At 65.2% G+C, this 115,343-nt stretch carries 93 protein-coding genes (1 of these 93 running past the window's edge); 53 read left to right on the forward strand and 40 right to left on the reverse strand.

The window, feature by feature from the left end:
* On the reverse strand, nt 1–171 hold a 171-nt coding region (locus LC060_RS19810), incomplete at its 3' end, for a hydantoinase/oxoprolinase N-terminal domain-containing protein (RefSeq protein WP_226636496.1).
* A 136-nt stretch (nt 172–307) separates the two neighbouring features.
* A complete protein-coding gene (locus LC060_RS19815) occupies nt 308–1,231 on the reverse strand; it encodes a hydroxymethylglutaryl-CoA lyase (RefSeq protein ID WP_226638434.1) in 924 nt (307 codons plus the stop codon).
* A gap of 365 nt (nt 1,232–1,596) precedes the next feature.
* Here LC060_RS19815 and LC060_RS19820 point away from each other — a divergent pair, with 365 nt between their 5' ends.
* Nucleotides 1,597–4,053, forward strand: coding sequence for a TonB-dependent receptor (locus LC060_RS19820; protein WP_226638435.1), 2,457 nt, complete (start codon nt 1,597–1,599; stop codon nt 4,051–4,053).
* Nucleotides 4,054–4,173: 120 nt separating this feature from the next.
* The gene (locus LC060_RS19825; RefSeq protein ID WP_226638436.1) at nt 4,174–4,851 is read left to right on the forward strand and encodes a GntR family transcriptional regulator; all 678 of its coding nucleotides are present in this window, start codon (nt 4,174–4,176) and stop codon (nt 4,849–4,851) included.
* Here LC060_RS19825 and LC060_RS19830 read toward each other — a convergent pair.
* Both LC060_RS19830 and LC060_RS19835 read right to left on the reverse strand, forming a co-directional pair.
* Nucleotides 4,848–6,401 carry an MFS transporter gene (locus LC060_RS19830; RefSeq protein ID WP_226638437.1) on the reverse strand — a complete coding sequence of 518 codons (1,554 nt, stop codon included), beginning with the start codon at nt 6,399–6,401 and terminating at the stop codon, nt 4,848–4,850. The two genes, LC060_RS19825 and LC060_RS19830, sit on opposite strands and share 4 nt — an antisense overlap.
* 133 nt (nt 6,402–6,534) lie before the next feature.
* Complete coding sequence (locus LC060_RS19835; protein WP_226638438.1) at nt 6,535–7,572, reverse strand: LacI family DNA-binding transcriptional regulator; 1,038 nt, start codon at nt 7,570–7,572, stop codon at nt 6,535–6,537.
* A gap of 356 nt (nt 7,573–7,928) precedes the next feature.
* Here LC060_RS19835 and LC060_RS19840 point away from each other — a divergent pair, with 356 nt between their 5' ends.
* From LC060_RS19840 to LC060_RS19860, 5 genes are all read left to right on the forward strand, one after another.
* Nucleotides 7,929–10,625, forward strand: coding sequence for a TonB-dependent receptor (locus LC060_RS19840; RefSeq protein WP_413465144.1), 2,697 nt, complete (start codon nt 7,929–7,931; stop codon nt 10,623–10,625).
* 146 nt (nt 10,626–10,771) lie between these two features.
* Nucleotides 10,772–12,613, forward strand: coding sequence for an alpha-amylase family glycosyl hydrolase (locus LC060_RS19845; protein WP_226638440.1), 1,842 nt, complete (start codon nt 10,772–10,774; stop codon nt 12,611–12,613).
* Nucleotides 12,614–12,665: 52 nt separating this feature from the next.
* Nucleotides 12,666–14,324 carry an alpha-amylase family glycosyl hydrolase gene (locus LC060_RS19850; protein ID WP_226638441.1) on the forward strand — a complete coding sequence of 553 codons (1,659 nt, stop codon included), beginning with the start codon at nt 12,666–12,668 and terminating at the stop codon, nt 14,322–14,324.
* Nucleotides 14,325–14,326: 2 nt separating this feature from the next.
* Nucleotides 14,327–16,396, forward strand: a complete 2,070-nt coding sequence (locus LC060_RS19855) for a glycoside hydrolase family 97 protein (protein ID WP_226638442.1) — start codon at nt 14,327–14,329, stop codon at nt 16,394–16,396.
* Between the two features lie 249 nt (nt 16,397–16,645).
* On the forward strand, nt 16,646–18,445 hold the full coding sequence (locus tag LC060_RS19860; protein ID WP_226638443.1) for a DEAD/DEAH box helicase: 1,800 nt from the start codon (nt 16,646–16,648) through the stop codon (nt 18,443–18,445).
* 375 nt (nt 18,446–18,820) lie between these two features.
* Here LC060_RS19860 and LC060_RS19865 read toward each other — a convergent pair whose 3' ends face one another.
* On the reverse strand, nt 18,821–20,701 hold the full coding sequence (locus tag LC060_RS19865; protein ID WP_226638444.1) for an ABC-F family ATP-binding cassette domain-containing protein: 1,881 nt from the start codon (nt 20,699–20,701) through the stop codon (nt 18,821–18,823).
* 199 nt (nt 20,702–20,900) lie between these two features.
* Here LC060_RS19865 and LC060_RS19870 point away from each other — a divergent pair, with 199 nt between their 5' ends.
* From LC060_RS19870 to LC060_RS19890, 5 genes are read left to right on the forward strand one after another with little or no spacing between them, the layout of a single operon-like run.
* Nucleotides 20,901–21,902: an HlyD family efflux transporter periplasmic adaptor subunit gene (locus LC060_RS19870; RefSeq protein ID WP_226638445.1), complete on the forward strand. Its 1,002-nt coding sequence runs from the start codon at nt 20,901–20,903 to the stop codon at nt 21,900–21,902.
* Nucleotides 21,903–21,910: 8 nt separating this feature from the next.
* Entirely contained in the window at nt 21,911–23,740 is a 1,830-nt protein-coding gene (locus tag LC060_RS19875; RefSeq protein ID WP_226638446.1) for an ATP-binding cassette domain-containing protein, read from the forward strand.
* Nucleotides 23,737–24,873: an ABC transporter permease gene (locus tag LC060_RS19880; protein WP_226638447.1), complete on the forward strand. Its 1,137-nt coding sequence runs from the start codon at nt 23,737–23,739 to the stop codon at nt 24,871–24,873. The genes LC060_RS19875 and LC060_RS19880 overlap by 4 nt, the downstream gene beginning before the upstream one ends.
* 10 nt (nt 24,874–24,883) lie before the next feature.
* Nucleotides 24,884–25,996 carry an ABC transporter permease gene (locus LC060_RS19885; RefSeq protein WP_226638448.1) on the forward strand — a complete coding sequence of 371 codons (1,113 nt, stop codon included), beginning with the start codon at nt 24,884–24,886 and terminating at the stop codon, nt 25,994–25,996.
* 23 nt (nt 25,997–26,019) lie between these two features.
* A complete protein-coding gene (locus LC060_RS19890) occupies nt 26,020–27,537 on the forward strand; it encodes an efflux transporter outer membrane subunit (RefSeq protein WP_226638449.1) in 1,518 nt (505 codons plus the stop codon).
* Here the strand turns inward: LC060_RS19890 and LC060_RS19895 are convergent.
* The 7 genes from LC060_RS19895 to exbB all read right to left on the reverse strand — a co-directional run bounded on the left by LC060_RS19895 (nt 27,534) and on the right by exbB (nt 33,554).
* A complete protein-coding gene (locus tag LC060_RS19895; RefSeq protein WP_226638450.1) occupies nt 27,534–27,854 on the reverse strand; it encodes a PepSY domain-containing protein in 321 nt (106 codons plus the stop codon). The genes LC060_RS19890 and LC060_RS19895 overlap by 4 nt on opposite strands.
* Nucleotides 27,851–28,435, reverse strand: a complete 585-nt coding sequence (locus LC060_RS19900) for a ferric reductase-like transmembrane domain-containing protein (protein ID WP_226638451.1) — start codon at nt 28,433–28,435, stop codon at nt 27,851–27,853. Before LC060_RS19900 ends, LC060_RS19895 begins: the two co-directional genes overlap by 4 nt.
* Nucleotides 28,436–28,440: 5 nt before the next feature.
* Complete coding sequence (locus LC060_RS19905; RefSeq protein WP_226638452.1) at nt 28,441–29,124, reverse strand: Fe2+-dependent dioxygenase; 684 nt, start codon at nt 29,122–29,124, stop codon at nt 28,441–28,443.
* A gap of 76 nt (nt 29,125–29,200) precedes the next feature.
* Nucleotides 29,201–31,552 (reverse strand): TonB-dependent receptor, encoded by a 2,352-nt coding sequence (locus tag LC060_RS19910; RefSeq protein WP_226638453.1) that lies wholly within the window; start codon nt 31,550–31,552, stop codon nt 29,201–29,203.
* Nucleotides 31,553–31,605: 53 nt separating this feature from the next.
* Entirely contained in the window at nt 31,606–32,385 is a 780-nt protein-coding gene (locus LC060_RS19915; protein WP_226638454.1) for an energy transducer TonB, read from the reverse strand.
* A gap of 2 nt (nt 32,386–32,387) precedes the next feature.
* Nucleotides 32,388–32,813, reverse strand: a complete 426-nt coding sequence (gene exbD, locus LC060_RS19920) for a TonB system transport protein ExbD (protein WP_226638455.1) — start codon at nt 32,811–32,813, stop codon at nt 32,388–32,390.
* Between the two features lie 6 nt (nt 32,814–32,819).
* Nucleotides 32,820–33,554, reverse strand: a complete 735-nt coding sequence (gene exbB / locus LC060_RS19925; protein ID WP_226638524.1) for a tonB-system energizer ExbB — start codon at nt 33,552–33,554, stop codon at nt 32,820–32,822.
* Between the two features lie 406 nt (nt 33,555–33,960).
* Between exbB and LC060_RS19930 the strand changes: the two genes are divergently transcribed.
* From LC060_RS19930 to LC060_RS19940, 3 genes are all read left to right on the forward strand, one after another.
* On the forward strand, nt 33,961–34,272 hold the full coding sequence (locus tag LC060_RS19930; RefSeq protein ID WP_226638456.1) for an FtsB family cell division protein: 312 nt from the start codon (nt 33,961–33,963) through the stop codon (nt 34,270–34,272).
* A gap of 182 nt (nt 34,273–34,454) precedes the next feature.
* A complete protein-coding gene (gene pdhA / locus LC060_RS19935; RefSeq protein WP_226638457.1) occupies nt 34,455–35,543 on the forward strand; it encodes a pyruvate dehydrogenase (acetyl-transferring) E1 component subunit alpha in 1,089 nt (362 codons plus the stop codon).
* A complete protein-coding gene (locus tag LC060_RS19940; RefSeq protein WP_039393437.1) occupies nt 35,543–36,928 on the forward strand; it encodes a pyruvate dehydrogenase complex E1 component subunit beta in 1,386 nt (461 codons plus the stop codon). Before pdhA ends, LC060_RS19940 begins: the two co-directional genes overlap by 1 nt.
* Nucleotides 36,929–37,012: 84 nt before the next feature.
* Here the strand turns inward: LC060_RS19940 and LC060_RS19945 are convergent, their stop codons facing one another.
* Genes LC060_RS19945 through LC060_RS19955 form a run of 3 tightly spaced genes read right to left on the reverse strand, consistent with a single transcriptional unit; the run spans nt 37,013 to nt 40,184 of the window.
* The gene (locus LC060_RS19945) at nt 37,013–37,702 is read right to left on the reverse strand and encodes a TadE/TadG family type IV pilus assembly protein (RefSeq protein WP_226638458.1); all 690 of its coding nucleotides are present in this window, start codon (nt 37,700–37,702) and stop codon (nt 37,013–37,015) included.
* A complete protein-coding gene (locus LC060_RS19950) occupies nt 37,699–38,295 on the reverse strand; it encodes a TadE/TadG family type IV pilus assembly protein (protein WP_226638459.1) in 597 nt (198 codons plus the stop codon). The genes LC060_RS19945 and LC060_RS19950 overlap by 4 nt, the downstream gene beginning before the upstream one ends.
* Nucleotides 38,292–40,184: a Tad domain-containing protein gene (locus tag LC060_RS19955; protein WP_226638460.1), complete on the reverse strand. Its 1,893-nt coding sequence runs from the start codon at nt 40,182–40,184 to the stop codon at nt 38,292–38,294. The genes LC060_RS19950 and LC060_RS19955 overlap by 4 nt, the downstream gene beginning before the upstream one ends.
* 276 nt (nt 40,185–40,460) lie before the next feature.
* On the opposite strand from LC060_RS19955, the gene LC060_RS19960 reads away from it, so the two are divergent.
* Together LC060_RS19960 and LC060_RS19965 are read left to right on the forward strand one after the other, a co-directional pair.
* Nucleotides 40,461–41,174, forward strand: coding sequence for a hypothetical protein (locus LC060_RS19960; RefSeq protein ID WP_226638461.1), 714 nt, complete (start codon nt 40,461–40,463; stop codon nt 41,172–41,174).
* 75 nt (nt 41,175–41,249) lie between these two features.
* Entirely contained in the window at nt 41,250–41,735 is a 486-nt protein-coding gene (locus tag LC060_RS19965) for a hypothetical protein (protein WP_226638462.1), read from the forward strand.
* Between the two features lie 63 nt (nt 41,736–41,798).
* Here the strand turns inward: LC060_RS19965 and trmFO are convergent, their stop codons facing one another.
* Complete coding sequence (gene trmFO / locus LC060_RS19970) at nt 41,799–43,163, reverse strand: methylenetetrahydrofolate--tRNA-(uracil(54)-C(5))-methyltransferase (FADH(2)-oxidizing) TrmFO (RefSeq protein WP_226638463.1); 1,365 nt, start codon at nt 43,161–43,163, stop codon at nt 41,799–41,801.
* Between the two features lie 172 nt (nt 43,164–43,335).
* Here trmFO and LC060_RS19975 point away from each other — a divergent pair, with 172 nt between their 5' ends.
* A complete protein-coding gene (locus LC060_RS19975; RefSeq protein WP_226638464.1) occupies nt 43,336–44,022 on the forward strand; it encodes a hypothetical protein in 687 nt (228 codons plus the stop codon).
* Nucleotides 44,023–44,121: 99 nt separating this feature from the next.
* On the opposite strand, the gene LC060_RS19980 is transcribed toward LC060_RS19975, so the two are convergent.
* Nucleotides 44,122–44,478, reverse strand: coding sequence for a DUF952 domain-containing protein (locus LC060_RS19980; RefSeq protein WP_226638465.1), 357 nt, complete (start codon nt 44,476–44,478; stop codon nt 44,122–44,124).
* Nucleotides 44,475–47,189: a DNA gyrase subunit A gene (gyrA, locus tag LC060_RS19985; RefSeq protein WP_413465145.1), complete on the reverse strand. Its 2,715-nt coding sequence runs from the start codon at nt 47,187–47,189 to the stop codon at nt 44,475–44,477. Before gyrA ends, LC060_RS19980 begins: the two co-directional genes overlap by 4 nt.
* A 424-nt stretch (nt 47,190–47,613) precedes the next feature.
* On the opposite strand from gyrA, the gene LC060_RS19990 reads away from it, so the two are divergent.
* Nucleotides 47,614–48,930 (forward strand): hypothetical protein, encoded by a 1,317-nt coding sequence (locus LC060_RS19990; RefSeq protein ID WP_226638467.1) that lies wholly within the window; start codon nt 47,614–47,616, stop codon nt 48,928–48,930.
* 181 nt (nt 48,931–49,111) lie between these two features.
* On the opposite strand, the gene LC060_RS19995 is transcribed toward LC060_RS19990, so the two are convergent.
* A complete protein-coding gene (locus LC060_RS19995) occupies nt 49,112–49,765 on the reverse strand; it encodes a carbonic anhydrase (RefSeq protein ID WP_226638468.1) in 654 nt (217 codons plus the stop codon).
* A 154-nt stretch (nt 49,766–49,919) separates the two neighbouring features.
* Here LC060_RS19995 and lipA point away from each other — a divergent pair, with 154 nt between their 5' ends.
* Together lipA and LC060_RS20005 are read left to right on the forward strand one after the other, a co-directional pair.
* On the forward strand, nt 49,920–50,855 hold the full coding sequence (gene lipA, locus LC060_RS20000) for a lipoyl synthase (RefSeq protein ID WP_226638469.1): 936 nt from the start codon (nt 49,920–49,922) through the stop codon (nt 50,853–50,855).
* 81 nt (nt 50,856–50,936) lie between these two features.
* Nucleotides 50,937–51,383: a type II toxin-antitoxin system RatA family toxin gene (locus LC060_RS20005; RefSeq protein ID WP_226638470.1), complete on the forward strand. Its 447-nt coding sequence runs from the start codon at nt 50,937–50,939 to the stop codon at nt 51,381–51,383.
* Between the two features lie 146 nt (nt 51,384–51,529).
* Here the strand turns inward: LC060_RS20005 and LC060_RS20010 are convergent, their stop codons facing one another.
* Genes LC060_RS20010 through LC060_RS20020 form a run of 3 tightly spaced genes read right to left on the reverse strand, consistent with a single transcriptional unit; the run spans nt 51,530 to nt 53,837 of the window.
* The gene (locus LC060_RS20010; protein WP_226638471.1) at nt 51,530–52,030 is read right to left on the reverse strand and encodes a CinA family protein; all 501 of its coding nucleotides are present in this window, start codon (nt 52,028–52,030) and stop codon (nt 51,530–51,532) included.
* A gap of 1 nt (nt 52,031) precedes the next feature.
* Complete coding sequence (locus LC060_RS20015) at nt 52,032–52,625, reverse strand: hypothetical protein (RefSeq protein WP_226638472.1); 594 nt, start codon at nt 52,623–52,625, stop codon at nt 52,032–52,034.
* Nucleotides 52,626–52,652: 27 nt separating this feature from the next.
* Complete coding sequence (locus LC060_RS20020) at nt 52,653–53,837, reverse strand: bifunctional 2-C-methyl-D-erythritol 4-phosphate cytidylyltransferase/2-C-methyl-D-erythritol 2,4-cyclodiphosphate synthase (protein ID WP_226638473.1); 1,185 nt, start codon at nt 53,835–53,837, stop codon at nt 52,653–52,655.
* Between the two features lie 81 nt (nt 53,838–53,918).
* Between LC060_RS20020 and dusB the strand changes: the two genes are divergently transcribed.
* The 7 genes from dusB to hflX all read left to right on the forward strand — a co-directional run bounded on the left by dusB (nt 53,919) and on the right by hflX (nt 63,374).
* A complete protein-coding gene (gene dusB / locus LC060_RS20025; RefSeq protein WP_226638474.1) occupies nt 53,919–54,947 on the forward strand; it encodes a tRNA dihydrouridine synthase DusB in 1,029 nt (342 codons plus the stop codon).
* Nucleotides 54,944–56,068, forward strand: a complete 1,125-nt coding sequence (locus LC060_RS20030; protein ID WP_226638475.1) for a two-component system sensor histidine kinase NtrB — start codon at nt 54,944–54,946, stop codon at nt 56,066–56,068. The genes dusB and LC060_RS20030 overlap by 4 nt, the downstream gene beginning before the upstream one ends.
* Entirely contained in the window at nt 56,068–57,489 is a 1,422-nt protein-coding gene (gene ntrC / locus LC060_RS20035; RefSeq protein WP_413465146.1) for a nitrogen regulation protein NR(I), read from the forward strand. Before LC060_RS20030 ends, ntrC begins: the two co-directional genes overlap by 1 nt.
* Before the next feature lie 124 nt (nt 57,490–57,613).
* Nucleotides 57,614–59,830 carry an ATP-binding protein gene (locus LC060_RS20040; RefSeq protein ID WP_226638476.1) on the forward strand — a complete coding sequence of 739 codons (2,217 nt, stop codon included), beginning with the start codon at nt 57,614–57,616 and terminating at the stop codon, nt 59,828–59,830.
* Between the two features lie 73 nt (nt 59,831–59,903).
* Nucleotides 59,904–61,301, forward strand: a complete 1,398-nt coding sequence (locus LC060_RS20045) for a sigma-54-dependent transcriptional regulator (protein WP_039393472.1) — start codon at nt 59,904–59,906, stop codon at nt 61,299–61,301.
* Nucleotides 61,302–61,444: 143 nt separating this feature from the next.
* The gene (hfq, locus tag LC060_RS20050; RefSeq protein ID WP_226638477.1) at nt 61,445–62,020 is read left to right on the forward strand and encodes an RNA chaperone Hfq; all 576 of its coding nucleotides are present in this window, start codon (nt 61,445–61,447) and stop codon (nt 62,018–62,020) included.
* A gap of 7 nt (nt 62,021–62,027) precedes the next feature.
* Nucleotides 62,028–63,374 (forward strand): GTPase HflX, encoded by a 1,347-nt coding sequence (gene hflX, locus LC060_RS20055; RefSeq protein ID WP_226638478.1) that lies wholly within the window; start codon nt 62,028–62,030, stop codon nt 63,372–63,374.
* On the opposite strand, the gene mazG is transcribed toward hflX, so the two are convergent.
* Together mazG and LC060_RS20065 are read right to left on the reverse strand one after the other, a co-directional pair.
* Nucleotides 63,351–64,142, reverse strand: a complete 792-nt coding sequence (mazG, locus tag LC060_RS20060; RefSeq protein ID WP_226638479.1) for a nucleoside triphosphate pyrophosphohydrolase — start codon at nt 64,140–64,142, stop codon at nt 63,351–63,353. The two genes, hflX and mazG, sit on opposite strands and share 24 nt — an antisense overlap.
* A 55-nt stretch (nt 64,143–64,197) precedes the next feature.
* Nucleotides 64,198–65,946, reverse strand: a complete 1,749-nt coding sequence (locus tag LC060_RS20065) for an acyl-CoA dehydrogenase family protein (protein ID WP_226638480.1) — start codon at nt 65,944–65,946, stop codon at nt 64,198–64,200.
* A gap of 219 nt (nt 65,947–66,165) precedes the next feature.
* On the opposite strand from LC060_RS20065, the gene LC060_RS20070 reads away from it, so the two are divergent.
* Nucleotides 66,166–67,032 carry a DUF1838 family protein gene (locus tag LC060_RS20070; protein ID WP_226638481.1) on the forward strand — a complete coding sequence of 289 codons (867 nt, stop codon included), beginning with the start codon at nt 66,166–66,168 and terminating at the stop codon, nt 67,030–67,032.
* 11 nt (nt 67,033–67,043) lie between these two features.
* Here LC060_RS20070 and LC060_RS20075 read toward each other — a convergent pair whose 3' ends face one another.
* Entirely contained in the window at nt 67,044–68,288 is a 1,245-nt protein-coding gene (locus LC060_RS20075; protein ID WP_226638482.1) for a serine hydrolase domain-containing protein, read from the reverse strand.
* A gap of 217 nt (nt 68,289–68,505) precedes the next feature.
* Here LC060_RS20075 and LC060_RS20080 point away from each other — a divergent pair, with 217 nt between their 5' ends.
* The 11 genes from LC060_RS20080 to LC060_RS20130 all read left to right on the forward strand — a co-directional run bounded on the left by LC060_RS20080 (nt 68,506) and on the right by LC060_RS20130 (nt 78,879).
* On the forward strand, nt 68,506–69,738 hold the full coding sequence (locus LC060_RS20080) for an alpha/beta hydrolase-fold protein (protein ID WP_226638483.1): 1,233 nt from the start codon (nt 68,506–68,508) through the stop codon (nt 69,736–69,738).
* A 14-nt stretch (nt 69,739–69,752) separates the two neighbouring features.
* Nucleotides 69,753–70,772, forward strand: coding sequence for an alpha/beta hydrolase (locus LC060_RS20085; RefSeq protein ID WP_226638484.1), 1,020 nt, complete (start codon nt 69,753–69,755; stop codon nt 70,770–70,772).
* Nucleotides 70,773–70,795: 23 nt separating this feature from the next.
* Nucleotides 70,796–71,512, forward strand: coding sequence for an SDR family oxidoreductase (locus LC060_RS20090; protein ID WP_226638485.1), 717 nt, complete (start codon nt 70,796–70,798; stop codon nt 71,510–71,512).
* A 148-nt stretch (nt 71,513–71,660) separates the two neighbouring features.
* Complete coding sequence (locus LC060_RS20095; protein WP_226638486.1) at nt 71,661–73,076, forward strand: MFS transporter; 1,416 nt, start codon at nt 71,661–71,663, stop codon at nt 73,074–73,076.
* Between the two features lie 8 nt (nt 73,077–73,084).
* Nucleotides 73,085–73,912, forward strand: coding sequence for an alpha/beta fold hydrolase (locus tag LC060_RS20100; protein WP_226638487.1), 828 nt, complete (start codon nt 73,085–73,087; stop codon nt 73,910–73,912).
* A gap of 17 nt (nt 73,913–73,929) precedes the next feature.
* Complete coding sequence (locus LC060_RS20105; protein ID WP_226638488.1) at nt 73,930–75,075, forward strand: DUF3089 domain-containing protein; 1,146 nt, start codon at nt 73,930–73,932, stop codon at nt 75,073–75,075.
* 181 nt (nt 75,076–75,256) lie between these two features.
* A complete protein-coding gene (locus LC060_RS20110) occupies nt 75,257–75,643 on the forward strand; it encodes a c-type cytochrome (RefSeq protein ID WP_226638489.1) in 387 nt (128 codons plus the stop codon).
* A 2-nt stretch (nt 75,644–75,645) separates the two neighbouring features.
* Nucleotides 75,646–76,557: an alpha/beta hydrolase family protein gene (locus tag LC060_RS20115; RefSeq protein WP_226638490.1), complete on the forward strand. Its 912-nt coding sequence runs from the start codon at nt 75,646–75,648 to the stop codon at nt 76,555–76,557.
* Between the two features lie 165 nt (nt 76,558–76,722).
* A complete protein-coding gene (locus LC060_RS20120; protein WP_226638491.1) occupies nt 76,723–77,289 on the forward strand; it encodes an ureidoglycolate lyase in 567 nt (188 codons plus the stop codon).
* Nucleotides 77,290–77,297: 8 nt separating this feature from the next.
* Nucleotides 77,298–77,654 (forward strand): hypothetical protein, encoded by a 357-nt coding sequence (locus LC060_RS20125; RefSeq protein WP_226638492.1) that lies wholly within the window; start codon nt 77,298–77,300, stop codon nt 77,652–77,654.
* A 40-nt stretch (nt 77,655–77,694) separates the two neighbouring features.
* On the forward strand, nt 77,695–78,879 hold the full coding sequence (locus tag LC060_RS20130) for a class I SAM-dependent methyltransferase (protein ID WP_226638493.1): 1,185 nt from the start codon (nt 77,695–77,697) through the stop codon (nt 78,877–78,879).
* A gap of 13 nt (nt 78,880–78,892) precedes the next feature.
* Here the strand turns inward: LC060_RS20130 and LC060_RS20135 are convergent, their stop codons facing one another.
* From LC060_RS20135 to LC060_RS20175, 9 genes are all read right to left on the reverse strand, one after another.
* A complete protein-coding gene (locus LC060_RS20135; RefSeq protein ID WP_226638494.1) occupies nt 78,893–79,945 on the reverse strand; it encodes an amidohydrolase family protein in 1,053 nt (350 codons plus the stop codon).
* Nucleotides 79,942–80,898: an alpha/beta fold hydrolase gene (locus LC060_RS20140; RefSeq protein ID WP_226638495.1), complete on the reverse strand. Its 957-nt coding sequence runs from the start codon at nt 80,896–80,898 to the stop codon at nt 79,942–79,944. Before LC060_RS20140 ends, LC060_RS20135 begins: the two co-directional genes overlap by 4 nt.
* A 5-nt stretch (nt 80,899–80,903) precedes the next feature.
* Complete coding sequence (locus tag LC060_RS20145) at nt 80,904–81,911, reverse strand: alpha/beta fold hydrolase (protein ID WP_226638496.1); 1,008 nt, start codon at nt 81,909–81,911, stop codon at nt 80,904–80,906.
* Between the two features lie 81 nt (nt 81,912–81,992).
* Nucleotides 81,993–83,396, reverse strand: coding sequence for an MFS transporter (locus tag LC060_RS20150; protein ID WP_226638497.1), 1,404 nt, complete (start codon nt 83,394–83,396; stop codon nt 81,993–81,995).
* A gap of 2 nt (nt 83,397–83,398) precedes the next feature.
* Nucleotides 83,399–84,415 (reverse strand): phosphotransferase enzyme family protein, encoded by a 1,017-nt coding sequence (locus tag LC060_RS20155; protein ID WP_039393525.1) that lies wholly within the window; start codon nt 84,413–84,415, stop codon nt 83,399–83,401.
* Nucleotides 84,369–85,217, reverse strand: coding sequence for an alpha/beta fold hydrolase (locus LC060_RS20160; RefSeq protein WP_226638498.1), 849 nt, complete (start codon nt 85,215–85,217; stop codon nt 84,369–84,371). The genes LC060_RS20155 and LC060_RS20160 overlap by 47 nt, the downstream gene beginning before the upstream one ends.
* Before the next feature lie 184 nt (nt 85,218–85,401).
* Nucleotides 85,402–87,954, reverse strand: coding sequence for a TonB-dependent receptor (locus LC060_RS20165; protein WP_226638499.1), 2,553 nt, complete (start codon nt 87,952–87,954; stop codon nt 85,402–85,404).
* 455 nt (nt 87,955–88,409) lie between these two features.
* Entirely contained in the window at nt 88,410–89,816 is a 1,407-nt protein-coding gene (locus LC060_RS20170; RefSeq protein ID WP_052322528.1) for an MFS transporter, read from the reverse strand.
* A complete protein-coding gene (locus LC060_RS20175) occupies nt 89,813–90,697 on the reverse strand; it encodes an alpha/beta fold hydrolase (protein WP_226638500.1) in 885 nt (294 codons plus the stop codon). Before LC060_RS20175 ends, LC060_RS20170 begins: the two co-directional genes overlap by 4 nt.
* 120 nt (nt 90,698–90,817) lie before the next feature.
* Here LC060_RS20175 and LC060_RS20180 point away from each other — a divergent pair, with 120 nt between their 5' ends.
* From LC060_RS20180 to LC060_RS20210, 7 genes are all read left to right on the forward strand, one after another.
* Nucleotides 90,818–92,116 carry a M24 family metallopeptidase gene (locus LC060_RS20180; RefSeq protein WP_226638501.1) on the forward strand — a complete coding sequence of 433 codons (1,299 nt, stop codon included), beginning with the start codon at nt 90,818–90,820 and terminating at the stop codon, nt 92,114–92,116.
* A complete protein-coding gene (locus LC060_RS20185) occupies nt 92,113–92,961 on the forward strand; it encodes an LLM class flavin-dependent oxidoreductase (RefSeq protein WP_226638502.1) in 849 nt (282 codons plus the stop codon). Before LC060_RS20180 ends, LC060_RS20185 begins: the two co-directional genes overlap by 4 nt.
* Nucleotides 92,958–94,187, forward strand: coding sequence for an LLM class flavin-dependent oxidoreductase (locus tag LC060_RS20190; RefSeq protein ID WP_226638503.1), 1,230 nt, complete (start codon nt 92,958–92,960; stop codon nt 94,185–94,187). Before LC060_RS20185 ends, LC060_RS20190 begins: the two co-directional genes overlap by 4 nt.
* Nucleotides 94,184–95,212: an alpha/beta fold hydrolase gene (locus LC060_RS20195; protein WP_226638504.1), complete on the forward strand. Its 1,029-nt coding sequence runs from the start codon at nt 94,184–94,186 to the stop codon at nt 95,210–95,212. Before LC060_RS20190 ends, LC060_RS20195 begins: the two co-directional genes overlap by 4 nt.
* A 111-nt stretch (nt 95,213–95,323) precedes the next feature.
* A complete protein-coding gene (locus LC060_RS20200) occupies nt 95,324–96,532 on the forward strand; it encodes an FAD-dependent oxidoreductase (RefSeq protein WP_226638505.1) in 1,209 nt (402 codons plus the stop codon).
* 215 nt (nt 96,533–96,747) lie between these two features.
* Nucleotides 96,748–98,202 carry an MFS transporter gene (locus LC060_RS20205; protein ID WP_226638506.1) on the forward strand — a complete coding sequence of 485 codons (1,455 nt, stop codon included), beginning with the start codon at nt 96,748–96,750 and terminating at the stop codon, nt 98,200–98,202.
* Nucleotides 98,203–98,205: 3 nt separating this feature from the next.
* Entirely contained in the window at nt 98,206–99,273 is a 1,068-nt protein-coding gene (locus LC060_RS20210) for an LLM class flavin-dependent oxidoreductase (protein ID WP_226638507.1), read from the forward strand.
* Nucleotides 99,274–99,373: 100 nt separating this feature from the next.
* On the opposite strand, the gene LC060_RS20215 is transcribed toward LC060_RS20210, so the two are convergent.
* Together LC060_RS20215 and LC060_RS20220 are read right to left on the reverse strand one after the other, a co-directional pair.
* Complete coding sequence (locus tag LC060_RS20215) at nt 99,374–99,739, reverse strand: hypothetical protein (RefSeq protein ID WP_226638508.1); 366 nt, start codon at nt 99,737–99,739, stop codon at nt 99,374–99,376.
* Between the two features lie 24 nt (nt 99,740–99,763).
* Nucleotides 99,764–100,993, reverse strand: coding sequence for a class I SAM-dependent methyltransferase (locus LC060_RS20220; RefSeq protein ID WP_226638509.1), 1,230 nt, complete (start codon nt 100,991–100,993; stop codon nt 99,764–99,766).
* 215 nt (nt 100,994–101,208) lie between these two features.
* On the opposite strand from LC060_RS20220, the gene LC060_RS20225 reads away from it, so the two are divergent.
* Complete coding sequence (locus tag LC060_RS20225; RefSeq protein WP_226638510.1) at nt 101,209–102,264, forward strand: DUF1838 family protein; 1,056 nt, start codon at nt 101,209–101,211, stop codon at nt 102,262–102,264.
* Between the two features lie 164 nt (nt 102,265–102,428).
* On the opposite strand, the gene LC060_RS20230 is transcribed toward LC060_RS20225, so the two are convergent.
* Nucleotides 102,429–103,988 (reverse strand): FAD-binding oxidoreductase, encoded by a 1,560-nt coding sequence (locus LC060_RS20230; RefSeq protein ID WP_226638511.1) that lies wholly within the window; start codon nt 103,986–103,988, stop codon nt 102,429–102,431.
* Nucleotides 103,989–104,191: 203 nt separating this feature from the next.
* Here LC060_RS20230 and LC060_RS20235 point away from each other — a divergent pair, with 203 nt between their 5' ends.
* From LC060_RS20235 to LC060_RS20245, 3 genes are all read left to right on the forward strand, one after another.
* Entirely contained in the window at nt 104,192–105,565 is a 1,374-nt protein-coding gene (locus tag LC060_RS20235; protein WP_226638512.1) for an MFS transporter, read from the forward strand.
* A complete protein-coding gene (locus LC060_RS20240; RefSeq protein ID WP_226638513.1) occupies nt 105,558–106,622 on the forward strand; it encodes a Gfo/Idh/MocA family protein in 1,065 nt (354 codons plus the stop codon). The genes LC060_RS20235 and LC060_RS20240 overlap by 8 nt, the downstream gene beginning before the upstream one ends.
* A gap of 80 nt (nt 106,623–106,702) precedes the next feature.
* The gene (locus tag LC060_RS20245; protein ID WP_226638514.1) at nt 106,703–107,500 is read left to right on the forward strand and encodes a formylglycine-generating enzyme family protein; all 798 of its coding nucleotides are present in this window, start codon (nt 106,703–106,705) and stop codon (nt 107,498–107,500) included.
* A 181-nt stretch (nt 107,501–107,681) separates the two neighbouring features.
* Here the strand turns inward: LC060_RS20245 and LC060_RS20250 are convergent, their stop codons facing one another.
* Entirely contained in the window at nt 107,682–110,108 is a 2,427-nt protein-coding gene (locus LC060_RS20250; RefSeq protein ID WP_226638515.1) for a TonB-dependent receptor, read from the reverse strand.
* Nucleotides 110,109–110,888: 780 nt separating this feature from the next.
* On the opposite strand from LC060_RS20250, the gene LC060_RS20255 reads away from it, so the two are divergent.
* Complete coding sequence (locus tag LC060_RS20255; protein ID WP_226638516.1) at nt 110,889–111,845, forward strand: hypothetical protein; 957 nt, start codon at nt 110,889–110,891, stop codon at nt 111,843–111,845.
* Nucleotides 111,846–111,878: 33 nt separating this feature from the next.
* Here the strand turns inward: LC060_RS20255 and LC060_RS20260 are convergent, their stop codons facing one another.
* Both LC060_RS20260 and LC060_RS20265 read right to left on the reverse strand, forming a co-directional pair.
* Complete coding sequence (locus LC060_RS20260) at nt 111,879–112,517, reverse strand: isochorismatase family protein (protein WP_226638517.1); 639 nt, start codon at nt 112,515–112,517, stop codon at nt 111,879–111,881.
* A 126-nt stretch (nt 112,518–112,643) separates the two neighbouring features.
* Nucleotides 112,644–113,690, reverse strand: a complete 1,047-nt coding sequence (locus LC060_RS20265; protein WP_226638518.1) for an alpha/beta fold hydrolase — start codon at nt 113,688–113,690, stop codon at nt 112,644–112,646.
* Between the two features lie 219 nt (nt 113,691–113,909).
* Here LC060_RS20265 and LC060_RS20270 point away from each other — a divergent pair, with 219 nt between their 5' ends.
* Nucleotides 113,910–115,343: the 5' portion of a flavin monoamine oxidase family protein gene (locus tag LC060_RS20270; RefSeq protein ID WP_226638519.1), read on the forward strand. 21 nt of this gene lie beyond the right edge of the window; only the first 1,434 of its 1,455 coding nucleotides appear in the window; the start codon lies at nt 113,910–113,912; its stop codon lies beyond the right edge, outside the window.

Genomic DNA, 115,343 nt, shown 5'->3' on the forward strand with positions numbered 1-115,343 from the left:
CGGCGTAATCCCCGCCTTCTCGCAGATCGCGCCAAGACCGTTCAGAATACCTTCCGAACTGTCATGCGGCGTCGACGGCGTCTTGTGACGGAAAAACGAGCCGTCTTCCTGGTTGAACAGCAAAAGGTCGGTGAAGGTGCCGCCAACGTCGACACCCAAACGATAGGTCATGTGTTTCACCTTGTTCGAAGACTATGCGCCAGCGAATAGGCCGCATGTCGGGGGAATATGAAAACGACTGGCGCACAAACATCCGCTAGGCGGAGGTTGGCCCCACCTATCGGATACGTTTGCGCGGCGATCATGCTCAGGCCTCAGCCGCTTCGACCGGCTTGGGAAAGGCGGGCGCGCGGGCGACCATGGAGGGCAGGGTGCGCTCCATGACGGTGGCAAGCCACTGGTTCGCCTCGACAAGCTTGCCAAGGTCCATGCCGGTGGCAACGCCCGCGCGGTGGAGCATGTAGACCACGTCCTCGCTGGCGACGTTGCCGGCCGCGCCGGGGGCGAAGGGGCATCCACCAAGGCCGCCCAGGGCGGCATCGACGACGCGTGCGCCTGCTTCCACCGCCGTCCAGGCATTGGCGATGCCGGTGCCGCGGGTGTTGTGGAAATGGACGCGCACAGGGATCGGGCCGATCGCTTCGCTGACGGCGCGTACGAGGCGGGAGACGTGGGCCGGATCGGCCACGCCGATGGTGTCGGCCAGTGCGATCTCGACCGGGTCGGCCTCGGCCAGTTTGCGGGCCATCTCGACAACGTGGTCCTCGGCGATCTCGCCTTCGAAGGGGCAGCCGAACGCGGCGCCGATGGTGGCCTGGCCGCGCAGGCCTGCATCCTGGGCCATGGCAATGAGGCCCTTGGCGGCGTCAACCGATTCGAGGCTGGTCTGGCCCTGGTTGGCGATGGCGAAGCGGTCGGAGGCGACGCAGACGGCACCCAGTTCGTGGATGCGCCCCGTGGCAATGGCGCGCTCGCCCCCCTTCGCGTTCATGACGAGGCCTGTGTAGAGAACGCCTTCGACCTCGGGCAGTCCGGCGCAGACCTCGGCCGCATCGGCCATCTGGGGCACGCGGCGCGGATTCACGAAGCTGGTGACCTCGATGCGACGGGCACCGGCGTCGATGGCGCGGCGCACCAGTTCGAGCTTGTCCTGGGTCGAGATCAGTGTCTTTTCGTTCTGCAGGCCGTCGCGCGGGCCTACTTCCATGAATTCAATCGACTTTGCCGTCACGCGGATCGGGCCTTTCCTTGGGACTTTCCTTGGCTCCGGGGCCTGGAGTGCATTGCGTTTGCGGACCGCTGGGATGGGCTGAGAGGTGGCCAGTAGAGCCTTTTCGCCTCTCCCCTTGAGGTCATTTCAAAACTGTACACGAAATGGAGCAGGCGGTCCATACGTGAGCGCCTGCCTGACCCGATATCAAGCTGTAATTTGGATTTTGGGCGCGATTCTGAGTTGGATCGAGAAGCGCTCGAACATTTTTGTGTACAAAGATGTAATTCGCAGTCACCTTGATGCCGCCAAGAGCCGAAACCGGCCGGGCGCTCGATGATATGTTTGCAAAGTAAGACAATTCGAGGTTCAGGGGAAATCATCAGATGCAGCACAAGAAGGTAATTCTTCTCGCAGGTGTCGCGCTTGGCGTTGTCGGCGCCAATCCGGTCGCGGCGCAGTCTACGTCTTCGGGCGCGGAACTGATCGGCAATCAGATTACCGTTACTGCGCGCCGCCAGAACGAGAGCCTGAGCGACGTGCCCGCCTCGGTCACGGTGCTGACCGGCGCGGATCTTGAGGCCAAGGGCATCGTCACGACCGAGCAGGCGATTGCGGCAACGCCGGGCGTTACGATCGTCTCCAACGCCGCGCAGGTCGGTGACGCGCAGATCAATATTCGCGGCGTCAACGGCGCGCGTGATGCGGAGAACAACGTCGCGCTGGTGGTTGACGGCATCCTCAAGACCAACACGGCTGCGGTCAACCAGTACCAAGGCGCGCTCCAGCAGTTCGAGATCCTCAAGGGCCCGCAAGGTGCCTACTACGGGCGCGGCGCGACGGCGGGCGTGATCGTGATGACGACGAAGGCGCCCTCGGACCGGCTTGAGGCCGAAGGGCGCGCCTACTGGGCGACGCAGGACAGCCAGCTTCTTGAGGGTTCGATCTCGGGTCCTTTGGGGGGCAGCACCGGCTTTGTTCTGTTCGGCCAGTACCGCGCGACTGACGGGTTTTACACCAACACCGGACCCGATCCGCGCACGCGCGGCAAGACGATCGACCAGTACGAAGGCTGGGGGCTGGGCGGACGCCTCTTGTCCGAGCCGACAGACCGGCTGAGCCTTGATGCGAAGTTTCGCTACAACAAGATCGAGGCCGCTGCGCTCAACTACAACGCGGCTTTCGAAATGCCTGACTTCGCAAGTGCGCTGGGCATCCCGGAATACTATCAGGACGTGAACACCGCGCGTTTCGAATGGCAGCGCAACGTCCCCTCGATCGACACCCTGCGCACGATCGAGGCCTCGCTCAAGGCGGACTACGCCTTCGACGGGGCGAAGCTGACGACTTGGGTGTCCTTCTCGGACATCGACGAGACGTTCTATGCCGACACGACCGCCGCCTCGTTCGGGCGCTTCAACGGCCAGGACGCGTGCATCGCCTCGACTGCGGCGCTCTACGATGCGGGCGTGGTGCTGGCGCCGCCGCTCTACCTTGCGCCGACGCCGGGCGGCTCGACGCTTGGTGCCTACAGCCCGACCGCCTGCGATGGTATTCAGGTGACCTTGCGCGACCAGCGCGATGTGAGCGCGGAGATCCGCCTCGCTTCGGACACAAGCGCGCCTCTGCAGTGGTCGGTCGGGGCCTATTACCTCCACATCAACCGCCACTATGCAACCGCGCTCAACGAGGATGACGGCGGGCCGGTCAATTCCAACCTCTACAACGCGCCGGGTACGCCCAACCAGACCTCGCAGCTCTTCAACGACCGCTTCAAGACCAATGTCTATGCTGGCTTCGGGTCGCTGGAATGGAGCCCGACGCAAGCCCTTACCCTGTCGGGTGCGCTGCGTTTCGACCGCGAAGAACGCACCGTCACCCCGCTCGTGCCCGATGTCACCGATCCCATCACCGGGGCCTCGATCAATCCGGGCTACGATGTGGGTACGCTGGAGTTCCAGAAGAGAGCCTACGAGCAGCTCCAGCCCAAGGTCACCTTGCGCTACGCGTTCACGCCCGACATCAACGTCTATCTGGACTATGGTGTGGGCTTCAAGGCGGGCGGCTTCAACAGCCAGGGCAGCGCCGCGCTGATCGACACCTATTACAACGACCTCCTGGGCTCGAACCTGGCCATCGACGACGATTACAAGAAGGAGGTCAGCCACGCGCTGGAGGCGGGCTTCAAGATTGGCCTGGCCAATGGTGATGTGCAGATCAACGGCGCGGTCTACCGCAACATTGTCGAGGACATGCAGTTCTTCGAGTTCTACACCGGCACCTTCGGCATCCTGCGCGTTGTTTCCAATATCGACAAGGTGCGCCTGATGGGGGCGGAACTGGGCGTGGTGTGGAAGGTCGCTCCGGGCTTCACGCTCGATGCAGGCGGCAACGTCCTCGACAGCAAGATCATCACCAACTCGGTGCGGCCCGATACCGAAGGCAACAAGTCGCCCTATTCGGCCGACTATACCCTGAACCTGGGCGCTTCGGTAATCCAGCCGGTCAGCGACAGCGTCGACTTCACCTTCCGCGCGGACTACCGCCTGACCGGGCCGACCTGGTTCCACGTCGTGCAGGACCAGCAGCGCCGGACAATCTTCGACGTGTTCTATCCGGGGCTTGGCACGGCAGACTATTCGCAGACCCGGCGCGATGCCTATGGCATCGTCAATCTGCGCGCCGGGCTGAAGGGCGAGGGTTGGCACCTCACCGGCTTCGTCAACAACTTCTTCAAGAAGCGCTACCTGGAGGAAGTGATCCCGGCGCCCGAGTTCGGCGGCGCGTTCCTGACGCCGGGCGCTTTGCGCCAGATCGGCGTGGAAGCGGGCTTCAGCTTCTGACAGGGCGCAGTTGGGCGGACGGCGCGCGCACTTTGCGCGTTGCGCTGCCCGCCCATCCGGCGCTAGGGAGCCTGCCTGTTTAGCAAGTGGAATGCCGGGCGCACGCACCGGGAGTTGAACATGGCCAAGACGTCAGAGCAGGTATATCGCCAGATCCGCGCAGGTATTCTGGCGGGCGATTTCGAACCGGGCATGTTCGTACCCGAGGATGAGTTCGCGAGCTACTGCGGCACCTCGCGCACGCCGGTGCGCGAGGCGATTGCCCGCCTTGTCTCGGAGACGCTGCTGCAGCGCTCGGGTACGCGGCGGGTGTTCGTACCGCTCTGGTCCGATGGCGAGGTGGAGGAGCTCTTCACCCTGCGTGCCAAGCTTGAGGCCCACTGCGCCGAGCGCGCGGCCGAACTGATCACGCCGGACGAGATCGCGGAGCTGCGCACCCACGCCGACTTCATCGATGCGGCACTGGGTGGGGAGGCCGATATCCCGGGCTTCGTGGAAGGCAACCGCCGTTTTCACGCGACCTTGCTGGCCGCCGCGCGCTCCGAGCCGCTTAACCAGATGATGCGGATCATCGTCAACCAGGTGATTATCCACCGCACGGCCGAGCGCTACAACGTCTCGGACCTCGAACAGAGCCAGCGCGACCACCGCGATCTCATCGCGGCCTTCACCGCGCACGATGTCGCCTGGGCGGGCGCCATCGCGCGCAACCACATCCGCCGCGCGGCCCATGCCTATCGCTTGCGCGCGAACGAGGCGGCGACAGGCGGCGCGCACTTCACCGAGGATATGGACTAGGAGGCCGCGCGGCCTCGGTCGGGATTGGCGCGAAGCGCAAGCAGCGCGGCCAGTGCCAGCGTTCCCGCAGCAAAGGCCATCGTCCAGATCGGGGCCTCAGGGAACAAGGTCTTCATCACTGTCCCCATGACCGTCGCGACGAGCAGTTGCGGCAGGACCACGAAGACGTTGAAAAGGCCCATGTAGACGCCCAGCTTGGCCTGCGGCAGGTGGCTGGCGAGGATGGCGTAAGGCATCGCCAGGATCGAGGCCCAGGCGATACCGATGCCGATCTCGCACGCGATCAGCCAGGTGGAATCACGCACCACGAGAAAACCTGCAAAGCCGAGTGCGCCTGTGAGCAGGCACAGCGCATGGGTGCGCACCTTGCCCAGCCGTGCGGACAGGAGCGGAAGCAGCAGCAGTGCGGCAAGGGCCGCGACGCTGTTGTAGACCGCGAAGAGCACGCCGACCCAGTTGCCCGCCTCCTGATAGGCCGGATCGAGCGGCGAGGCGGCGCCGAAATGGGTGTTCGCCACGACAGGTGTCGTGTGGATCCACATGATGAAGAGCGCCGACCAGCTGAAGAACTGGACGAGAGCCAGGCGCTTCATCAGCAGCGGCATTCCGGCAAAGTCGCCCACGATCCCTGTGAGCATCGAGCTCTCCTTGCCCTTCCGTGCGCGCCGGGCCGCGAGGTTTACCGCGAGGCCGTAGGCGGCAAGGAGCGCGGCGAGGAGGTAGACTTCCTTTTCGAGGCTCCAATGCCAGACGGCAAGGGCCAGCGCGGCGCCAAGGCTAACCCAGGCGAGCCCCGTCGTGGGCTTGCGCACAGCCAGTGCGCTCAGGGTTGCGGGTGTGGCGGAAACCTCCTCGCAACCGGCAAAGGCGCGCATATCCTCGGGCGTATATTCGCGGGTGGACAGGACGGTCCACAGTACGGCGACGACAAGCAGCGCCGCGCCGGCCTGGAAGCTGATCCGAACCGTCTCGGGGATCGTGCCGTCCGCGGCGACATTCGCAACGCCCAGGTGATCGAGCAGGTAGGGGAAGAGCGAGCCCACGACCGCGCCCGCGCCGATGAAGGCGGTCTGTACTCCGTAGCCCGCCGTGTGCTGGTCGCGGCGCAGCATGTCGCCGACGAAGGCCCGGAACGGCTCCATCGAGACGTTGAGACTGGCATCCAGCGTCCACAGCAGGAGCGCGGCCATCAGGAGGCTGGTGCTGCCGGGCATCGCCAGCAGCGAAGCTGCTGCCAGCAGTGCACCCGCCAGGAAATAGGGCCGCCGCCGCCCGATTCTGCCGAGCCAGGTGCGGTCTGAAAGGTGGCCGATAACGGGCTGGACGAGGAGGCCGGTCAGTGGCGCGGCTACCCAAAGCGCGGGCAGGTCATCGATGGAGGAGCCCAGCGACTGGAAGACCCGGCTCATGTTCGCGTTCTGGAGCGCAAAACCGACCTGAATGCCAAAAAAGCCGACGCTGATGTTGCACAGGCCCAGCCAGCCCTGTCGGGGCTTTTCCGAGAGTGCGGTGGCCTCTTCCCGCAATCCGGCCTCGCTGCCTGTAGCCATCCGGCCGTCCTTTCCCGTCTCACCTGCCGATGGTCTGCCACCGTGCGCTTCAGGCCCATGGCACTTGCACGGCCCGGGCCCGGCGGCAATCACGCATACGAATACGCGGCGCATTTCTGCGTCCGTTTCGAAGCTAACGGGGGGCCGTGCTCTCGCGCACGATCAGCCGTGTGCCGATCAGCGGGGAGGGCGGCGCGCGCTCCTCGATCCGGGCAAGCAGGGCATCGATCAGCCGCTCGCCTGCCGCGCGCATGTCCTGCGCGATGGTGGTGAGCGTGGGCGAGGCCATGGCCGCAGCGGGCAGGTCATCGAAGCCAATCACGGCCACGTCCTCGGGGATGCGCCTTCCTGCGGCGCGCAGGGCTGCCATGGCGCCTAGCGCAATGAGGTCGCTGGCCGCGAAGACCGCGTCGAACTCGGTCCCCGCATCGAGGATGTCCTGCATGGCCGCACGGCCAAGGTCCTCGTGGCTGATCGTGTCGCGCCGGAGGGCATCGTCGGGCGCGATCCCGGCCGCATCGAGCGCTTCGCACAGTCCGCCATAGCGGTCTGCGAACTCGGGGTAGTGCTCATCCGCCTGGCCGAGGAAGGCGATGCGGCGATGTCCCAGGTCCAGCAGGTGCTCGCCTGCCATCCGGCCCGCCTGCACGTTGTCCGAACCGATCGCGGCGCCAAAGGCCGGATCGTCGACCGCGCCCCAGCGCACGAAATGCGTGCCGTGCTCGACCAGATCGCGCAGGCGGCTGCGGTAGAGCGTGTAGTCACCGTAGCCGAGCAGGATCAGCCCGTCGGCGCGGTGGCTGTCGAGATAGCGCACGTGCCAGTCGTCCTCCATGCGCTGGAACGAGATGAGCAGGTCAAGCCCGCGCGTGGCGCTGTGCCGCGTGATCGCGCCAAGCATGGCGAGAAAGAAGGGATTGATCTTGGAATCGCCGGGGGTGTCTTCCTCGAAGAAGAGCAGCGCAATGGTGTTGGTCCGCTTGGAGCGCAGCGAGGAGGCGTTCTTGTCGACCGAGTAGTTCAGTTCGCGCGCAATGGCCTCGATGCGCTTTCGGGTCGCTTCGCTGATCGACGGGCTGCCGCGCAGCGCCCGGCTGACGGTCGGCTGCGAGACGCCCGCCCTATAGGCGATGTCGAAGCTCGTCGGCCGGTTCGAAGGCTTGCGCCCCATATAGTCCTCCCTCTCCCGTGGCGCGGTCATGCTGCGCACAATGGCGGCGTTCGGTCGGGCTTTGCGGCGCGGATTTCCGGGCGATCACGCAGTTTTGCGTATGTTGCCCGGGTGCCACGGCGCGAGGCCCCGTTCGCTCTACGTATACGTATGCCATATTATGCGTAACCAATCCCGCGTCTATGCCGAAGGCAGGAAATGAGTCGCGCCGTCTTTGAAGCGCACTCACCCTTGGGAGCGGACGCCGCAATCGGTCTTCAGAACCGTCACGCGGCAGTGGGAGGTAACAGGGAATGGATTTTCGTACGTATACTGCGAGCAAGGTCGTGATCTCGCGCGGCGCACTGATCGCCGCGATGCTGGCCACCATGCCCGGCATGGCGCTGGCGCAGGAGGCGGCCGAACCGCTCACCGAGGAAGGCGCGATCATCGTCACCGGCTACCGTGCCAGTCTGGCCAGCGCGGTGGGCGAAAAGCGCGAGGCCGAGCAGATCGTGGAATCGATCTCGGCCGAAGACATCGGCAAGCTGCCCGATGCTTCCATCGCGGAATCGATTGCGCGCCTGCCCGGCCTGACCTCGCAGCGTGTCAACGGGCGCTCGAACGCGATCTCTATTCGCGGCTTTGCGCCGGACTTCTCGACCACGCTCCTCAACGGGCGCGAACAGACTTCGACCGGCGACAACCGCGCGGTCGAGTATGACCAGTACCCCTCCGAGATCGTCAACGCGGTCAATGTCTACAAGACACCGATGGCCAGCCTCATCGGCCAGGGCCTCTCCGGCACGGTCGACATGCGCACGGTCCGCCCGCTCGATGGCACCAAGCGCATCGTCAGCGTCGGCGCGCGCGGGACCTACACCGATCAGGGCAAGCTTAACGCGGGGTCCTCGGACACCGGGTTTCGCATGAACGCGCTCTATGTCGACCAGTTCGCGAACGACACCCTGGGCATCGCCCTTGGCGCCAGTTACCTTGATGAGCCCTACCAGGTCGAGGAATTCAACGCCTGGGGCTACGCCGATGGGCCTGACGGCAACCGCGTGATCGGGGGCTCGAAGTCCTATGTGACCTCGACCAAGCTCAAGCGTCTCGGGCTTAACAGCACGCTGCAATGGCGCCCGTCTCCCAACTTCACCTCGACGCTCGATGCGTTCTATTCCGATTTCAAGGACGACCAGTTCAAGCGCGGGATCGAGCTGCCGCTGTTCTGGTCGGGCGCCTCGCTCCAGGACGACTACAGCGCCTCGGACGGCCTCATTACGCAAGGGGCTTTTGACGATGTGAAGGGCGTGCTGCGCAACGACGCGTTCCAGCGCCACGCCAAGCTCTATTCGTTCGGGTGGAACAACGCCTGGAAGGGCGACGATGGCTGGAACGCCGTTGCCGACGTCAGCTACTCGCGCACCGATCGCAACGAACTCGTGGTCGAGACGTACTCGGGCACGGGCCGTGCGGGTGACGGCGCGACCGACACCATCGGCTTTTCCAGTTCCTCGGGCGGGACGGTGTTCACCCACCAGCTCGACTATGCGGACTACGACCTGATCCAGCTGACCAGCCCGCAAGGCTGGGGCGGCACGCAGATCGGGCCGGATGGGACGACCATCACCGGCGGCCAGGACGGCTACTACAATGACCGCAAGATACGGGACGAGCTGTGGCAGCTACGCCTCGAAGTCGCCAAGGAGATTGATCGCGGGCCCCTGCGTTCCCTGCAGGCCGGGCTCAACTACACCACCCGCTCCAAGCGGCTGGTGCCCGAGGAGTACTTCCTCGGTCTTGCCGCCAACACCGATGGCACGATCTCGGTCCCGATCCCCGAGGACGCGCGCTTGGGCGCAACCAACCTCGACTATCTGGGGCTGGGCTCGATGGTCAGCTACGATCCGGTCGCACTGGTCGATGCCGGGCTCTACAACCTTGTCGCCAACCCCTACGGCGACGTCGTGGTCAAGGCCTACGCGATCCGCGAGAAGATCATGACCGCCTATACCCAGGCGAACATCGATGCCGAGATCGGCTCGGCGCATCTGACCGGCAACGTGGGTGTGCAGGCCAACTGGGTCGACCAGAACTCGAAGGGCGCGACGGCGGTGTACCTGGGAACCAACCCCAATGGTTCGCCCGACATCGGAGCTTCGGAGCGTAACGAGAGCACCGACTACCTTGATGTGCTGCCCAGCCTCAACCTCTCGCTGCGTTTCCCGAGCGACTTCGTGATCCGCTTTGCCGCCGCGCGCGAGATCATTCGTCCGCGCCTCGACGATATGCGGGCCTCGCTCAGTTGGGGCTATACCGTGACCGGCGATGTCGCGCAGGTGACCGGCTCATCGGGCAATCCCGATCTTCGCCCCTGGCGCGCCAACGCCATCGACCTCACCTTCGAGAAATACTTCGCGAGCAAGGGCTACATCGCCGCGCAGTTCTACTGGAAAGACCTGAAGAGCTACGTCTACAATCTGGACGTGACGGTGCCCACATCCGTGCTGGCGTTGCCGAGCCCGGGCGATGGTATCACGATTGCGCCTTATGCCCAGCTCAATGTCCCGGTGAACGGGGAGGGCGGCAAGCTCTACGGCGTGGAAGTCGCGACAACGCTTCCCTTCGAAACCTTCGTCGAGGCGCTGGAAGGCTTCGGTGTGACGGGCTCGGTTGCCTATACCAGGACGAAGATCTCGCCGGTGCCGGGCGGCGCTTCGGAGGACCTGCCGGGTTATTCCAAATGGGTTGCCAACGGCACGGCCTACTTCGAGAAGGCAGGCTTCAGCGCGCGCGGTTCGGTGCGCTATCGTTCGACCTTCGTGGGCGAGGTTTCCGGGTTCGGCGCGGCGCGCGTGCGGCGCCGGGCGGCCTCGGAGTTCATCGTCGATGGGCAGCTGGGCTATGAATTCCAGCCGGGCAGCGCGCTGGAGGGGCTTTCGCTCTACCTCCAGGGGCAGAACCTGACCGACGAGCCCTTCATCACGGCCAATCCCGGCGATGCGCGCCAGGTGATCGATTACCAGAGCTATGGACGCCGGTTCCTCGCAGGGTTCACCTACAAGTTCTGAGAGTTTCGGTAGCAAGGCCCGGGCTGGCTCCTCCTGGACCGGACCTTGCGGCCACACCTCGGGGGTGGGACCGTCCGATTGAACGTCCCGGTCGGTTCCACCCCTGATCCGCTTTCACCCCCGCGATCTCTTTCGAGGAGGCCATGATGATCCGAGCCACGACGCTGGCCCTTGCCGCTTCAAGCCTGGCGCTTCTGTCTAGCGCTGGGCATTCTCGGGAACCGGAGCCGGCTAACGCCCTGGCCGCCTTGCGCGCCCGCCCGCCTGAGCAGGACGTGATCTACTTTGTCCTTCCCGACCGCTTCGAGAACGGCGATCCGGCCAATGATCGGGGAGGGTATGAAGGGGACAGGCTCGCGACGGGCTTCGACCCGGCTGACAAGGGCTTCTATCATGGTGGCGACCTGGCGGGGCTGACTTCGCGGCTGGACTATATCCGGGGCCTGGGCGCCACTGCGATCTGGGTTGGCCCGGTCTTTCGCAACAAGCCGGTGCAAGGCGCGCCGGGCCAGGAGAGCGCGGGCTACCACGGTTACTGGATCACCGATTTCACCACGGTCGACCCGCACCTTGGCACCGAGGCCGAGTTCGCCGCCTTCGTGAAAGCGGCCCACGCGCGTGGCATGAAGGTCTATATGGACATCATCGTCAACCACACGGCCGATGTCATCACCTATGCCGATGGCGAAGAGAACGGCTATGCCTACCGCAGCAAGGCCGCGTATCCCTTCTCGACCCGAGGCGCGGTTCAGGGGGCGCCGATCAACCCGGGCTTTGCGGGCGACCACGATCGCGCGCCTGCCAACTGGGCGAAGCTGACCGATCCCGGTTTTGCCTATGCCCCGCGCGTGCCCGAGAGCGAACGGGAGGCTAAGACCCCGAACTGGCTCAACGATCCGATCTACTACCACAACCGGGGCGACACTGACTGGACCGGGGAGAGCGCGCAGTACGGCGATTTCATCGGCCTCGATGACCTGGCGACCGAACATCCGCGCGTTGTCGAGGGGATGATCGAGATCTACGGGGCCTGGATAGACCGCTATGGCATCGACGGCTTCCGGATCGATACCGCCCGGCACGTGAACCCTGAATTCTGGCAGGCTTTCGTGCCCGCCATGGAGGAGCGCGCACGAAAGGCGGGCATTCCCAACTTCCACATCTTCGGTGAAGTCGCGACCGAGCGCTACGATCCAGCTCTGCTTGCCTCCTGGACCCATGCGGCCGATTTTCCCTCCGTGCTCGATTTCGGCCTGATGTACGCGGTGATCCATGCTCTTTCGGCAGGAGGCAGCCAGGCGGACCTCGCCCGGATGCCGATGGACGATAGGCTCTATGCGGGCGGAGCCTTGGCGGCCAACCGCCTGCCCACGTTCCTGGGCAACCACGATGCGGGCCGGGTCGCCATGCTTCTGGAGAAGGCGAACCCCGGCATATCGCGTGATGAGCTTCTCGCGCGGGTCACGCTCGCCCACGCACTGCTGCTGAGCTTGCGCGGCGTCCCCACGATCTATGCAGGCGACGAGCAGGGCTTTGTCGGCACGGGCGGCGACAAGGAGGCGCGCCAGGACATGTTCGCCTCACAGGTCACGGCGTTCAACACGCAGGACTTGCTGGGCACCGACGCGACAAGCGCTGAGGCCAATTTCGATACCACCCATCCGCTCTATCGCTTCATATCGCAGATGGCGCAGCTGCGTGCGCGCACTCCAGCCCTGCAGAGCGGCACGACACGGCTGCGCGCTGCGTCCGAAACCGCGCCCGGCCTCTTCGCGCTCTCGCGCTTCGATCCGCGCGATAGCCATGAAATTGTTATGGTTTTCAACACCTCGGGACAAGCCTTAGAGGCTATGGTCGCAGTCGATCCAAACTCAGTGCAGTTCCGCGAGATCGCGGGCCACGGTTGCGGTACAAAATCGATTGCAGCGGGAAGTCTCGCCGTCACGCTGGCACCCTTCGGCTTCGCCCTGTGTGAGGCCCGGCGCTAGTTTCTGGCGGACTTCGACGCCTAGCGAGATGCGAAAAGGGATACTGCGCAGCATGACGACCCCTGTGGCAAAGCAAACCGACCGCGAAGCCGGTGCCTGGTGGCACGGTGCGACGATCTACCAGATCTATCCGCGCAGCTTCCTGGACAGCAACGGCGATGGCGTGGGGGACCTGGCGGGCATCACGCAGCGCCTCGACCACGTGGCGCGCCTGGGTGTCGAGGGGATCTGGATATCCCCGTTCTACACCTCGCCCATGGCGGACTTCGGCTATGACATCGCCGACTATTGCGATGTCGATCCGATCTTCGGGACGCTCGCGGATTTCGATGCCCTGGTCGCGCGCGCCACAGAACTGGGCCTCAAGGTCATCGTCGACCAGGTCTACGCGCATACCTCCGATGCACATCCCTGGTTTGTAGAGAGCCGGGTCTCGCGCCACAACTCGCATGCCGATTGGTACGTCTGGGCAGACCCCAAGCCCGACGGCTCCCCGCCCAACAACTGGCAGTCCGTGTTCGGCGGTCCGGCCTGGTGCTGGGACGCGCGGCGCGGGCAGTACTACCTGCACAATTTCCTGAAGGAGCAGCCCCAGCTCAACGTCCACAATCCCAAGGTGCAGGAAGCGCTGCTGGAGGTTGCGCGCTTCTGGCTGGAGCGGGGCGTCGCGGGCTTTCGCATCGACGCGCTCAACTTCACGATGCACGACCCGCTGCTGCGCGACAATCCGCCTGCGCCCGATACCGGCGAGGTGCGCACACGGCCCTTCGATTTCCAGCTTCAGGCCTACAACCAGTCACACCCCGATATCCCGCAGTTCATCGAGCGGTTGCAGGCGCTGATTGCCAGCTATCCGGGCACCTTCTCGCTCGCCGAAGTGGGCGGGCGCAACGCGCTGGCCGAGATGCACGAGTTCACGCGCGGACCCGACCGGCTCGACAGCGCCTACGGCTTCGACTTCCTCTACGCGCCGGCGCTCACCCCGGCGCTGGTTCAGCGGGCGCTCGAGGCCTGGGACGGGCCCGAGGTCGGCGGCTGGCCGAGCTGGGCCTTCGAGAACCATGATGCGCCGCGCGCCCTCTCGCGCTGGTGTGCCGATGAAGGCGCGCGCCCCGCCTTCGCTCGCCTGAAGGCGATGCTGTTCTTCGCGCTGCGCGGTAATCTCATCCTCTATCAGGGTGAGGAACTCGGACTCCTCCAGGATGAGGTCCCCTTTGACTTGCTGCAGGACCCGGAGGCCATTGCCAACTGGCCGCTGACCCTGTCACGCGACGGGGTGCGCACGCCCCTACCGTGGGTCGGGGGCGATGCGCAGGGGGGCTTTACGCAAGGCGGATACCCGTGGTTGCCCCTGAGTGGGCAGAACCTCGCGCGGGCAGTCGATGGGCAAGAGGCCGATCCGGCCTCGCAGCTCAACCTGACCGCGCACTTGCAGCAGATCCGCAAGGCCTCGCCCGCTTTGCGTGACGGGGCCTGCGCCGTGCTGCTTGCCGATGCCCACCGGCTGGTCCTTCGGCGCAGCCACAAGAGCCAGAGCGTGCTCGCGGTGTTCAACTTCAGCGAAGGCGCTCAGCCTTGGCCGGAGGATCTGACCGCCGCCGGCAATCTGCTCGCGCATACGAATTTCGACGCCGCCCAATGGTCGGGGGAGGGGCGCCTTGACGAGCTGCCCCCGCACGCGGCGATCTGGATCGAAGAGGGAGAGAGATAACGATGAAACCGCTGCGCCTTCTGGCCGCCGCCGCCGGACTGGTCCTTGCCAGCTGCCATGGGACAAGCGTGGGAGCGGCTGAGCCCAGGGAAGTTTCGGCCAACTCGCCTGATGGAAGCCTGGTCCTTCGCGTGACGACCGACAACGATGCCCGGCCGGAATGGTCGCTCTCACGGAAGGGCAAGCTTCTTGTCGCGCCCAGTCGGCTGGGCTTCATCCTGGCGGACGGTCTTCCCATGGTGCGCGGTTTCTCGATTACGGGCAGCGAGCGGGCAGAAGGCGAAGAAACCTGGGAGCAGCCCTGGGGCGAACGCCGCTTCGTGCACGACCGTCACAACGAGGTCCTGGTGCGCTTCGTGCAGTCCGAAGAGGACGGCGCGCGGCGGATGAATGTGCGCTTCCGCCTCTTCGATGACGGTATCGGTTTTCGCTATGAACTGCCCGTGCAGCCCGCGCTCAAGACCATGCGCATCGCCGAGGAAGCGACCGGCTTCACCATCGCTCCCAAGGGCGAGGCCTGGTGGATCGCGGGCGGGGAATGGAACCGCTACGAGCAGGTCTACCAGCACACCGCCATCGACGCGGTGTCCACGGCGCACACGCCGATCACGATGAAGCTGGAGGACGGCACGCACCTCTCGTTTCACGAGGCGGCCCTCGTCGATTACGCGGGCTATCGCCTACGCCGGGCCGATGGACAGACCTTCCGGACCGAACTTGCGCCGTCCGCCATTGGCCCCGCCGTCGTGCGCGATCTTCCCTTCGCGACGCCCTGGCGTACGATCCGCATTGCCGAGGATGCGGCGGGCCTTATCGAGAACGACCTGGAACTCAACCTCAATGAGCCCAACACGCTGGGCGATGTCAGCTGGTTCGAGCCGGGACGGTACATCGGCATCTGGTGGGGCATGATCCGGGGCGACTGGACCTGGGGGGAGGGCCCGCGCCACGGAGCCACCACCGCCCGCACGAAGGCCTATATCGATTTTGCCGCCGAGAATGGCTTTCGGGGCGTCCTTGTCGAGGGATGGGACAAGGGCTGGAACGGCAATTGGCTCGGCCACGGGCAGGACTTCAGCTTTACTAGGGCCGTGCCGGACTTCGATCTCGACGCGGTGACATCCTATGCCCGCAGCAAGGGGGTGCGCCTCATCGGGCACCACGAGACAGGCGGGAACATCGCCAACTACGAAGCCCAACTCGACGATGCGATGGCGCTCTATGAGCGGCTGGGCGTCGATGTCGTGAAGACCGGATACGTGACCGATGCGGGAGGGATCATCGCGGACACCGACCGGTATGGCGAAGCGTCCGGCGCGGTGCGTACCGCCTGGCACGACGGTCAGCGCATGGCGAACCACTACCTCGACGTGGTGAAAGTCGCGGCACAGCACCATGTGGCTGTCAACACGCACGAGCCGATCAAGGACACCGGCCTTCGCCGTACCTGGCCCAACTGGGTCTCGCGCGAGGGCGCACGCGGTATGGAGTACAATGCCTGGGGCGCCTATGCGAACGGGCCGGATCACGAGCCGACGCTGATCTACACCCGGATGCTGTCCGGGCCGATGGACTTCACGCCAGGTATCCTCAGCCTGACTGGAGCAGAGGGCGTGCCACTGGCCTCGACACTTGCCAAGCAACTGGGCCTTTACGTCACGCTCTACTCGCCCATTCAGATGGCGGCGGATTTCATTGAGGAGCTGGAAAAACACCCGCGCGAGATGGACTTCATCTCCAGCGTGCCGACCGACTGGGCGGAGAGCCATCTCCTCGCCGGCGAAGTGGGCGATTATGCAGTCTTTGCCCGCAAGGATCGCAAGAGCGCGCGCTGGTTCGTCGGCGGGGTTAACGATGCAACGCCGCGCAGGGTGCGCGTTGCTCTCGACTTTCTCGATCCGGGGCGGACGTATACGGCAACGATCTGGAAGGACGGCGAAGGCGCAACGTATCTGGACGAAACGCGCCATTCCATTGCCTACGATACGCAAACGGTGACCAGGGGCGATAGCCTCGACATGTGGATGGCGCCTGGTGGCGGTATGGCGGTGCGGCTGGAGCCAAGCTCCTGAAATCGCAAGGCGGGAAGGGGCAGGGGGGCTTCCTTCCCGCTTCGATAGAGAGGACTGTGCGGTTCATTTCCGGTACCCGGCCCGATGCGGAACGGGACAGCCCCGATAAAAAATCGCCCGAAAACGAAATTGGGGCGCGCATTGTGGCGCGCTTTCGTCTATGGGGGCGCCGACTGTTTGCCCGATGTGCGGGCCAGCTTCCCGAATCCCCCTGACCGAGAGGCCGCTTTTTGGCGGCATGAACCGTTGATGCCTTCCAATTTTGAACACCTCCCCGAACCTCTTGCAGCCGCGCTGACCGGCCAGGGCTATGAAAAGCTGACCGCCGTGCAGGAGGCTGTCTGCGAAGGGGAAGCGGAAGGCCGCGACCTTCTCGTCTCGGCGCAGACGGGCTCGGGCAAGACGGTGGCGTTCGGCCTCGCCATGGCCGAGCAGATGCTTTCGGTTGAGGACCTGCCCTATGCGCGCACGCCGCTTGCACTGGTCATCGCCCCGACCCGCGAACTGGCCCTGCAGGTCAGCCGCGAACTGAGCTGGCTCTACGCCCCCACCAACGCGCGTATCGTGACGTGCGTGGGCGGCATGGACCCGGTGGCTGAGCGCAAGAAGCTGGAGAAGGGCGCCGCGATCGTCGTGGGCACCCCCGGCCGTCTGCGCGACCACCTCGAACGCGGCAAGCTCGACCTCTCCGAGCTGCGCGTTGCCGTCCTCGACGAGGCCGACGAGATGCTCGACATGGGCTTTCGCGAAGACCTCGAGGAGCTCCTCGACGCGACCCCGGCCGAGCGCCGTACGCTGCTGTTCTCGGCGACCATGCCGCGCGGCATCGAGCAGCTGGCTCGCCAGTACCAGAACAACGCGCTGCGCATCTCGACTGTGGGGGAAAGCCGCGGCCACGGCGACATCGCCTACCAGGCGGTGACGGTGTCTCCTTCGGACGTCGAGAACGCGGCGATCAACATCCTGCGCTTCCACGAGGCCGAGACCGCGATCCTGTTCTGCGCCACGCGTGACAAGGTGAAGCATCTGCACGCGCAGCTGGTCGAGCGCGGCTTTTCCGCCGTGGCGCTCTCGGGCGAACACTCGCAGAACGAGCGTAACAACGCGCTTCAGGCGCTGCGCGACAAGCGTGCGCGCGTGTGCGTTGCGACCGACGTCGCCGCGCGCGGTATCGATCTTCCCACGCTGACGCTCGTCGTCCACGTCGAGATCCCGCGCGATGCCGAGACGCTCCAGCACCGCTCGGGCCGTACCGGCCGTGCGGGCAAGAAGGGCACCGCTGTCCTGCTCGTGCCGCATTCGCGTCGTCGCCGCGTCGAATACATGCTGCGTGACGCGAAGATCCCGGCCGAGTGGACCGAAGTTCCCGGCCCGGAGGTCATCCGCGCGAAGGACCGTGAGCGTATCATCGACGCGCTGACCGCGCCGCGCGAAATTACTGAGGATGACCGCGAGATCGCGCGTGCCCTCATGGAGAAGGTCCCGGCCGAAGACCTCGCCGCGGCTCTCGTCGCTGCGCAGCGCGAAACGATGCCCCAGCCCGAGGAACTCCTCGGCAAGGTCGAGAAGCCGGGCCGTGGCAAGCGCGGCGAAGGCTTCGAAGATGCCGTGTGGTTCCGCATGAACATCGGCCGCAAGGATCAGGCAGAGCCGCGCTGGGTGCTGCCTGTCGTATGCCGCCGTGGCCACGTGTCGAGCGATGTCATCGGCCAGATCCGCATTCTCGTGCACGAGACCTTCATCGAGATTCCGGCCGCGATGGCCGATCGCTTTGCCCAGACCGTCGAGAAGACCGCCGGTTCGGACGACGACGACTTCGAGAAGGCCATCCGCTTCGAGCGTTCGGCCGCGCCGCCGCCGGGACGCCCCGGTGGTTTCCGTGGTGGTCCGCGTGGCGGCAACGATGGTCCGCCGCGCAAGGCCCGTCCGTTCAACGGTGGCGGCAAGCCGCCGCGCCGTGATGGCCCGCGCCGCGAAGGCCCGCACCGCGGCGCCTCGAGCCACGGTGGCCACGGTGGTGGCCCGAAGGGCAAGAGCCGTCGGGGCTGATCGCCGCCGCGCGCATTTGAGGAAGAGAAGAGGGCTGGACCGTGTGTCCGGCCCTTTTTCGTTGGCCAGCGTCGGACAGAACTATGTCCAGCGCTGGTAAACGTGCGTTCTCAGCGCCTTGATGCAAGGCACTTTAGGGAATGCGTGATGGTCAGCGATTAGACATGTGCAGGAACAGGAAAGTTATTTTTCAAGGGGTTATTACCCCTTGACCCCAAAATTGGCGACCTCTCCTTTCTCAACCATGGTCGCGCACCAAAGGTGAGGTGGACAGTTCTGGGAGCCCGAGGGCGATGGCCCTCGGAACGTCCTTCTTTATTTCGATATACTTACTGGCGTTTGCGGCTGTCCGCACCCGCATTGGGTTTACAGATCTCACCCGTTCCCCATGACCTCGTCGAGCGCTTCGCTGGCTTCGAGCCAGGTCATCTCGGCTTCGTCCAGCGCTTCGCTCACTTCGGTGTGCTTCTGTCCGATGGCGCCAAGGCCCAGCCCCTTGAGGTCACCCTTGGCGCTTGCGGGATCAACCAGGGCTGCGTCGAGCGCGGCGAGCCGGGTCTGGAGGCGCTTCATCGCGGTCTCGGCTTCGGTCACCTTGCGGCGCAGGGCCTTCAACTCCTCGCGCGCGACCGCGCCGGACTTGCGGGCGGGCTTGGTCTCGTTCGCGCGCTGCGGCTCGTCGGACTTGGGCTGGTTACGACCCAGCACGAAGTCGATGTAGTCGTCCATCGATCCGTCGTAGGCCCGGGCCTCGCCCTTATCGACGAGGACGAGGCGGTCGGCGGCGAGTTCCACCATGTGGCGGTCGTGGCTGACGAGGATGACGGCGCCTTCGTAGGCGTTGAGCGCCTGGACCAGTGCCTCGCGCGCGTCGACGTCGAGGTGGTTGGTCGGCTCGTCGAGAATGAGCATGTGCGGCGCATCGCGGGTGACCAGCGCGAGCGCCAGGCGCGCGCGTTCACCGCCCGACATGGTGTGCGTGTCCGAGGTCGCCCGGTCGCCGGAGAAGCCGAAGCGGCCAAGCTGGTTGCGCACGGCCTGCGGCGGCTTGTCGGGCATGGCGCGGGTCATCAATTCGAGCGGGGTTGACCCTTCGGGCAGTTCCTCGACCTGGTACTGGGTGAAGTAGCCGATGCGGATGCGCGGCGAAAAGTTGGTTTCGCCTTCCATCGGCTCAAGCTGGCGCGCGATCAGGCGGGCGAGCGTCGTCTTGCCGTTGCCGTTGCGGCCCAGAAGAGCGATGCGGTCGTCGGGATCGATGCGCAGGTTGAGCCGGCGCAGGATCGGCTTGCCCTCCTCGTACCCCACGGCCGCCTTGTCGAGTGTGACCAGCGGCGGGCGCAGTTCGTCGGGGCTCGGAAACTCGAAGCGCATCGAGGGATCCTCGGCGAGCGTCGCGATCGGCTGCATCTTTGCCAGCATCTTTGCACGCGACTGGGCCTGCTTGGCGGTCGAGGCGCGTGCGGAGTTGCGCGCAACGTAATCAGCCAGCTTCTTGCGCTGGGCTTCCTGGCTGGCCTTGGCCGCTTCGGCCTGCGCCGCGCGTTCGGCGCGCAGGCGCTCGAAGCTGTCATACGTGCCGGGATAGAGCGTGAGCTTGCCATTCTGGAGGTGGCAGATGTGGTCGACCACGCGGTTGAGGAGACTGCGTTCGTGGCTGATGACGATCAGCGTGCCGGGATAACTGGAAAGGAAGCTTTCCAGCCACAGAGTGGCTTCGATGTCGAGGTGGTTCGAAGGCTCGTCGAGCAGCAGCACGTCGGGCTGCGAAAAGAGCAGCGCGGCCAGCGCGACGCGCATCTTCCACCCGCCCGAGAAGCTGTCCAGCGGTTGGCTCTGCATCTCCTCGTCGAAGCCGAGGCCGACGAGGATGCGTGCGGCGCGGGCCGGGGCCGAGTAGGCGTCGATCGCGATCAGGCGCTCGTGGACATCGCCCAGGCGATTGGGGTCGGTGCAAGTTTCGGCTTCCGCGAGCAGCTGGGTGCGTTCGGTGTCGCCGTCGAGCACCGCCTCGAACGGGGTCTTGGTTCCGCTGGGCGCTTCCTGCGCAATGTAACCAAGGCGCGCGCGGCGCGGCAGGTCGACCGAACCGCCATCGGGTTCGAGCTCGCCGATCACGGTCTTGACCAGCGTCGACTTGCCCGCGCCGTTGCGGCCGATGAGGCCGACCTTGCCCCCGTTGGGGATGGTCGCACTGGCCTGGTCGAGGATGGTGCGGCCCCCAAGGCGCACGGTGATGTCGCGGATCGTCAGCATGGCGGGCCGCGTAGCAGGACCGGACCGATTTCCCAAGCGGCAGATGGCCTGTTCCGCTGGTGCCGGGGCGTGCTGCACTGCAATCGGGCTGCAAGGACATTCGTCCAATTTGATCTAGCACGGTTTTCTTGGACGCGCGGTGGTGGCAGTCTCCCTGTCGGATTGCGGTGCGGAAACGACTCGGGGGTTCGTAAGGGGCATGAAGAAATCGGTCGGAGCCGCACTGCTGGCGCTTGTCCTTCTGGCGCTCGCTCTCTTCTGGTTCCTGGGGCGGGGCGATGATGGGGACGGCGTCCTCGAATTGCATGGCAATGTCGATGTCCGTCAGGTCTCGCTGGCGTTCGAGGAGGCTGGGCGCCTTACCGAACTGACCGTCGAGGAGGGGGATACGGTGGCGGCCGGGGATGTCGTGGCCCGGCTCGATACCGAGACGCTCGCGCTTCAGGCCCGCCAGGCAGAGGCCGAGCTGGCAGCTCGCCGCGCGCAGCTGGACCAACTGCGCAACGGCTCGCGCCCCGAAGAAATTGCCCAGGCCCGTGAGGCCAGGCGCGCGGCACAGGCCGACGCGGCCCGGACCCGCCAGGACCTTGCCCGTATGCAGCAGGCGAGCGCCGCGACCGAGGGGCGGGCGGTCAGCACCCACGATCTCGACGCGGCAAAGAGCGCGGCCGAGGCCGCGGCGGCGCGCGCCGAGGAAGCCGGACAGGCGCTGACGCTCGCGCGTAAGGGGCCGCGCGCGGAGCAGGTGGCCACGGCGGCCGCGCAGGTACAGGCCGCCGAAGCGCAGGCCGCGTTGCTGCGTCACCGTGTCGAGATGGGCGTGCTGCGCGCACCCCATCGCGGCGTTGTGCGGGCGCGGCTGCTCGAAGAGGGGGATATGGCATCGCCCCAGCGGCCGGTGCTGGATCTGGCGCTTCTCTCGCCCAAGTGGGTGCGTGTCTATGTCGGAGAGGCGGACCTGGGCCGGGTTCATCCCGGCATGGCCGCGCACGTGACCAGCGACAGCGCGCCCGACGCGCCGGTGAAGGGGCAGGTCGGCTACATTTCCTCGGTCGCCGAGTTCACGCCCAAGTCGGTCGAGACCGAAGAACTGCGCACGGCGCTGGTTTACGAGGTGCGCGTGATTGTCTCGGACACCCGTGAGGCCCTGCGCCTTGGCCAGCCGGTCACGGTGCGTCTGGACACCGGTAGACACGAATGAGTCGAGCGGTGGACATTTATGGAACCGGAGAGGTTGAGCGTGCGCCGCCGATCATCGTCGCGCGCGATCTGGTCAAGCGGTTCGAGGGGCCTGACGGCGCACCCTTTGACGCCCTGAAAGGCGTGTCCTTCGAGGTCGCAGCGGGGCGGTTGACCGCGCTCGTCGGCCCCGATGGGGCTGGCAAGACAACGCTGATGCGCATGATCGCGGGGTTGCTGCGCGCCGATGGAGGCGCGCTGCAGGTGCTGGGGCACGACGCTGCGCAGGACGCGCAGGAAATTCAGAGCCGCATCAGCTACATGCCCCAGCGCTTCGGGCTCTATGAAGATCTCAGTATCCAGGAGAACCTTGATCTCTACGCCGATCTTCACGGTGTGCCCGCCCATGTGCGAGGCGACCGGTTTGCGCGGCTCCTGGAGATGACCGACCTGGCGCGCTTTACCGCGCGCCCTGCCGGCAATCTCTCAGGCGGCATGAAGCAGAAGCTCGGCCTCGCCTGCACGCTGGTGCGTGTGCCCGACCTCTTGCTGCTCGACGAGCCGAGCGTGGGTGTCGATCCTCTCTCGCGGCGTGACTTGTGGGAGATCATCGAGCAGATGATCGCCGAAGAGGGCCTCAGCGTCCTCGTCAGCACGGCCTACATGGACGAGGCCGCGCGCTGCGAACGGGTCCATGTCTTCAACAAGGGCGAACAGCTGGCCGAAGGCACGCCCGGTGAACTGCGCGCGCAGGTTACTGGGCTCACCTACGTTGCCGCGCCGCGGGAAGGCGAGCCCGCCCGCGATCTCCAAGCGCGCTTGATCGACGCGCGGGACCGGATCGTGGATGCGGTGCCGAGCGGGGGCAAGGTCCATTTCATTCGTCGACCCGAATGCGCAGCCGACAGTCTGGGCGATCTTCTGGTCGGCTGCGAAGCGCGGGCGCGCGAGGAGGAACTGGAAGACGCCTTCATGCTTCTGCTGCGCGCGCACGAGGAGGAAGAGGAGCCGACCGCGTCCGATCAGGGCGGGCCGGATCAGGATGGGGAAGCGGCCTTGTCCAGTGGCGGACCCGAGCCGGATCAGGACGGCGCGCCGATCATCGTCGTGCGAGACTTGGTTCGCCGTTTCGGCGACTTTACCGCGGTTGCCAGCACCAGCTTCGATGTTCGGCCGGGCGAGATATTCGGCCTCCTGGGGCCTAATGGCGCGGGCAAGACAACCACCTTCCATATGCTTTGCGGGCTGCTTCCGGCGACCAGCGGCCACCTCGAGGTGGCGGGGGTGAACCTGCGCCAGGCGCGCGCGACGGCGCGGCGGCGTATCGGCTACGTCGCGCAGAAGTTCTCGCTCTACGCGAACCTCTCAGTGCGCGAGAACCTGGAGTTCTTCGGCGGCGCCTACGGCCTGCGCGGCCGGACTCTGCGCGCGCGGGTGCGCGCCATCGAGACCCGCTTCGATCTCGACCCACAGGCGCAGAGCGGCAATCTTCCGCACGGCTACAAACAGCGCCTTGCGATGGCGGCAGGGCTCTTGCACGAGCCACGGATCCTGTTCCTTGATGAACCCACCAGCGGCATCGACCCACTGGCCCGGCGCGCGTTCTGGCGCACGATCACCCAGCTTTCGCAGGAGGGCGTGACGATCATCGTGACGACGCACTTCATGGAAGAGGCCGAGTACTGCGACCGCATCGCCATCCAGGACGCGGGCCGTCTGCTTGCGCTGGGGACTCCGCGCGAGGTGCGCGAAGAGGCAGGCCCGCGCGGCCAGGACATGAACAGCGCTTTCATCGCCATCGTCGAGAACGCGCGGGCACACGAACGGACGAGGGCAGCCGCGCCGGAGAGCGTGGCATGAGCGCGACAGGATCGGGCTTTGTCCAGCGCCTGACCGCGCTGGTGCGCAAGGAAATGCGCCAGATGGTGCGCGACCGCTCGAACCTCCTCGTGGGGTTCCTGCTCCCGCTCGCGCTGATCCTGCTGTTTGGCTACGGCCTTTCCTTCGACGTGCGCAATGCGCCTGTTGCGGTCGTCATCGACACCCCGTCTGTCGCCGCACGCGAAGTGGTCTCGGGACTGGAGGGCTCACGCTACCTTGCCCCGCGCCGGGTCACGACCATGGCCGAGGCCGAGCACCTGCTCGGCGATGGCCGTGTCGATGCCATCGTCCATCTCCCGGTTGACTTTGCGCGCCGGTATGCGGCGAGCCGCGCCCGCGTGCAGATCGTGCTTAACGGTATCGATTCCGTGACGGCCAGCACGCTGGAAGCGTATCTTTCAGGATCCATCTCCAAGACACTGGAGCACCGTGTCGATCGCGGGGAGGGGGGGCTGTCTGGCGCCGGACAGGTGGAGATCGTGCAGCGCTTCTGGTTCAACGAGACTTCGAACAGCACCTGGTACCTGGTGCCCGGGCTCGTTGTTCTCATCATGACGCTGGTAGGCGCGTTCCTGACCTCGCTGCTGGTGGCGCGCGAGTGGGAGCGCGGCACGCTGGAATCGCTGTTCGTGACCCCGGTGCGCCCCCTCGAGATCGTGCTCGCCAAGCTCGCGCCCTACATACTCGTCGGGCTTGTCGACCTCGCCATGTGCCTGGTGGCCGCGCGCGTCCTTTTCGATGTGCCGATCCGCGGCTCGCTGCTGGCGGTCCTGGTTTCCTCGACGATGTACCTGATCGTCTCCCTGCTTCTGGGCCTCTGGATTTCGGGGGCGACGCGCAACCAGTTCGCGGCAAGCCAGGTGGCGCTTCTCACCAGCTTCATGCCCGCGATGATGCTGTCAGGCTTCGTGTTCGACTTGCGCAACGTGCCAATCGGTGTCGAGATCGCCGCGCAGATCGTGCCCGCCACCCACTTCATGACGCTCATCAAGACGTTGTTCCTGGCCGGAACCGACTGGGCGATGGTCGCGCGCAGCTGCACGATCCTGGGCGCCTATGCGCTTCTTCTCACCTTGCTGACGCGGCGCACCGTGCGCAAGCGGCTCGACTGAAGGCGCGCCGATGGAAGCCCTGAGCGCCCTGATCTTCCCGATCCTCACGCTGATCCGCAAGGAGTTGCTGGCGATCTTCAAGGATCCCGCCAACCGCATCGTCCTGTTCGCGCCCGCTTTTGTGCAGACCTTGCTGTTCGGCTACGCGGCCTCGTTTGATCTTACCAACGTGCCTTATGCGGTGCTCGACCAGAGCCACAGCGCAGCTTCCAGCGAATTGCTGGCCCGGCTTGATGGCACGGGTGTGTTCCGGCGCGAGGCGACGCTCGCCAACGCCAACCAGATTGCGCAGGTGATCGACGAGCAGCGCGCGCTCATGGTCATCGCGATACCGGCGGACTTTGCCGAGAGCCTCGCCGCCGGGCGCCGCGCACAGGTGCAACTGATCCTCGATGGGCGCAATTCAACGACGGCGGGTTCGGCCTCGGGCTATGTCGCCTCGGTGGTGGCCGCCTTCAACGCGGCGCGCGGAGGCGGGCCGGGGCTCGAACTCGTACGCCGGGCCTGGTTCAATCCCAATCTGGAATCGCGCTGGCAGATCGTGCCGGCCATGGTGGCGACGCTGAGCATGCTCCAGACGCTGCTCCTGGCCGCGCTCTCCGTCGCGCGTGAGCGCGAGCAGGGGACTTTCGACCAGCTTCTCGTCACCCCGCTCACCCCTTTGCAGATACTGGTCGGCAAGTCGGTGCCTTCGATCGTGGTCGGCATGCTGCAATCGACGATCGTGCTGCTGATCTCGCTGTTCTGGTTCGACATCCCGATGAGCGGATCGGTCTGGCTGCTCTACCTTGGCCTGCTCGGCTTTACCGGGGCCTCGGTCGGGATCGGCATGTCGCTGTCCTCGGTGGCGCTCAACATGCAGCAGGCGATGCTTTATACCTTCCTCATCATCATGCCGCTAACGCTGCTTTCGGGGCTCATCACGCCCGTGCGCAACATGCCCGAGGTGCTTCAGGTCGCGACCTACGCCAACCCCTTGCGCTTTGGCGTCGACCTTGTGCGCCGGGTCTATCTGGAAGGGGCGAGCCTTGCCGACATCTACCATGACTTCATCCCCATGTTCGTGATCGCGGCGCTGACACTGCCGCTTGCGGCATGGCTCTTTCGCCACCGTCTGGCCTGAACCTGGAACCTGCGAGACGCTGCATGACCGACCTTTCCTTGCTTGCCCGAACGACGGCTTCGCCGCTGCTCCTCGCCCTCGCGCTGGGGGCCTGCACGATGGGGCCGGACTATGCGGCGCCGTCGCTTGAGGTTCCAGCCGATTGGCACAGTTGGCGCTCGGGCGATGCCGCGCTGCACGATGTGGCGACGGACGGTGAGGCGCTGCCCGCCGACTGGTGGACGCTCTGGGGCGACCCGGTGCTGAACGATCTGGAGGCGCGCGCCCTAGTGGCGAACCCGGACATTGCGAGCGCTGCGCTTCACTTTGCTGCGGCGCGGGTGCAGCGCGGCGGTGCGGAGGCGGCAGGTCTGCCCCAGGTCAACCTGTCAGGTTCGGTCACACGCCAGCGGCTGAGCGAGAACGGCGCGTCGACCCGCCTGTTCGACGTGATTGGCAGTGAGGCCGAGCGCGACCAGATGGCGCGCTTTCTCGCCAATCCCTTCACGCTTTTCCAGGGCGGCTTCGACGCCGGGTGGGAGCCGGACCTCTGGGGCAAAGTGCGCCGTTCGCTGGAAGTGGCCGATGCCCGCGTGGAAGGCCAGGCCGCCACGCTGGAGCAGACGCGCCTGGCGGTGGCGAGCGAGGTTGCGCGCAGTTATGTCGAACTGCGCAGCGTGCAGCGCCAACTATCTCTGGCGCAAGAGGACCGGGACATCCTGACAGAGCGCGAGGAGATCGTGGGCGCGCGGGTCCAAGCCGGGCTCGACGGGCACACGCTGCTCGAAGGCGAGACGATGGCGCGAGCCGGTGCGCAGGCCACTCTTGCCCCGCTGCGCGCGCAGGAGGCGGCACTCATCAACGCGCTGGCAGTGCTGACCGGAGAGCGCCCGTGGGGATTGCCGGATCTTCTCGATCCGCCTGCCGGTACGGGCGCGCCGATTGATCCGGATCTGGGGCTAGGGCTCCCATCCGAGGTGGCGCTGGGGCGGCCTGATGTTCGCGCGGCAGCCGCGCAGCTCCATGCAGCCACGGCCGAGATCGGGGTTGCCGTGGCCGACCTCTATCCCAGCATTCGCCTCGGGGGAGGCTTCAACCTTGAGTCCTATCGCAGCGAAAGCCTCTTCGACTGGGGCAGTCGCACCTGGTCGGTGGGGCCCAGCCTCAACCTGCCGCTTTTCGATGGCGGGCGCCGCCGCAGTGTTGTCGCGCTACGCCGGATCGAGCAGCGCGAGGCGGCGGTGCGCTTCCAGCAGACGGTGCTGAGCGCCTGGCAGGAGATCGACGATGCGCTCAATGGCTATGGCGCCGAGCGCAGCCGCCGCGATGAACTGGCGGCGCGGCTTGCCGGGGCCGAGCGGCGGCGTGATCTGGTGCAGGCGAACTATGCGGCGGGCAACGTCAGCTACCTGCCGCTGCTTGATGCGCGCCGCGCGGTTCTGGGCGCGCAGCGCGAGCTTGCCCAAAGCGAGGGCGACCTGCGCACCCGCTTCATCGCGGTGAACAAGGCGGTGGGCAACGTGCCGCCAGGCGATCCCGCCGGGGGAGAGGGCGCTCCTTAGAAGCCCTTCTTGCGGTAGATCTCGGTGCCGCGACGATAGACGACAAGCTTGTCCAGCGTCACCGGGTGGTAGAACGCCTCGAGCACCTGGCCCGCGTTGTTGCGGGCGTAGACCTCGTAGCAATCGCCCTCGACCTGCATCTTGAGGAGCGTCCAGCCTTCCTGCCAGACCTTCTTCTTCAGCTTTTCGATAGGCTTCCAGTTGGCCTCTGGGCCAGCCTTGCAGGCAACGTCGCCATCGGCGAGGGCAGGCCCAGAAAGGCCAAGGGCCGAGAGGGCAAAGCCCGCGCAGGCGAGCGAATTGAACAGGCGGGTCATGCGGCGAAGGCTCCCTTGCGGATACGATGGCGTTTCCACGCGCGGGCGACCCAGACGAGGACGAGCGGTGCGACGTGGATGAGGGCGGGGGTGGAACTCCAGCCCAGCAGCAACCAGTGTGCAAGGGCAAGGAGAAGAGCAGGGTAGACGAGGCGCTGCAGCGTTTTCCAGCGGCGGCCAAGCCTGCGAACGGCCGTGTTGAAACTGATCGAGGCGGGCACCAGCAGGCAGGCGAGCGCCAGCCATCCCGTCCAGATGCCGGGGAGGCCAAGTTCAGAGACGATGCCCTCGGGCGTCATGTCGATGACGTAGAAGGCAAGGTGCAGCAGGCCGTAGCCGAAGGCTGCAACCCCCAGGTTACGGCGGATCAGCAGCCATCCCTTGAGGAAGCGGTTGGGCCCGACCAGTTCGACAAGTGGGCCGGGCAGCATGGCCAGGACCATCAGGCGCACGGCAAGCTCCCCGCTGGGCGACAGCAGGTCCATCGGCCAGGCCGCGTTCGCGAGCAGGTCCCAGACCATGAGTAGGCCGGGAATGGCCAGCGCCAGGCTGACGAGGAGCGAGAGGCGCGCGCGCTTCATCGCTCTCAGACCTGCGCCCAGCGGCGCACGAGGTTGTGGTAGACGTGGATCAGCCGGTCTACGTCAGGATCATCGACCGCGCGGTCGGCTGACAGCGCCTGGATCGACTGGTCGAGATCGTAGAGCAGCGCACGCTCGGCGGCGTCGGCAATCGCGCTCTGCAGCCACAGGATCGCGCAGAGGCGCTGGCCCGAGGTGACGGGCGTGACCTGGTGCAGGCTGCTGGAAGGGTACAGAACCATGTCGCCCGCTGCCAGCTTCACGCCCTGCGCGCCATACTCCTGCTCGATGACCAGTTCGCCACCTTCATAGCTGTCGGGATCGGAGAGGAAGATTGTGGCGGAGAGGTCACTGCGCAGCGTCAGACCGCGCGCATTGTCGCGCATCAGCGCGGAATCGACATGCGTGCCGTAGTGCCCGCCGTCCTGGTAGGCATTGAACACCGGGGGCCAGATCTTCTCGGCAAGCGAGGCCGAGACGAAGCGCGGGGTTTCGCCGAGGCGCCGCAGGAGGATGTTGGAAAGCTCGCGCCCCACCGGGCACTCGCGGTCGACCTGGAGGTTCTGCTTGACCGCGATCGAGCGGGTGCCCGCGGTCTGGTTTCCGTCGATCCAGCGCGCGTCGTTGAGGCGCGCGCGCAGATCCGCGACCTCGTCGGAAGCGAGCAGGTTCTCGATGACAATCAGCATGCGTTACGGTGTCCGGGCAAGAAAGGATAGGAAACGCGGCGGACGTGCCCGAGCACGCCCGCCGCGCCATGGCCTATCAGAAGCGGCCGGTCAGGGTAATCGTCCCGCGGCGTTCGTCCCCCTTGTAGAGGAAGGCACCCGAACGGTACGCGGCGGTGTAGAAGTCCTCGTCGCCGATGTTCTGGACGTTGATGCGCGCGGAGAAGTTCGTGTTGAACTTGTACTCGGCGAAGGCGTCGAACACGGTCGAGGAGGGCACGCGGAAGGTGTAGCGGCCGATCTGCGCGTTGTAGCTTGCCGCTGCGTCGGGTTGGCCGGCGTACATCGCGCTCTTGTAGGTGCCGGTGACACCGAAGGCGAATGCATCGGTCGCCTGGTAGCGGACCTGGCCCGTCACCTGGTTGTCGGCAAAGTTCGCCAGCGTCAGGCCGATGTTGTCGGCGCTGTAGCTGTCGAGCACCTTGGCATCCATGATCGAGCCGCCGATCTGTGCCGACAGGCGGTCGGTGATGTTGCCGACCAGACCGATCTCGATGCCCTTCACGCGGGTCTTTCCGGTGTTGAGCGAGCCGCTCGGGGTGTAGTCGCTTCCCCGGCCGGCGGTTTCGTAGACATCGTCCTTGGTGGTCTGGAAAGCGGCGACGGTGAGCAGCAGGCGATCGTCGAACAGGTCCCACTTGGCGCCGACTTCGAAGGACTCCGAGCTCTCGGGCTTGCCGGCCGAAAGCGGGACGTTCTGATCGACGCACAGGCCGCCGTAACCGCAATTGGAGCCAAGGTCCGATTCGCCGCCGTTGACGTTCGAGCCGGTCGACCAGGTGAAGTAGAGCATGAGCTCTTCCATCGGCTTCAGGCTCACCCCGGCATGGCCGTTCCACAAGGTGTCGTTGATATAGTAGTCGGAGCGCGCATCGCTGCTCGCGCTGTAGGTGGAAAGCGCGAAGTCGATGGCATCGGCGCGCACGCCGCCGTTGAGCGAAAGCCAGGGCGTCACATCCACGGTGTCCATCGCGTAGAAGGACAAGGTGCGCATGTGCCACAAGGAGTCCCAGCTGCCCTTCGTGATGTCGCGCTGGAGCAGGCTGCGGATCGCACCGTCCTCGATGATCTGCTCGCCGTTGGCATCGGTGATGCAGTAGGCCGGACGCACGCCGCCCCAACCCGCGACTTCGCAGTTGGTCGCCCCTTGCGTGCTGGTTTCGTACGCGCCGTTGCGGACCTTGTGGTCGGAATATTCGCTGCCCACGATCAGGTTGTGCGCAAGGCCCGCCGTCTCGAAGCGGCCGATCACGTTGAGCTGGTTCACGAAGTAGCTCACGTCCTGCCAGCCCTGGTGGGTGCTGAGCGAGATCGAGCCGCCGGTGCTGTCCCCGCGCGCGCCGGTTGCGACGTAGCCGTTGTGGCTCTTGCCATAGCGGGTCGAGTTGACGATCTCGAAGCCGTCCATCGGCGTGATGAAGATGCGGCCCGTGACGGTGTCGACGTCGGACTTCAGGAAGTCCTCGTCCTGCGCATAGCTGGGCAGGTCATCGAAGGTCTCGCCGTAGCCATTCTCGTCGCTGGCCGCGACGTAGACGCCGAGGTCCGGGCGGTCCTTGGCGGTGAGGTGGTAGTAGTCGAGCTGGACGCGCACGTCCTCGCTCACCCGCACGAGGCCTGAGACAGCGGCGCCCCAGCGCTCGCGGTAGGCGGGATCGCGGTCCGGCACGTCCTGGTTGGCGTAGAGCAGGTTGGCGCGCACCGCGACGTTCTCACCCAGCGCCCAGTTGGTGTCGAGCGTGCCGCGCCAGAAGCTGTCGGTGCCCACGCCCAGGTCCACTTTGTGGAACGAGTAGTCCGTGCTCGCCGACTTGGTGATCGCATTGACCGCGCCGCCCGAGGCGCCGCGTCCGGCGAAGGTGGAACTGGGCCCCTTGGTGATCTCGACCTGGTCGACTGCGAAGCTCTCGCGCGTGGTCATACCGGGATCACGCAGACCATCGACGAAGACGTCGCTGCGCGCTTCCTCGCCGCGGATGATGTAGCGGTCGCCGAAGGCGTTGCCGTTTTCACCCGTGCCGATGGTGACGCCCGGCTGCAGGCGCAGCACTTCCTTCAGGTCGGTCGTGCCCGCTTCCTCCATCTGCGTCTCGGTGACGACGGTGATGGTGGCGGGGGTTTCGGCGAGCGGCTTGACGCGGCGCGGGTCGGCCGAGACGCGCGCCTTGTAGGGTGCGCCCTGCGAGGTGTACGGATTGACGTCGGCCGCACGGTCCTCGATCTGCAGCGTTTCGAGCTGGATCTCTTCCTCGTCCTCGACCTCCTGCGCGATGGCCGGCACGGCGAACGTGGCGGCGGTCACGCCCAGCAGGGCGGCCGTGCCCGAACGGCGCAGGCCCGAGCCACGCAGGCTGGTTGGACGCAGGATTCCCCCGGAGTTCTTTTTCACGAAACTTCCCTCATTACGAATGTGATTGGTTCTGGCTTGTGGCGGCGCGCCGTTCAGTCGGTGCGCAGCGAGTAATCAATCGGGAGCGCCAGCGTGACGCTGTCGCGCTCCATGGAAGACGGCATGCGCGGCAGCGGGGCCACGCGGCGCAAGAGGTCGAGCGTGGCCCCATCCAGCAGATCGTGCCCGCTCGAGGTCTTGATCGAGACGGCGCTGACCGATCCGTCGCGCGCGACAGTGAAGCGCACCGTCACGGTGCCTTGCTGGCGAGCCTTCTTGGCTTCCTTGGGATAGCTCTTCTTGCGTTGCAGGTGCGCGGCGATCATCGCGAAGTAGTCGGCTTGGGCCTTGCGCGCCTTGGCACTGGTGCCCGGGCCCTTGCCCTTCGTCCCGCTGCCCGTGCTACGGCTGACCGGAGCGGGAGCCGGCGGGGCAGGCACCGAGACCGCGCGCTCAGGCGTTGCCACGGGCGCACTTTGCGCAAGAGCGACCGGTACGGGGCGCGGCATCGGGCGCGGTTCACTCGGCAGGGGATCGGCGGCCTGCAGAGGTGGGAGTGGCTCGGCACGCGCGGGCTGGGGCTGCGTCGGCTGAGGCGGTTGCGGCGTGGTTTCGGGCGTGGCGGCTGCTTCAGCGTCAGCCTGCGAGGCCGCCGGGGCCGAGGCGCCTTCGGGCAGCTCGACGAGGACGACCGGCTCGGGCGGGGGCGGCACTGTGTCGCGGCTCCACAGGAGCACCGCGACAAGCGCCAGGGCATGTCCCCCAAGGGCAATGCCGATGGCCCCGGCCCAGCGCTGGCGCGCGCCCGGATCAAGGAGGTCGGGGCTGCGCATGGTCAGGCTCCCGCGCCCTGTTCAGCCCCCACCAGGGCGACATGGCGATAGCCAGCTGAGCGCAGGACGTTCATCGCGTCCATGATCGCTTCGTAGGTCACGCTCTTGTCCGCGCGCAGGAACACGCGCTGTTCCCGGTCCCCCGAAGTGGCACGCGTGATCGCCTCACCCAGCGCAGCGGCCGAGACCACCGTCTCGCCCACGCGCATCTCGCCGCTCTGGCGCAGTGTCAGGTAGACGGGAACCTCGGGTTTGGGCGCGGGCGCCGCAGTGGAGGAGGGCAGGTCGACCTTGACGTCGACGGTCGCAAGCGGCGCGGCCACCATGAAGATGATGAGCAGCACCAGCATGACGTCGATGAACGGCGTCACGTTGATGTCGTGGTTGACCGGCAGGTCCTCGCCGCCGTCGGAGAGCTGGATCGCCATGGCGCCTCAGCCTTCCTTGGCGAGCGGAATGGCCTGCCCGCGGCTGAGGTCGCGCGAGACGAGACGCAGGATGGCGGCCGCGCTGTCGGAGACGAGCGCCTTGTGCGCGGCGATCTGGCGCGCGAAGTGGTTGTAGATGACGACGGCGGGGATCGCCGCGACAAGGCCGATGGCAGTCGCCAGCAGGGCCTCGGCGATACCGGGCGCGACAACGGCGAGGTTCGTGGTCTGCTTCTCGGCAATCCCGATGAAGCTGTTCATGATACCCCAGACCGTTCCGAACAGGCCGACAAAGGGAGCGGTCGCGCCGATCGTGGCGAGCACGTTGACGCCGCGGGTCATACGCCGGGTCACCAGCGCTTCGTGACGCTGGAAACGGGAGACGACACGCTCCTTGATGCCTTCAGGATCGGAAAGCGCATCACTGGAGAGGCGCAGTTCGGCGAGGGCCTCGCGCACCAGCGGCGTAAAGGCAAGGTTGCCGTCGAGCGCGGCGTCGCGCAGCGAGCGCAGCGAGACGAGCTGGTCATGCACCTGTTTCTCGGCGGCGTTGGCCTTGCGCAGTTCCATGAGCTTGGCGACGAAGATCGTCCAGGTCGCAAGCGAGGCGAGGCCCAGCCCGATCATGACGACTTTGACGAGCCAGTCGGCCTGCCAGAACATGGCGCCGACCGAGAGATTCTCGGGAAGGGCGACGGCCGCGGCGTGGGCCGGGCTGGTCGCGAGCAGTGCAGCAATCATGGCAGGCACCCCAAGCCTCTTGCCAGTGATCATCGTATGTCCCCCTGATGTTCCGAGCGTTGCCCGGAGATGTCTGCTGTATGTTGTTGCGAGCCATTCGCATGGGTTGCGAAGGTTTGCAAGAGTTTTGCAAGAGATTCGCATTAGCGGACTTTGGGGCACGTCGCTTCTCCGCTGGGAAGTGCCGGAAAGCCTTGGAAAATGCTCGCAGGACGGGGCGGGTCGTGACCTGGAACCAATCGCGCCTGCCTGCGTTCTGGAAGGCACGTCACAGGGGCTTGCAACTTATCGACACAATTCGTTCCGGGTATCGGACGGACCGTTGTGCGCGCCTCTGTATCGAAATGGGCGAATCGCCTAGAATTAGCGCTTGTCAGGGCGAATCAGTTGTGATTCTATCGAGTTTATGAGGACCATGCGGGGCGATACTACCATCGTGCGAAAGCGACTTGTGCAGGGGCTGCCCGTAGCAGCGCTTCTGCTCATGGGCGCCTTTGCCGTGGCTGGGCCTAGCGGTCTGCTCGCCTGGGGGGAGAACCAGCGTGTGCTCGAACAGCGCCGGACGAGCCTTGCGGACTTGCAGGACAAGCGTGACCGCTTGCGCAATCGGGTGAACCTGCTCGCACCGGATCACGTCGATCCCGATCTTGCCGGCGAATTGCTGCGCAGCAATCTCAATGTCGCCCGTCCCGATGAAAAGGTTCTCCTGCTTCCCTGAATCGCGCCCTCCCGTGCGTCCCGGAAAACGGCGACTATGCACTTTTTTGCAAGGCTAGTTGCGCCGAATGGTACAAAAAGTGCTTTGAATCGGCCTCGATTCAGGGTTGGAACGCTTCCCGTATCCAAGCGATCTCCCTATATCGCGTGGACGAAGCCATCCTTACCCCAGGGGGAGCAGCATTGCCCAAAACAAAGACTGACGCCGCGTCCGGCACGACCGATACGCCGGTAACGCCAGCCACCCAAGACGACTTCGATCTCGGCAGCCTCCAGCAGGCCCTCGAAGGCGACAAGCGCTACAAGGCGGACAAGGAAGAGCTGCTCAAGCTCTATGAGCAGATGCTGCTCATCCGGCGTTTCGAAGAGAAGGCGGGCCAGCTCTACGGTCTCGGCCTGATCGGTGGCTTCTGCCACCTCTACATCGGCCAGGAAGCCGTTGCCGTGGGCCTGCAGTCCGCGCTCGACGGCGACAAGGACTCGGTCATCACCGGCTACCGTGACCACGGCCACATGCTTGCCTACGGCATCGACCCCAAGGTCATCATGGCCGAGCTCACCGGACGTGCCGCGGGCATCTCCAAGGGCAAGGGCGGCTCGATGCACATGTTCAGTGTCGAGCACAAGTTCTACGGCGGTCACGGTATCGTCGGCGCGCAGGTGCCGCTGGGTGCGGGCCTCGCCTTCGCGCACAAGTACAACGAAGACGGCGGCGTTGCCATGTCCTACTTCGGCGATGGTGCCGCAAACCAGGGCCAGGTCTACGAGGCCTTCAACATGGCCGCGCTGTGGAAGCTTCCGATCATCTTCGTGATCGAGAACAACCAGTACGCCATGGGTACCGCGGTCAACCGCTCCTCGGCCGAGACCCACTTCTATCGCCGCGGCAGCGCGTTCCGCATCCCGGGCATGCAGGTCGATGGCATGGATGTCCTCGAAGTGCGCAAGGCCGCCGAGATCGCGCTCGAATACGTGCGCGCCGGCAATGGCCCCGTGCTCATGGAGCTGAACACCTACCGCTACCGTGGTCACTCGATGTCCGATCCCGCCAAGTATCGCAGCCGCGAGGAAGTGCAGGGCGTTCGCGACAAGCGTGACCCGATCGAACATGCCAAGGCCGAACTGGTCGAACTGGGCATGTCCGAAGATACGCTCAAGGACCTCGACAAGACCGTGCGCAAGCAGATCTCCGAAGCGGCCGATTTCGCCGAAAGCTCGCCCGAACCCGAAATGTCCGAACTCTATACTGACGTGCTGGTGGAGCGCTACTGATGGCGATTGAACTGAAGATGCCCGCGCTCTCGCCGACGATGGAAGAGGGCAAGCTTGCCAAGTGGCTGGTCAAGGAAGGCGACGAAGTGTCCTCGGGCACGATCCTCGCCGAAATCGAGACCGACAAGGCGACGATGGAATTCGAATCCATCGATGAAGGTACCGTCGGCAAGATCCTCGTCGAGGAAGGCACCGAAGGCGTGAAGGTCGGCACGGTCATCGCCATGCTGGCCGGCGAAGGCGAAGACGCTTCCTCCATTGAAGCGCCCGCCGAGCCCAAGGTCGAAGCGCAGCAGGTCAAGTCGGACGTCATCCAGGACGTTTCGGCCACCAGCGGCACCGCCAAGCTCGCGACCGAGGAAAAGCCCAAGAAGCGCGATCCCGAAGTGCCCCACGGCACCAACATGAAGACCTCGACCGTGCGCGATGCGCTGCGTGACGCGATGGCCGAGGAAATGCGCCGCGACGAGCGCGTGTTCGTGATGGGCGAGGAAGTCGCCGAGTACCAGGGCGCCTACAAGGTGACCCAGGGCCTGCTCGACGAATTTGGTCCCAAGCGCGTGATCGACACCCCGATCACCGAATACGGTTTCGCCGGTATCGGCACGGGCGCCGCGATGGGCGGCCTGCGTCCTGTCGTCGAGTTCATGACCTTCAACTTCGCCATGCAGGCGATTGACCACATCATCAACTCGGCCGCCAAGACCAACTACATGTCCGGTGGCCAGATGCGCTGCCCGATCGTGTTCCGTGGCCCCAACGGCGCGGCCTCGCGCGTGGGTGCGCAGCACTCGCAGAACTACGGCCCATGGTACGCCAGCGTTCCCGGTCTCGTGGTCATCGCGCCTTATGACGCCTCGGACGCAAAGGGCCTCCTCAAGGCCGCGATCCGCAGCGAGGACCCGGTGGTCTTCCTCGAGAACGAGCTCGTCTACGGTCGCAACTTCGAGCTGCCCGAGCTTGATGACCATGTCCTGCCGATCGGCAAGGCCCGCATCATGCGCGAAGGTTCGGACGTGACCATCGTCTCGTACTCGATCGGCGTGGGTGTGGCTCTGGAAGCCGCCGAGAAGCTGGCTGAGGAAGGCATCGATGCCGAAGTCCTCGACCTGCGCACGCTGCGTCCGCTCGACAAGGAAGCGGTGCTGGAAAGCCTCGCCAAGACCAACCGCATCGTGGTGGCCGAAGAAGGCTTCCCGGTCTGCTCGATTGCCTCGGAGATCGCCTCGATCTGCATGGAAGAGGGCTTCGACGATCTCGACGCGCCGGTCACCCGCGTGTGCAACGAAGACGTTCCGCTGCCGTACGCCGCGAACCTCGAGCACGCCGCGCTGATCGACACCGACCGCGTCATCGAAGCGGTCAAGAAGGTCTGCTACCGCTGATCGTGACCGCCGCAGTTCGGCTGCGGCGCAAGAATTGAGGAAGGGGCCTGTGACCATGCGGTCGCGGGCCCTTTTTCGTGGCGCTCAGGCGGCGGTGTCGGTGAACTTGTTGCAGGAGGAAACCGGCGCGTGAGCCAGGCCTTCAACCTGGTAGACCTGTGACAGATCCCGGCTCGAGCGCACCGTGTAGGAGGCAATGCTCTCGATCCGGCGTGCGCCCATCAGGGCTTGGGAAATGAGCGGCTGATAGGTGTAGGCGATCTCCACGAAGACGACCGCATCGCCGCTCTGGGCGAGGACCTTGCGGTCGTCCGGTCCGATTCCATTCGAAAGCTCGTCGCCCTCTTCTCCGTAGCTGGACACCATCTTGAGCGTGCCCATGCAACGCTGCCAGTGGATGTACTGCTCGCCGTCCGCATTGACCTCCAGGCTGCTGACGATCACCCGCCCATTCTCGTAGAGATCCATGCCCGATCCGGCCTGGACCTTCGCGCCGAGCAGCAGGTCGTTGATATCGGCCTCGTAGATCTTTCGGTTCTCCAGCGTCGAGATGTCGCCGATGCGTGAGGCGTTGTCCGCGACCTGGACAGCCAGCTGGCCCACGCGCAGCGTCGTCAGCGAGTAGTTGGCAAGTTCGATCCCGGCGAGGCCGGCGCCCAGAAAGAAAGGGAGCACCAGCGCGGTCTCGGTCACCGCTACGCCTGCACGGGCGCCGGGCAGGGCCTTGAGACGGCGCGCGGCCGTGGCGATCATCGGGCAGAGCTGGCGGATCATGGGCAATTCCCGATGCTGGGCGGGGCGTCGTTGGTTTCGTAGGGCTGGTTGCGCAGCACCGTGCGGGCACGCATCGTGAAGGTGTCGCCCATGCCCAGGATCGCGGTGACGGGGAAGGGGCGCGGATAGGTGACCTCCACCTCGTAGAGCACCGCATCGCGGGCGCTGCCCTGGCCGCGCGTGCCCTGGCTCGCGTCCCAGACCCCGTTGCCGTTGGCGTCCTCGAAAGGTTCGCCTTCATTGCACATGCCATCGCCGTTGACGTCGGTGAAGTCCTCCGGCGCGCCGATGTCGGAGAACGAGGCGTAGGCCGTGCGCTCGAAAGTCAGGTCGGCGGCCGGAGCAATCGCATGGACCGCCTCGCGCACCCGCTCGTCGAGTTGGCTTGCGCGGCCCGCCGCGCCTTCGATGGTCGAATCGCGCGCGGCCTTCTGGATCGAGCCTTCGAGCTGTTCGGCGGTGTAGACGTTGTAGCCCAGGTCAAAGAGGCCGAAGATCGTGAGCAGCATGACGGGGGCAACAAGCGCGAACTCCACCGCCGCAACGCCGCGCCGGTCCTGCGCCCAGGCCTGGAAGAGTTCGCGCCGCCTCATTGCACGATCCGGAGGTCGCCCATGGCCTTGGCAATGGCATCAAAGGCATCGTTGAGCTGGTCGGCGTTGTCCGCCTGGAACCAGTGGCCTGGCCCCGCACAGGTCTTGAGCATGTCGGTCATCTCGGTGCCAAAGCCGATCACCCAGACGGTGATGTTCTTCTTCTTCACTTCGCTGCAGGCATAGGAGAAGCGCTTCTCCACGGTCTGCGTCAGCGAGTAGGGCGAGGAGGGCGACCAGCGGCGTTCGCTCAGCGGCTCGATCCCGTAGCTGCCATAGCTGAAGTCATTGGGTGCCGTCTCGCCATCGGTCAGGAAGATCAGGTGGCGCGTCGTCGGGCGCTGGTTCACGTCCGCATTCTCGCTGGCGAAGATCCCGGTGGGGGACAGCAGGCGTCCGCCCCAGATCATGCCGACGTCGTGGTAGGTGCTGCCTTCGGGCCTGAGCGAGTCGACATAGCCCGCGACTTCGCCAGCGGTCATCTCGGCCAGCTTGTGCGCGCGCGAAGGGCAGGCGGTGACGCCGTAATTGTTGGCCTGCATGTAGTTCTCGTCGGTCATGACCGGCTGCTTGGAGAAACTTCCGCCGGTCGCCGACCAGGCGCGCTCGAAGGAGATCTCGTGCAGGATCGGGCGCCACTGCGTGCCAGGCTGGGTGGCCTCGGGGACCCGGTCGATGTCGAGATCGAGCGCCTTGGTCAGATCGACGTTGTCATAATCGGTGATCTGGTAGGTATCGCGTTCTTCAATACAGCCGCGAAAGCCAGCCGACATGTTCTGGGGCGTGGGCGAGGGACTTCCGTACATGCGCACGCGAAGCGCGCCGCCCTTGTAGAGTGCGCTGCCAGACGAACCTTTCAGCGAACGCACGTCAAGCGCGACGCTGTTGTACTGCCACTTGTAGACTTCCTTGGTCTCGACACCATCTTCCTGCTTCAACGTGCGGTAGACATAATCGGTGTAGCGGGTCGGCGTTACGGTGAAGCCGCCATCGGCGGGCGCGCAGGCGTAGGTGTCGCCTTTGACGCGCGTGTCCCACACCTCGTAGCCGGTGCCCGAGCCATAGGCGATCATCTGCCAGGTTGCGGTGTCGCCCGGGCACTCGGTGTCGAACCAGCTTGCGTCCGAGGTGCGTGTGCCGCTGAGCGTCTGGTAGGTGTACTTGTACTTGGGCACGGTTTCGGTCTTGCCAGTGCTCTTGGCGATGCGGCCCTCGTAGCTGGCCGTATCGACCATCCAGTCCGAGCGCAGCAGGTACCCCACGTTGACGTTGGTGGAATAGGGCACGAAGCCATAGCGGATGCGCACGCCCGGCGTCTTGCTGCCTTCCAATTGGGCGTGGAAGTCCTTCACCACGCGGCGCAAGACCGCGATCTTGGGCTCGCTGTCTCCGGCGTTGGTGAGGTCCATCGAGCCTGTGGTGTCGAGCACCATCATCACGTCGGTGTTGGAGTAATTGAGCTTCGCCTCGCAGCGTACGCGAACGGGAATATGCGTTCTCCCGAAGATGCGCATGATGGTGGTGGGCACCGAGGCACTGGCCAGGCCGGAGATTGAGAAGTCGTTCTCCAGCGCCATCTGGAATGTGCGCTCGCGCGAGCCGTAGGCCCCTTCGCCGAAGTTGCCATTGAAGAAGCGGTTGCCGATTACCGAGACTTCGGTGGGAACCGCGCCGGTGGTCACGACCTGTGAGCCCAGCGCCTTGCGCGCGGCGAGCACGCCCGAATCGCAGGCCTGCTGGAGGCGGGTCTCGGACAGGTAGCTGCGACCCATGTCGATCCCTCCGCCGACGAGCGCGAGCAGTGGCGTCACCGCAGCTGCAAAGATCAGGAAGGTGTTGCCGCTGCGCTCACGCGCAAGCCTTCGAAGGCAGGACAGGGCCTGTCGCATGCTATCACCTTGTCCCGGGGGACGCGTCCTATGGTTCATCGGTTGGTAAATGCCTGCTGGGGTAGCTACGACCGAAATACCGCTAAAAACCTTATAAAATGCGGATCAATCGTAGTTAATGTGGATCCCGGCAGTTTCCCGGATCGCCGAATGGTATCGTTTGCAGTGCGCGCAGGTAAGGAATGGCGGAATTGCGCGCCGTGGCGGGGGTCTCGTGCCTGGCCGGTGCGCGCGCAACGCTTGCAAGTGTGGCGACGGAAGTTAAGAGGCGCAGCTGTGTCTGAACAAGAATCCGCCGCCGGACCCGCTCCGCTGAGCCCCGCGCAGATCGAGGAAAGCCTGCTCGCCTCGCTTTCCCCACTGGCCCGTCTTGCGCTGTCCTATGCGCCCCACCGCACCCGCTTGCAGACGCTCGCGCTCTTTGCGCTCGACGCGCGGCTCGCCAACCTGCTGCGCCACTCCTCCGAGCCCATGCTGGCGCAATTGCGGCTCTCGTGGTGGCGCGAGACGCTGGGGCAGGACGCGTCGGCCTGGCCGCAGGGGGAGCCCTTGTTGGCGGCCTTTCGCAGCTGGACGGGCGGACATCACGGCGCGGTGGCGCTCGTCGATGGCTGGGAAGCGCTCACTGCGCCCGCACCGCTGACGCACGGGGCACTGCAATCCATGGCAGACGGCCGCGCGCGGGCCTTTGGCGCCTTCGCCCAGGAAGTCGGCTGCGCAGGCGCCGCAGGGCAGGCCGAAGCCATCGGCCGCGCCTGGGGGCTGAGCGATCTCGCCGTCCGGCTGAGCAAGGAGGAGGAGCGCGCCGCGGTCGAACGCCTCCTGGCCAACAACGGCGCGACGACGCGTGGCCGCGTGCCGCGCGCGCTGCGCCCGCTCAAGGTCCTCGAGGTGCTTTCGGCACGGCGTCATGCCAAGGGCAGCGAAGAGGCGGCCCGTTCGCCCGGCGCCTTGATGCGCGCCATCGGGGTCGGACTGCTCGGTCGCTAGTTGTAGTGAACAATCTGTAATTTTACGTAGAGGGGGATTTCCGCCACTCTTGGTTCTACGCGAAGGGGGGTGGAGATGAGCCGCGTCGTGCTGGGAGCTTTCGGGGCCCTGTGTCTCGTCGCGCTTGGCCTGTTCTGGATGCAGGGACGCGCTCTTGTGGAGAGCGCCGCGCCGCCGCCCGATGTCATTCCCACGCTGGGGAGCGGGGATGACGATGCGCTACCGTCCTATGCGGCGGACGATCTGGAACTTCTGGTGGGGCCTGCGCCGCCCGAGGCGGACGAACTCTCGCGCGAGCAGCGCCGCTTCGGACGCTATGACCGCGACAGCGATGGCCGCATCTCGCGCAACGAGATGCTCTCGACGCGGACGTCGGCGTTCCGCAAGCTCGACACGGATGGCAACAACCTCCTCACCTTCGAGGAGTGGGCCGTCACCACGGTCGACAAGTTCGAGTACGCCGATGTGGATGGGAACGACTGGCTGACGCCTGAAGAGTTCGCGCGGACGGCTCCGCCACGCCGCAAGCCCAAGCCGAAACCCAAGTGCGCCTGCGATTGAGGTCGTGCTTCTGTCCAGCGCTTGACGGGAACTGTCGGGCGCTGGACAGGATTTGAGAGGGCGTCAGGCCGCCGGGGTGAGACCGGCGATCCAGGGGCCGATTTCTTCCTTGGCGCGCGCGGTGTAGGCCTCCTTGCGCTGCTTCTTGGAGACCTCGTGGAGCGGTGGGAAGAGGCCGAAGTTCACGTTCATGGGCTGGAAGCTCTCGGCCTCCGCGTCGCCGGTGATGTGCGAGAGCAGGGCACCCATGGCGGTGGTCGCGGGCGGGGCCTGCCAGGTGCGTCCGGTCAGTTCGGCCGCCGTCATCAGTCCGGCCATGAGGCCCACCGCAGAACTCTCCACATAGCCCTCGCAGCCGGTGATCTGCCCGGCAAAGCGCACGTGCGGCGCGGTCTTGAGGCGCAGCTGGCGGTCGAGCAGGACAGGCGAATTGAGGAAGGTGTTGCGGTGCAGGCCGCCCAGGCGCGCGAACTCCGCGTTCTCCAGGCCCGGAATGGTGCGGAACAGGCGCACCTGTTCGGCATGCTTGAGCTTGGTCTGGAAGCCGACCATGTTCCACAGCGTGCCCAGCTTGTTGTCCTGGCGCAGCTGGACAACGGCGTAAGGCCAGCGGCCGTTGGGATGTTCAGGGGTCGCCCAGTGCGGATTGTCGAGGCCAACCGGCTTCATCGGCCCGAAGCGCAGTGTCTCCACCCCGCGTTCAGCCATGACCTCGATCGGCATGCAGCCGTCGAAGTAGGGGGTGTTGGCTTCCCAGTCCTTGAACACGGTCTTCTCGCCATCGACCAGGCCCTGGTGGAAGGCGATGTACTGCTCCTTGGTCATGGGGCAGTTGATGTAGTCCTTGGTGCCGCCGCCGACCTTGGAGGGCTTGTCCCAGCGCGAGGCCATCCAGCAGATGTCCATGTCGATGCTGTCGCGGTAGACAATGGGTGCGATGGCGTCGAAGAAGGCCAGGCTGTCCGCACCGGTCGCCGCGCCGATGCTGCCAGCCAGCGCCTCGGCGGTGAGCGGACCGGTCGCGACAATGGTCGTGCCTTCGGTGGGAAGCTGGTCGACGCGCTCGCGCACGATCTCGACGTTGTCCAGCGCGGACAGACGCTTCTCGACTTCGGCGGAGAACACGTCGCGGTCGACCGCGAGCGCAGAGCCCGCCGGGACCGCAGCGACCTTGGCCGCGCCCATGATCAGCGAATCGCACGCGCGCATTTCATGGTGGAGGAGGCCGACCGCGTTCTTCTCGTCATCGTCCGAGCGGAACGAGTTCGAGCACACCAGTTCGGCGAGGCCATCGGTCTGGTGCGCAGGCGTGCCTTCGCCCGTGCCGCGCATTTCCGAGATGCGGACCTGGAAGCCGCGACGGGCCAGCTGCCAGGCGGCCTCGCTGCCAGCCAGGCCGCCGCCGATGATGTGAACCTTCTGTGTCATGGCTGAGGCGCCTAGCCGTTCTGCTCGCTGGCGGGAAGAGGGGGATTGCTGGGCACGAACCCGATTTGGGGGGATGACTTGCCCGACGGGAACGGACAAACAGGGATATTCAGGCGCTTGCACCCATATACCGATGCGGCGGGGCGCCGATGATGGAGGTTGCAAGACAGATATGCCCCGGCGCGCACTCGTGGAACGACGTCCCTGGCTCCTCACCAGCCTGGCGCTGGCACTCGGACATGCCTGGTTCCTTGTCTCGCGCACCCCGGTTCCGGGTGTCTATTGGATGGCTCTGGAAGCGCTGCCGTTCGCCTTGCTCGCGGTCTATGCGCTGCTGCGCCACAAGGGACGCGATACCCAGCTTCTCGCCGCCATGCTCGGGTTCGAGGCGCTGGCGGGCGCGCTGACAGGCTTCTATCCAGGCTTTGCGCGGATCGTGCTGATGCTGGGCTGGTTTGCCGGGCTCTCATTGTTTCTCAGCCATCGAAGCCACGATCCTGACATCAACAGGCGGATCGGAACGGCCGGGCTTTTCCTGCTGACGCCGCTCCTGTGCTATTTCGCCGCGAGCCGTGTCGGCGTTCCCGTGCCGCTGTTCTATGGCCTTGCACTGGGCGGGCTGGCGGCCTCGGCCTGGATGAGCACCTTTGCGCAAAGCCGCGTCGGGGTAGGCGGTGTTCTCATAGTGGTGGGCGGCGTCCTCCAGATCACGGTGCCCGAATACCTGGCGGGAGAGGCGCCGCAGGCGGTCATCGCCTGGCTCGCGCTCTACTTCGGCAATCTGGTCCTGGCGACAGGCGTCACCGGAGAGCTGCGCCAGCGTGAGGAAATCGCGCGGGTCGATTGGGACGATTTCTAAGGGAAAAAGTAACGTCCGAGGGCCATCGCCCTCGGGCTCCCCATAATGTCGAGCGCACCTCTCGCGGCCAGGTTGGCGCGCGCGAGGTGAGGTTGCTGGTCAGGCCGGAAGAATCAGCTCGCCATCCGGATCGCGTGAAACCGGAGCGTGCGCCATCACGGCCGACATCGGCAGTTCGCCGTAAAGGTGGGGGAACAGCGCGCCGCCGCGCGAGACTTCCCAGCGGATGGCGCCTTCGAGCGTATCGAGATTGACTGCGACAAGGTGCAGATCGTTCTGTCCGGCAAAGTGCTTGACCAGGGTTTCATTCACCTGTCCGGCGTCGGACAGGTGAATATAGCCATCGGCCAGATCGATCGGTGCGCCCGTGAAAGCCTGGTCGCGCAGCAGTGTTTCCATCTGCGGCGCGGTCAGGATCTTGTAGGCGACGCCCGTGGTCGCAGGGCCGCTGTTCATGCCTCGGCGTCGCCTTCGGGCGCTTCACTGTCCGGAGCCGGGGCGTCGGATGCCGGAGCGTCCGTGCCCGCCTCGACGACGATGTCTTCGATTTCTTCTTCGGCGGGTTCATCGAGGCGCACCGCGCCCACGACCTGCTCGCCCTTGGAGACATTGAAGAGGCGCACGCCCGCCGAGCCGCGCCCGATGACGCGCATGGTCTCGAGCGGGAGGCGGATCATCTTGGCCTGGTCGGTGATGAGCATGAGCTGCTGCTCGCGTGTCGCCGGGAAGCTGGCCACCACATCGCCATTGCGGGCGATGTTGTCGATGTTGGTGATGCCCTGGCCGCCACGACCAATCCGGCGGTACTCGTAGGCCGAGGACATCTTGCCGTAGCCGTTGGCACAGACCGTGAGGATGAATTCCTCGCGCTCGGCCAGTTCGGCCTGGCGTTCCTCGGACAGCGAGCATGTGCCTTCGCGCTCACCCTTCCAGGGGGCGAACTTGAGGTACTCGTCACGTTCCTCCGATTCGGTGCCCACGCGGTGCAGGATCGAGAGCGAGATGACCCGGTCGTCGTCCTTGAGGTTCATGCCGCGCACGCCCGTCGAGGTGCGGCTCGAGAACGCGCGGACCTGGTCGCCGGCAAAGCGGATCGCCTTGCCCTTGCGTGTGGCGAGGAGCACGTCGTCGGTATCCGGGTTGAGCAGCGCCACGCCGATCAGGTAGTCATCGCTCGGCGTGCCATCGGCGTTGAGGTCGAACTTGATCGCGTACTTGCCGTTGGAGGGAATGTTCGCGAACAGGTCCATCAGGTTGCGGCGCACGTTGCCCTTCGACGTGGCGAACACGACCGAGAGCTTGCCCCATTCCGCCTCGTCCTCGGGCAGAGCGAGTACGGTCTGGATCGTCTCGTCCTTGTCGAGGGCGGGCAGCATGTTGATGATCGGACGGCCGCGGGTAGTCGGGCCACCTTCGGGCAGCTTGTAGACCTTGAGGCGGTAGACCTTGCCTGCGGTCGAGAAGAACAGCACCGGGTTGTGGGTGGAGGTGACGAACATCGTCGCAACGGCATCCTCCTCCTTCGTCGCCATGCCAGCGCGGCCCTTGCCGCCACGCGCCTGGGCCCGGAAGGTCGAGAGCGGGGTGCGCTTGATGTAGCCGTCCATGGTGACGGTCACGACCATGTCCTCGCGTTCGATCAGGTCCTCGTCGTCGATACCGTCGAAGGCAGCGGTGATCTCGGACATGCGCGGAGTCGCGTAAGCGTCGCGCACGGCCTTCAGTTCGTCGCGCATGACGCCGTAGAGTTTCACGCGGTCGGCGAGGATCGAGAGGTATTCCTCGATCGCGGTGGCCAGTTCCTTGAGCTCGTCCCCGATCTCGTCGCGGCCGAGCGCCGTGAGACGGTGCAGGCGCAGGTCGAGGATCGCGCGGACCTGGACTTCGGACAGGCGGTAGACACCGTCCGATTCCTCGGCGTTGGGCTCGATCGCCTCGACGAGACGGATGTAGGGCGCGATGTCGCCAATCGGCCATTCGCGCGTGAGCAGCTTGGCGCGGGCATCGGCCGGGTTGGACGAGCCGCGGATGATCTTGACCACTTCATCGAGGTTCGAGACCGCAACGACCAGGCCGAGCAAGATGTGCGCGCGGTCGCGCGCCTTGTTCAGCTCGTACTTGGTGCGGCGAGTGATGACCTCTTCGCGGAAATGGATGAAGGCCTGCAGGATGTCGCGCAGGCTCATGATCTCGGGGCGGCCGCCCCGGATCGCGAGCATGTTCGCCGCGAAGTTCGACTGCGCGGGCGTGTTGCGCCAGACCTGGTTGAGGACGACCTCGGGCGAAGCGTCGCGCTTGAGGTCGATGACCACGCGCACGCCTTCGCGGTTCGATTCGTCCCGGATGTCCGAGACGCCTTCGATGCGCTTGTCCTTGGCGGCCTCGGCGATCTTCTCGACCAGGTTGTTCTTGCCGACCTGGTAGGGGATCGAGGTGAGGACGATCGAGCGGCGGTCGCCGCGGCCTTCCTCGATCTCGTGGCGGCAGCGCATCATGATCGAGCCGCGGCCCGTGGTGTAGGCGTTGCGCGCGCCGCTCTTGCCCAGGATCAGCGGGGCAGTCGGGAAGTCGGGCCCCGGGATGATCTCGCACAGCTGTTCGTTGCTGGTGGTCGGATCGTCCATCAACGCGAAGCAGCCGTCGATCACCTCCCCCAGGTTGTGCGGGGGAATGTTGGTGGCCATACCGACCGCGATGCCGCCTGCGCCATTGACGAGCAGGTTGGGGAAGCGGGCGGGAAGGACCGTCGGCTCGCTTTCCGAGCCATCGTAGTTGTCGGCGAAATCGACGGTGTTCTTGTCGATGTCCGAGAGAAGTTCGTTGGCGCTCTTGTCGAGGCGGGCCTCGGTGTAACGCATCGCGGCCGGTGGATCGGGGTCCATCGAGCCGAAGTTGCCCTGACCATCGACCAGCGGCAGGCGCATCGACCAGGGCTGCGTCAGGCGCGCAAGAGCATCGTAAATCGCGCTGTCGCCATGGGGGTGGTATTTACCCATGACGTCACCGACGATGCGGCTCGACTTGCGGTAAGGCTTGCCTGCCACGTAGCCGGCCTCCTGACACGCATAGAGGATGCGCCGGTGCACGGGCTTGAGGCCATCGCGTACGTCGGGAAGCGCGCGGCTCACGATCACGCTCATCGCATAATCGAGATAGCTCGACTTCATCTCATCGACGATGTCGATACGAGCGTATTCGCCGTCAGGGGCGGTCGGGTCGAGGTTTTCGGTCTGGTCGCTCACGCGCTAGTATCGTCTTCTGCCAAGCTTTCAGGAACGGATAGTCGGCTCTAGGGCATGGATCGGGCGATTGCCACCACAAGCATGCACATGGCGCCAATTCGAACGTTCTTTTCCACAAATTCAAGGTGTGACGTGCTGGCCGCAGGGCCTTGGGCGGATCCTTGACTGAGACACCCGGGGAACATGCTGCGGCCAAGTGCATTCAATCCGCGTTAAGCCGTAAGCCTTTAGGTCGGCTGCAAGGTTGCCAACGGTGGAATTCATCGCCATCACGCGGCGGACTGTCGAATTTACCCGGGAGAGGCGCACGAAGCGCATCCCCGCAGTGCAAGAGGAGTAAGCCTGGATCATGGCTCGCAAATTCCTGATTTCCCGTGTGGCCCTTGCGGTCGCGCTCTCGAGCGGTCTTGCGGTTTCGGTGGCCCCGACGGCCGCTGTCGCTGCCAAGAAGGACAAGGGTGGCTCGGCTGACTACTCGAAGGAGTTCGTCGCCGAATTCATTCCCATCCAGGAAGCTGACAAGAAGGCCCGCGCCGAACTGGGCGGCACCCCCAATGACCAGACTATGGCGGCGGCCGTTGCGGTGATGAACGCGGAGCTGGGCGGTGACGCCAAGGCCGCCTACGAGAAGGCGGCGAGCGTGGCCTCAACCCCGGACGACAAGAACGTCCTGGGTGACTTCATGCGCTTCTTCGCGATCATCTCGAAGGACAACGACCTCAAGATCAAGGCGCTCAAGATGCGCCTCGACAGCGGCAAGGTCGCGCCCGAGCAGATCGGCCCGGTCAACTACGACCTTGGCGTCACCTATTACCAGCAGAAGGACTTCGCGTCCGCCGCACCGTACCTGAAGGCGGCAAAGGACGCCGGTTACCAGGATCCCAACAACCAGCTCGACCTGCTGCTGGCCGACACCTACAAGCGCTCGGGCAACCCCGAAGCGGCGCTCGCGATGGTCAAGGAAGACATTGCGGCAGCCCAGGCTGCGGGCCGTGCGCCGGCAGAAAGCTCGCTGCGAGCCGCGCTGCAGTCGGCCTATGACGCCAAGGACCTTGCGGCCTCGACCGAATACGCCGCGATGCTGGCCGAGAACTATCCCTCGCCCGACACCTGGTACATCTCGTCCTCGATCGTGCGCCAGCTCGCCAGCCTGCCCAAGCAGCAGAACCTCGATCTCATGCGCCTGATGTACGAAACGCAGGCGATGAAGGACAAGCGCGACTACCTCGAGTACCTCGAGAACGCCGACCCGCGCGGTTACCCGGGTGAAGCGCTCAAGATCATGAACCAGGGTCTTGCCAAGGGCGCGCTCGCGAGCGCTGACCTGGGCACCGAAAAGGCGGACACCGAAGCGCGCGTGAAGTCGGACAAGGCCTCGCTGCCCTCGCAGGAAGCCGAAGCGGCCAAGCCCAGCGCGACCCTTGCCACGCTGACCAACGCGGGCGACGTGTTCCTGAGCTACGACGAGAATGCCAAGGCCGAGACCTTCTACGCGCGCGCTCTTGAAAAGCCGGGCGTTGATGCGAACACCGTCGCGCTGCGCCTCGGTATCGCGCAGGCACGCCAGGGCAAGTTCGCCGAGGCCGAGGCGACCCTCGCCAAGGTTGGCGGCGCCTCGAAGCCGGTCGCAGAGCTGTGGTCGGCCTACGCCGCCAGCAAGTCCTGATCGACGGATAAGGGCGGGGCGGCCGGACCTTCCGGTCGCCGCCCGGGCCTGCGGGCAATATAAAAAAGGAGGCGATGGACCCGGTGTCCATCGCCTCCTTTTTTATGTGGCCGTGCAAATGGCCGGTTGTCGAGCGTGGGGCAGGGTGCTGTCCCACGCTCGACAGCATTGCGGCTGCCGATCAGTCGGCGGGCTCGAATTCTTTCGTTTCCGGGTTCATCAGGTGCAGGATTCCGTCGGAGATGGCGAAGAACGAACCGCGCAGGGTGAGTTCACCGCTCTCGACCTTGTCCTTGACCCAGGGGAAGGTCATCAGGTTCTCGAGGCTGACGCGCACGCCGGCGTGCTCCATTTCGATCTCGGCAGCACGGCCGCTGTCGCCATGGTCGGCAACAACCTTCTCGCGGGCCTCGTCGAGAAGCGAGATCCAGTCGTCGACGAAGCCGCCCGCGCCCGGCGCATTGCCGCGCAGGCTCTGGCTGAGCGCCGCCTTGCAGCCGCCGCACATGCCATGTCCCATGACCAGCACTTCCTTGACCTTGAGCACCTGCACCGCGAATTCGAGCGCGGCGGAAACGCCGTGGTGGCCGGGCGTGGTCTCATAGGGCGGCACGAGGGCAGCGACGTTGCGGACCACGAAGATCTCGCCGGGGTCGACGTCGAAGATCTGGCTGGGGTCAACGCGGCTGTCGGAGCAGGAGATCACCATGACCTGCGGCTCCTGGCCGTCCTTGAGCTTCGCCCAGCGTTCACGGTTTTCGCTCCATCCGGAGGACCGGAAGCGGCGGTATCCCTCCACGAGATCTTCGAGCACGGGGGACTTGGCTTCGCTCATTGAAAACTCCTTGGGATTATCTGGCAAACCATTGCGCGAGGTATAACGCAGTTTCTTCCGTTGCGTTTCGCGTGCACGACAAAGCACGATTGCGCGACCATTAGCGTGCATATTGGGGGTGGCAAGCCGGGCCGGGAGGGACTATCTGGGCCCCATGAACGATCTTTCCTCCGCTCCCAAGCCCGAACGCAAGCGCAAGCCCGACTGGATCCGCGTAAAGGCGCCGACCAGTCGCGGTTATGGTGAAACCCGCCAGCTGATGCGGGATCTCAGCCTCAACACGGTGTGTGAGGAGGCGGCGTGCCCCAACATCGGGGAATGCTGGGAAAAGAAGCATGCGACGGTGATGATCCTGGGCGACACCTGCACGCGCGCCTGCGCGTTCTGCAACGTGAAGACCGGTATGCCGGGCCGCGTCGATCCCGCCGAACCCGAGCATGTTGCCGAGCTGGCTTTGAAGACGGGCCTTGAACACATCGTCATCACCTCGGTTGACCGTGACGATCTTCCCGACGGCGGCGCAAACCAGTTCATCAAGGTGATCGAGGCGCTGCGCGCTGCAACCCCCAAGACCACCATCGAGATCCTGACCCCCGATTTTCGCGGTAAGATGCGCGCGGCCATCGAGGCGATTGCCACGGCCCGTCCCGACGTGTTCAACCACAATCTGGAAACGGTGCCCCGTCTCTATCCGACGATCCGCCCCGGCGCGCGGTACTACGCCTCGCTGCGCCTGCTCGAAGAGGTCAAGGCGCACGATCCCTCGATCTTCACCAAGTCGGGCATCATGCTGGGCCTGGGCGAAGCACGTCTCGAAGTGCATCAGGTCATGGACGACATGCGCTGCGCGGACATCGACTTCCTGACCATGGGCCAGTACCTCCAGCCCACGCCCAAGCACGCCGAAGTCGCCGAGTTCGTGACCCCGCAGGCGTTCAAGTCCTATGGGGCCATCGCGCGTGCCAAGGGCTTCCTGCAGGTCGCCTCGACGCCGTTGACCCGTTCGAGCTACCATGCGGGCGATGACTTTGCCGAGATGCGCGCCGCGCGTGAAGCGCGTCTCGCCAAGGAACAGAAGAAAAAGCGCTAAGCTTCCGAGGCCCGCGGTCCCTGTCCAGAGCTGGGCAGGCGCGGGCACGGAACAGGCCCACGGAAAGCCCGTTACACCCAAATGCCCGGAATTCATGAAACCTACCGGCTCCCCTACAGCGCGGAGCAGATGTTCGATCTCGTGGCCGATGTCGGTCGCTACCAGGAGTTCCTGCCCTGGGTCGTGGCGACCCGTGTCCGTTCGGACAGTGACACCGAGATGGTCGCGGACATGCTCGTCGGCTTCAAGGCGCTGCGCGAGAAGTTCACGTCACGCGTCGAGAAGACCCGTCCGCGCGAGATCCGCGTTCACTATGTCGATGGGCCGATGAAGGACCTCGATAACGTCTGGACGTTCCATCCGGTGGACGAGACCAGCTGCGATGTCGAGTTCGATGTGCGCTTCTCGTTCCGCAACGCGCTGTTCGAGAAGCTGGCGGGCCAGTATTTCGACAAGGCCTTCCGCAAGATGGTGGCCGCGTTCGAGACGCGCGCGAGCGAGCTCTACGGCGCGCCCGCTGGAGGCTGACCAGGATGGCGGAGCGGAGTGGTTGCAATTTGTAACCACAGCGCCCGAGCCGCACTTAAAGTGGTTTCTAAAGAAAACCCCGCAGGCCTTCTGCGGGGTTTTCTTTTGTTACCTTTGTCCTTCAAAGATCTGAAATAACGTAATTTTTAGGGGAGGAGGAGGTTGAGCGCCGTCAGCGCCGCCTGGTGACGTACCGCCGCGCGGTCCTCGCCTTCGATGTGCTGCTGCTCGGCGTTGACCTCCTCGTCGCCGCGAAAGGCGCGGGCGAAGACGACGGTGCCGACCGGCTTCAACTCGGTGCCGCCGCCAGGACCTGCAATGCCGCTGATCGCCACGGCCACGTCCGCGCGGCTCTGGCGCAGGGCGCCTTGCGCCATGGCCCAGGCGGTGGCGGGCGAAACGGCGCCGAAGGCCTCGATCAGGTCGGGCTGGACGCCCAGCATTTCCTGCTTGGATTCGTTGGAGTAGGTCACGAACCCGCGCTCGAGCACGGCCGAGGAGCCGGGTACTTCGGTCAGCGCCGCGCACACAAGACCGCCGGTGCAGCTTTCGGCCACGGCAATGGTGCGACCCAGCGCCTTGTTTTCGGTGATCACGCGCTCGGCGAGATCGAACAGGTCGGTCGGGAAGAGAAGCTGTTTACCCATGTCAGTCCTTGCAGATGGTCAGGCCGCCCAGCGCCTTCGAATTGGCGGTGCCTTGCTGAGCGATCGTCTCCGAGCGGGCCGCGACTTCGATGAAGAGCGCGATGAGCCCAGCGGTGTTCTGGGGCGGAAGCGGCGAGAGCAGGTCGATGGCAAAATCGATCTCCTCGCACGATTCCAGGTGAATGGCCTGCGCGACGAGGCCCGATACGGTGGCATCGACGAGCGGCTTGAGCGTTTCGTCGGGCAGCTGTGCAGCGATCGCTCCCATGCCCTCGTCGCGTCCGCGGCTAAGCTTCAGGAAGGCCGAACGCGCTTGCGGCCAGTATTGCTCGCGCGGGCCGGAGTAGCGCTGGACAATTTCCTGTCCATGGGTGGACAGGAACGCGTCGGCGGGGAGCGCCTGGCGGCAGCGCCGTGCCGTCCCGTCGATTACCTGCGGAAGCGAATAGGTCAGGACCGAACGGGCTTCACCGCGGGTCAGGCAGGCCTGTGTGGCTGCGCTGGCGAGCGTTGGACACACGGCGATGCTGGCGGCAAGTCCTGCGGCCAGCCCGCGGCGCGCAGACTGTCGAACGCGAGAAGCAAATCGGGTCACCAGACGTCTCCTTGAAATGCCTTGGGGTCAGACCCGCACGAGGCTGACGGCGGCCTGGGCGGCAATGCCTTCGCGGCGGCCGGTAAAGCCCAGCTTCTCGCTGGTGGTCGCCTTGACGCTGACAAGCTGCGGGTCGGCGCTCAGGATTTCGGCCAGGCGCGCGCGCATCGCGTCGCGGTGGGGGCCGATCTTGGGCGCCTCGCAGATGATTGTCACGTCCGCATTGCCGAGCGCGTAGCCAGCCTCGGCCACGAGCGAGGCGGCGTGGGCGAGAAAACGGTCCGAGGACGCGCCCTTCCAGCGCGCGTCGCTGGGCGGAAAGTGCTGCCCGATATCGCCCGCCGCAATCGCGCCGAGCAGTGCATCGACGAGCGCGTGGATGGCCACGTCAGCATCGCTGTGGCCCGCCAGCCCGTGGGTATGCTCGATCTTGACGCCGCACAGCCACAGGTCTTCGCCCTCTTCCAACTGGTGGACGTCGAACCCGGTGCCCACGCGCATGGGCGGGGCGGCGGGAGTGAAGTCGTGGCTGTAGGTCAACTTGTGCAGGGCTTCGTCTCCTTCGACGAGGGCAATGTCGCAGCCCCAGGCCTGGGCGACCTGGGCGTCATCTCCGGCGCTGGCCGGGCTGTCCCAGGCCCGGTGGGCGTCGAGAATTTCGGCGAATCGGAAGGCTTGCGGGGTCTGGACCCGCCTCAGGTCCTCGCGCCGCGCGCTGGCTCCCATGCGCGGCCCATGCGCGCCGGGTTCGGCGTGGGCAAGACTGTCGACCACCGGGAGGACGGGGATTGCGCCCTTGTGGTGCTCTAGTGCGGTGAGCAGCCGTGCGATGACGGCCTGGGGCAGGATCGGGCGGGCGGCATCGTGGATCAGGACATGCTCGGGCTGCGATCCGGCCAGCACTTCAAGGCCAAGGCGCACCGATTCCTGCCGGGTCTCGCCGCCTGCTGTAAATATCACCCCGGCGATGCCGGAAAGCGCCTCACGTGCGACAGGTCCTGCATTTTCGGGTATCACCACGCAGATCGGAGCGATTTCAGCGGCGGCCAGGGCCTCCACGGAATGACGCAGGACCGGCTTGCCGCGCCAGTTCGCGAACTGCTTGGGAAGGGGCTGTCCGGCGCGCAAACCCTTGCCCGCAGCCACCACGACAGCGGCGGCCCTGGGGGTGTCGGATATGGCGCGGGGGGAAGTCGAAGTGCTCTGCGTCATCGCGATTGCGGGTAATCGCTTGCTGCGGCGAGGGCAATCCACTATGCGCCTGCCTGTTTTTTAGGCAGTACTGCACAAGATATGACTCGACACGACACTCACCTGCCGGCCGCGCCCGCGCTCAAGCCCATCGACATCGGTCCTGTGCGGATCGACTGTCCCGTCGTGCTCGCGCCGATGACGGGGGTTTCCGACCTTCCGTTCCGCAAGATGGTGCGCAGCTTCGGCTCCGGTCTCAACGTGACCGAGATGATCGCCAGCCCGGCGGCGATTCGCGAAACGCGCGTTTCGGTGCAGAAGGCGATGTGGGATCCGTGCGAGGACCCGGTTGCCATGCAGTTGGTCGGCTGTGAGCCCGAGCAGATGGGCGAGGCGGCGAAGCTGGTTGAGGATCGCGGCGCGGCGATCATCGACATCAACATGGGCTGCCCGGTGCGCAAGGTCGTGAACGGCGATGCGGGTTCGGCGCTGATGCGCGACGTGCCGCTGGCGACGCGCCTGATCGAGGCGACGGTCAAGGCGGTCAAGGTCCCGGTCACGGTCAAGATGCGCATGGGTTGGTGCCATGACAGCCTCAACGCCCCTGAACTTGCGCGTATTGCCGAGGATCTGGGGGCCCGCATGATCACCGTCCACGGGCGCACCCGCAACCAGATGTACAAGGGCAGCGCGGACTGGAGCTTCGTGCGCAAGGTCAAGGACGCGGTTTCGATCCCCGTCATCGTCAATGGTGATATCTGCGGTATCGAAGACGCGGCAAACGCTCTGGAGCAGTCGGGCGCGGACGGCCTGATGGTCGGGCGCGGCGCTTACGGCAAGCCCTGGATCCTCTCGCAGATCATGCAGTGGTGGCGCGGCCAGGAAGTCGCTGCCGAGCCCGATTTCGGCGCGCAGTACGCGATCATCCGCGAACACTACGAAGCGATGCTGGAGCATTATGGGCGCGACACAGGCGTCAAGATGGCCCGCAAGCATCTGGGGTGGTACGTCAAGGGCATCAAGGGCTCGGCCGAGTTCCGCAACCGTGCGAACTTCATCGACGATCCCGATGAAGTGCTGCGCGCGCTGGCCGAGTTCTACGCCCCCTTTCGCGAGGCCCAGGCCGCATGAGCGAGGCGGCGGGCATCACCTTGCCCGAAGCTGACCGCGTGCTGGCCAGCCTGCCGCAGGCGGTCGTGCTGCTCGAGCCGGGGCTGCGCATCGCCTCGGTCAATCCGGCGGCAGAACAGTTCTTCGGCCAGTCGCTGCGGCGTCTGGTAGGGGTGGGCCTCCGCGAATTGCTCGACGTGACGAGCCCGCGCGTGCTGGATCGCCTGGACGATTACGAGACGCCGGTATCGGCGCGCGAACTGGCGGTCCAGGTCAAAGGCATGGGCATGCGCCGGATCGATCTCAATGTCGCGCCGGTCGCCGACCATCCGCGCTGGCAGGTCCTGATGATCCACGATCACACGACGGCCGAGGCTCTGGGCGACGATTCAGGCGGTTTTGATGCCGCTGCGCTTCGCGGACCCGAGATCATGGCGCACGAGATCAAGAACCCGCTTGCCGGGATCCGCGGGGCCGCGCAGCTCCTGGCGCGCCAGGTTGACGAGAAGGGGCACGCGCTGACCCATCTTATCACGAGCGAGGTGGACCGCATCGCCGATCTTATCGGGCGCATGCAGGACCTTAGCCGCCAGACGGCCCCCGCGATGGCGCCTTGCAATCTGCACGAGGCGGCGCGCCGCGCGATTGACGTGATCCACGCCGGACGTGCCGAGCACCCGGAATACTGCACCATCCAGGAGGAGTTCGATCCCTCTCTGCCCCCGGTCCTGGGCAGCGCGGATGCCTTGGTGCAGGTCATCATCAATCTGCTGTCGAACGCGATGGAAGCCAGCCTCTCGCAAGTCGTGCCGCGCGTCATGGTGCGCACCCGCTTTGCCAGCGGGTTACAGCTGCACACCACCGAGGACGGCAAGCCGCTGCGACTGCCGGTCGAACTGCGCGTGACCGACAATGGTGAAGGCGTGGCGCCGAGCCTTCGCGAGCATATCTTCGAGCCGTTCGTCACCAGCAAGAAATCGGGACAGGGGCTGGGGCTGCCGCTCGTGCGCAAGCTGGTACGCGAGATGAACGGGCGTATCACGCATGAGCGCGACGACGTGAAGGGGCTTACGCACTTTCGCGTTCACTTGCCGCTTGCGAAGGAAACACGAAAGACACTCTTGGGAGGGAGGCCATCGTGATCGAAGTCCTGTTGGTCGAGGACGACCCCTCGATCGCGCTCGTCATTGATGCGGCACTGGTCGCCGAAGGTGCGAACGTGACGCATGTCGAGACGCTTGCCGAGCGCGACCGGCTTTTGCAGCAGCAGCGTTTCAGCGCGCTGGTGACCGACGTCATGCTGCCCGATGGGGACGGGATCGAGACCTTGGGCGTGGTGCGCACGCTGTGCCCCGAGATGCCGATCGTCATTCTCTCGGCGCAAAACACGCTCGACACCGCCGTACGCGCGACCGACACCGGGGCCTTCGAGTATTTTCCCAAGCCCTTCGACATCGATGAACTGGCGCGCACGGTGTGCCAGGCGGCGGGCAACGCGGGCGGTGGAGATGCTCTGGAGGATGAGGACATCGTCGAGGATGGCCTGCCGCTGGTGGGCCGCAGCCCGGCGATGCAGTCGGTCTTCCGCATGATCACGCGGGTCCTGCGCAATGATCTGACCGTGCTAATTCTGGGCGAATCGGGGACGGGCAAGGAACTGGTCGCCGAGGCCATCCACCAGCTCGGCAATCGTCGGGCCGGGCCGTTCATCGCGGTCAACACCGCCGCGATCCCGGCCGAACTCATCGAAAGCGAGCTGTTCGGGCACGAGAAGGGCGCCTTTACCGGCGCGGTTGCGCGCCATGTCGGCAAGTTCGAGCAGGCCGCGGGCGGCACGCTGTTCCTCGACGAGATCGGTGACATGCCGATGCAGGCGCAGACGCGTCTGCTGCGCGCGCTCCAGTCGGGCACGATCCGCCGCGTGGGCGGGCAGGAAGACATCCGCCTCGACGTGCGCATCGTCGCGGCCACCAACAAGTCGCTCGAACCCGAGATCGCGGCCGGACGCTTTCGCGAGGACCTGTTCTACCGCCTCAACGTGGTGCCCATTCACATGCCGCCGCTGCGCGAGCGGCGCGACGATATCGAGGTCCTGGCCCGCCATTTCCTCCAGCAGGCGGCAAGCGAGGGGCTGCCGCGTCGCCAGCTGACCCCGGCGGCCTCGCGCCTGCTGGGCGAGCAGGCCTGGCCGGGCAACGTGCGCGAGCTCAAGAACTTCATCTACCGGCTCACCCTGCTGGCGCGTGAGGACATGATCGACGTCGAGGTTGTTGTCCCGCTGCTGCGCCAGGCGGCCAGCGCCGAGACTGCCCCCGAGGGCGATCCGGACAGGTCCGATATCGAGGCGGCCATCGTCCAGTGGCTGGAGAGCGCGCAGCCCGCCTCTGGCACGATCTACGCCTCGGCGCTCGCGGCGCTGGAGCGCCCTCTCTTCGCCTCGATCCTGCGCCAGACCGCGGGAAACCAGCTGCGCGCGGCGCAGGCCCTGGGGATCAACCGCAATACCTTGCGCAAGCGCTTGAGCGAACTGGCGCTTGACCCGGAGGAATTCGCCCGGCGTTAATCTTCATAGGGGCAGACGGCGATGCGGGCACGGCGTCGTCTCGCCGATATGTGCCTGCAACCGAACGCACGACGCAGATTTGGAACTTGCGCTGGCGCAACAGGGGTGTTGTATAGGTGCAACGATGAGTGCAGTACCCGCGACACGACGAAACTGGCCACGGTGGTGGAGGCGATTCCAGATCGCGGCGCGCCGGGCCAACATCTTCGCGGTGATTGCCGCGCTGTGCGTGGTCGCCTTCGTGGTCATGAGTTCGATCACTTGGATCAGCCTCAATTCGGGGTGGGATGCGGCGCGCCCCATTCCTTCCAATCTGACGGCCACGCTTCTGGTCGGCATGCTGGTGCCCGCGATGGCGCTGATCGTGCTTCTGGGGCGCTACATAGCCCTGCAACGCGCGGCGGAGAGTATCGGCGGCACCGGGCAGATGCACGTGCGCCTCGTGTTCATTTTCTCGCTCATTTCGGCGATCCCGACGCTGCTCGTGGTGGTCTTCGCCTCGTGGCTGTTCCAGTCGGGTGTCGAGTTCTGGTTTTCCGACAACTCGCGTGGCCTCCTCGAAAACGCGAACAAGCTGGCACGGGGCTACTACGAACAGACGGTGCGTGACGTGGGTTACGAGTCTGCGGCGATGGCGCAGGATTCGCGTGTCACCCTCGAAAGCCATCCTGTCGTCAGTCCGACTTTCCAGCGTTTCCTTGCCGAGCAGGTCCTGCTCCGCAATCTGTCGGTTGCGGCAGTCATCCAGATCGACTCCAATGGGGAGCAGCGCACCCCGATCATCGTTGATCCGGACAACAAGTCCGAGAACAACCGTTTGAGCAAGGAAATGCTCGAACGCCTCGACAAGGGCGAACCCTATGTCGCGGAATCGAAGAACAACCGCATCGTTGCGGGCGCACCGATCGAGCGCCAGTCGGGTGTCTACCTGCTGGTCGCGCGCACCAATGACCTTGTTTCCCTCAGTCAGGGGCAGCGCGCCGAGAACATCGTGCAGGCCTACGAGGTCCTGACCAGCCGTGCGCGGATCATGCAGCTGCAGTTCAACGTCGCGCTGTTCGTCGGTTCTCTGGCGCTGGTCGGGCTCTCGGTCTGGTTCGCGCTGCGCTTTGCCGACCGGCAGGTGCAGCCGCTCTACGAACTGGTGGAGGCCGCGCGCCGCGTGGGGGCGGGCAACTACTCGCTGCAATTGGAGGGGCGTACCGGCACCGACGAGATCGGCCTCCTCAACCGCGCCTTCAACCGCATGACCGCGCAGATCGACAAGCAGACGCAGGCGCTTCTGGGCGCCAACCGCCAGCTTCACGAACGCCGCCTGTTCATCGAAGCCGTTCTGGAATCGGTGACTTCGGGCATCATTTCGCTCGACGAGAAAGGCTGCATTCTCCTGATGAACAGCTCCGCGCTCAAGCTGACCAATCAGGACGACGTGCCCGAGGGTATGCCGATTGCCGAGTTGGCCCCGGCCATTGCGACCATGATCGAGAGCGATGATCGCAGCGGCATCGTCCAGTTCAGCCGGGGCGGCGAACTCCTGACCCTCGCCGTGAAGACGAGCCGTGATGCAACCGGCCACGTCATCACCTTCGAGGACATCACCCGTCAGTTGGTCGACCAGCGCACCGCGGCCTGGTCGGACGTTGCGCGCCGTATTGCGCACGAGATCAAGAACCCGCTCACGCCGATCCAGCTGGCGACCGAGCGTCTCAGCCGCCGCTACCGCAAGCAGATCACCGACAACCCGGAGCTCTTCGAGGACCTCACAGCCACGATCATCCGGCAGGTCGGCGACTTGCGTCGGATGGTCGACGAGTTTTCCTCGTTCGCCCGCCTGCCCAAGCCCGTGTTCCGCGCAGAAGACCCCGTGGCGCTCACACGCCAGGCCTTGTTCCTTCAGGAAGTCGCACGTCCCGACGTCGACTTTACCTTCGCGGCCGAGGGCGAGATCGGCACCATCGATTGCGACCGCCACCAGTACGGCCAGGCCATGACCAATGTTCTCAAGAACGCGGTCGAGGCCACCGAGACCAAGGCCCGCGAAGCCGGGGAGGACTACAAGGGACGGATCGCGGTGGACATGACGGCCAGCGAGGACTGCATTCAGGTGCGCATCGCTGACAACGGCATCGGCCTCTCGCAGGCACGCGAACGGATCATCGAACCTTACGTCACCACCCGCGAAAAGGGCACCGGACTTGGCCTCGCGATCGTCAACAAGATCGTCGAGGAACATGGCGGCGACATGACCTTTACCCCCGCCGAGGGCGGCGGGACCGTGGTGACAATGCGCTTCGCAGCGGACCCGCTGCTGCGCCAGCGCAAGCAGGAGGCCGCCGAATGAAGGCGGCCATGCGGGAACACAGGCGCTTCGCGCTTGCTAGGAACGACACGAGAAACAAGAAGAAGATTGGGCCATGGCACTGGAAATCCTGATTGTTGACGACGAGCGTGATATTCGTGAGCTCGTTGCCGGGGTTCTGAGCGACGAGGGGTACGATTGCCGCACGGCGGGCGACAGCACCCAGGCGCTCGAGGAAATCGACAAGCGCCGCCCCTCGCTGGTGCTCCTCGACGTGTGGCTGCACGGAAGCCGCCTTGACGGTCTCGAGGTGCTCGATGCGATCAAGGCGCGCGAGCCCGAACTGCCGGTCATCATCTTCTCGGGCCACGGCAACATCGACACCGCCGTGGCGGCCATCGGACGCGGTGCGGTCGATTTTATCGAAAAGCCCTTCGAGGCCGAGAGGTTGATCCACCTCGTCGGCAAGGCGACCGAAACCGAGCGCCTGCGCCGGGAGAATGCTCAGCTGCGCCAGGACTTCTCGACCGGAGAGGAGTTCACCGGTTCCAGCGCCTCGATCAACCAGGTGCGCGCGACCCTGAAGCGTGTGGCCAACACCGGCAGCCGCCTGCTCATCACTGGGCCCGCCGGATCGGGCAAGGAAGTGGCCGCGCGGCTTCTCCACGCCTGGAGCCCGCGCGCGGACAAGGCCTTCGTCAGTGTCAACTCGGCGCGTATCACGCCCGAGCGCTTCGAACAGGAGCTCTTCGGGGAGGAAGCCGAAGGCGCGTTGGTGCGTCCGGGTCTCCTGGAAACCGCCGATGGCGGCACGCTGTACCTTGATGAAGTGGCGGACATGCCGCTGTCGACCCAGGCCCGGATCCTGCGCGTTCTGACCGATCAGGCCTTCGTGCGCGTGGGCGGGACGCGCCAGATCCGCGTCGACGTGCGCGTGGTGTCCTCGACCTCACGCGACCTTGAGAAGGAAATTTCCGAGAGGCGCTTCCGCGAGGACCTATTCTACCGCCTCAATGTCGTGCCCGTCGCCATTCCGGCGCTGCGCGAACGGCGCGACGACATTCCCGCGCTCGTCGATCATTTCTTTGCGCGTTACGCCAACGAGCAGGGCGTCGCGCCGCCGCAGGTTTCGCCCGAGGCCATGACTGCGCTCCAGGCGTACGAGTGGCCCGGCAACGTGCGCCAGCTGCGCAACGTGGTCGAGCGCACGGTCATCATGGCCCCGCGCGAGAAGCTGGACCGGATCGAGCCCGACATGTTGCCCCCGGAAATCTTCAACGCCCGTGGCGGTGGCGATGGCGGCGTGGCGGTGATGATGAGCGCGCCGCTTCGCGAGGCGCGCGAGAGCTTCGAGCGTGAGTACCTGCGCGTCCAGATCCGGCGGTTTTCCGGGAATATCTCGAAGACCGCCTCGTTCATCGGCATGGAGCGATCGGCGCTGCACCGAAAGCTCAAGCTGCTCGGCATGTCCGAGCGCAAGGAGGAGGAAACCCCCGGCGAAGGCGAGGGGTGAGACACGCGTAAGGCAAACGACATAACTTTCGGATTTACTGCATTGCAGCAAGCGGGTAATTTCGATTCGCTTACGGCATGATCCGGGATGGGCATGCCAGATCGCGGACCGCATCAGCGGCCGCCAAAAAGAAGGAGAATACAATGGCTGGTCGAACGCTTTCCGCGCGGCCGAGAGCGAGCGCCACCACGGAGGCTGCGGACACCAAGCCCGCGGCAGCTCCGGCGCAATCGGCACCTGCATCCGGTAAGGGCCAGAACCTTCAGGATCAGTTCCTCAACCTCCTGCGCAAGAACAAGACCCCCGTGACCATGTTCCTGGTCAAGGGTGTCAAGCTGCAGGGGATCGTCACCTGGTTCGACAACTTCTCGATCCTGCTGCGCCGCGATGGGCAGTCGCAGCTGGTCTACAAGCACGCCATTTCGACGATCATGCCCTCGACGCCCGTCGATGCGGCCCAGTTCAACAGCGGCGAGGGTTCCAAGAAGACCCGCGCGCTGCAGGACGTCTTCCTCTCCAGCATCCGCAGCGCCGGCGTGCAGGTGACGATGTTCCTCATCAACGGCGTCATGCTCCAGGGCCGGGTCGCGGCCTATGACCTGTTTTGCATGCTGCTCGAACGCGAAGGCTATGTGCAGCTTGCCTACAAGCACGCGGTTTCGACGATCCAGCCGGTGACCCCGGTGGACCTGCAGAGCCACGAAGAAGCGGAAGACTGATTCCAGCTTGGACGACGAACTGAAAGGAGAGGTCACGCGCGGCGCGCGTGCCCTCGTCGTATATCCGCACATGCGAGGCAACCGGGGCAGCGCCGATCTGGACCCGGAAGCCCGCCTCGAAGAAGCCAAGGGGCTCGCACTCGCGATCGGCCTCGTGATCGCCGATGGCCAGATCATCCCGATCCGCGAGCCACGCGCGGGCACGCTCTTTGGTGAAGGTCAGATCGAGAATATCTCGGTTGGATGTAACCTGCATGAGGCCGAACTGGTGGTGGTGGACGGATCGCTCACCGCCATCCAGCAGCGCAACCTCGAAGAAAAGCTCAAGCGCAAGGTCATCGACCGCACCGGCCTCATCCTCGAGATCTTCGGCGAGCGCGCGGCGACCGCAGAAGGCCGCCTGCAGGTCGAACTGGCGCACCTCGACTACCAGGCCGGGCGTCTGGTGCGCAGCTGGACCCACCTGGAACGTCAGCGCGGTGGCTTCGGCTTTCTTGGCGGTCCGGGTGAGACCCAGATCGAGGCCGACCGCCGGATGATCCGCGACCGGATGGGACGCCTGCGCCGTGAACTGGAGCAGGTGCGTCGTACGCGCGGGCTTCATCGGGATCGGCGCGAGAAGGCGCCCTGGCCGATTGTCGCGCTGGTGGGCTATACCAACGCGGGCAAGTCGACCCTGTTCAACCGCCTGACAGGTGCGGACGTGATGGCGCAGGATCTCCTGTTCGCCACGCTCGATCCGACTATGCGCGCGGTGCGCCTGCCGGGCGTGGAAAAGGCGATCCTGTCGGACACCGTGGGCTTCATCTCCGATCTTCCCACCCAGCTCGTCGCGGCTTTCCGCGCCACGCTGGAGGAAGTGACCGCGGCCGACGTGATCCTGCATGTGCGCGACATTGCAAACCCCGACACCGAATCGCAGAAGCGCCAAGTGCTCTCGGTGCTTTCGGATCTGGGCGTCATCCCACGAGAGGACGACGAGGAAGAGCCGGGTGAGGAACCTACGATCCCGATCATCGAGGTCTGGAACAAGTGGGACCTGCTCACGCCCGAGCGCGCAGAGGAACTGCGTGAGGTCATCGACTACCGTTCGGACGAGACGATCATTCCGCTCTCGGCGGTCACGGGCGAGGGCTGCGAGCACCTGCTCGATGTCGTCGGCCATGGCCTCAACGCCGATGCCAAGGTCTATACTTTCGTGCTGCCCGCAGCTGATGGGCAGCGGCTCGCGTTCCTGCACGCGCGGGGCGAGGTGCTCTCCGAAGTTGCAGACGGCGAGGACGAGAATGGTCCCCGCATCCGCATCGAAGTGCGCCTGGCTGAGCGTGAACTAGGCCGTTTTCGCGCGCTCTGACGCCTTCACCGCCTGCCAGAGCGCTTCCTGCGCGTCGAGATCGAGGTTGGCAAAGACCTCGTCTCGCTGGCTGGCGAGGGCTTCCATCCCCCGGAAGCGCCGTTCGAACTTGGCGTTTGCGGCGCGCAGCGCGTCCTCGGGCGCGATCCCGTTGAGGCGCACCAGGTTGACGGCGGCAAACAGCAGGTCGCCGGCTTCCTCCAGCTTTTCTGCATCCGAAGCTTCGGCCAGTTCGACGAGTTCCTCGCGGACCTTGTCTTCCGCGCCGCTCGGATCGGGCCAATCGAAACCGACGCGTGCGGCGCGCTTCTGCAACTTTTCGGCGCGCATGAGCGCAGGGAGGGCACCCGCGACCCCATCGACCGCGCTCGTCTCGCCCTTGGCCGCGCGTTCTTGCGCCTTCAGCTTCTCCCAGCGCTCGGTCTGGCCGGTTTCCGTATCGCCCTCACCGAAGATGTGCGGGTGGCGCGCTTCCAGCTTGTTGGAAATCGCGGCGGCCACGTCGGCGAAGGCGAAGGCGTCCTGTTCCTCGGCCATGCGCGCGTGGAACACCACCTGAAGCAGCAGGTCGCCCAGTTCTTCGCGAAGAGCTGCGAGGTCCGCGCGCTCGATGGCGTCGGCGACTTCGTAGGCCTCCTCGATGGTGTAGGGCGCGATCGAGGCGAAGTCCTGCGCCCGGTCCCATTCGCACCCGTTCACCGGATCGCGCAAGGTGGCCATGATGGAGAGCAGGCGGTCGATCTGGTCGTGACGGGAAGCGGCGGTCATGGCTGTCCTTGCGCAGGCGGAAAAGAGGAGGCGACGGTGCGCCTCCCTCTAGCGCTCAAAACAGCTCGGCGTCCATGGTCATGATGGTTTCGGGGCCCGCCTCGATCTGCGCGGCGAGTGCGTGGACCTGCGGCAGCATGCGCGCGAAGAAGTAGCCCGCGACGGCGCGCGTCTTGCGCGCAATGGCGCTGTCCTCGCCCTTACACGCACGGACCATGCGTACCCACATCCAGCCCAGCGATACGAGCGCGACGAGCCGCAAGGTGTCCGTAGCTGCGGCGCCCAGCGCTTCGACGTCGCCCTTCTGCGCGACCAGGTCCTGCGTGATCCGGCGCAGCGGGACAAGGGCCTCGGTGAGCTGCGCCGCGAATGGCGAACCGCCCGCTGCGGCCAGATCGCTTTCGACCAGGGTGAGGAAACGCACCATCAGTTCGCCGTTTTCCATCGGGAGCTTGCGGCCGACCAGGTCCATCGCCTGAACCCCGTTGGTGCCCTCGTAGATCTGGGTGATGCGCGCATCGCGGACGAACTGCTCCATGCCCCATTCGTGGATGTAGCCGTGCCCGCCGAAGACCTGTTGGGCCTTGACCGCCGTCTCGAAGCCCATGTCGGTGAAGGCGGCCTTGATGACGGGGGTCATCAGGAGGACAATGCCATTGGCCTGGCTGCGCACTTCGGGATCGGGGTGGCGTGCGGCGATGTCCATCTGCATCGCGGTCCACACCGCCAGCGCGCGGCCTGCATCGAGGAAGGCGCGGCCTTCCAGCAGCATCTTGCGCACATCGGCGTGTTCGATGATCGGCACCGGCGCGCGGGTGTTGTCCGAGGAGCGGCCTTGCAGGCGTTCGCGCGCATAAGTCGCGGCTTTCTGGTGTGCCGCCTCGGCAATGCCCAGGCCCTGGATGCCCACGAAGAGGCGCTCGTTGTTCATCATCGTGAACATGGCGTTGAGCCCGCGTCCCGGTTCACCCACCAGCCAGCCGATGGCCTCGTCGTAGTTCATCACGCAGGTCGGCTGCGCGTGAATGCCCATCTTGTGCTCGAGTGCGCCCACCGACATCGTGTTGCGGACGCCGAGCCCACCGTCCTCGGCGGGCAGGAACTTGGGCACGAGGAACATCGAGATGCCCTTAACGCCAGCCGGCGCATCGGGAAGGCGAGCAAGGACAAGGTGGACGATGTTGTTGCCAAAGTCCTGATCGCCCGAGGAAATGAAGATCTTGGTACCGGTGACCTTGTAGGTCCCATCGCCGACCGGTTCGGCCCGGGCGCGCAGGAGCCCCAGGTCGGTGCCCGCATTGGCTTCGGTCAGTGCCATCGCGCCGCAGGTCTCACCGGTGACTAGGCCAGGTAGCCACTGGGCCTTGAGCTCGTCGCTGCCATGGTGTTCGAGCGCTTCGGCCGCCCCGCTGGTAAGGCCCGGAAACAGGCCGAAGGAGACGTTCGCGCCGCTCACCATTTCGTCGAGGAGGATCTGGAGCGTGCGCGGGAGGCCCTGACCGCCGAACTCGGGATTTCCGGAGAGGCCAACCCAGCCCGCTTCCACGAAATCGCGGTAAGCTTGGGGGAAGCCTTCGGGCGTGGTGACCTTGCCGTCCTGTAGCGCGGCGCCCTGTTCGTCGCCGGGCAGGTTGAGCGGGGCGAGTTTCTCCGCGGCAAAACGGGCTGCTTCGGTCAGGACTTCGCCTGCGAATTCGGCCGAGACATCCTCGCAGCCGGGCAGGGTGGCGATCTGGCCATCGAAATCGAGCACCTGCGTGAGCAGGAAGCGCATATCGTCCACGGGCGGCGTGAAGCTGGTCATCGCGCAAACATCCTTTCCAAACCGGGTTCGAGGGTCTGTCCCTCCTGTTGTCTGAACCTATGTACCAAACAGTTGTTACAATCAAGTTGGCGCGCGGTTCGAGCGCGTGCGGAGGTATGCAGGACTGTCCGACACGCGAATATCCATGGTGTCGCACATGGCGCCCAAGGAAGGCTCGCCGGATGTTTCCTCTAGGAAAATGGGAAGGGGAAATACGGTATGTCGGGATGGGATCGGCGCGGAGCGATGGGGGCAGGGCTCACAGCGCTGGGGGCGTTTGCAAGCCTGGGGGCGCAGACGGCGCTGGCGCAGCAGGGTGATGTCGGTGCGCCGCTGGACATCGAGACCGCCGGGGGGCGTTTGCGGACCTTCATGATGCTGCGCGGTGCGCTGGACGAAAGGCTCACGATGAGCTGGGTCTCGGCGCGCTACTATGGCGTTGTCGAGGATCGCATGGACCCGCTCTTCGCGGTTGTCTCTGCCGTCTTTTCGCGTTCGCGCCAGCTTTCCGACGGTCGCTTCGAGGCGGTCAACGCCGAGATTGCCTGGTTCACCGATCCGGTCAGCGGCGAAGCGCTCGACACTTATCACAATCCCTATACCGGGGAGGAGGTGCAGGTGCCGCAGGGGGGCTATGCGCCGTCCAAGGTGCGGTTCGGACCGGAGCTGGAGCTGCAGCTTGAAAAGGAGATTCCGGGGCTGACGATGGAGCACGAAGTGCTGCCCTTTGACCTGCGCGGCGATGACCTTTGGGTGACCGAGCGCACGCGGACCGCGATGCAGGTGCGGGGCGTTGCCAAGCCGTTCCGCTATTCCGAAAGCAACACCTACCACGCAAGCCGCGCGGCGATGGAGGCCCCGGGGGCGACCCGTGTGCCGGTCTCGGTGTCGTTCACCAATGTCTGCTCGTGGCGGCCCTGGATGAATATGGGGGACAGGCCCGGGCATCTCACCGCGACGGGCGTGGGCGCGCACAACGCGGATTGGGCGCAGATGCCGCCGGCCTGGATCGCGGCAACGCGCGCGCGCCGACCCGAAGTTCTGGAGGACCCGGCTGCGCTGCTTGCGCCGCTCTGGGACGCCTGACTACCGCGCGCTCATTCGGGGGATTTCATGCCTCGGATGAGCGTGTTCACGAGATAGCTGTTGTCCCATTCCTCGGGGTTTTCCTCAGTGGGACGTGGCGGGTTGCCCCCCATGCGCAGCACGACAAGATCGTGGCCCGGCGCGATGTCGACGATCTGGTCGGCATTGCCATCAAACAGGAACAGGTCGGGATCGAGATAGGGCTCGGAATGCAGCACGCGCGGGCCGGGCTGGTCGGGCGCGCCGAACGGGCGTCGCTCGGCATAGGGCGCGCCGATCCATACGCCGAGGCCAAAGTGCGGGTTCTGCGGCGTGCCCGCGCGCATCTGCGCCACGTAGCCTTCGGGAAGGAGCCTCGTCTCCTCCCACGTTCCGTCATGGAGGAGGAGCACGCCAAGCCGCGCGAAAGTCTCGGCAGGCAGCATCATGCAACAACCCGAATGGGCCTCGCCGCCCGGCCGATTGAGCCAGAACTCACCGCCCATCGCACCAAGGGGGCGAAGGACTTCGGTGTCGACGAACTCGGCGTAGTTCCGGCCCGTGGCGCGCGTGATGACTTCGCCCACGAGGTCTGCGGGGGCATTGGCATAGGAGTAGAGCGTGCCCGGTTCGGCGATCATCGGATAGCTCGCGATGATGTGCCGGGTGTGCTCGGGCGAGAGGAAGCCGAGGTTGAGCGGGCTTTCGGGATCGGGCGAAAAGCTCTGGTGCTGCATGCCCGAGCGCATGTCGAGCAGATGGCGTACCTTGATCCGCCCCTTCTGCGTGCCGGCCAGTTCGGGAATGAAGTCGGCGATCGGCTGATCGAGTGAGGCAATCCTGCCGAGCGCGATCGCGCGGCCCACGGCAATCGCGGCAAGCGGCTTGGAGAGCGATTTGGAGACCAGCGGCGTGGTGCGCGTCACGCCTTCGCCATACCATTCGAGCGCAACCTTGCCCTTGTGCCATACGATCAGCGCGGTGCTGTTCATGCGCCGGGCATAGGCGGTGGCCTTTTCGAGCGCGGCCTGGCTGATGGCGCTCTTCGGCGCAGAGGGCAGGGGCGTCCAGTCCGGCGCACCGGGGACCTGGGCCATCGGGGTATAGACGAACTTGCTGTAGTCGCTGACATAGACGTCGAGCCGTTCGCGATAGACGGGATCGTCCGAAGGCTTGGTGGGAGGCGTGTCGGCGCTGAGGGCCGGTCCGGCGAGGGTCGCGCACAGGAGCGTTGTGACCGCCGCTCGTGCATGCCTGCGCTTGTGCCTGATACCCATCCTTCTTCGCCTCCCGCATTGTGTGCCGCGAAAGTGGCATGATCGTCCGCAAGCTCCGTGCGACCTTGGAGGCGCTGTCCACCAGTCGGACAACGGGTCAGAAAAAGCTCGCGTGGAGGGCCGCTTGGTGCCGATCCTGCGGCGTGATGGGGCCGACTGTCGGCCGCTGGACACGCGGCCGTGCGGGTCCAGGGACATATCAAGGGGGAATGCCGGGATGCGGCCTTGGGGATATCACGCAAAGCGCGTACTTGCAGGTGCAGCCGGGGCGATGGGGCTGCTGGCGGGCACCTTTGCGATGGCGCAGATGCAGCGGCCCAAGCTCGACCCCACGACCTGCGTCACGCCGCCCTTCTATTCCGGGCCGATGCCCTATTCCTCGGTCGAGCAGCTCCCTGACCAGCGTGTGACATTCCGCCTTTGCGCGCCCGAGGCGACGGACGTGCGGCTTACCAGCAGCGATATCGCCGATGTCATTCCCATGGGCTTTCCGCCCGGCACGCCCAAGGGGCTGGCCATGACAAAGGACGCGACGGGGCTGTGGTCGGTCACGACGCCCAGGCCGGTCGCGGCCGATGTCTACCGCTTTGCCTTCGAGGTCGACGGAGTGAAGACGGTCGATCCGCTGGGCAAGACTTTCTCCGAGGAACTCAAAGGCACGAACTCGACCTTCGAGGTGACCGGCGAGGAGGGCGCCTTCCAGACCTGGCGCAAGGACGTGCCGCACGGCACGGTCGCGACGCTGGAATACTGGTCGCAGGCGCTGGGGATCAAGCGCCGCGCGCATGTCTACACGCCGCCCGGCTATATGAAGGACGCCGCGTCCTACCCGGTGCTATATCTGGTGCATGGCGCTGGCGACAGTGACGACAGCTGGACCAGCGTCGGCCATGCGCACACGATCCTCGACAACCTGATCGCGGAGGGCAAGGCCAAGCCGATGATCGTGGTCATGCCCGATGGTCACACGCCGCTGCGCGAAGGGGTGATGACGCTCGACAACCCGGATTTCGGCAACGACCTGCTCGGCGATCTCATCCCCTACATCGATGCCCATTACCGCACCGATGCGCGGGCACAGGCGCGCGCGATGGCGGGGCTTTCGATGGGCGGCTCGCACACTTTGCGCAATGGCCTCACGCACCCCGAAACCTTTCACTGGATCGGGGTCTTCTCGATGGGGCTGGCCGAAGGCTCGGCGTTCAATGGCGTAGACACCTACGCCGCGAAGTACGACGCGGCGCTGCGCCGCGACGCGGCCGAACTGGACCTTGTCTATTACGCGATGGGCCGCGAGGATTTCCTGCACGAGACCGTCGCGCCGACGCGTGCGCTGCTCGATCGCTACGGTATCGCGCATGTCTACAACGAAACTGGCGGCGGGCATGAATGGGTGAACTGGCGGCGCTACCTGGCCGACTTCGCGCCGCGTTTGTTCCAGGGCGAATAAGGGAGAAGCGCGAGATGAAATCGAACCTGTTCATGGGCGCGGCTCTGGCAGCCCTCACCCTGGCCGCGCCGCTGTACGCAGAGGACATGGTCACCCCCACGGGCCTTGAGGCGTCCACACCAGGCCTGCAGGCGGACGGCGTGCGCGTGCTGGCTCCCGAAGCGATCTGGCCGCAGGGCGCACCGGTGGACCCGAACTGGCCGGGGCTCATCGACCAGCCCGTCTCCGAGGAAGCGCGCGACGATGGCGAGACCCTCTGGAACGTCACGGTGCCCAGTTACCAGGCCTTCCTGCCTGATCCGGCCAAGGCTACGGGCGCCGCGGTGATCGTCGCGCCGGGCGGTGGTTTTCGCCTTCTGGCCATCCACCACGAAGGCTCGCGTGTGGCGCAGTGGCTGGCGGACCATGGCATTGCGGCCTTCGTTCTCAAGTACCGCCTGATCCAGACCCCTCCGGGGGAGACCAACGAGGCGATGCGCACACGCGTCAACACGACCATGCGCCCCGGTGTCGGGGGCGAGCCGGGCGTGGCGGATGGGCTGGAGGCTCTGCGCCTCATCCGTGCGCGCGCCGAAGAATACGGGATCGCACCTGACCGCATCGGCGCGGTTGGCTTCTCCGCAGGTGGGCACGTTGCGGGCAAGATGGCGCTGGCCGAAGAGGGCGCGCGGCCTGACTTCACCGGGCTCATCTACGGCTTTCCTTTCGGGGAGAGTCTGCCTGAACTTCCGCCTGCGAACCTGCCCTGGCCCGAAGGCACGCCCGAGGAGCCTTGGCTGCGCCCGGCCCCCACACCTGCGCCGGGACGGCTCGCGCCGATGTTCATGGCGGTCGCGCAGGACGATGTCGCGGTGGGGCAGGGCTTCGATGCCTGGGAGGCCGCGCTCAAGGACGCGGGCTACACGCCCGAGACGCACCGCTACGAACGCGGCGGACACGGTTTCGGCATGAAGAAGGCAGGGGGCACGCAGGACCACTGGATCGAGGAATTCGCCTGGTGGATCGAGGCTGAAGGATTCACCAAGGCCGATTGAACGCACAGAGGGGGGATATCCGCATGACCCGAACCTGGCTCGTGACTGGCGCCAATCGCGGCATTGGACTGGAGTATGTCCGCCAGTTGGCGGCTGCCGGTCAGCGGGTCATCGCGACCGCGCGTGACCTGGAGACGGCCGGGCAGCTCTCGGCCCTCGCGTCCCAGTATCCAGAGCGTATGCGCCTCGAAACTCTTGACGTGGCGAACGCTAATTCGCTTACGGCATTCGTCCAGCGACTGGGGGGTGAGGCCATCGATGTCCTCGTCAACAATGCCGGACTTTATGGCGGCAGCTGGACTACCGATGCAGAGCGCCAGTCTCTGGAAGGCATGGACTATGCGCTCTGGGAAGAGATCCTGCGGGTCAACACCATCGCGCCCTTCCGGCTAACCGTGGCCTTGCGGGCGAACCTGCGCCGCAGCGCGCAGCCCTTGGTGGTGATGATGGGGTCGGACCTGGGCTCGATCGCCGCCAACACCATGGGCCAGAGCCACGCCTACCGTTCGAGCAAGGCCGCGCTCAACATGGTGATGAAGGGATTGTCGATCGATCTGGCCGGGGAGGGCATCACGCTTGTCTCCATCGCGCCGGGCTGGACGCGCACCGATCTGGGCGGCGCGGCTGCGACGTGGGGCGTGGACGAAAGCGTCGCCAGGCAGTTGAAAGTGATCGCGAGCCTCGGGCCTGTGGACAATGGACGCTTCCTCAACCTGCTCGGAGAAGACGTCGCCTGGTGAAATTTATTCCGCCTGTCGGATATCGTATCCCTAAAGCGGTGCGTGCGCGCGGCGAAAGGAGAACACCACGCTGCCATAGACGCCTTGCGTTGAAGATCCTTGATTTAACGCAATTGGCACATGGACTTATTCGGAGCTTCCCCCCTCGATGACCGATCTCTCCCCGAGCGGTACCTTGTCCCGGCCTTCAACCGCCTATGCGCAGACCGGCCCCGATGGCGGCAAGGTAGGCACCTCTGTCCTGCTGCGGTATGGCACGGGCCAGCTGGGCGCACAGGTTTTCCGCGACACCCCCGCGGTCCTGCTGCCGCTGTTTATGACCACGATGCTGGGCGTCGAGGCCTGGCTGGCCGGGCTCGTCGTTCTGATCCCCAAGCTCTGGCTGATCGCTTGTGACCCGCTTGTCGGCGCCTGGTCGGACCGGGTGCGCAAGCTCTATGGGCGCACGCCATTCCTGGTGGGCGGCGCCATCCTGACGAGCCTTGGCTTCGTTGCGCTCTTCACGCTGACCGAAAGCGCGAGCCCGATGGTTTCAGCCGCGCTCACCTGCCTGCTGTTCTTCCTGGCCTCCACCGCGTTCTCTATGTTCTCGGTGCCCTATCTCGCGATCGCGGCGACGCTTTCGCCCGACCCGCATGAGCGCACGAGGATCATGATCTTCCGCATGATCTTCTCGACCTTTGGCGTCCTTGTCGGCGTCGGGGTCGCGCAGCCGATGATCTACTGGCTGGGCGGGGGCGAGCATGGCTGGACGGTCATGGCGCTGACGCTGGGCGCGGTGTGTCTTGTCACCATGCTGGTGACCGCCATCGGGCTTGCCCGCGTGCCGATGATCGAGGACGATTCCGTACAGGGCAGTCTCCTCAGCCAGCTCAAGGTGATCGGCACCAACAAGCCCTACCTGATCCTGGTTCTCACCTGCCTGATCCAGAATATCGGGCAGGCTTCGGGCTATACCGTGATCGGCTTTGTCTTCCTCTACGCGCTCCAGGCGGTCTGGATCATTCCGGCCTTCATCCTCGTGATGTCGATTGCGGGCATTGCCGCGCAGCCGCTGTGGTTCACGCTCTCGCGCCGCTGGGGTAAGGAGAAGACCTATGTCTTCGCCTCGGCCATGTGGACCGCGGTGACCGTGTCCTGGTACTGGATGGCGCCGGCTACCGACGAGATCATGACGCTGCCCGGTGTCGGTGTACTGGGCACGCAGCACCTCCTCGTGCTGGTGCGCGGCGCGCTGATCGGGATCAGCAACGCGGCCTTCATCATGCTTGCGCTCTCGATGCTGACCGACACCATCGACTTCCAGCGCCGCCGGGCTGGTACCGCGAACGAGGGCGTCTTCGCCGGGCTTTTCTCCGCCATCGAGAAGCTCTCCTTCGCACTGGGTCCGGTCATTGCAGGCCTCGTGATGAGCGCTTTCGGCTTCGTCTCCTCCAAGGGCGGCGCGGTCGAGCAGACCCCGCATGCGATTACCGGCATCCTGCTGCTCTACAGCCTGATCCCGGCAGCGCTGCAGGTTGTCAGCCTCATCGTCTTCTCACGCTATCGCATCGCAAAGGACTGATCCCGATCATGCAGCATCCCCGGCTCCGCCGCGCTTACGTACCCTGCCGTTTCGGGCAGCTGCATGTGCGGATCGCGGAGCCGGAAGCCGTGCCGGTCGGGCCGCCGCTGGTCTGCTTTCACCAGACGCCGAGCCACGGAGGTGACTGGGATGCGGTGCTGGCACTGATGAGCCGGGATCGCTGGGTGATCGCCCCCGATACGCCGGGCTACGGGCAAAGCGATGCCCCGCCCGAACCGGCTTCGGTCGAGGAACTGGCCGCGGCGCTGTCCGAAGGGCTCGAAGTACTGGCGGCAGACCAAGGCTTCGCACTCACCCGCTACGATGCGATGGGCCATCACACCGGCTCTGTCCTCGCCGCTGAACTGGCCCGATACGATGCCCGTGTGCGGCACCTGGTATTCTGCAGCCTGCCCGCGTTCGGCGACGCGGCCCGCCAGGACATGCTGCGCGGGATCGATGGGATGTTCCCACCCGTTGATGGCAGCCTTGCCCGCGCCGAACAGCTCCATGCCTTCCAGTCGAGCTTCGCCGACCGCCGCCTCGATGGCGCGCAGCGGCAGGTCGCCATGGCTGAATGCCTGCGCCTGGGTGAGCGTATGGATTGGGGCTACCGTGCGGTCTTCGACTACGATCTGATCGCGGTCCTTTCCGCGCTGCCGCATCGCGCCCTGATCCTCAACAGCGAGGACGACTTGAACGCGGTGACGGGCGAGGCGGCGCAGCTGCTGGAACACGGGATCTACCGTGAACTGGAAGGGTGTGGGCACGGGTTCTTGGCCTTTGCCGACGAAGCCTTTGCGGGCGATGTGCGTGCCTTTCTCGACGGACACTGACAAAAGGGGGGACGACGATGCGCAGGATGGTCAACGGACACTCGAGCAGGATGACGCGCGCGGTGCTTGCAGCCGTACTGATGTGCGCAAGCCCTGTGGCACTCGCGCAAGGCGTGGGGCCGGTCCCCACCGCCGCGCAACTGGTAGAGGGCGCGCGCGAGGTTCGCGAAGGCGCGGTCGCGCCGCCCGATTATGCCGATCCGGCCATGTGGTCGGCAGGGCCGGAAGGGCCAGGGCCGGCCGCAGCCCTGCCGCAAGGCGCCTCGCCAGCGGCCACCGATCCGGGCGTTGCCGTGTTCTACGTCCACCCCACGACGTTCCTGTCCCAAGAGGATGAGTGGACCCAGGACCCGGCCAATGCCGAGGCGAACCGGTGGACCGACGAGAGCGTGGTCCAGCGTCAGGCCAGCGCGTTCTCGGCGTGCTGTGAAATCTGGTCTCCGCGCTACCGCGCAGCGAGCACCAACGCCCTTCGCTCACGGCCCCATACCGACGAGGCCTATGCCCTGGCCTACACCGACATCGAGCGGGCCTTCGACTGGTTCCTGGAGCACATCGGCGATGAGCGCCCGTTCGTTCTGGCCGGGCACAGCCAGGGCGGCAAACATGTCGGTGATCTTCTCGAAAAGAAGGTTGCGGGAACGCCCCTCCAGGAGCGTCTCGTCGCGGCCTACATCGTGGGCATCAACATTGCCGAGGCCGAAGTGCCGCTGCGCTTCGGGTCCGTGCCGGTGTGCGATCATGCCGACCAGACCGGATGCCTTGTCCAGTGGAACGCCATTCTCGCGGGAACCGACCTTGATCCGGTCGTCTCGGCCTACGAGAAGAGCTTTACCGATATCTACGGCGCACAGGCCGGGCAGCAGATAGTCTGCGTGAACCCGGTCACCTTCGAGCGTAGCCAGCCGTCCAGTCTTTCGTCACAGGCCAAGGGCGCCGTGCCCGGTTCGCCTGGGTTCGGCACGATGGCGCCGCTGCGGGACGGCGCAGTCGCCGCCCGTTGCGAGCGCGGAATGCTGGTGGTCTTCCCGGCGCCGGGGCTCGGCTTGGAGCCGCTGCCCGGTACCGGAGTGATGCATTATCACGACATCGGTTTGTTCTGGGCGGATATTCGGGCGAATGCGCGCTTGCGCGCGCAGCGCTGGCTTGCAACACATCGCTGACCGCTGCGCGGATAAAGGATGCAAACCTTTCACGGCGCTGCGGTGTAAATGGCTACATTTTATAACAATTAAACGAAAAATGCGCAGGCACAGCACTTTGGTGCAGCTTTCAGACAGGTAGAACCTGCTAAAGAGAAGCGGTTAATCAAGGCTCAGCCTGCTAGGAAGGACACAGGATTTCATGCGGAAGATCGTCTCGCTCTCCACTCTCTCCATGGTCGCCGCGGCGACGGCCATGCTCGCACCGTCGGTCGCCTCGGCCGATGCGGCGCGCGGCAAGCAACTGTTCATGCGCTGCATGGCCTGCCACACGGTGAACAAGGGCGGCGCCAACAAGGTCGGTCCGAACCTTGCCGGTGTCGTCGGCCGCAAGGCGGGTGCGGTGAAGAACTTCAAGTACTCGGCCGCCATGCAGAAGGCGGACCTGACCTGGGACGAGAAGACCCTCGACAAGTGGCTGACCCGCCCTGCAACGGTGGTTCCGGGCACCTCGATGGTCTTTGCCGGTCTTCCCAAGCCGGACGACCGCAAGTCGCTGATCGAATACATGAAGGCAGCGGGCAAGTAAGCATGACGATGGGTTCCGCGCATTCGCGCCGCACGGTTCTGGGTGGTTCGCTGGCTCTGGCCGCGGCACTGGCGGCAAGGCCGGTGCTGGCTTCGGGCAGCCCTGCGACCACCACGCGCACGCTCATGGCTCCGGGAGGCCGCGAGGTCTCGGTGAGCGAGTGGGGGCCTGAAGGCACGGCGCGCGGAACCATCCTCTTCTCGCATGGCGCGGGGTCCGCGCCCTGGCACTATGACCTCATCCTCGCGCCCTGGATTGCAGCCGGGTATCATGTGCTCGCGCCGCTTCACGTGGACTCGCGCGAGCATCCGCGGACCAAGGACTTCCCGGGTCTTGCCAGCTGGAAGACCCGGATCGAGGACATGCGCCTGCTCATCGCCGAAATCGGCGAGACCCCCTTCATCGCGGCAGGCCACTCCTACGGCGGCCTTGTCGCGACGACGCTGGGCGGTTCGCAAGGCGTGGCGCCCGAGGGGATTTCCTTGCCGTTCTATCCGCGCCTCGCCACAGCCGTGGTCGCCTTCTCACCGCCTGCACCCGTGCCGGTGCTGATGACGGCCGAAGGCTACGGCAAGATTGCCGTTCCCGCGCTTATCCAGACCGGCACGATCGACAATCCTCCGGGCATCGATGATCCCGAGAGTGAGGCGTGGAAGGGCCACCTTGCGCCGTTCGATGCCGCGGCCGAAGGCGGGAACCGCTACGGTCTCGTGCTTCAGGGGGCGAACCACTATTTCGGCGGCATCATCTGCGATGACAGCCAGCCCGGTCCGCCGCAGCTGGCGCAGATTGACCTCGCCAACCGTTACGTGGGGCTGTTCCTCGAAGCCTACGGCCAGGGCGATGCGGCCGCGAAATCCGCACTCGACGCTCGGATTACCGATGCGCTGCCCGCGCGCCTGATGGCCAAGTAACCCACGCCATATGGCCCCTCGCAGTGGGCCTGTGGTGACCAATTCGGAGGCCATCCTGTCCGCCAGCCGGACAGGATGGCGATCCAGTCCGCACCGAGGTGCCCGAAGGGTCAAGGTGCTGTCCTGCAAAGCCCGGGCACAACATCGGGCGAGGGGACAATACCAATGGACGAACACACCATCATTTCTCTGACGGTCGAGGAGGCCACGGCAGAGAATACGGCCGCATTTGGCGACATCGTGGGACGCCAGGCGCCAGTCGAGCCGGTCTCGGTGGACTTCTACAAGGGCGCCGTGCGGATGAGCTATCCCACGCGTTTCACTTCTGAACACCCGGTCGAGATGACGCTGGCGCAGATGACGCGCCGCACGCCCGAAGTGCGCTACATGGAGCGCCACTTCCAGCACACACAGGCGTTCCTGCCGCTGGGTGGCAAGCCCTTCATCGCGGTCATGGCACCACCGAGCGAAGGTGAACTGCCCGACCTCTCCAAGGTGCGCGCATTCCGCTTCGATGGCACCGCGGGCTTCTCGCTGCACCTTGGCACCTGGCACGAATTCCCCTTTGCCATCGAGGACGAGACCGATATCGTGGTCGTGCTCTCGAGCCAGACGGGATACGATCTCAAGGCCAAGGACGCCGAGACCGAAGAGGCCCACGGCCCCGATCTCGACAAGAAGGACATCGTCGCCCGCACCGGCAACGTGTTCCGTTTCGAACTTACGGAGTGACCCTGAAGATGGTGGAACGCAAGAACCGCGAGCGTATCGCCCGGTCCAAGGGCAGCCAGCCGGTCGTCTTCGAGAACGAGACGGTCGACGCGCTGGCGAGCATGGTCCTCTCGCTCATGGGCGAGGTGGTCGTTCTCAAGGACCGGCTCGATGCCAACGAGCGCCTGCTCGCCGCAGCCGGCCTGCACGGTCCGGCGGATGTTGACGGGTTCGCGCCCGACGCGGCGGCCAAGGCCTACCGCGCGGGCTACCGCGAAGGCATCTACGACCGCGTGCTGGGTGCAGGGCGTGACAAGCTGGTGCCCCAGGCGCTGGCCGAACAGCAGGAATACGAGGGCGTTCTCGACGCGGTCACCCGCGACTGAGCGCATTCCCCAACATACATCCACAGGGCGGGAGACGGCCATGGAACAGTATAAGCAGGAACATTTCGGCCACGCGGTGATGCCGCAGGCCAACCACGACGAACAGGCGATGGAGGATCACTTCCTCGCCATGCGCGCGTGGACCAACCGCAACATCGATCCGCTCGACCGGCGCCTCCTCGACGAGGTGATCGTGCCCGAAGTCGAGAAGGAAACGGGCGCGGCTCCCACCAGCAGCCGACAGGTCCGCCAGAAGCTGGAAGCTCATCCGCTGCACCAGTACTGGCTGACGCTCTCGCTGCACTACCAGGACCGCATCTGGTACGGGCTCGATGCTGCGATCAACCGCCAGTACGACGAGCTGTCGGAAAAGGTCGGCGCGCAGGTGGCAAGCCCCAAGGGCTCGCTCACCCTCAACCCGGAGCTTGAAATCCCGCGCTACATCGCGGCCTTCGACCACCACCGCATGCCTGGCAGCTACGTCGTCGACACCTCCGATTTCGACTTCCGCGCCGGCGCGCTCTACGACCGCTTTGCCTCGACCTACCTGCGCAATTTGAATGGCGGGTGGAAGAACGACGGGCGCGGGCACACGCTCGCCAGCCACGTGCAGGACTTCCATCCTGACCTCAAGCCCAAGCGCATTCTGGACCTGGGCTGCTCGGTCGGCCATTCGACCCTGGCGATTGCCGAGGCGTTTCCGGATGCCGAGGTCTTCGCGCTCGATGTCGGTGCGCCGATGCTGCGCTACGGCCACGCCCGTGCGGAATCGATGGGCGTTCCCATTCATTTCAGCCAGCAGGACGCCGAGCACACCAATTTCGAGGACGGGAGCTTCGATCTCGTCTGCTCCTCGGCCGTGCTGCACGAAACCTCGGCCAAGGGCATGCGCGGTGTGTTCAAGGAGTGCTTCCGCCTGCTGCGCAAGGGCGGCGTGATGTGCCACGTCGACGTGCCGCCGCGCCATGAGCACATGGCCCTGTGGGACCAGATGCGCTGCGACTTCGAGAGCCACTACAACAACGAGCCGTTCATGACTTCGCTCGCCCGCACCGACTGGGTGAAGGTGGCGACCGATGCCGGCTTTGAAGAAGAAAACGTCCACGTCGGGTACCGCAAGGGCACGACGTGCCTGAAGCCCGACCGCGCGGACTTCTTCACCGAAGGCCACCCCGAGGGGCGTGCGCTGCTCGGCAGCTGGTACGCGTGCTCGGCGACCAAGTAAGTCGCCGAAGCCCTCAGATACGATAGATGGAGCGGGCCGTGCTGGAAAACAGCGCGGCCCGTTCGTCTTGGGACAGGCTGCGCGTCACCAGCTTGAAGGCGTTCCAGATCTGGCCGTAGGTCGAGGCAGGGCGGTTGGCAGGCCAGTTGCTTTCGAACATGCAGCGCTGGGGGCCGAACAGTTCGATGGCCGTCTCGATCCAGGGCTTCCAGTCGCGAGCAAGCGAAACCGATGTCGTCTTGGGTCCTGCCACCTGTCCCATGAAGGGGCCTAGCCCACCGATCTTGGCAACGACGTTGGGACACTGCGCGAGGCGCGCCATCGCCGGGCGCCATTCGGTAAAGGTGGTGTCGAGCTTGCCCGCATAAGGTCCAAGCCCCAGGGGGCAGCCCAGGTGTTCCAGCACGATGGTCGTGTCTGGACAGGCTTTTGCAAGGTCCGCCAGTTCGTCCATCTGCGGGTGGAATAGCCAGGATTCGAAAACCAGACCTTTGCGTCCAAGCAGGGTGACACCTTTGCGAAGGGCCGTGTCCTGCAATAATATCGGATCGTTGTGGATCCCTGCAAGCGGCGGGAAAGGAGCGGTCGCGATCGAGTTGCGCACGCCGCGAAGATGGCCCTTTGCAGCCTCTTCGTGGCGGGCGAGCAAGGTCTCGAGACCTTCCGTACGGCGCAGGTCCACCTTGGCAACGATGCCCGAGGCAAGGCCGCTCTCGCGATGCGCCTGCGCGAGTTCCCCAACGTACCGGGTCTCCCCCAGCGAGCGTACGGCGTCCTCGCCTGCCGCATCGTACATGATCCCGCATTCGATGAAGACACTGCCCGTAATGCGGTGCCCCGACCGAGCGATGTCGTCCGTGAAGTCCTGCGCCAGATAGCGTTCGCCCGGTGCTTCGGGATCGGAAAAATCGCGCAGGTGGAAGTGCGGGTCGACTATCTCGAGCTCGGGTTCCAGCGCGGGTTCCTCGCCCGAAGTCTCGGCAGCGCGCGCCGGGAAGGGAAGCGCGCTGGCGGCGAGGCCCAGACCCAGCGTGCCCAGCGCGGCGCGGCGGTTGAGCCCGCTCACTTCGTGGCCACGCGCGCGAAGAAGGGCAGGGCTTTTTCCAGCGCGCGCGTCGGACAGTCGAGCGGCATCATGTGGCCGCACTCGGGCACGACGGCGAGGGTCTTGTCGTGGGTCTTGAGCGCACTGAACGCCGTGATGCCATGGGTCTCCAGCTTGGTCTCGTGGTCCTGGTCCGACCAGAGGAGCAGGGTCGGGACCGTGATCTGCGCGAGATCGGCGGGCGTACGGTCGTGGTCCATGGCGGCAAAGACCTGCTTGGGGACTTGCGGATCGCGCAGCATGCGGTGGTTGAGCCCGGTCCAGCGGGTGACCAGTTCAGGCGTCACCTTGCTGTCGTCGACGACGTTGGCGAGAAGGATCTGGCGCCAGTATTCCGGGCGGTGCCAGCCGGGGTGCGTGGCGTCTTCGGCCAGCACTGTGCGAAACTCCTCGGGCAATGTCGCGATGTCGAGATGGATCGGCCCGGCCGCGATGTTCGAGAGAACGAGGCCATCGAGCCGTTCGGGGTGCGCTGCGGCGTAGGCGGCCGTCGGCGTGCCCGCGCTCGACGTGCCGACGAGGGTGAAGCGGGCCACGCCCAGCCTGGTCATCAAGGCGTCGATGACCCGGATCTGGTGCTCGGTGGAATAGTCCCCTTGTGGGTTCGGACCGGAGAGACCGGCCGGTGCCTTGTCGTAGCGGATGACGCGGTAGCTCTTGGCCAGTTCCGCGGCCCAGTTGTCCCACTGGCGCAGGCTGGCAAAGGAGCCGTGGACGAGCAGGATCGCGGGGCCCTTGCCTTCATCGACGAAATGGACGGGCTCGCCTTCGATTGTGGCAAACTGCGAGTTGGGCAGCGCATAGCTGGCGCGCAGCGCGTCGTCGCTCGGAAAGTCGGGCGCGGCGGGGGCCGCGAGGGCGCCCGTCGCGGTGAGAGCCAGGGCCGAGCCAAGCGCCAGAAGAGGGCGGGCCATTCGCATCATGGGGTGTCCTTCGTGTCAGTGGCTGCGGGCTCGTCGCCCAGCGTCGCATCGAGCCAGGTGCGCAGGTCCGCGCCGGTCTTTTCGGGCAGTTCCAGCATCGGGTAGTGGCTGACATCGGGGTAGTGGATCAGATCGACAGGCGCGTTGCTGAACTGCTTGACCGCGTCATCGGAGAGGTACTTGGGGAGCACCGGATCGGCATCGCCCCATTGCAGCAGGATCGGCACGCGGATTTGTGCTGCCTCATCGCCCGCGCCCTTGGCCCAGACCGCCTTCTGGTTGGCAGCGTAGTACTGGCGCACGTTGTCGAAGCCGCCGGGAATGTTGTTGGTCTGGTAATACCACTCGACCGTTTCATCGGTCAGGCGCTCGGGCTTGCCGTAAAGCTCGGAGAGCGAGACGCGGTAGTAGTAGGGCGGGTAGTAGTTGGGCACGAGGTTCTCGTGGATCCAGACCATCGACCAGAGGAGACGGCTGAACTCGGGCGGCGGCGGTGCCTTCAAGGGCAGTGTGGAAAGCGCGAGCGCACGGACCTTCTCAGGGTGCTTGGCGGTGTAGAGGGTGGAGATGGTCGACCCGCTCGAGGTCCCCACGAGGACGAAGCTCTCGAGGCCCTTGCGCTCCACGATCTTCTCGAGGAGCTCGACGATGCCGGGCATGCCGCGCGAAGGCGCCGTGTCGGTGGAGAGGCCATAGGGTGGCCAGTCGAAGCGGATGACGCGGTAGCTGTCCTTGAGCTGGTCGGTCCAGGCGTCCCATTCGCGCAGGTTCGTCATCGAGCTGTGCAGCATGATGACGACCGGCCCGTCGCGGGGGCCTTCATCGCGCATGTGGATGTTGGCGGTGCCGTATTGCTCGAAGGTGGAAGGGGGCGTTGCCTGCGCGGCCTTGACCTCCTCGTAGGACGGGTTCCACCAGCCCAGGCGCATCGTCAGCAGCACGCCGCCTGCCAGCACGATCATGGCGACCAGCGCAATCGCCAGTCCCTTCAAAAGACCCCTCATCAAATCGTTCCCCCCGGAAATTTGTGGTGCTTGAAAATGAAACGGGGCGGGTGCCTTTCCGGCACCCGCCCCGCAATGTTGTCAGGCCAGCTCTCCGTCGATGAGGGCAGCGCATTCGCTGCCCCCGTTCGCGCGCGCTTTTCGCATCGCGCGCCAGGAGAGGGCGTAGAGCCCCGCCGAAATCAGCAGGAAGGGCAGGCAGACCCAGGCAATCGACCAGCCCACCTGGCTCTCGTCCTGAAGGACACGCTGGGTGAAGGTCGCGACCAGAAGCGGCCCGAGGCTGGCGCCCAGGATCGTGTTCAGGACCAGCGTCAGCGAGATCGAACTGCCGCGCATGCGCGGAGGGACGACCGACTGGAGCGTCGCGAACATGACCGTGCCGATCACCGAGAACACCGCGTTCGAGGACGCGACCATGACCGAGGCCACGTGCAGGTCGGTGGAGATCACGGCGAAGATCGAGGGCAGGGCGAAGAAGGGGGCCAGCGAGAGGATCGCAAAGCGGGCCATCGTGTTGCCCGAGCGCATCGAGCGGTCGAGCAGGGTGCCACCCAGAAGCGGACCGAAAGCCGAGAAGACGATCGAGACCGGACCCAGAAAGCTCGCCATGAAGCCGGCATCCGCGCCGTAGCTGCGGATCAGCATGGTGGGTGCCCAGGACATCGAGCCGTAGGCCACGGTGAAGACCAGCGCGAAAGCGAGGTAGAGCGGCATCAGGATCGCGCGGTTGCGCCAGAGGTAGGCCGCTTCCGCCGCGCCGGGAGCACGGGGCACACCCTGCGCGGCCACGTCCTGGCGGGGAGGCTCGCGCGTCAGGAACAGCATCGTTGCCGAGACGAGCAGCCCGATCGCGCCGAAGATCACGAAGACCATGCGCCAGGGTACAAGGTGGCCTACGAAGGGCAGCCCGTCGAACGAACCGGCGGCGGCTGCAGCAACGAGCAGGCCCGTCACCGAGATCGCAATGCCGTTGGCGAGGCCCTGACCCATCATGTAGACCGAGATGGGGCGCCCGCGCCGTTCGGGCGCGAAGAGATCGGCAATGAGCGAGATCGCCGCCGGACCCAGCGCGGCTTCACCCAGACCGACCAGAAGGCGTGCGCCAAACAGCCAGCCAAAGCTTTGCGCAAGGCCGCTGCCGATGGTCGCCACGCTCCACAGCGCGATGCCGCCTGCAATCAGGTTGCGGCGCGAGATGCGGTCGGCGAGGAGGCCCATGGGCAGGCCCATGAAGGCATAGAACAGGCCGAAGGCAAGGCCCTGGAGAAGGCCGATCTGTTCATCGCTGATACCCAGGTCCCCACGGACCGGGTCGACCAGGATGTTGAGAGCGGCGCGGTCGATGACCGAGAGGATCCCGGCCAGGAACAGCATGCCCACCATGACCCAGCCCTGAGCCGGTGAGGGGCGGGGCGCGGACGCGGTGAAGACCGGAGCCGCAGAAGCGGCTCCGGTCGAAGTCGAGGAAACGGGATCCGTCATGATCAGAGAAGGCCGGCGGCGCGTGCGCGGGTCTTCACGTAATCACCCAGCCAGTCGAGGTTGCGGAAGCGCAGCGTGCCACGGCCAACCGCGGTCGAGCTGTGCGCCATCCCTGCGATCAGGCGGAAGCACTTGGCCATGAGGAAGAGCTCCTTGTTGTCCTTTTCCTCCTGGGTGAAGGGGCGGACACTCTCGTAGCCGTTCTCGAAGGCTTCACCGATCTTGGGATCGAAGCCGTAGAACAGGTTGCCCCAGACGAAGTTCTGGACGTCCTGCATCATGAAGTCTTCGCCCGCCGCGTCGAAGTCGAGCAGCGTGATCTTGCCGTTCTCGTCGACGTGGACGTTGCTGGGGTGGAAGTCGCGGTGGCACACGCCCAGCGGAACCTTGCCCGAAGCGGCCAGCTCGTCGAGGCGCTTGTCGAGGTTGGCGGCGATGATCGGGTAGTCACGCAGGTCGTCGGGACGATCGTACACGAAGTCGATCAGCGCGGGCATGCAGATGTTGTAGTCCTTGGCCGTGTCGGTCGAGAACACGTGGTCCTTGCCCGCCCAGTCGTTGCCGTGGAGGTGCATCTGCGCCATGGCCGCACCGATGCGGAAGGCGGTTTCTTCGGAGAGACGCTCGCCGAACTTCACGCCATCGGCCCAGTCGTACATCGCGATCGCGCGCTCACCCTCGGGCGAGTTGACCTTGAAGTACAGCGCACCGTCGTGCTGGGGCACCGCGACCGAGGCCGGGAAGCCGATCTGGCGCAGGTAGTCGAGGAAGTTCAGCTCGTAGGCGACATCGTCGACATCGCGGTAGGTCTTGCGCCACACGCGAAGCGCGTACTTGGTCTTCTCGTCCTGGACGAGGTAGACGTCGTTCATGCCGCGATAGAGCAGGAAGCAGGTCAGCTCACCCTCGATCGGGAAGCGGCGGGCCACTTCGCGCGCAATGAAGTCGGGGTGCAGGACCGAGTGCGAGACCTCAGCGGTCGGAAGGTCCGTGTTGATCGAAGAAGTTGCAGAGTTCATTTGCTATACGTTCCGGTGCAATATCGAAAATGTCCCGGTCGAGATCGGGCATTTCCGTGACAGTGCAGCGCTGCATCCGTGCGGCGGCCTTCAGGCTCGGTTCGCGGATCTGTTCGGCAGGCTGCAGAAGAAAGGCGGGCTGTTCGACCATTTCGAGGCGGGCGTAGTCGTAGGACCAGACGCCCTTGTATGCCCATGTGAAACGATCCAGAACGTTCGCCTTGTCGGCAAAGTTGAAGACGGCCTTTTCCAGCGGGACCCTGGGGTCACGAGCTCCCACCACGTATTTCCAGAGATTGGAGAGCAGGTCGATGATGACCGTGCCGTCCTCGTCGGGCGTGGGGAAGGTCTCGGCGTAGGCAAGCTTGTCGGCAAGCGTTGCCTCGTCGAACATCGGGATGCCTGTCAGCGCCACCGAACGGACCCGGTCAGGCCGGGCCAGAGCGAGTTCGCAGGCAAGAAGCGTCCCGGTGTGGAACCCGTAGAGATCGACCTTGCCGGTCAGTTCGCCGCTTTCGGCCAGGGCATCGAGCCCATCCGAAAACGCCTGCGCGTAACCTGCCATTCCCGGCGGGGCCGGAGGTGCATCCGACATCCCGTAGCCGGGTGTGTCGAAGGCGTAGACAAGTCGGTCACGTCCCAGAGCCTCGATCAGTGCCTCGTATTCATAGGAGGACGACGGGTTCTGGTGCAGGAGAACGACCGGATTGCGATCCGGGGCCGCGGAGCCGCAGCTGCGATAATGCAGATGGCCGAAGCGGCAGGATGTATATCCACGACGTATCCGGGAGCTCTTGTGCATGGAAATCACTGTGCGCGATATCGTTCCCGCTTTGCAAGCGCGCGCAAATTTGTTCGCACAGCGGTGATTTGCATGTTGGTGCGAGGGCAGGATACCCGGATGCAAGAAGGGCCGCTGCGCAGCGCAGCGGCCCTTCGGGGATGCCCCGCCGGCGCTTGGCCGGCAGGGACGCATGATGCCAGGATCAGAAGTTGTAGCTGGCCTGGAGACCCCAGGTGCGCAGCTCGGGCAGCGCGAGGTTGAGGTAGGCATAGGACTGGCTCGCCAGCAGGTACGAGGGTTCGAGCAGGTTGTTCTGCGCGATCGAGGTGTACTGCTTGTTATTGAAGAGGTTCGTGACGAACCCTTCGAGCGTGAAGTCCCCCTTGGTGAAGCCGATGCGGGCGTTCACCTGGGCACGGCCCTTGATCCAGGTCTGGTTGGCCGGATCGACATACTGCTTCGACTTGTAGCTGAGATCGCCGCGGGCGAAGTAGCTGAAGTCGTCCCAGTCGGCCACTTCGCCGGTGTACATGAGCGCGAGGTTGCCCGAGTACTCCGAAGTCAGCGGCAGGGTGTTGCCCTTGAAGTCGTCGCCCTCAAAGCCGGTGCGCAGGGTGACGGCCGGGTTGTCGAACGAGCGCACCGAGCTGCCATTCCAGGCGCCCGAGGCGGTGATCGAGAAGCCGTCGATGGGCTCGGCCATGACGTCGAGCTCGATGCCGTAGACGTTGCTCTTGCCGGAGTTCGCGACACCGCGGACGATCAGCGGCTGCCCGCCCGAGGCGAAGATCACGCTGCGGTCGTTGTGCTGGTCCTTCCAGGTCGCGTAGTAGGCCGCCGAGGTGACCACGAGGCGTCCGTTGAGGAAGCTGCCCTTGAAGCCGACTTCATAGTTGTCGAGCTTCTCAGGCTGGACGATGACGCCAAGACCGATCGACTCGCCCGCTTCGACTTCGGCCTGCGTGCCGGAGATGAAGCTAGTGTTGAACGAGCTGAGGCTGACGTTCGCGGCCTTCGACCAGGAGGCGTAGACCATCATGTCGGGCGTCAGGTCGTAGTTGATGATGATACGCGGCAGGAAGTTGTTGAAGGTCTGGTTGTAGAAGGATTCCAGCGGCGGGAAGCTGCCCGCGGGAAGGCCGTAGATCTCGGCCGCATCGGGCGAGATGTTGGTGCCTGCACCGCCTGCGAACGCGTAGATCTTGTCGCGCTGGTAGCGGCCTTCAAGGTTGATCGAGAGCGCATCGGTGATCTCGTAGCTGAGGCTGCCGAAGATGCCGTAAGTGCGCGCCTTCTGCGGAGGCTGGCGGGCGCTGGCGGGCGCCGGGATGCCGTACTGCTCGAAGTTCGAGACACTGACCAGGCCAGGCGTCGCCGAGGTGTAGAGGTAGCTGGCACCCAGCATCGCCTGGAGCGGGCCGCCGTCATCGAAGGACAGGCGCAGCTCCTGCGAGAAGTCCTTGTTGCGACGCTCGACGAGGTAGGGGAACGACCAGTAGGTGCGCAGGCCATTCGCAGGCGTCGCTGCAAAGTTGGTGAACGCGCTGCTGTCGTAGTTGTCGAGGTCGGCGACTTCCGAGTAGAACTCGTTGTTGTAGCCGGTGAGCGAGGACAGGGTGAGGCCGGTGTCGCCCAGCTCGTAGTCCACGTTCATGTGGAGGTGGTAGTATTCGCGGCTGAGACCGTAGCCGTCCACACCCTTGCCGTGCGAGGTGATGCGGTTGGTGTCGTCACCCAGGATACCGGCAAGGAGCGCGTCCTCGGTGGTGTTCTGGGCCGGGCTGTAGCGGCTGTCGATCTTGGGCACCGCGCCGCAGATCCAGGGGCGCCCGGCAAGCGTGCAGTTTGCCATGCTGGGGATTACGACTTCACCCGCGTTCGATCCCGAGAAGTAGGGGATGTTGGGCGAACCGTTGTTCGAGCGGACCTCGTAGGCCGAGGCCATGCCCTGCGCCGAGGGGCCGTCCTTGTCGCGGCTGTACATGCCGAAGGCCTTGACGGTGAGCTGCGAGGTGGGCGTGAACTCGAGCTGCAGCGTGCCGATGTCGCTCGACTGGTCGCCCAGCGTCTGGTTCGGGTTCGCGCCGTTGGTGTACGAGCCCGACTTGCTCATCGAGCGGCCGGTCAGGCGGAAGCCCAGGATTCCCGGTACGAGCTGGCCTTCAAGCGAGCCCTGCACGTCGAAGTTGTCCCGCGTGCCGACCATCGCGCGCACGTTGCCGCCGAAGCTGTTGGCAGGCGTCTTGGTGACGACGTTGATGGCACCGGCAAAGGCGTTGCGGCCGAAGTAGGCGTTCTGCGGGCCCTTCAGGATCTCGATGCGCTCCGGGTCGGTGATGCCCATGAGCGCGGTGGCCGAGGCGACCGGCACGCCGTCGATGAAGCTGGCGGTGAGCGTCGAGTTGGTGGTCGAGGGCGTCATGCCGCGCAGTGTGATCTGCTGGAATGAGCGGTCGTTGCGGCCCGAGTTGACGTTCGAGACGTTGATGCCCGGCGTGTTGAGCACGACGTCGTTGATCGAGCGGATCCCCTGCTTCTCGATCTGGTCGGAGGAGAGGGCGGTAATCGCGATCGGTGTTTCGAGCAGCGATTCCTCGCGCTTGCGCGCGGTCACGACGATCGAGGAGCCGGCAAGGCCCTCCGACCGGGCGGTTTCGGACTGCGCCTGGGCCGGGGCGGCAACGCCCATTCCCAGAAGTGCGCTGACAACCATCATGGATGTGCCCGAAAGCTTGGTCTGAAGTCGAGTGTTCATTGAACTTTCTTCCCCGCTTGTATGTTCTCTCACGCCTCTTCGCGTCGGTCGTTGATGCCGTGCGCGCCCTCGGACGCGGAGAACTGTTATGTGGGCAAGGCGCCGGTCTGTTGCGGCGGGTGGTCCGTACCCCCAAGCAGGACCACTCCGCAGCGCCTTGCGGTACCTGCCTCGTCGCTCCCCTTGAGACGACTCATCATTGCAGGTCCACGGACGTCAGGATTGGTTGCAATGGGAAAATAGAAATTAAGGCTGCGATGCAGTATTCGCCTGTCGGATGAATTTGGGCGATTGGCCGTGGAGTTTGGACATTTGGCTACTTGACTTTGCCAAATGATCCTCACTGGATCGAAGCTTCTTTTGTATTGAAAATAAAACAAAAAAAGAGGCCCCCATCGTGTGATGGGAGCCTCCGAACACGCGAAAAAGCGCGGCGTAGCAAAAATGTCACGCCCTCAGGTCAATGTCGCTCCGGTGCCCTCCGTGGTGGCCATGCGGGCCGCCGCGAGCTTGTCCTCGTCCAGATCGTAGGCCCACAGGAAGAGGCCGTTGATGCCGAACATGATCGCGGGGATCACCGCGAAGCCCAGGGTGAGGGCCAGAATGGCGCTCTCGGGCTGCTCGACGATCTTGCCGCCGGTCGTCGGAACGTAGTGCAGGGCCTCCAGGAAGATGCCCAGGACCGCGACGCCAAGCGCGTAGCTGACCTTCTCGATGACGGCGATGGCGCTGGCGAGAAGGCCCTCGCGGGCCTCACCGGTGACGAGGCGGTCATAGGACTGCGTGTCGCCCAGCATGGAGATCGCCATGAGGATGATGGCGCCCGAACCCACGCCGCCAAAGGCACCGCGAATGATGATGCCGGTGTTGGTGATGGTGTTGTCTGCAAAGAGCCAGCTCAGCGTCACCAGGCAGAAGATGATGACGCCCATGAGGTAAGTCTGGCGCTTGCCCATGGTGCGCCCCGTACGCACCCAGAGCGGCATGGCGCAGGCCGTCGCGATGTTCTGCGTGACCGCAAAGACGATGAGGCCCGAGTAGCCCACGTTCAGGACGTTGAGCATATAGAGCGCCATCGTCGAGGCGACCGAGGCGAACGAGAGGAACTGGAAGATCTTGGCGCCCAGCAGCATCATGAAGGGGCGGTTGCGCGCAATGGCCCGGATTTCCTTCAGGCCGGGCAGGTGGGTGCCGGTGCTCGATTCCTTGTGCTTGTGCGTGGGCATCGAGAGCGCGGTCGCGGTCATCGCGCCGCCGATGATGAGCGCCATGACAAGGCCCATCGTGGCAAAGCCCGAACGGTCACCGCCGCCAGCCTCGATCAGCCAGCCCGTGCCAGCCAGCGCGAGCAACTGGCCGATCGAGACGAAGACGGTGCGGAAGCTGATGAGGCGGGTGCGCTCATGGAAACCCTCGGTCAGCTCGGCCGGAAGCGCCATGTAGGGCACGTTGAAAAGCGAATAGGCCAGCGAATAGATCAGGAGGCCCGCGCTCATCCAGATGATCAGCCAGGTGTCGGTCAGGACCGGCGGGGCAAAGAGCATCAGGAAGGCGATGACGGAGAAGAGCGCGCCCGCGGCCAGGAACGGCTTGCGGCGGCCCCAGCGCGTGCGGGCCCGGTCCGAGAGCGAGCCGACGGCAAGGTCGATCACCGCGTCGGCGAGCTTCGAGATCATCAGGAGATAGCCGGCGATCTGGGGCGATTGGCCCAGCACCGTCGACATCATGAGCGGGAAGTAGGTCGAGACGGCGTTGAGCATGATCGACACGCCGATGGTGCCGACGCTGAAGCCCAGGCACAGCTTTGTGCTGAGCCGGGCGTGTCCGGTCTCGCCCTGCTGTGCAGGTGCAGAAGTTGTCATGTGTCCGCTTCTCCAAGGAACGCGCCGATCGCGTCGGCCTTTGCGGCGGGCGATCCCGCCGTCGACACGGCTTTGCCGTTGTCGAGCAATTCAAGTGCTCTGGTCACCGACTCGTTGAGCAGTGCCAGTTCGGTTTCGGGCTTGAGCAGGAGCGTCGGCGCCGTCACCAGGCCCATGCGTTCGAACGCCTTGTAGCGGAACGCGGCAATGTAGGGCTTGGGGTAGGTGTCGAGCGTCTTCAGAACGTCCAGCGTGATGCGGTGCAGGATCTGCGGCGGCGGCATGCCGACCGCGAGGCGCCGTTCCGGCTCCTTCATGAAGTGCGGGAAGAACAGTGCCTGGTCCCGGCAGAAGTTGAAGGCCCAGATGAGGTGGCGGCCATATTCGTCGGGCTCGACGACGGGCGCGTAGTTGGCGATCACCGCCTCGCGCAGATCGTCGGGGTACTCGGTGATGCCATCGAGGACGAGCTTGCGCACACGCGCCGGGTAGGCCGCGGCCAGTTCGCAGGCGATGCGCGCGCCGGTGTGGGTGCCGTAAGCATCGACCTTGTCGTAGCCAAGGGCCGCGCACAGGCGCTCCATGGAGCCTGCGAAATAGGCAATGTCGGGCTCTTCGGGGCTCGGCGGGACGGAATCGCCGTTGCCCAGCGTGTCGGGCGCGATGATTTCGCCAAGGCACCCGGCCTTGCGCAGGGCAATCATCAGGTCCTGCATGAACCAGGACGAGGCGGGCGAGGCGTGGAGCAGCAGAACCGGCACTGCGCCCGCACGTGCGGCGGGCAGGCGGCGCAGGTGGAGCTGGCCTTCCTCGAGGCGCACGAAGGCGCGTTCGATCTGGGTGGCTTGCGTGCTATCCGAAGCAGGGGGCGTGTCTGTCATGGCTAAAGCCTATCGTGGGCGGGGTGAAAGCCGAGCCCGTCAGGGGCGCAATAACCGGCAGGCGGACAAGATCATCCGAACAGGGGTACGGCAAGGGGGGACAATAGGCATGCTTGGGTCATGGCGATAACAACATACACAGACGCCGAACTTCTTGCCTGGCTCGAGAAGTCCGGCCCGATGAACATGGCGCGCGCCGTGGAGATCATGGAACGTCATGACCTGGAAGGCCTGGTCCTGGGCGAGCCGGTCAACGTCTTCCATGCGCTCGGCCACTGGCCTCAGATCGGCCGCACGCGCATGGCGCAGCCTCCGGGCACCTTCGCGGTCATTACCCGTGCGAAGCCCGAGGAATTCGGCCTCGTGACCAGTCGTTTCCTGCATCATTACACTTGGGCCGACGGGCGCGAGCGTGCGGACGTCCACTGCTGGCTCTACACCGCGCTGGGCGACGAGGGCGACGAGACCCTTTCGGTCGTTCCGCCAGGCCCCGTCCTCCCGCAGCGCGAAAGTGCGCCGCTGACCCAGGTTGAAGACCATCGTGCGCGGGCCTCTGCGCGCGAGGCTGGCGCCAACACCGCCACCGGCGATGCGGGCGCGGCGATCGTTGCGGCAATGCGCGGCATGGGCCTGTGGCAGGGGCGGGTCGGCTTCGACCACAGCGTCATTGCCGAGGTCGCCGCGCGCCACGACCATCCGGGCGCCATGGTCCAGGCCGAGAACATCCTGCGTGAAATCCGTCTCATCAAGTCGCCGCTCGAGCAGGCCCTGATGGCGCGCGCTGCGAAGGCCAACGTCGATGCGCTGAATGCCGTCGGCCAGGCCGTGCGGGCGGGCGCGGTTCATCACGAACTGATGGCGCTGTTCCGCCTCGAGGCGGCCAAGCGCGGCAACGGCGCGGTCTTCCTCAACGTCGACCGTGTGTCCTCGGATCTTTCGCGCGCGACCATCGCCGATGGCCAGACCCTCATGATCGACGGCGTCAGCCAGTTCATGGGCTACCACGGCGACTTTGCCCGCACCGTCTTCGTCGGCGATCCGACCCGCGAGGCGCAAGCGGCCGCAAAGGCTTCGGCCTTCGGTTGGCAGGCCGTGCGCGAAAAGCTGCGCCCGGGCATGCGCTTCTCCGAGATCGTCAAGACCGGGGAAGAGGCGCTCAAGGCAGCGGGGCACACCGCGCTCGTCGGCTTCGGTCCGCACAGTTGCGGCCTTGCCCATACCGATGAGCCTGGCGAAGTCCACGGCGGCTTCTGGCGCAAGCCCGACATCATTCTGCAGCCCGGCATGATCCTGTCGGTCGACTGCCCCACTCTCGACACCGGCATCGGTGGCTCGGCCCATTGCGAGGACCTTGTCCTGATTACCGAAGACGGTTGCGAACCCATCCATCCCTTACACGAACCGGTGATTGTCGTATGACCAGACCTTTCATCCTGTCCGCCGCGATTGCGGATCCGGAACTGGCCGTTCCCGAAACGGCCGCCACGTATCTTAATGCGGCCGACGAGACAGGGCTCGACCTGCTGCTCTTCGGCGAGGCCGGTGGCCGCCCGTTCGACGCGCAGGTCCTCGTCGCCTGGGCCGCACCGCGCTCGCAGCGCGTCGGCCTCGTTGCGACCGTGCCTGCTTCGAACGCGCACCCCTTCCACGTGGCCCGCGCGCTCTCGGCGGTCGACTTCCTGAGCGCTGGTCGCACGGGCTGGTCGGTGATCCCCGAAGGTGCTGCAGAAGGCACGGCCGAGGACATGGTGGGCGCGGCGCGTTCGCTGTGGGACGGTTGGGGCAGTGACACGCTGATCCTCGACAAGGCTTCGGGCCGTTACCTCGATGCCAGCAAGGTCAAGGCCTCGAACTACGAAGGTCCCTTCTTCAAGGTGACCGGCCCGGTCAACGCGATGCGCCCGCTGCTCGGCCAGCCTGTGCTCGTGCTCGACGATGCCGCGCCGATCGCGATCAAGGACGCCGACATCGCACTCGTCTCCGAGCCGACCGCGGACGCGGGTGCAACCAAGAGCCTGCTCAAGGTCACGCTCGACACCAAGGTCGAGGACGTTGCTGCGCTCTTCGCCGAGGGCAAGATCGAGGGCGTGCACATGAGCCTCTCCGATCCGCTCGCCGAGCTGCCCAAGCTGGCCGCGCTCTTCGCCGAGCTGGTCGCTGCCAATCCGGGCGGGGAGGGCGACCTGCGCGCGCGCCTCGGCCTGCCGCTTGCGTCCACTGCCTCGAACCAGCCTGACGGCGCCAAGATCCCGGAGATCGCATGATGAGCAACGAAATCCACCTCTGGGCCTTCCTGCAAGGCATCGGCTTCTACCCCACCGGTTGGATGCACGAGCGTGCGCGCCCCGAAGGCGTGTTCTCGATGGACTACTACAGCTACGTCGCCAAGCTGGCCGAGAAGGGCCGCTTCGACGCCATCGTCTTCGGTGATCAGCTGCAGTCGCGCGGCGCCGGTGGCCGCACGCCCGAGCGCATGGCGATGCCCACGCTCGATCCGATGACGCTGCTGACCGCGATGGCCGCTGTCACCGACCACGTCGGCCTCGTCGCGACCATCTCGACCACGTTCAACACGCCCGAGATGCTGGCCGAGCGCTTCGGCACCATGGAGCGCATCACCGGCGGCCGTGCAGGCTGGAACATCGTGACTTCCGTCCACCCGGACACGGCGGGCAACTTCGGTCTCGACGAGATGCCGCCCAAGGAAACGCGCTACAGCAACGCCGCCGACGTCGTTGACAAGGCCTGCGAACTGTGGGCCGCCATGGACCGTGCAGGTCCGCACCTGAACCAGGGCCGTCCGGTCCTCGTCCAGGCCGGCCAGTCGCCGGCGGGCCGCGAGTTCGCGGCGCGCACCGCCGAGGCCATCTTCTGCCCGGCGCCCTCGATCGAGGCGGGCATCGACTTCCGCAACGACATGCGCAGCCGCATTTCGGGCGTGGGTCGCAACCCCGATGGTACGCGCGTCATGCCCGGTCTGTCCTGCGTCCTTGGTGGCACCGAGGAAGAGGCCAAGGCCAACCACAAGGCGATCATGGACATGGCCAGCGTCGAGCTTGCCATCGAGTACCTCTCGGAATCGCTGTGCTGCGACCTCACCTCGTTCGATCCCAACGCCAAGCTGCCGGTCGAAGCGATCCTTGAAAAGACCCTGCTGCCCACGGCCGACGTTGGCCGCATGGTCACGCCTGCCGGTGAGAAGGGCACGAGCCTTCGCGACTTCGCGATGAACTTCATGCTCAACCCGCGCGGTCACAACGTCTTCATTGGCACGCCCGAGCAGATGGCCGACATGATGATCGAATGGCGCGATGCCGGCGCGTGCGATGGCTTCACGCTGCAGCCCAGCTACATGCCGGGCGGTCTTGAGGACTTCGTCGAAGGCGTCATTCCGATCCTTCAGCAGAAGGGCCGCTACCGCACCGAGTATCCGGGCACTACGCTGCGCTCGACGCTGGGCCTTCCGGCCTACGAACGGGCCGAAGCGTGAAGACCGGACGCCTGATCTTCGGCGCGCTGGGCGCGGCCGTACTCCTTGCGGGGGGCAGCGTTGCTGCCCTTCGCCTGGGGGCGGGCGAACCCGACCCGGCCGAGCTCGAGGCGAAGTGGGTCGATGGCCCCTCGCGCTTCGTTGAGGTTGACGGCGTGCGCATGCACGTGCGCGAGGAAGGCCCCAAAGACGCGCCGGTCGTCGTCCTCCTGCACGGTTCGATCGTCAACCTGCACGAGTGGGACGATGTTGCGCCGATCCTGGCGCAGAGCTTCCGCGTCGTGCGCTTCGACTGGTCGCCCTACGGGATGACCGGGGTTGATCCGAGCGGTGTTTACTCGACGCCCCGTTCGGCCGAACTCATGGACAAGCTGATGAAGCAGCTGGGCCATGACAAGTTCGCGGTGGTGGCCACCTCGAACGGCGCCAATGTCGGACTTGAATTCAACCGCGCCTATCCCGGCCACACCACGGCCATGGCGTTTTCGATCCTTCCGCTCGAGCGTCCCAGCCAGACCCGCAAGGTCGACTGGCGTCTCAAGTGGATGCTCCAGTTCCACAACGCGGTGCTGCCCAACTGGCGCTCGCACACGTTCTGGCGCCTCATGCTGGAAGACACCACGCCCCCCGGCTTCGAACCGAGCGAGCGCATGGTCGACCAGATCTACGACATGAACAACCGGCCCGGCGCGCTCGCGCGGCAGGCCCAGTATATCCAGGCCAACGTCAAGCTGTTCCAGACGCAGGATGTGGGTGCTGTTGCCGAAGCGGTGACCGTGCCCGTGCTCATCCAGTGGTGCACCTACGATGATGTGATTTCGCAAGGGGCCAACGCCTCTGTCGACCGCTTCACCAACACCGAGGTGAAGATGATCGAATACCCGGACCTCGGTCACTTCCCCATGTGGGAGAACCCGGAGAAGTTCGGCGGCGATCTCAAGGCTTGGCTCGAGACGGCAACGGCCACGCGCAAAGCAGAGCCCGAGCCTGAGGATACGGCACAGGAGGCCGCCCCCACCGCCTGATCGGCACCCGCGCTCTCAGTTCCGAGCGTCGGATACAATCCGCACTGGTCCAGCATGGCGCGTAGTCACGCCATAGGCCGGGTGCCACGTACTTTGGAGTTTTCTCGTATAATGTCAGCTGTTGAGCGTTGCGAAGTCGCAATCGCCGGCGCCGGTCCTGTCGGCACCGTCATGGCGACCCTTTTGGCCAAGGCCGGCGTGTCCGTCGTCCTGATCGAGGCCGGTCCGGACTGTGCGCAGGATCTGCGCGCCTCCACTTTCCATCCCCCGACGCTCGAGATGCTCGACGAAATCGGCATCACCTCGATGCTGCTCGAGCGTGGTCTCAAGGCGCCGCTGTTCCACTGGCGCGACCGCGCCTCGGGCGAGGCGATCGAGTTCGATCTCTCCGAGATTTCCGACGTGACGCGCTATCCGTTCCGCATCCAGTGCGAGCAGTACCACCTCAGCCGCGCGCTGGCCGATGGTCTGGACAGCTACACGAACGCGGATCTGCGCTTCAACAGCCGTCTGCTTCACGTCGCCCAGGACGACACCGGCGTCGACCTCTCGGTCGAGACCATGACCGGTATCGACCGTATCCGCGCCGACTACCTGATCGGTGCCGACGGCGCGAACTCGGTCGTGCGCAAGTGGCTGGGCATCGAATTTGACGGCTTCACCTACCCCGAGCGCTTCCTGACGCTCTCGACCAAAGTGGAACTGGCCGACTACCTCCCTAACCTCGCCTACGTGAACTACGTCAGCGATCCCAAGGAATGGCTGGTCCTGCTGCGCGTTCCTTCGGTGTGGCGCGTTCTGGTCCCGGTCAACGGCCTGGTGGACGAGAACCAGCTGCGCTCCGAGGAAAACAAGAACGCAATCTTCGAGCGCCTGATCGGTCGCGGCGCGGACGTCGAGACTGAGCACCGCACGCTTTACCGCGTGCACCAGCGTGTCGCGAAGTCGTTCCGCGAGGGCCGCATCATGCTGATCGGCGATGCTGCGCACCTCAACAACCCGCTGGGCGGCTTCGGCATGAACTCGGGGATCCATGACGCCTTCAACCTGTTCGAGAAGCTCGAGCCGGTCCTCAAGGGCAAGGCCGCGGCCGACGCGAACCTTTCGCTGTTCGACCGCCAGCGCCGCGAGGTGACCCACACCTTCACCCAGACGCAGACCAAGGCCAACATGTCGATGATCAACGGGGCCAAGGAAGACGGCCACGAGGAGCGTCGCCGCAACCTTCAGGCGATCCGCGACGACGACGAAAAGCGCCGCGCCTACATGCTGCGCCAGTCGATGTACCAGAGCCTCAAGCAGGCTTCCGAAATCGTCTGAGCCGGACGCCGCCAGGCGTTCCAGCAGATTGCCAGCGGGGCGCAGGACCAGATTGGTTCTGCGCCCCGTTTGTCTGGAGGTCCGGTTTCCTGGAGGAAATTTCGACCCCACATGTCCGCGTATCGGACAGAGCCGCGATGCCGCTCCGGGAGGGGCAGCTTGGTTGCACACTCCTTCTCGAACCCGCGATGCAACAGACGGGCGAGGAGAAGCGTGTGACGAGTGAAACGCAGATGGCCGCCGATGCGGCCTTGCCCGTGAGCGAGCCGCAGATGTCCGTGGCGCCGAGCGCGCCCGGAGCTACCTGGAAGATCCGCTTCGGCTCGGCAATGATCCCCATGGGCCATGCTGCGGGCCAGAACCTCGTCACCGTCCTTGGCCTTCGTTTCATGACCGACAGCCTCGCGATTTCGGCGGGTGCGGCGGGCCTCATGTTCGCACTGATGAAGATCTACGACGGGATTACCGATCCGGCGGTCGGCGCCTGGAGCGACCGCGCGCAGACGCGCTGGGGGCGTCGTCTCCCATTCCTCTTTGCAGGTGGCCTCGCCATGCCGGTCGGCCTCGCCCTTCTGTTTGGCGCGCCCGATTTCGGATCGATCCTGCTGGCCCAGGCTTTCGTTCTCCTGGCCCTGATGATCCACGCGACGGGCTATACGCTGCTCACCATTCCCGGCTTTGCCATGCTGGTGGAAAGCTCCACCGATCCCAAGGAGCGTACCCGGCTCATGGCCTGGCGGACCTATGGCAACGCGGTCGGGACGCTGCTCGGCTCCACGCTTCCCGCCTGGATATTGGGGGCGCTTGGCCCGTCGCGCGAGAGCCATCTGCTGGTGGCCCTCGCGGTGGGGGCGGTGGTCTTCACTGCGACCGTGATCGCGGTCTGGCTTCTGCGCGAGGCGCCGCGCACCACGCCGCGCGCAGCCGATCTCGCCAAGGCGCCGCACCCGCTGCGCAGTCTTGCCCACCAGGTGCGCCTTGCCTGGCAAAACGTACCCTTTCGCATCCTCGCCATCGCCCACGTCTTCCTGCTCTTTGGAACGGCCATCGGCTCGGCAGGGCTGGCCTATTTTACCCGCACCTTCCTCGACCTGCCGGACTCCGCACTCGGAACCTACTTCGCCATGGCAACAGGCGCGATGCTGGTGGGCATGACGCCCTGGGTCTGGCTCTCCAACCGCATTGGCAAGAAGGAGAGCTACATCGCCGCGCTCGCCATGTTTGCCGTGGTGCAGCTGAGCTGGCTGCTTGCAGGGCCGGGGGAGAGCATGGTCCTGGTGAGCGCGCGTGGTATCCTAAGTGGGCTTGCGGGTGGCGGTATGATCCTGTGCGCCTATTCGCTTCTCTCTGATGCGGTCCGCTACGATTTCATCACCAGTGGCGAGCGGCGGGAAGGGGCCTTTGCCGGTTTCACCACGCTCTTCGACAAGTTGTCGTCGGCCGCCGCCCTTGCCGCGATGGGCGGGTTCCTCAGCGCCATGGGCTATGTCTCATCCTCGAGCGGAGAGGCCGCCGCGCAGAGCGACAGCGCGCGCCTTGCCATTCTCCTGTGCGAATCCGCCATTCCCGCTGCCGCGATGCTCGCGGCTATCGTTGCCATGCTGTTCTACCGTCTCGATCCGGCCATGCTGGAGGCGCTGGAGACGGGCCGTATCGAGAAGGAAGCCTGAGCCATGTCCGGCCACGAAATCGAACTCGTCGGGCTTGTCGCCCCGTACCGCGCGTCCGAAGCGAGCGAGGCGCCGCCCGCCTATGATGCCAGCTTTGTTGCGGAAGCGGCGAAGGGCTATGAAGCGGCCGGTTACGACCGCGTCCTGATCGGGCAGAACGCGCGCTCGGCCGACAGTCTTGTCACCGCGACCTGGGTGGCGGCGGCGACCACGCGGCTCAAGCTGATGGTGGCGCATCGTCCCGGCTTCATCGCCCCGACCATGGCCGCAAGGGCCTTTGCCACGCTCGACCAATTTTCCGGTGGGCGCGCGGGGGTCCATATCATCACCGCCTTCTCGGACATCGAGACACGCTGCGACGGCGACTACCATACCAAGGACGAGCGTTACCGCCGCTCCAATGAATACGTGCGCATCCTGCGCCGGATCTGGGCGGGCGAGGCGCCGTGCAACCATGAAGGTGATTGGTACCGTTTCGACGAAGCGGGAAGCGAGGTTCATCCGGTAGACGGCTCGGTCCCGGTGTTCTGGGCGGGGAATTCGGAACTGGCAGTGAAATTCGGCGCCGAGCTTGCCGATGTCTACGCCTTCGGGCCGGGTAGCGTGGCGCAAGTGGGCGCGCAGGTCGCGTTGGTGCGGGCCGAAGCCGCCAAACACGGGCGCAATCCGCGCTGCTCGATGTCGATGCGCCTCGTGGTCGCCGATACCGATGAAGCCGCGTGGGAGCGCGCGACACAGATCCTGCGCACGGTCGAAGCGCGCCAGGCGGCACATGGTCTGCTTGGTCGCGATCTGGGCAAGGCGGCGCAGGACATGGCAAAGGGCGCAGCCGAAGCCGATGCGGCCTCGGAGGATCCGTGTCTGTGGACCGGGCTTACCAAGGCGACACAAGGGCGCCTTCAGGTTATGTGCCTGGTCGGCTCCCCCGAAACGCTGGTTCAGGCGCTGCTGCGCTACCGCGAGGTCGGGATCGACAACTTCCTTGTCACCGGTTTTGACTGGCTGCCCGACGCGCACCGCATCGGGACTGAGATTGGCCCGGAGCTGCGACGCCTAGGCAACGCGATCTAGCTCGGTCGCGTAAGGCTCAGCCAAGAAAAAGGCCCGGCGGGATGACCGCCGGGCCTTTTTCTTGGCTGGTGGGGAAGGGGCTGGCAGCCCCTTCGCCCGATCAGGGCTGGGCGATCTCGTGGATCGTTGCCTCGAAGCCTTCCGAGGTCTGCGCCTGGGCCGCTTCGTCCGCGTCCTTGAGCTGCAGGTAGAACAGGCGCTGCATGAAGTCCTGACGGCGTGCTTCGCGCTCTTCCAGGGCGTCCTGGTCGAGTTCGAGAGCCTCGATACCGGCGGCAAGGTCAAGGCCATTGGCCTTGGCCACGCGCTCGGCGCTGTCGAGACGGTCGCGCACGACCGAAAGCTCGCTGGCCAGAACCATGATCATCGACATCGCGGCATCGACGCCCGGGGTCTCATAGAACTCGGGGCGCTTGCCCTTGGCGTGGCGAATGACGTGCGGGCGCTCTTGGGTGGTGTTGTCCATCGTATATCTGTCCTTGCTTGCGCCTCAGGCCGCGATGGCCTGCTTTTCGCCCTTCTTGGCGATGAGCACTTCCCAGCCACCGCCGGGTGCGAATTCGCCTGCGGTGAAGTCACGCTCGGCGACGTGCTCGGAGGATTCCTGGCTGTAGCCCGACGCGGCTGCGGCGAACTCCATGACCGCCATCGGGGCGGTGTCGAAGCGCACGGCGTCACGATCGAAGCCGGCCTTCTCGGCAAGGCCGATCTGGTCCATGTCGCGCATCGCGCCCCAGAACGGCTCGTTGTTGTACCAGGTCTCGTTGTCGAGGATGAACTGGGTGAAGGGGTCCATCAGGTCGAAGGGCGGAAGGTCGGCGTGGATCATCAGGCCGCCGGGCTTCAGCACGCGGAAGGCCTCGTTGAACACGCGCGGCATGGCCTTGCCGCTGGTCTCGTGGAGCAGGATGTGACTGACGACGAGATCGAATTCCTCGTCACCGAAGGTGGTTTCCTCAGCGTTCATCTGCGCGAAGTTGACGTCGAGACCCATGCCTGCCGCACGTGCGTGCGCGTAACGGACGCAGGGACCGCCCACGTCGATGCCCCAGACCTCGGCTTCGGGGAACAGCTCCTTGTAGGGCAGCGTCGAGTGGCCGACCGTGCAGCCCATGTCGAGAATGCGCTTGGGCTTGAAGTCGGGCATGTTGCGCTTGAGGTAGTTCACCACCGAGCGGCCCATGTCGTCGTTGTTGGGGCCGGTGTAGCCCATCGAGTAGAGGTACACACCGCGGTCGTAGAGCGCGCCCACCGAAACGTCGTCCTCGGTGACTTCCGAGCAGTAGCCGCCGGGCATGCAGTGGATGTCGAGCGCGGTAACGTAACGCGGGGGCTCGAAGCCTTCGGGAATGACGAGCTCGCCCTTGTTGGTCGCGGACAGCTCCTTGGCCTTCGCGATGAGGTCGGGCAGCTGGCGGTCGATCGAGACGTTGACCGATTCCCACAGCAGTTCCTGCGCCGTGCGGTTGGCCATGGCGTAGTGCTGGAAGTAGAGGTCGTGGATCATGACCGAGCGGATGTCGCGGCGGTTCTCCGGCGGACGGCCGTTGGCCTTCTCGAACGCCTTGGACACGCGGGTCTCGTAGATCGGGGTCAGCCCGGGCAGCAGAGTGGACTGGATGAAGCCCTTGAAGCTCTTGGCGAACTCTTCGCGGGAAGCCTCATCCGCCGTCGCCTTGGGCAGAATCGGATGGTCGGCTTGCTGAAAGGTATTGAGCATGATGCGACTCCTCTGTTCATCGGGCTCTTGCGGTTTTCTTGCGGACCGTGCGTGGGGCGGCATAGTCGCCCCGGTCCGCTATCCGCTTGGCGATCATGCAATCCTATCGCGATGCGCTGGATCAAGGAAAGCACAAAAAGTATAAGTCTAGATCAATTGACGGGGCCGATTCCGGTCCCGCCCGATTTCACCAGCCCCCTAAAGGGAACCATACCATGGATGATATGAAATTCAGCCGTCGCCAGAGCCTGGGAATGGCCGGACTTGGCGCAGGGCTTGCCTCGGGTCTCGTCGCCGCGCCTTCGCTGGCGCAGGCCGCGACCGGCGCCAAGGGTCCCAGCCCCAAGACCCCGGCCTTCAAGACGAAGATCGATTTCAAGGATCCGGAGTGGAACCGCGACACCTATGTGCGCATCGACGCGGACATCGACCCCACCAAGGAGAAGGTGGGCTGGCTCAAGGGCAAGGTCTATGGCGTGCGCCCCAATGAGCCGGTGCGCCAGCTCTTCATCAATGAGGGCTTCAGCGTCGTGCGCTCGGTCCGCCAGGAAGATGGCTCCTACCGCCGCCTGCTGCGCGAGATCGTGTTCTACCGTGACATCGAGACCGGCAAGCTGATCGACAAATGGTATAACCCTTATACCGACGAGACCGTCGATGTGGTTCCCATCGCCAACGATCCGTTCAACTTCACGATCAGCCAGTGGGCGCCCGAACCGCCGTCGTACGGTGGCCTCAACAAGGACAAGCCGCCGCGCAAGCCCTTCCTGATGGAATGGGAAGAGGGCCCGAACGACACGCTGATCCTGCGTTCGGACATCGACATGATGTACCCCAACGGCCTCACCCCCGATAAGTGGGTGCGCGAGTCCTCGGGCGCGTTCAACCGCGTTTCGGAGCACTTCATCTACACGGTGAACCGCAAGGACGTGCTGAACCCCAATGTGACGCACATCCAGCACGTGGGTGCCTGGAGCCGTGTGACCCCGTGGCTGCCCTGGATGCTCATGGGTCAGGCCGAGGGTCACATCAACTACTTCAACAACTTCACCACCGCTGAAGACGGCATTGCTGGCCTCCCCGATGATCTCGTGGCAGCCGCCCGCAACATGGGCGAGAAGTGGCTGCACGCGCCCGAGAGCGATTATGGTCCCTCGCTCTCGAGCATCGAGAACTACATCCACGACCATGAGCCCGCACCGGTGCCTGAAGGTTGGGAGCCGCCCAAGGCACCCGCAGCACCGCAGCCGCTGCAGCGGGGCGGCCAGTAAGGCCGACGGTCTGATGGCATCGTAAACAGGAAAAGGTCGGGAGTTTTGCTCTCGGCCTTTTTTGTTCGCTCACAGTGTGTTGCGGGCGATAGTTACAAAAGGAAAGCGGCCCCGCCCGCATCCGGGGAGGCCGCTTTCCTTTTGTTAGTACGTGATCGCTCGGATCAGAAACCCAGCGCGCCCGGATTCATCAGACCCTTGGGATCAAGCTCGGTCTTGATCGCGCCAAGCAGCGACTTGGCCTCGGCCGAGAGGCGCTGCTGGTAGGGATAGGCACGGCCCAGCTGGAAGTGCCCGGCGCCGTGCTTCTGGAAGGTCGCAACGATGGCTTCCTTCAGTTCGTCGGCCAGCGCGCTGGCGTCCGGGTTTGCGGCGAACTGGGGCTGCTGCGAGAGGTATTCCTCGCCCAGCGTGGTCGTGTGGTAGGCGGTCCGGTCCTCGGGCCAGTAGAGCGCGACTTCGTAGAGGAAGCCGGTCGAGCCGACTGGCGAGAACATCGTGCCGATCCAGATGCCCAGCTTGTCCATCTTCGCCTGGTAGCTCTTGATGAGCGCCTTGAAGCTCTCGTCAAAGGCGACCGCCTCGTCGTGGGCGAGGACGCCGTGGATCGGCACCCAGCGCTCGCCGCCCGGGCCAAGCACGTTGAAGAGCGGCGCGAAGGGTACCGAGTGAACGAAGGTCGGGATCGAGTTCGCGATCTCGCGGCCCAGGCCATCGAGCAGGCGGCGCAGCTGCTTGGCCTTGAGCGCGGCCTCGTCATCGTCCGCGCCTTCCACGATGAAGTGGCACATGTAGGCGCCCGCGCGCATCGGGTTCTCGCCGGCGAAGGCCATCTTCACGAGCTGGGCGACGCCCTTCAGCTTGTTGGGGGCCTTGCGCAGGATGTCCGCAGCAATCTTGATGCGCGCGCCCATGCCTTCCTGGCGGCCGATCTGGCCCTGCGAGAGAGCAAGGTCGAGGCCGAAGTGGCTGTCATCGAGACGGGCCGCGGCGGCCTTGCGCGATGCGGCGTGGTAGTCGGCAAAGCTGTCGAAGGCGAAGCTCAGGCATTCGAACTTGGGAAGAACGGGCAGGAGCGGCAGGCGAATGCGCGCTTTGACGCCGAACACGCCGCAATCGCCGGTGAACAGGCCGGTGAGGTCGGGGCCGTAGAAGCGGGTCGCCTTCGACGAGCTCGTCGAAAGGAGCGCGCCGCTGGCAAGCACCACGTCCATCGAGACCACCGACTGCGCCGAGATGCCGTGAATGGTGGTGCCGTGGCTCAGCGTGTTCTGGCTGACGCTGCCGCCGACCGTCGCGGCGATGCCGGAGAAGGGGCCCCAGAACGGGGTGCGAAGACCCTTGGCGTCGAGTGCGGTCTTGAGGTTGGCCCAGGTTACGCCCGCGCCGCAGGTCACGACGGCGTTGCGCTCATCGATTTCGATGGTGTCGATCGCGCCGGTATCGAACAGCACGTGGCCACCTTCCTGACGCACGTAACCGTCGGTGTAGGACGCACCGCCACCGCGCGGGACCATGGCGATGCCCGCTTCGCTGCACAGCTTGACGGCTTCCTGCAGAAGCTCGACCGTCGCAGGGCGTACCACCGCCAGCGGCTTTTCGCCGGTGCGGTAGACGTCGTTGGCGAAGTACTCGAGCTTCTCGCCGGTGCTGATGACGGCATCCGGGCCGAGCGCCTTTTCCAGAGCGCCGATGATCGTCGTGTCGTTTGCCGTGGTTGCCATGCGGTCTCTCTTTGAAGGAACGAAAATTTCGACCAAGGTGCTTGGCCCGCCGACCGCGTGGGGGCGAGGGTGCTATCTCCGTTATCCGTTGTACGATTATCCGATGCGCGGGTAAAATGCGACGAGTTCGGGCCTGTGGAGGATGCTCTGGGCACCTTCCGGGCAAAGGCGGTCCGAGCTTCCGGGCCTGCGGGGAGTCGTACATGAATACTGTTGCAGCGAAGTTGCCGGGCCGCCTGGCGACCTCGACGAAGGCCGGTTTCGGCGTGGGGCAGGTTGCGGGCCAGCTTTTCCGCGATGCGCCCTCCCTTCTCCTCATGTTCTATCTGACGAACGTGATGGGCGTGGCGCCCGCGATTGCAGGCACCGCGATCTTCGTTCCCAAGGTCTTCTTCAGCCTTGTCTTCGACCTTTGGATCGGCGTGGCCTCGGATCGGCTTGCGCCGCGCTTTCCCCGGCGGCGCTGGCTGCTGGTCGGCGGTCTTGCCGCGCCGTTCGCGATGCTGGGCGTTTTCGCCGTCCCCGAGGCCTCGATGACCTTCCAGGTGGCGTGGGTCTTCGTGACCTTCAGCGCCTACATGGCGGTCTATTCGACGTTCTCGGTGCCTTATCTCGCGCAGTTCTCGGAGATGTCGTCCGATCCGGCCGAGCGCACTGAACTTATGGGCTGGAAGCATGCCTTTACCGGTCTTGGCGTCCTCATGTCCTCCTCGGTCGCGCCCATGGCGGTCAACGCGCTGGGCACCGACCGCCCGGCCTACCTCATCACGATGAGCTCGATCGGGGTCATCTGCCTAGTCTGCCTGCTGGTCGCCTGGCGCTTTGCCGCGCGCATTCCTGAACCGGCCGAAGTGGCAACGCCGCTTGCCGCACGCGACCTGCCCCGCGCCTTCACGGACCGCCGTTTCATGATCCTGTGCCTTTCGGCCATCGTCATGACGGTGGCGGCAGGCATCAGCTATGCCAGCTTCCCCTTCTTCGTGAAGTACGCCATGGCGCGCGAGGAACCCCTGCACGACATCGGCGTGATGTCCGCGATCATGGCCTTTGCGGTCATGGGCGGATCGCCTCTATGGGTGATGGTCTCCAAGCGCCTCGGCAAGAAGCTGACCTATGTGCTCGCAGCGGCAGGGCACGGCCTGGTGACGCTGGTCTGGGGCTACCTGCCCGATGCCCCGATCGAGGTCGCCTATGTCCTCGCCGGGTTGATGGCTGCCTGCAATGCAGGGTGGGGCACGATCGTCCTCTCGCTGCTTTCCGACAGCATTGCCGCGGCGCGTGAGGAATACGGCGAGAACCGCGCCGGGTCCTACTCGGCAATCTGGTCGATCATCGAGAAGGCGGGCATTGCGATGGGCGGGACGCTCATCGTCGGCCTGATCCTCTCGGCCTTCGGTTTCGATGCGGCGGCGGCCAGTGCGGGGATGCCGCAATCGCCGCGCGCTCTGGCCGGCATCATCGTCAGCTATTCCACCGTACCCGGCATCGCCAAGCTGGTCGCGGCTGCGATGATCTGGCGCTACGTCCACGAACATCCGTCCAACTCGCAGGGAGGGGCCACGCCCGCGCATGCCTGAAATGAACGAACAGACCGCGCCGCACGCGCCGCTCAACCTTGCCGTCATCGGGTGCGGGCGCATTTCCGGTGCCCACTTCAACGCGGCGAAAGCGCGGCCCGAAGCCGTACGCATCGTCGCCACCCATGACATCGATGCCGCGCAGGCGCAGGCGGCTGCCGAGCCTTTCGGGGCGGTAGCATGCGTTCACTTCGAGGACGTGCTCGCCATGCCCGAGGTGGAAGCCGTGCTCATCGCGACGCCGAACGGCCTGCACGCCGCGCAATCGATGGCTGCGCTTCAAGCCGGAAAGCACGTGCTGGTTGAGAAGCCCGCTGCCGAGACCGGGGAGGACGCGCTCGCACTAGCCAAGCTGGCGGCCGAAAAGGGCCTCGTCTTTGCCGTGGGCCACACCTTCCGCCATAACGATGCGGTTCGCTACATCGTCGATCACTGGGAGGACTTTGGGAAGTTCCGCTCGCTTGAGGTATCGTCCTGCGTGTTCTGGGACGGGCCGCAGGCGCCCTGGTGGGCGACGCGCACGCCTGAGGAAGGGTTGATCCTTTCGCTCTTCGCGCCGCACTCGCTCGATTTCGTCCAGCTTATCATGGGTGAGGACGATCCGGTGCGCGTCCATGCCGAGGCGGCCCGGCACCAGTCGGGCTGGCAGGGCGAGGACGAGGCCATGGTGCTGCTGGCCTATCCCGGCCGCCGCCTTGCGAGCGTCCACATCTCCTACAACCAGCCTGCCGTCCTCGACCGCAAGGTGCTGCACTTCGACAAGGGCGTGCTCGAGATCGAGCATGGTGAGATCCTGCGCTGGAATGGCGAGGAACTGGTCCATCCGCCCGAAGGCGTGCTCATCGATCCGCGCCGCATGGGCGGGCGCACGCTGGGACACTACTTCGCCGACCAGCTCTCCGAGATGCACGCTGCCGTGCGCGGCAAGCCGCACCGTCTGCCCACGGGGCGCGATGCCGCGCGTCTCATCGCGCTGATCGACCGGGTGAAAGCTTCGGCGCGCGCGAACTCGGCGGCGGACGCTATTGATCCCCCGCTGGCGGATATGCCGCAGTGAGGTCGTTGCTTACGCTTGCCCTTGGGGCGAGTGCGCTCACATCGCCTGTCGGTGCCGCGCCGCCTGAACCAAATGGGCACGTGCCCGCCAAGGTCGCGGCTCCTGCCCCGGTGTTCCCGCCGCGCGTGGCTGGCAGCGCCTTTGCCGAATGCCGCGATTGCCCCGAGATGGTCGTGGTGCCAGAGGGCAGCTTCGTCATGGGTTCGAGCGAGGAGGAGCGCCGCACCCTGGGCGTTCTTGCCATGTTCGACACGATGGAAGAGCCGCGCCACCCGGTTACCATCGGCTACCGTTACGCTGTCAGTCGCTACGAGGTGACCTTCGCGCAGTGGGACGCTTGCGTCGCCGATGGCGGCTGCAACGGCTACCGGCCGGATGACGCTGGGTGGGGCCGCGGCCGCCGCCCGGTCATCAATGTGAACTTCGCCGATGCGCAGAGCTATGTGGCATGGCTGAGCGCAAAGACCGGCGCGAGCTATCGGTTGCTGAGCGAAGCCGAATGGGCCTACGCCGCGCGTGGTGGCACCCAGACCTGGTATCCTTTCGGCAATGCCTTGTCGGCTGACAAGGCCAACGCGGCGCAGGTATTGGACCGGACAACGCCTGTGGGAAGCTACGCGCCCAACGGTTTCGGTCTGCACGATGTCATCGGCAATGTTGCCGAGTGGACGCAGGATTGCCACCATGACAGCTATGAAGGTGCGCCCGATGATGGCTCGGCCTGGCTGACGGGCCCGTGCGAACTGCGCAATGTGCGCGGCGGCGGGTGGAGCCTTCAGGGCTGGAGCGTTCGCGCCGCCCAGCGCATCGGCGATCCGCCGGGCGCGCGTAACGACCACCTGGGCTTTCGCGTCGCGCGCGAGATGCCCCAGGACTGAGGCTCCCCACATCTCCCGATAGCGGAAAGCCCGGTGCAACCACGCGGGTCGCACCGGGCTTTTTTTGATGCCTGTTTGATTATCGCCAGGGCTTGCGCGTTTGACTGGCCTGCTCACACGAAAAGGCCCGGGAGCATTGCTGCTCCCGGGCCCTTTTCGTTCGTCCTGCGGACGGCCTGGATCAGAACTTGATCGAAGCCTGCAGGCCCGCGGTGCGCAGGTCATTGAGACCCAGCATGAGCGCGGAGAAGGTGCCGGTGTAGGCGAAGTTCGGCGTGAACGTGTAGTTGTCCGAGACCGACACCGGGGTGTGGTTGTTGAAGATGTTGTTCACGAACACATCGACCGAGATGTTGCCGTGGGTCACACCCGCACGTGCGTTGAACAGGTGCAGGTCGGGCAGCTTGGCGAGGTTCGCCTCGTTGCTGTAGACGCCCGACTTGAAGTTCCAGTCACCGCGCACGAACCAGGAACCGTTGTCCCAATCCGCAATGTCGCCTGCGAAGGTGACGCCGACGTTGGCCGAGTACTTCGAGGTGTTCTTCAGATCGTTGCCGTTGAAGTCCGTGATGCCGGTGAGGGCGGTCACGGTCGGGCTGGCGAACTCCTTGATATCGCTCTCGTTGTACGCACCAGCGGCATCGATCGTCAGGAAGTCGAGGGGGCGCCAGGAGACGTCGGCCTCGATGCCGTAGAGGTCAGCCGAACCGGCGTTCGCAGCGGTGTTCACGAACGAGAAGCCCGTGCTTTCGCTGTCATCGGGAACGATGATCTGGACGGTGTTGATCTGGTTGCGCCACTGGGCATAGTAGGCTGCCACGGCGTAACGGAACGTGCCGTCGATCGAACGACCCTTGAGGCCCAGTTCGTAGTTGGTGACCTTTTCAGGTTCGATGGCGAGAGCACCACCCTGGTCGACGGCGGCCTGCATCACTTCGATGCGGTCGTCGAGGATCGTGGTGTTGAACTGCGCCGGGTTCACGCCCTTCGCCCACGATGCGTAGACCATCATGTCGGGGTTGATGTCCCAGTTGACGATGATGCGCGGGGTGAAGTTCTTGTACTTGGCCGAGGTGATGAGGCCGTTGTAGGTGCCGGGCGTGAAGAACGGGTTGTTGCCGTTCTCGTCGGCTGCAACGGTCAGGCCGCCTGCCGCGGTGAACGCCTTGAGGTTGTCGATCTGGTAGCGGCCTTCGGCGCTGATCGACAGGGTGTCGGTCAGGTCGTAGGTGGCGCCGAAGAAGAAGCCGGTGGTCTGCGAACGGCTCGGACCGCCGGCGCTCAGGCCGCTTTCGGTCAGGTTGAAGCCGCCGCCGAGGCCCTGGTAGAGGTCCGACTGCAGGTAGCTGACGCCGACAACACCCTGGAAGCGATCGCTTTCATAGGCGAGGCGACCTTCGATCGACCAGTCTTCGACCTTGCGCTCGATCAGGTACGGGAAGTCGAAACCAAGCGAGCTGGTGTCGTAGCCGTCGAGATCGATGAGGGTCGACCAGGTTTCCTTGTTGTAGCCACCAAGGACCGTCGCGGTCACGCCGTCGACGACTTCCCAGTCACCGGTGCCGTGGAAGTGCGTGGTCTTGCGGCGCAGGCCGTAACCCTGAACGCCGTCGTTGGCGTTCACGACGCGGTTGTTGTTGATTGCCAGGAACTGGCGGATCTGGGTGGTGTTCTCGACGTTCGCGGTGACCGGGTTGGCAATCGAGGGCACGGTGCCGAAGAACCAGGGGAGGCCAGCCTGCGTGGTGCCGTTGGCCTGGCCCTGGATGACCTGGTTGCCGTCTGCGTCGAAAACGTCACGGGCGTAGAGACGGGTCTGGGCGGCCGGGCCGTCCTTGTCTTCGCTCATCATGCCGAAGAGCTTGATCTTGACGTCGTCGGAAGGCGTGATCGAAAGGGTTGCGGTGCCGATGACGCTCGACTGGTCGCCGAGGGTGACGCCGTTCTGGTTCTCGTAGGAACCGCCCTTCGAGTACTTCTCGCCGGTGACGCGGAAGGCGATGAGGTCTTCGATGATCGGACCTTCGACCGCGCCGCGCAGACGCCAGTTGTCGCGCGTACCGATCATGCCCATCATTTCGCCGCCCCAGTAGCCGTCCGGGGTCTGGGTGACGACGTTCACGGCGCCAGCGAAGGTGTTACGGCCGAAGTAGGCGCTCTGCGGACCCTTCAGGATCTCGACGCGCGCGGGGCTCGAGACGTTGTTGATCTGCGAGGGCGAGGACACGGGAACGCCGTCGATGAACGAGGAAACCGTGGTTGCCAGCGTCGTCGAGGGGGTGAAGCCGCGCAGCACGACCTGCTGGAACGAGCGGTCGGCGTGGCCCGAGGACGAGTTGTTGATGTTGATGCCCGGCGAAGCCGCTGCCACGTCGTTCATCGAGACGATGCCGCGAACGTCGAGTTCCTCGGAGGTGACGGCATCGACGGTGACCGGGGTCTTCAGGATGTCTTCACCGGTCTTACGCGCGGTGACGACGATTTCGCCGGGAACGGAGGCCGGAGCCGCGTTCTGGGCGAAGGCAGGCGCTGCGTAAAGCAGGCTGCCGGCAACGGCGAGCGTCGACAGCGTCGAGGCGAGCCGCATGGTGTTTGCAGTACGATTCATAGAAGACCCCTCAATATTAGATCTTTGATGCGCCCCATGGGGAGGCGTTTGAAGTAACGGTCCCGGTATCCAGCGACCGGGATTCAGTTTTTCGCTAACCGAAGGGAGGCGAATGCACGTGCATACGCCTCGATAGTCCCTGAACTCTCAGCATCCGGTTTTCGGGTGATCTTGTGTTCTCTTGTGCATACCGGCTTCTCTTTGGGAGGCCTCTACGCTTCGGGTGTTTTACCTATGCGTCGTATGCAGTGGAGAGATTGGCCGCGACCTTGGTTAGATGGTTGTCAATTCTGTTTGCTATTCGCCTGTCGGATGGTTGGACGTCTGTCAGGCAAGATAATTTCGTACACTTATCAGGAATCTGCTGCGTGAGCGAGTTTGCGCAACGTCCTCTTAGTGGACGATGGCTGTGCCATACTGGCGTTCTCGAGTGCGAAGACGCTTGCTTCATTCCCGGGCGAACTGCCGATATCGGGCCGCGCACTGAGGCGACAACATTGTCGGGTTCGAGCCAGCTCGCAAACATTACGCCCACCACCGCTTCCGGGGCTGCCGCAAAGTGCGGTAGCGGGCTCATCCCATCACTCCAGCGGACGGTCGCGTCAGGTGTCGCGCCGGTGCCGAGGTGAATGCGAGAGCAGGCGGGGGGCGTGCTGTGCATGGCCATACAGGTATTCGACCTTGGCTTCGTGCCATCGCGTATCGGCATCTCTATCCGACAGGTGGTGACGGCGGCGTGGATCAGGTGGTCGATCCGGAAACTGCGTCAGGCTTTGGCGCATGATTTCTTGCGACAATGGATTTCAGGAAGCCCTGGGGCTTGTGAGCGATGCCTCGGCAAGTGCGACGCGATTCTGTGCTGCCACGGGTTATATCGAAGTATTTCAGGGCACTGCCTCACCACAGGTCCTGCAATTCCTGGGGGTGGGCTCAGCCATTTCGGGCCGTGAAGTGCTCGTCCGACACCCGGATTCGGAGCGGGGAGCCGTGCGCTTTCTGTCTCTGGATGGCCCTCCGCTTCCTCTTGATCGTGAGGGAGCGCAAGCTTGGGACCACGGCGGAATTTTCGACGTCAACATACGCGCCTTCGATGATCTCGATGCCGTGCACGCGGCCTTTGGAGCGCAGGGCTTTCATTGTCCGGCCCCGGTCACGGACTGGGACTTCGGTTCCCTGGCGGTTCGCGAAGTGGTTGAGCCGGATGCGGACGGGATCTGTGTTGCAGCCATGCAAAGAGTGTATCCGCCGCTCGAAGGTTATGCCGGTATTGGCGGGGCAACGTCCTGGATCTTCAATTCTACGCAAATCGTCCCTGATTTCGAGGCGGCCCGGCATCTCTTCGTCGATGCACTGGGATGGTTGCCGGTTCAGGAAACGCAAGGGTATGCCGCCGCACAGGACGGCGCGAACTGTATGGGCTTTCCGCCGGGTCTGGCGCCGAAGATCCCGATGAAGATCGGCATCTATCATCCCCATGGGCGCATGGAGGGCTCGGTCGAGGTGATCGCGTTCGACTGCGGTGGGCGCGATTTTCGTGGGGTACCCCGGCCCGGAAGAGGCTGGGCGGGGCTGCGCTTTGCGGTCACGGATGTCGATGTGATTGCGGCCCGCATGGCGGGGGAAGGCTGTACGCTTTCGCAGCCCGTATCGCTTGAGTGGCGGCCCCATGGGCCGATGCGCGCTCTTGCATGCATGACCCCATGGGGCGCCCGCTTCGAATTCTTCCAGGCGGCCTGAGCGCGTTTCGCCGAGGCCGCCTGGAGACACTGATCAGGCCGACTTCAGGCCTTCGAGATAGGCAATGGTTTCCGCTTCGCTGACGACGTCGGCGTACTTCGCGTTCATGTCGAAGAGGTTGGCATCGTGGGGCCCCGCGTGGCGGTCGCCGCAGGCTTCGGCGACGACGGCCGTGCGGAAGCCATGGCTCATCGAATCGACGCAGCTCGCACGCACGCAGCCCGACGTCGTCAGGCCGGTGAGGATCACGCTGTCGCATCCGGCGGCCGTCAGGGTCGAGGCGAGCGAAGTCCCGAAGAACGCGCTCGGGTATTGCTTGGAGACGATCAGTTCGTCCTCGAAGGGTTCCAGGCCCGGCCCCCAGGCGCCCATCGGGTTGCCTTGCGTGAAGTTCTGGAGCGGCATCGCCTTTTCGAAGAAGCGCCCGCCGTTGAAGCCCGAGGGGTGGTAGACGACGTTCGTGAGAATGACCGGGATGCCAGCCTCACGCGCGGCGGCACGCACGCGCAGCGCCGAGGCAATCGCATCCTCGACTTCGGAGTAGAGCATGTTGCTCGGCTCGAAGTAGGCCTGGCAGAAGTCGATCAGGAGAAGCGCGGGGCGCGTCCCGAAGCCGACCTTGTTGTCGTAGGCCTTCTTGTAGTTGGCGAGGAGGTCTTCTTCGCTGCTCATGGGGGCAATCCTTGTTCTGTTCGAGGCGTGGGTGCGGGACCTAGCGAACGATCCGCGCTGGCCTCGTGGGCGTATCGGGAGAAGGCGGGAAGGCAAGCGGCAAGCGCCTGCGCTTCCGCAGGACGGTCAGGGTTGGGGCGCCGCGTCGGGCTCGGCGTCGGTCGCCGTCGGCAGGATCGGGGTTCCAGCCTCGACGTAGGCGGCGACGAGCTGGGCAAAGCGGTCGGGAACCTCGAGCGGCGGGTAGTGGCCGACATCAGGCATCAGCACCCGCGAGATCTGCGCGTTCTTGAGGTAGCGCGAGATCGCATCCGCGGCCGATTCCGGGAGTAGCGGATCGGCCGTGCCCCAGATCAGGAGCGTGGGCGTCTTGACCTTGGCCATCTCGATGGCGGCCTGCTTGCCATCCCCGATGCGGGCGATGAGGCCGACGAGGTGCTTTTCCGGGAAGCGGCGGTAGAAGTCGAAGTATTCCTTCTTCGTCTGCTCGGAAATGCGCGAACCATCACCGGCGAAGTAGGTCAGGAACAGGTCCCAGAAATCGGGGCCGCGCCAACCGGTTTCCTGCGCCTTGGCGACCGCGTCTAGGAATTCCTGCGACATCTTCAGGTGGCTGACGTCGACAGGATCCGACGGTGTGTTCGAAAGGATCAGGCGCTCGACCATGTCGGGGCGGCGCGCGGCCAGGTACATGCCCATGGTGCCACCGCTGGAGACGCCCACGTAGGTCACCTTGGTGATGCCCAGCTCATCAAGCACCCCGATCGGAATGTCGGTCGGCTGCAGCGTTTCCAGGGATGTGTCGGTGGGGCCATCAGACAGGCCATAGCTCGGCAGGTCGATGCGCACGATGCGATAGCGGTCCTTGAGGAGCTCGGTCTCGCGGTCATAGGTGCGCATCGAGCTTTCCGAGCCATGCACCATCAGGAGGACCGGGGCATCGCGCGGGCCCTCGTCCTTGTAGTGAATGGTGAGGTCGCCGATCTTCACATAGCGGCTTTGCGCATCGCCATACATCTTGCGCAGTTCCTTGACCTTCAGGAAGGGGTACTTCGAGAGGTCCTTGGGTGCCGAGAGAATTTGTGCGGCGGCAGGCGTTGCAGCGAGGCCAGCGCCAGCCACCGAGCAGGCGAGCGCGACGAGAAGGGAGAGCTTGCGGGAAATACGCGGCATCGTGGGAGCTTCCTCGGCTTGTCGACGGGATTTCGTATCCCGGCATGCCTATCGCGGGGGCCTTGCGCAACGCACGATCTCGAAAACTTATCCGACAGGTGGTGAGCCAATGGACGTGCTTTCGAGCCGTGCCCGAGCGCATTAGGAAGGAGTCCATAAGTGACGCCTGCCCGCATCAGCGGCCGGCGCGTCGAGACAGACAAGGAGTATGGGGTTCTCATGGGATTTGATCGCCGCAAGTTCACGCTGGGGGCCTCGGCCCTGGGCCTTGGCGCCATGACGGGAGCACGGTTCGCACACGCCGCCCCGACCATGAAAGCCTCCGCTTCGGCCGGACAGCCCGATGTGCTGATCCTGGGCGCGGGTATCTCCGGCCTCCACTCGGCGCATCTCCTTGAGGAAATGGGCATGAAGGTGACCATCCTTGAAGCGCGCGAGCGCGTGGGCGGCCGCATCCTTACCCTGATGGACCAGCCCGGTTACCCGGAGATGGGCTTCAATTCGATGGCGGCAGGCTATGGCCGCGGCATCGATGCTGCCCAGCGCGCAGGTGTTGAACTGCAGGAAGTCGGAGCCCGCTATCGTATCGGTCCGCCTTCGCAGGTCTACATCGGCAATACCGCGATGACCCGCGAGGAATGGGCCCGTTTCCCGGGCAATCCCTTCCCCGAGCAGTACAAGAGCGTGATGCCGGGCGAACTCGTTGGCATGCTCGTGGCGCAGAACGGCAGGCTGGAGGACTGGACGCTCTGGAGCGATCCGGCCAACGCCGCGCTCGACGTTTCGCTGCACGAATTCCTCAAGGCTCAGGGCCTTTCGGACGCCGCGATCCACCTCGCGAACGATCTGGCACCCTACTACGGCGTCAATGCTTATGGCACCTCGTCGCTGATGATGGAATTCAACGACGGCTTCATCAAGACGATGATGGCGGCCGGCATGGAATCGCTGGCGGTCAAGGGCGGCAACCAGAAGCTTCCCATTGCGCTCGCCGAGCAGATCAAGGGCGATATCCTGCTGGGCCGCGAGGTTCTTGGCATCGTGCAGGAAGATGCAGGCACCACCGTCTTCTGCGCCGATGGTTCGCGCTTTACCGCGCCCAAGGTCATCTGCTCGCTGCCGCTTTCGGCGCTGCGCAACGTCAAGATCGATCCGGCACTCAATGGTGTGCAGGCCGAAGCTGTCGCGCAGCTGGGCTACCAGCCCATCTCGATGGCCTTCATCACCGCCGAGAGCCCGTTCTGGGAAGAAGACGGCCTGGCGCCTGGCATGTGGACCGATGGTCTCCTCGGCAACGTCATGCCCCAGCGCTACGGCGAGGATCCCAACGAGATTACCGGCTTCATCGTCCAGGCCCGCGGCAACCTCGCGCTCTACTGGGATCGCATGGACCCCGAGGCGGTCAAGCAGATGATCGTCAAGCGCATCGAGGAACTGCGTCCTGCCGCAAAGGGCAAGGTCAAGGCGCACACCTATTTCTCGTGGGCCAAGGAGCGCTTTAACGGCGGTGATGTCTCGTACCTCGCGCCGGGCCAGTCGACCTGGGTCAACGACATGGCGCAGCCTGCGGGCAACATGCACTTCTGTGGTGAACACCTCGCCACGAGCGCGCGCGGCCTTGAAGGAGCGATGGAAAGTGCCGAAAGGGCGGTG

The organism is Novosphingobium profundi (assembly GCF_020524485.1).
In the GTDB taxonomy this organism is placed as follows: domain Bacteria; phylum Pseudomonadota; class Alphaproteobacteria; order Sphingomonadales; family Sphingomonadaceae; genus Novosphingobium; species Novosphingobium profundi_A.

Excerpts from the sequence above, each read along its gene's own strand:
- LC060_RS19895 (WP_226638450.1), bottom strand. The coding sequence starts at position 27,854 with ATGACCCGCCTGTTCAATTCGCTCGCCTGCGCGGGCTTTGCCCTCTCG.
- LC060_RS20265 (WP_226638518.1), bottom strand. The coding sequence starts at position 113,690 with ATGCCGCGTATTTCCCGCAAGCTCTCCCTTCTCGTCGCGCTCGCCTGC.
- LC060_RS19930 (WP_226638456.1), top strand. The coding sequence starts at position 33,961 with ATGAGGACCATGCGGGGCGATACTACCATCGTGCGAAAGCGACTTGTG.
- LC060_RS19830 (WP_226638437.1), bottom strand. The coding sequence starts at position 6,401 with ATGGCTACAGGCAGCGAGGCCGGATTGCGGGAAGAGGCCACCGCACTC.
- LC060_RS19820 (WP_226638435.1), top strand. The coding sequence starts at position 1,597 with ATGCAGCACAAGAAGGTAATTCTTCTCGCAGGTGTCGCGCTTGGCGTT.
- LC060_RS19865 (WP_226638444.1), bottom strand. The coding sequence starts at position 20,701 with ATGCTGACGATCCGCGACATCACCGTGCGCCTTGGGGGCCGCACCATC.
- LC060_RS20100 (WP_226638487.1), top strand. The coding sequence starts at position 73,085 with ATGCAGCATCCCCGGCTCCGCCGCGCTTACGTACCCTGCCGTTTCGGG.
- LC060_RS20175 (WP_226638500.1), bottom strand. The coding sequence starts at position 90,697 with ATGACAGACACGCCCCCTGCTTCGGATAGCACGCAAGCCACCCAGATC.
- LC060_RS20010 (WP_226638471.1), bottom strand. The coding sequence starts at position 52,030 with ATGGGTAAACAGCTTCTCTTCCCGACCGACCTGTTCGATCTCGCCGAG.
- LC060_RS20190 (WP_226638503.1), top strand. The coding sequence starts at position 92,958 with ATGATGAGCAACGAAATCCACCTCTGGGCCTTCCTGCAAGGCATCGGC.
- LC060_RS20150 (WP_226638497.1), bottom strand. The coding sequence starts at position 83,396 with ATGACGGATCCCGTTTCCTCGACTTCGACCGGAGCCGCTTCTGCGGCT.
- LC060_RS19845 (WP_226638440.1), top strand. The coding sequence starts at position 10,772 with ATGATCCGAGCCACGACGCTGGCCCTTGCCGCTTCAAGCCTGGCGCTT.
- LC060_RS19850 (WP_226638441.1), top strand. The coding sequence starts at position 12,666 with ATGACGACCCCTGTGGCAAAGCAAACCGACCGCGAAGCCGGTGCCTGG.
- LC060_RS19995 (WP_226638468.1), bottom strand. The coding sequence starts at position 49,765 with ATGAGCGAAGCCAAGTCCCCCGTGCTCGAAGATCTCGTGGAGGGATAC.
- LC060_RS20075 (WP_226638482.1), bottom strand. The coding sequence starts at position 68,288 with ATGGGTATCAGGCACAAGCGCAGGCATGCACGAGCGGCGGTCACAACG.
- LC060_RS19980 (WP_226638465.1), bottom strand. The coding sequence starts at position 44,478 with ATGAACAGCGGCCCTGCGACCACGGGCGTCGCCTACAAGATCCTGACC.
- exbD (WP_226638455.1), bottom strand. The coding sequence starts at position 32,813 with ATGGCGATCCAGCTCTCCGACGGCGGCGAGGACCTGCCGGTCAACCAC.
- LC060_RS20110 (WP_226638489.1), top strand. The coding sequence starts at position 75,257 with ATGCGGAAGATCGTCTCGCTCTCCACTCTCTCCATGGTCGCCGCGGCG.
- LC060_RS20185 (WP_226638502.1), top strand. The coding sequence starts at position 92,113 with ATGACCAGACCTTTCATCCTGTCCGCCGCGATTGCGGATCCGGAACTG.
- LC060_RS20070 (WP_226638481.1), top strand. The coding sequence starts at position 66,166 with ATGTCGGGATGGGATCGGCGCGGAGCGATGGGGGCAGGGCTCACAGCG.
- LC060_RS20095 (WP_226638486.1), top strand. The coding sequence starts at position 71,661 with ATGACCGATCTCTCCCCGAGCGGTACCTTGTCCCGGCCTTCAACCGCC.
- LC060_RS19825 (WP_226638436.1), top strand. The coding sequence starts at position 4,174 with ATGGCCAAGACGTCAGAGCAGGTATATCGCCAGATCCGCGCAGGTATT.
- LC060_RS20090 (WP_226638485.1), top strand. The coding sequence starts at position 70,796 with ATGACCCGAACCTGGCTCGTGACTGGCGCCAATCGCGGCATTGGACTG.
- LC060_RS20030 (WP_226638475.1), top strand. The coding sequence starts at position 54,944 with ATGAGCGAGGCGGCGGGCATCACCTTGCCCGAAGCTGACCGCGTGCTG.
- LC060_RS20215 (WP_226638508.1), bottom strand. The coding sequence starts at position 99,739 with ATGGACAACACCACCCAAGAGCGCCCGCACGTCATTCGCCACGCCAAG.
- LC060_RS19975 (WP_226638464.1), top strand. The coding sequence starts at position 43,336 with ATGCCCCGGCGCGCACTCGTGGAACGACGTCCCTGGCTCCTCACCAGC.
- LC060_RS19840 (WP_413465144.1), top strand. The coding sequence starts at position 7,929 with ATGCTGGCCACCATGCCCGGCATGGCGCTGGCGCAGGAGGCGGCCGAA.
- LC060_RS19940 (WP_039393437.1), top strand. The coding sequence starts at position 35,543 with ATGGCGATTGAACTGAAGATGCCCGCGCTCTCGCCGACGATGGAAGAG.
- LC060_RS20130 (WP_226638493.1), top strand. The coding sequence starts at position 77,695 with ATGGAACAGTATAAGCAGGAACATTTCGGCCACGCGGTGATGCCGCAG.
- LC060_RS19905 (WP_226638452.1), bottom strand. The coding sequence starts at position 29,124 with ATGCTGATTGTCATCGAGAACCTGCTCGCTTCCGACGAGGTCGCGGAT.
- LC060_RS19915 (WP_226638454.1), bottom strand. The coding sequence starts at position 32,385 with ATGCGCAGCCCCGACCTCCTTGATCCGGGCGCGCGCCAGCGCTGGGCC.
- LC060_RS20255 (WP_226638516.1), top strand. The coding sequence starts at position 110,889 with ATGATTTCTTGCGACAATGGATTTCAGGAAGCCCTGGGGCTTGTGAGC.
- LC060_RS19990 (WP_226638467.1), top strand. The coding sequence starts at position 47,614 with ATGGCTCGCAAATTCCTGATTTCCCGTGTGGCCCTTGCGGTCGCGCTC.
- LC060_RS19900 (WP_226638451.1), bottom strand. The coding sequence starts at position 28,435 with ATGAAGCGCGCGCGCCTCTCGCTCCTCGTCAGCCTGGCGCTGGCCATT.
- LC060_RS19950 (WP_226638459.1), bottom strand. The coding sequence starts at position 38,295 with ATGAGGCGGCGCGAACTCTTCCAGGCCTGGGCGCAGGACCGGCGCGGC.
- LC060_RS20210 (WP_226638507.1), top strand. The coding sequence starts at position 98,206 with ATGTCCGGCCACGAAATCGAACTCGTCGGGCTTGTCGCCCCGTACCGC.
- LC060_RS19965 (WP_226638462.1), top strand. The coding sequence starts at position 41,250 with ATGAGCCGCGTCGTGCTGGGAGCTTTCGGGGCCCTGTGTCTCGTCGCG.
- LC060_RS20105 (WP_226638488.1), top strand. The coding sequence starts at position 73,930 with ATGCGCAGGATGGTCAACGGACACTCGAGCAGGATGACGCGCGCGGTG.
- LC060_RS20230 (WP_226638511.1), bottom strand. The coding sequence starts at position 103,988 with ATGGCAACCACGGCAAACGACACGACGATCATCGGCGCTCTGGAAAAG.
- LC060_RS20250 (WP_226638515.1), bottom strand. The coding sequence starts at position 110,108 with ATGAATCGTACTGCAAACACCATGCGGCTCGCCTCGACGCTGTCGACG.
- LC060_RS19955 (WP_226638460.1), bottom strand. The coding sequence starts at position 40,184 with ATGCGACAGGCCCTGTCCTGCCTTCGAAGGCTTGCGCGTGAGCGCAGC.
- LC060_RS19860 (WP_226638443.1), top strand. The coding sequence starts at position 16,646 with ATGCCTTCCAATTTTGAACACCTCCCCGAACCTCTTGCAGCCGCGCTG.
- LC060_RS19870 (WP_226638445.1), top strand. The coding sequence starts at position 20,901 with ATGAAGAAATCGGTCGGAGCCGCACTGCTGGCGCTTGTCCTTCTGGCG.
- LC060_RS20115 (WP_226638490.1), top strand. The coding sequence starts at position 75,646 with ATGACGATGGGTTCCGCGCATTCGCGCCGCACGGTTCTGGGTGGTTCG.
- exbB (WP_226638524.1), bottom strand. The coding sequence starts at position 33,554 with ATGATTGCTGCACTGCTCGCGACCAGCCCGGCCCACGCCGCGGCCGTC.
- trmFO (WP_226638463.1), bottom strand. The coding sequence starts at position 43,163 with ATGACACAGAAGGTTCACATCATCGGCGGCGGCCTGGCTGGCAGCGAG.
- mazG (WP_226638479.1), bottom strand. The coding sequence starts at position 64,142 with ATGACCGCCGCTTCCCGTCACGACCAGATCGACCGCCTGCTCTCCATC.
- LC060_RS20080 (WP_226638483.1), top strand. The coding sequence starts at position 68,506 with ATGCGGCCTTGGGGATATCACGCAAAGCGCGTACTTGCAGGTGCAGCC.
- LC060_RS20125 (WP_226638492.1), top strand. The coding sequence starts at position 77,298 with ATGGTGGAACGCAAGAACCGCGAGCGTATCGCCCGGTCCAAGGGCAGC.
- LC060_RS20235 (WP_226638512.1), top strand. The coding sequence starts at position 104,192 with ATGAATACTGTTGCAGCGAAGTTGCCGGGCCGCCTGGCGACCTCGACG.
- gyrA (WP_413465145.1), bottom strand. The coding sequence starts at position 47,189 with ATGAAGTCGAGCTATCTCGATTATGCGATGAGCGTGATCGTGAGCCGC.
- lipA (WP_226638469.1), top strand. The coding sequence starts at position 49,920 with ATGAACGATCTTTCCTCCGCTCCCAAGCCCGAACGCAAGCGCAAGCCC.
- LC060_RS20085 (WP_226638484.1), top strand. The coding sequence starts at position 69,753 with ATGAAATCGAACCTGTTCATGGGCGCGGCTCTGGCAGCCCTCACCCTG.
- LC060_RS20155 (WP_039393525.1), bottom strand. The coding sequence starts at position 84,415 with ATGAACTCTGCAACTTCTTCGATCAACACGGACCTTCCGACCGCTGAG.
- hfq (WP_226638477.1), top strand. The coding sequence starts at position 61,445 with ATGGCTGGTCGAACGCTTTCCGCGCGGCCGAGAGCGAGCGCCACCACG.
- LC060_RS20140 (WP_226638495.1), bottom strand. The coding sequence starts at position 80,898 with ATGGCCCGCCCTCTTCTGGCGCTTGGCTCGGCCCTGGCTCTCACCGCG.
- LC060_RS20260 (WP_226638517.1), bottom strand. The coding sequence starts at position 112,517 with ATGAGCAGCGAAGAAGACCTCCTCGCCAACTACAAGAAGGCCTACGAC.
- LC060_RS20170 (WP_052322528.1), bottom strand. The coding sequence starts at position 89,816 with ATGACAACTTCTGCACCTGCACAGCAGGGCGAGACCGGACACGCCCGG.
- LC060_RS19945 (WP_226638458.1), bottom strand. The coding sequence starts at position 37,702 with ATGATCCGCCAGCTCTGCCCGATGATCGCCACGGCCGCGCGCCGTCTC.
- LC060_RS20020 (WP_226638473.1), bottom strand. The coding sequence starts at position 53,837 with ATGACGCAGAGCACTTCGACTTCCCCCCGCGCCATATCCGACACCCCC.
- LC060_RS19885 (WP_226638448.1), top strand. The coding sequence starts at position 24,884 with ATGGAAGCCCTGAGCGCCCTGATCTTCCCGATCCTCACGCTGATCCGC.
- LC060_RS20065 (WP_226638480.1), bottom strand. The coding sequence starts at position 65,946 with ATGACCAGCTTCACGCCGCCCGTGGACGATATGCGCTTCCTGCTCACG.
- LC060_RS20145 (WP_226638496.1), bottom strand. The coding sequence starts at position 81,911 with ATGAGGGGTCTTTTGAAGGGACTGGCGATTGCGCTGGTCGCCATGATC.
- LC060_RS20040 (WP_226638476.1), top strand. The coding sequence starts at position 57,614 with ATGAGTGCAGTACCCGCGACACGACGAAACTGGCCACGGTGGTGGAGG.
- LC060_RS20180 (WP_226638501.1), top strand. The coding sequence starts at position 90,818 with ATGGCGATAACAACATACACAGACGCCGAACTTCTTGCCTGGCTCGAG.
- LC060_RS20225 (WP_226638510.1), top strand. The coding sequence starts at position 101,209 with ATGGATGATATGAAATTCAGCCGTCGCCAGAGCCTGGGAATGGCCGGA.
- LC060_RS20120 (WP_226638491.1), top strand. The coding sequence starts at position 76,723 with ATGGACGAACACACCATCATTTCTCTGACGGTCGAGGAGGCCACGGCA.
- LC060_RS20220 (WP_226638509.1), bottom strand. The coding sequence starts at position 100,993 with ATGCTCAATACCTTTCAGCAAGCCGACCATCCGATTCTGCCCAAGGCG.
- LC060_RS20200 (WP_226638505.1), top strand. The coding sequence starts at position 95,324 with ATGTCAGCTGTTGAGCGTTGCGAAGTCGCAATCGCCGGCGCCGGTCCT.
- dusB (WP_226638474.1), top strand. The coding sequence starts at position 53,919 with ATGACTCGACACGACACTCACCTGCCGGCCGCGCCCGCGCTCAAGCCC.
- LC060_RS20165 (WP_226638499.1), bottom strand. The coding sequence starts at position 87,954 with ATGAACACTCGACTTCAGACCAAGCTTTCGGGCACATCCATGATGGTT.
- LC060_RS20045 (WP_039393472.1), top strand. The coding sequence starts at position 59,904 with ATGGCACTGGAAATCCTGATTGTTGACGACGAGCGTGATATTCGTGAG.
- LC060_RS19890 (WP_226638449.1), top strand. The coding sequence starts at position 26,020 with ATGACCGACCTTTCCTTGCTTGCCCGAACGACGGCTTCGCCGCTGCTC.
- LC060_RS20005 (WP_226638470.1), top strand. The coding sequence starts at position 50,937 with ATGCCCGGAATTCATGAAACCTACCGGCTCCCCTACAGCGCGGAGCAG.
- LC060_RS19835 (WP_226638438.1), bottom strand. The coding sequence starts at position 7,572 with ATGGGGCGCAAGCCTTCGAACCGGCCGACGAGCTTCGACATCGCCTAT.
- LC060_RS19880 (WP_226638447.1), top strand. The coding sequence starts at position 23,737 with ATGAGCGCGACAGGATCGGGCTTTGTCCAGCGCCTGACCGCGCTGGTG.
- LC060_RS20240 (WP_226638513.1), top strand. The coding sequence starts at position 105,558 with ATGCCTGAAATGAACGAACAGACCGCGCCGCACGCGCCGCTCAACCTT.
- LC060_RS20160 (WP_226638498.1), bottom strand. The coding sequence starts at position 85,217 with ATGCACAAGAGCTCCCGGATACGTCGTGGATATACATCCTGCCGCTTC.
- LC060_RS19855 (WP_226638442.1), top strand. The coding sequence starts at position 14,327 with ATGAAACCGCTGCGCCTTCTGGCCGCCGCCGCCGGACTGGTCCTTGCC.